102 protein-coding genes and 3 pseudogenes (2 of these 105 cut by a window edge) are annotated in these 113726 nt (G+C 64.8%); 60 read left to right on the plus strand and 45 right to left on the minus strand.

Annotated elements, in window-relative coordinates:
* From P5W98_RS20155 to P5W98_RS20185, 7 genes and pseudogenes are all read right to left on the minus strand, one after another.
* On the minus strand, window positions 1-1134 hold the 5' portion of the coding sequence (locus P5W98_RS20155) for an ABC transporter ATP-binding protein (RefSeq protein WP_421026319.1). The gene continues 201 nt to the left of window position 1, outside the view; only the first 1134 of its 1335 coding nucleotides appear in the window; the start codon lies at window positions 1132-1134; the stop codon falls past the left edge of the window.
* Between the two features lie 13 nt (window positions 1135-1147).
* Window positions 1148-2899 (minus strand): ABC transporter permease, encoded by a 1752-nt coding sequence (locus tag P5W98_RS20160; RefSeq protein WP_421026318.1) that lies wholly within the window; start codon window positions 2897-2899, stop codon window positions 1148-1150.
* 863 nt (window positions 2900-3762) lie between these two features.
* Window positions 3763-4218, minus strand: coding sequence for a hypothetical protein (locus P5W98_RS20165; protein ID WP_421026317.1), 456 nt, complete (start codon window positions 4216-4218; stop codon window positions 3763-3765).
* A 186-nt stretch (window positions 4219-4404) separates the two neighbouring features.
* Window positions 4405-4857, minus strand: coding sequence for a zinc-finger-containing protein (locus P5W98_RS20170; RefSeq protein ID WP_421026316.1), 453 nt, complete (start codon window positions 4855-4857; stop codon window positions 4405-4407).
* 230 nt (window positions 4858-5087) lie between these two features.
* Window positions 5088-5486 carry a winged helix-turn-helix domain-containing protein gene (locus tag P5W98_RS20175; RefSeq protein ID WP_421026315.1) on the minus strand — a complete coding sequence of 133 codons (399 nt, stop codon included), beginning with the start codon at window positions 5484-5486 and terminating at the stop codon, window positions 5088-5090.
* Window positions 5487-5532: 46 nt separating this feature from the next.
* A pseudogene (locus tag P5W98_RS20180) lies at window positions 5533-5832 on the minus strand (nitrogen fixation protein NifQ); the annotation flags it as partial.
* 38 nt (window positions 5833-5870) lie between these two features.
* Window positions 5871-6299 (minus strand): TOBE domain-containing protein, encoded by a 429-nt coding sequence (locus P5W98_RS20185; protein WP_421026314.1) that lies wholly within the window; start codon window positions 6297-6299, stop codon window positions 5871-5873.
* A 196-nt stretch (window positions 6300-6495) separates the two neighbouring features.
* Here P5W98_RS20185 and P5W98_RS20190 point away from each other — a divergent pair, with 196 nt between their 5' ends.
* Together P5W98_RS20190 and P5W98_RS20195 are read left to right on the plus strand one after the other, a co-directional pair.
* Window positions 6496-7380 (plus strand): extracellular solute-binding protein, encoded by an 885-nt coding sequence (locus tag P5W98_RS20190; protein WP_421026313.1) that lies wholly within the window; start codon window positions 6496-6498, stop codon window positions 7378-7380.
* Window positions 7381-7390: 10 nt separating this feature from the next.
* Entirely contained in the window at window positions 7391-9265 is a 1875-nt protein-coding gene (locus P5W98_RS20195; protein WP_421026312.1) for an ABC transporter ATP-binding protein/permease, read from the plus strand.
* Between the two features lie 401 nt (window positions 9266-9666).
* On the opposite strand, the gene P5W98_RS20200 is transcribed toward P5W98_RS20195, so the two are convergent.
* Window positions 9667-10689 (minus strand): hypothetical protein, encoded by a 1023-nt coding sequence (locus P5W98_RS20200; protein ID WP_421026311.1) that lies wholly within the window; start codon window positions 10687-10689, stop codon window positions 9667-9669.
* A gap of 697 nt (window positions 10690-11386) precedes the next feature.
* Here P5W98_RS20200 and P5W98_RS20205 point away from each other — a divergent pair.
* The 10 genes from P5W98_RS20205 to P5W98_RS20250 all read left to right on the plus strand — a co-directional run bounded on the left by P5W98_RS20205 (window position 11387) and on the right by P5W98_RS20250 (window position 22962).
* Window positions 11387-12790, plus strand: coding sequence for a DUF2957 domain-containing protein (locus P5W98_RS20205; protein ID WP_421026310.1), 1404 nt, complete (start codon window positions 11387-11389; stop codon window positions 12788-12790).
* A gap of 139 nt (window positions 12791-12929) precedes the next feature.
* The gene (locus tag P5W98_RS20210; RefSeq protein WP_421026309.1) at window positions 12930-14186 is read left to right on the plus strand and encodes a DUF2957 domain-containing protein; all 1257 of its coding nucleotides are present in this window, start codon (window positions 12930-12932) and stop codon (window positions 14184-14186) included.
* 210 nt (window positions 14187-14396) lie between these two features.
* The gene (locus P5W98_RS20215) at window positions 14397-15230 is read left to right on the plus strand and encodes an OmpW/AlkL family protein (protein WP_421027048.1); all 834 of its coding nucleotides are present in this window, start codon (window positions 14397-14399) and stop codon (window positions 15228-15230) included.
* Window positions 15231-15342: 112 nt separating this feature from the next.
* Window positions 15343-16284 (plus strand): MerR family transcriptional regulator, encoded by a 942-nt coding sequence (locus P5W98_RS20220; RefSeq protein WP_421026308.1) that lies wholly within the window; start codon window positions 15343-15345, stop codon window positions 16282-16284.
* A gap of 273 nt (window positions 16285-16557) precedes the next feature.
* Window positions 16558-18129, plus strand: a complete 1572-nt coding sequence (locus tag P5W98_RS20225) for a flavin-containing monooxygenase (protein ID WP_421026307.1) — start codon at window positions 16558-16560, stop codon at window positions 18127-18129.
* A gap of 56 nt (window positions 18130-18185) precedes the next feature.
* A complete protein-coding gene (locus P5W98_RS20230; protein ID WP_421026306.1) occupies window positions 18186-19088 on the plus strand; it encodes an SDR family NAD(P)-dependent oxidoreductase in 903 nt (300 codons plus the stop codon).
* Window positions 19085-19984, plus strand: coding sequence for a metal-dependent hydrolase (locus tag P5W98_RS20235; protein ID WP_421026305.1), 900 nt, complete (start codon window positions 19085-19087; stop codon window positions 19982-19984). The genes P5W98_RS20230 and P5W98_RS20235 overlap by 4 nt, the downstream gene beginning before the upstream one ends.
* A 6-nt stretch (window positions 19985-19990) precedes the next feature.
* Entirely contained in the window at window positions 19991-20860 is an 870-nt protein-coding gene (locus P5W98_RS20240) for an alpha/beta fold hydrolase (protein ID WP_421026304.1), read from the plus strand.
* Entirely contained in the window at window positions 20857-21855 is a 999-nt protein-coding gene (locus P5W98_RS20245) for an alpha/beta fold hydrolase (RefSeq protein ID WP_421026303.1), read from the plus strand. Before P5W98_RS20240 ends, P5W98_RS20245 begins: the two co-directional genes overlap by 4 nt.
* Before the next feature lie 117 nt (window positions 21856-21972).
* On the plus strand, window positions 21973-22962 hold the full coding sequence (locus P5W98_RS20250) for a DUF1571 domain-containing protein (protein WP_421026302.1): 990 nt from the start codon (window positions 21973-21975) through the stop codon (window positions 22960-22962).
* Window positions 22963-23202: 240 nt separating this feature from the next.
* On the opposite strand, the gene P5W98_RS20255 is transcribed toward P5W98_RS20250, so the two are convergent.
* The 4 genes from P5W98_RS20255 to P5W98_RS20270 all read right to left on the minus strand — a co-directional run bounded on the left by P5W98_RS20255 (window position 23203) and on the right by P5W98_RS20270 (window position 26370).
* On the minus strand, window positions 23203-23658 hold the full coding sequence (locus P5W98_RS20255) for a hypothetical protein (RefSeq protein WP_421026301.1): 456 nt from the start codon (window positions 23656-23658) through the stop codon (window positions 23203-23205).
* Window positions 23659-23926: 268 nt separating this feature from the next.
* Window positions 23927-24421, minus strand: coding sequence for a DUF1348 family protein (locus tag P5W98_RS20260; RefSeq protein ID WP_421026300.1), 495 nt, complete (start codon window positions 24419-24421; stop codon window positions 23927-23929).
* Between the two features lie 53 nt (window positions 24422-24474).
* On the minus strand, window positions 24475-25440 hold the full coding sequence (locus tag P5W98_RS20265) for a DMT family transporter (RefSeq protein WP_421026299.1): 966 nt from the start codon (window positions 25438-25440) through the stop codon (window positions 24475-24477).
* 96 nt (window positions 25441-25536) lie between these two features.
* Window positions 25537-26370, minus strand: coding sequence for an AraC family transcriptional regulator (locus tag P5W98_RS20270; RefSeq protein ID WP_421026298.1), 834 nt, complete (start codon window positions 26368-26370; stop codon window positions 25537-25539).
* A gap of 245 nt (window positions 26371-26615) precedes the next feature.
* On the opposite strand from P5W98_RS20270, the gene P5W98_RS20275 reads away from it, so the two are divergent.
* A complete protein-coding gene (locus P5W98_RS20275) occupies window positions 26616-27323 on the plus strand; it encodes a YceI family protein (RefSeq protein WP_421026297.1) in 708 nt (235 codons plus the stop codon).
* Window positions 27324-27336: 13 nt separating this feature from the next.
* On the opposite strand, the gene tdh is transcribed toward P5W98_RS20275, so the two are convergent.
* Together tdh and P5W98_RS20285 are read right to left on the minus strand one after the other, a co-directional pair.
* Complete coding sequence (tdh, locus tag P5W98_RS20280; RefSeq protein ID WP_421026296.1) at window positions 27337-28368, minus strand: L-threonine 3-dehydrogenase; 1032 nt, start codon at window positions 28366-28368, stop codon at window positions 27337-27339.
* Window positions 28369-28386: 18 nt separating this feature from the next.
* Window positions 28387-29613 carry a glycine C-acetyltransferase gene (locus tag P5W98_RS20285; RefSeq protein ID WP_421026295.1) on the minus strand — a complete coding sequence of 409 codons (1227 nt, stop codon included), beginning with the start codon at window positions 29611-29613 and terminating at the stop codon, window positions 28387-28389.
* 123 nt (window positions 29614-29736) lie between these two features.
* On the opposite strand from P5W98_RS20285, the gene P5W98_RS20290 reads away from it, so the two are divergent.
* The 3 genes from P5W98_RS20290 (at window position 29737) to P5W98_RS20300 (ending at window position 32024) form a co-directional block, all read left to right on the plus strand.
* Complete coding sequence (locus tag P5W98_RS20290; protein ID WP_421026294.1) at window positions 29737-30453, plus strand: helix-turn-helix domain-containing protein; 717 nt, start codon at window positions 29737-29739, stop codon at window positions 30451-30453.
* Window positions 30454-30546: 93 nt separating this feature from the next.
* Entirely contained in the window at window positions 30547-30951 is a 405-nt protein-coding gene (locus P5W98_RS20295) for a DUF2471 family protein (RefSeq protein WP_421026293.1), read from the plus strand.
* A gap of 77 nt (window positions 30952-31028) precedes the next feature.
* On the plus strand, window positions 31029-32024 hold the full coding sequence (locus tag P5W98_RS20300; RefSeq protein WP_421026292.1) for a tyrosine-type recombinase/integrase: 996 nt from the start codon (window positions 31029-31031) through the stop codon (window positions 32022-32024).
* A 111-nt stretch (window positions 32025-32135) separates the two neighbouring features.
* Here the strand turns inward: P5W98_RS20300 and P5W98_RS20305 are convergent, their stop codons facing one another.
* Window positions 32136-33347, minus strand: a complete 1212-nt coding sequence (locus tag P5W98_RS20305) for a DNA-binding protein (RefSeq protein WP_421026291.1) — start codon at window positions 33345-33347, stop codon at window positions 32136-32138.
* 1958 nt (window positions 33348-35305) lie between these two features.
* Here P5W98_RS20305 and P5W98_RS20310 point away from each other — a divergent pair.
* Window positions 35306-36664 (plus strand): replication initiation protein, encoded by a 1359-nt coding sequence (locus tag P5W98_RS20310; protein WP_421026290.1) that lies wholly within the window; start codon window positions 35306-35308, stop codon window positions 36662-36664.
* Window positions 36665-36802: 138 nt separating this feature from the next.
* Here P5W98_RS20310 and P5W98_RS20315 read toward each other — a convergent pair whose 3' ends face one another.
* Window positions 36803-37864, minus strand: a complete 1062-nt coding sequence (locus P5W98_RS20315) for a ParB/RepB/Spo0J family partition protein (RefSeq protein ID WP_421026289.1) — start codon at window positions 37862-37864, stop codon at window positions 36803-36805.
* A gap of 24 nt (window positions 37865-37888) precedes the next feature.
* The gene (gene parA / locus P5W98_RS20320) at window positions 37889-38551 is read right to left on the minus strand and encodes a ParA family partition ATPase (protein WP_421026288.1); all 663 of its coding nucleotides are present in this window, start codon (window positions 38549-38551) and stop codon (window positions 37889-37891) included.
* Here parA and P5W98_RS20325 point away from each other — a divergent pair.
* The 3 genes from P5W98_RS20325 (at window position 38483) to P5W98_RS20335 (ending at window position 40564) form a co-directional block, all read left to right on the plus strand.
* Window positions 38483-38773 (plus strand): hypothetical protein, encoded by a 291-nt coding sequence (locus tag P5W98_RS20325; protein WP_421027107.1) that lies wholly within the window; start codon window positions 38483-38485, stop codon window positions 38771-38773. The genes parA and P5W98_RS20325 overlap by 69 nt on opposite strands.
* A 470-nt stretch (window positions 38774-39243) precedes the next feature.
* On the plus strand, window positions 39244-39612 hold the full coding sequence (gene arsC, locus P5W98_RS20330; RefSeq protein WP_421026287.1) for an arsenate reductase (glutaredoxin): 369 nt from the start codon (window positions 39244-39246) through the stop codon (window positions 39610-39612).
* A 397-nt stretch (window positions 39613-40009) separates the two neighbouring features.
* Window positions 40010-40564 carry an NADPH-dependent FMN reductase gene (locus P5W98_RS20335; RefSeq protein ID WP_421026286.1) on the plus strand — a complete coding sequence of 185 codons (555 nt, stop codon included), beginning with the start codon at window positions 40010-40012 and terminating at the stop codon, window positions 40562-40564.
* A gap of 59 nt (window positions 40565-40623) precedes the next feature.
* On the opposite strand, the gene P5W98_RS20340 is transcribed toward P5W98_RS20335, so the two are convergent.
* Together P5W98_RS20340 and P5W98_RS20345 are read right to left on the minus strand one after the other, a co-directional pair.
* Window positions 40624-41340 (minus strand): hypothetical protein, encoded by a 717-nt coding sequence (locus P5W98_RS20340; protein WP_421026285.1) that lies wholly within the window; start codon window positions 41338-41340, stop codon window positions 40624-40626.
* 79 nt (window positions 41341-41419) lie between these two features.
* Window positions 41420-43783 (minus strand): response regulator, encoded by a 2364-nt coding sequence (locus P5W98_RS20345; RefSeq protein WP_421026284.1) that lies wholly within the window; start codon window positions 43781-43783, stop codon window positions 41420-41422.
* A 525-nt stretch (window positions 43784-44308) separates the two neighbouring features.
* Between P5W98_RS20345 and P5W98_RS20350 the strand changes: the two genes are divergently transcribed.
* The 7 genes from P5W98_RS20350 (at window position 44309) to P5W98_RS20380 (ending at window position 51511) form a co-directional block, all read left to right on the plus strand.
* Window positions 44309-44677: a response regulator gene (locus P5W98_RS20350; protein ID WP_421026283.1), complete on the plus strand. Its 369-nt coding sequence runs from the start codon at window positions 44309-44311 to the stop codon at window positions 44675-44677.
* Window positions 44670-45287: a chemotaxis protein CheC gene (locus P5W98_RS20355; RefSeq protein WP_421026282.1), complete on the plus strand. Its 618-nt coding sequence runs from the start codon at window positions 44670-44672 to the stop codon at window positions 45285-45287. The genes P5W98_RS20350 and P5W98_RS20355 overlap by 8 nt, the downstream gene beginning before the upstream one ends.
* Before the next feature lie 50 nt (window positions 45288-45337).
* A complete protein-coding gene (locus P5W98_RS20360; RefSeq protein WP_421026281.1) occupies window positions 45338-46276 on the plus strand; it encodes a sensor domain-containing diguanylate cyclase in 939 nt (312 codons plus the stop codon).
* A gap of 241 nt (window positions 46277-46517) precedes the next feature.
* Window positions 46518-47369: a presqualene diphosphate synthase HpnD gene (gene hpnD, locus P5W98_RS20365; protein WP_421026280.1), complete on the plus strand. Its 852-nt coding sequence runs from the start codon at window positions 46518-46520 to the stop codon at window positions 47367-47369.
* 25 nt (window positions 47370-47394) lie between these two features.
* A complete protein-coding gene (hpnE, locus tag P5W98_RS20370; RefSeq protein ID WP_421026279.1) occupies window positions 47395-48675 on the plus strand; it encodes a hydroxysqualene dehydroxylase HpnE in 1281 nt (426 codons plus the stop codon).
* Window positions 48675-50738 (plus strand): squalene--hopene cyclase, encoded by a 2064-nt coding sequence (gene shc, locus P5W98_RS20375; RefSeq protein ID WP_421026278.1) that lies wholly within the window; start codon window positions 48675-48677, stop codon window positions 50736-50738. The genes hpnE and shc overlap by 1 nt, the downstream gene beginning before the upstream one ends.
* 104 nt (window positions 50739-50842) lie before the next feature.
* Entirely contained in the window at window positions 50843-51511 is a 669-nt protein-coding gene (locus P5W98_RS20380) for a phosphorylase (protein ID WP_421027047.1), read from the plus strand.
* Window positions 51512-51593: 82 nt separating this feature from the next.
* Here P5W98_RS20380 and P5W98_RS20385 read toward each other — a convergent pair whose 3' ends face one another.
* Together P5W98_RS20385 and P5W98_RS20390 are read right to left on the minus strand one after the other, a co-directional pair.
* Window positions 51594-52727 (minus strand): MlaA family lipoprotein, encoded by a 1134-nt coding sequence (locus P5W98_RS20385; protein ID WP_421026277.1) that lies wholly within the window; start codon window positions 52725-52727, stop codon window positions 51594-51596.
* Window positions 52724-55354 carry an MMPL family transporter gene (locus tag P5W98_RS20390; protein WP_421026276.1) on the minus strand — a complete coding sequence of 877 codons (2631 nt, stop codon included), beginning with the start codon at window positions 55352-55354 and terminating at the stop codon, window positions 52724-52726. The genes P5W98_RS20385 and P5W98_RS20390 overlap by 4 nt, the downstream gene beginning before the upstream one ends.
* 240 nt (window positions 55355-55594) lie before the next feature.
* Here P5W98_RS20390 and P5W98_RS20395 point away from each other — a divergent pair, with 240 nt between their 5' ends.
* Window positions 55595-56203 carry an MlaC/ttg2D family ABC transporter substrate-binding protein gene (locus P5W98_RS20395; protein ID WP_421026275.1) on the plus strand — a complete coding sequence of 203 codons (609 nt, stop codon included), beginning with the start codon at window positions 55595-55597 and terminating at the stop codon, window positions 56201-56203.
* A 50-nt stretch (window positions 56204-56253) separates the two neighbouring features.
* Here the strand turns inward: P5W98_RS20395 and P5W98_RS20400 are convergent, their stop codons facing one another.
* Together P5W98_RS20400 and P5W98_RS20405 are read right to left on the minus strand one after the other, a co-directional pair.
* Window positions 56254-56904: a response regulator gene (locus tag P5W98_RS20400; RefSeq protein ID WP_421026274.1), complete on the minus strand. Its 651-nt coding sequence runs from the start codon at window positions 56902-56904 to the stop codon at window positions 56254-56256.
* Window positions 56901-58445 carry a cache domain-containing protein gene (locus P5W98_RS20405; protein WP_421026273.1) on the minus strand — a complete coding sequence of 515 codons (1545 nt, stop codon included), beginning with the start codon at window positions 58443-58445 and terminating at the stop codon, window positions 56901-56903. Before P5W98_RS20405 ends, P5W98_RS20400 begins: the two co-directional genes overlap by 4 nt.
* Before the next feature lie 178 nt (window positions 58446-58623).
* On the opposite strand from P5W98_RS20405, the gene P5W98_RS20410 reads away from it, so the two are divergent.
* The 4 genes from P5W98_RS20410 to P5W98_RS20425 all read left to right on the plus strand — a co-directional run bounded on the left by P5W98_RS20410 (window position 58624) and on the right by P5W98_RS20425 (window position 64484).
* Window positions 58624-59604: a glycerophosphodiester phosphodiesterase family protein gene (locus P5W98_RS20410; protein ID WP_421026272.1), complete on the plus strand. Its 981-nt coding sequence runs from the start codon at window positions 58624-58626 to the stop codon at window positions 59602-59604.
* A 215-nt stretch (window positions 59605-59819) separates the two neighbouring features.
* Window positions 59820-61910, plus strand: coding sequence for a carbon starvation CstA family protein (locus tag P5W98_RS20415; protein WP_421026271.1), 2091 nt, complete (start codon window positions 59820-59822; stop codon window positions 61908-61910).
* 24 nt (window positions 61911-61934) lie between these two features.
* Window positions 61935-62141: a YbdD/YjiX family protein gene (locus tag P5W98_RS20420; protein ID WP_321911701.1), complete on the plus strand. Its 207-nt coding sequence runs from the start codon at window positions 61935-61937 to the stop codon at window positions 62139-62141.
* 276 nt (window positions 62142-62417) lie between these two features.
* On the plus strand, window positions 62418-64484 hold the full coding sequence (locus P5W98_RS20425) for an SMP-30/gluconolactonase/LRE family protein (RefSeq protein WP_421026270.1): 2067 nt from the start codon (window positions 62418-62420) through the stop codon (window positions 64482-64484).
* Between the two features lie 40 nt (window positions 64485-64524).
* Here the strand turns inward: P5W98_RS20425 and P5W98_RS20430 are convergent, their stop codons facing one another.
* From P5W98_RS20430 to ispH, 3 genes are all read right to left on the minus strand, one after another.
* Window positions 64525-67074: a tetratricopeptide repeat protein gene (locus tag P5W98_RS20430; RefSeq protein ID WP_421026269.1), complete on the minus strand. Its 2550-nt coding sequence runs from the start codon at window positions 67072-67074 to the stop codon at window positions 64525-64527.
* A 209-nt stretch (window positions 67075-67283) separates the two neighbouring features.
* Window positions 67284-68435, minus strand: coding sequence for an adenosyl-hopene transferase HpnH (hpnH, locus tag P5W98_RS20435; RefSeq protein ID WP_421026268.1), 1152 nt, complete (start codon window positions 68433-68435; stop codon window positions 67284-67286).
* 12 nt (window positions 68436-68447) lie between these two features.
* Complete coding sequence (ispH, locus tag P5W98_RS20440; protein WP_421026267.1) at window positions 68448-69392, minus strand: 4-hydroxy-3-methylbut-2-enyl diphosphate reductase; 945 nt, start codon at window positions 69390-69392, stop codon at window positions 68448-68450.
* Window positions 69393-69772: 380 nt separating this feature from the next.
* Between ispH and hpnC the strand changes: the two genes are divergently transcribed.
* Window positions 69773-70636 (plus strand): squalene synthase HpnC, encoded by an 864-nt coding sequence (hpnC, locus tag P5W98_RS20445; protein ID WP_421026266.1) that lies wholly within the window; start codon window positions 69773-69775, stop codon window positions 70634-70636.
* On the plus strand, window positions 70633-71811 hold the full coding sequence (locus P5W98_RS20450; RefSeq protein ID WP_421026265.1) for a glycosyltransferase: 1179 nt from the start codon (window positions 70633-70635) through the stop codon (window positions 71809-71811). Before hpnC ends, P5W98_RS20450 begins: the two co-directional genes overlap by 4 nt.
* A gap of 298 nt (window positions 71812-72109) precedes the next feature.
* On the opposite strand, the gene P5W98_RS20455 is transcribed toward P5W98_RS20450, so the two are convergent.
* Together P5W98_RS20455 and hpnA are read right to left on the minus strand one after the other, a co-directional pair.
* A complete protein-coding gene (locus P5W98_RS20455) occupies window positions 72110-72664 on the minus strand; it encodes a hypothetical protein (protein WP_421026264.1) in 555 nt (184 codons plus the stop codon).
* A gap of 132 nt (window positions 72665-72796) precedes the next feature.
* The gene (hpnA, locus tag P5W98_RS20460; RefSeq protein ID WP_421026263.1) at window positions 72797-73819 is read right to left on the minus strand and encodes a hopanoid-associated sugar epimerase; all 1023 of its coding nucleotides are present in this window, start codon (window positions 73817-73819) and stop codon (window positions 72797-72799) included.
* A gap of 165 nt (window positions 73820-73984) precedes the next feature.
* Here hpnA and P5W98_RS20465 point away from each other — a divergent pair, with 165 nt between their 5' ends.
* A complete protein-coding gene (locus P5W98_RS20465) occupies window positions 73985-74281 on the plus strand; it encodes an acylphosphatase (protein WP_421026262.1) in 297 nt (98 codons plus the stop codon).
* A gap of 34 nt (window positions 74282-74315) precedes the next feature.
* On the opposite strand, the gene egtD is transcribed toward P5W98_RS20465, so the two are convergent.
* Window positions 74316-75335 (minus strand): L-histidine N(alpha)-methyltransferase, encoded by a 1020-nt coding sequence (gene egtD / locus P5W98_RS20470; protein WP_421026261.1) that lies wholly within the window; start codon window positions 75333-75335, stop codon window positions 74316-74318.
* A 385-nt stretch (window positions 75336-75720) separates the two neighbouring features.
* Here egtD and rarD point away from each other — a divergent pair, with 385 nt between their 5' ends.
* The gene (rarD, locus tag P5W98_RS20475) at window positions 75721-76623 is read left to right on the plus strand and encodes an EamA family transporter RarD (RefSeq protein ID WP_421026260.1); all 903 of its coding nucleotides are present in this window, start codon (window positions 75721-75723) and stop codon (window positions 76621-76623) included.
* Between the two features lie 5 nt (window positions 76624-76628).
* Here rarD and P5W98_RS20480 read toward each other — a convergent pair whose 3' ends face one another.
* Window positions 76629-77168, minus strand: a complete 540-nt coding sequence (locus P5W98_RS20480; RefSeq protein WP_421026259.1) for a DUF962 domain-containing protein — start codon at window positions 77166-77168, stop codon at window positions 76629-76631.
* Between the two features lie 229 nt (window positions 77169-77397).
* Here P5W98_RS20480 and P5W98_RS20485 point away from each other — a divergent pair, with 229 nt between their 5' ends.
* Together P5W98_RS20485 and P5W98_RS20490 are read left to right on the plus strand one after the other, a co-directional pair.
* A complete protein-coding gene (locus tag P5W98_RS20485; RefSeq protein ID WP_421026258.1) occupies window positions 77398-78051 on the plus strand; it encodes an HAD family hydrolase in 654 nt (217 codons plus the stop codon).
* 72 nt (window positions 78052-78123) lie between these two features.
* Window positions 78124-78279: pseudogene (locus P5W98_RS20490) on the plus strand (dienelactone hydrolase family protein); the annotation flags it as partial.
* 1134 nt (window positions 78280-79413) lie between these two features.
* Here the strand turns inward: P5W98_RS20490 and P5W98_RS20495 are convergent.
* From P5W98_RS20495 to P5W98_RS20520, 6 genes are all read right to left on the minus strand, one after another.
* Window positions 79414-80043 (minus strand): recombinase family protein, encoded by a 630-nt coding sequence (locus P5W98_RS20495; protein WP_421026257.1) that lies wholly within the window; start codon window positions 80041-80043, stop codon window positions 79414-79416.
* Between the two features lie 225 nt (window positions 80044-80268).
* A complete protein-coding gene (locus P5W98_RS20500) occupies window positions 80269-81321 on the minus strand; it encodes an IS630 family transposase (protein WP_421026256.1) in 1053 nt (350 codons plus the stop codon).
* Window positions 81322-81383: 62 nt separating this feature from the next.
* Window positions 81384-83009 carry a VapE domain-containing protein gene (locus P5W98_RS20505; RefSeq protein WP_421026255.1) on the minus strand — a complete coding sequence of 542 codons (1626 nt, stop codon included), beginning with the start codon at window positions 83007-83009 and terminating at the stop codon, window positions 81384-81386.
* Between the two features lie 101 nt (window positions 83010-83110).
* Window positions 83111-83323: a type II toxin-antitoxin system RelB/DinJ family antitoxin gene (locus tag P5W98_RS20510; protein ID WP_421026254.1), complete on the minus strand. Its 213-nt coding sequence runs from the start codon at window positions 83321-83323 to the stop codon at window positions 83111-83113.
* 100 nt (window positions 83324-83423) lie between these two features.
* Entirely contained in the window at window positions 83424-83774 is a 351-nt protein-coding gene (locus tag P5W98_RS20515) for a helix-turn-helix transcriptional regulator (RefSeq protein ID WP_421026253.1), read from the minus strand.
* A gap of 563 nt (window positions 83775-84337) precedes the next feature.
* Window positions 84338-84733 (minus strand): hypothetical protein, encoded by a 396-nt coding sequence (locus P5W98_RS20520; protein WP_421026252.1) that lies wholly within the window; start codon window positions 84731-84733, stop codon window positions 84338-84340.
* Between the two features lie 372 nt (window positions 84734-85105).
* Here P5W98_RS20520 and P5W98_RS20525 point away from each other — a divergent pair, with 372 nt between their 5' ends.
* From P5W98_RS20525 to P5W98_RS20575, 11 genes are all read left to right on the plus strand, one after another.
* The gene (locus tag P5W98_RS20525; protein WP_421026251.1) at window positions 85106-85402 is read left to right on the plus strand and encodes a HigA family addiction module antitoxin; all 297 of its coding nucleotides are present in this window, start codon (window positions 85106-85108) and stop codon (window positions 85400-85402) included.
* Window positions 85399-85920: a hypothetical protein gene (locus tag P5W98_RS20530; protein WP_421026250.1), complete on the plus strand. Its 522-nt coding sequence runs from the start codon at window positions 85399-85401 to the stop codon at window positions 85918-85920. Before P5W98_RS20525 ends, P5W98_RS20530 begins: the two co-directional genes overlap by 4 nt.
* A 38-nt stretch (window positions 85921-85958) precedes the next feature.
* Window positions 85959-86276, plus strand: a complete 318-nt coding sequence (locus P5W98_RS20535; RefSeq protein WP_421026249.1) for a hypothetical protein — start codon at window positions 85959-85961, stop codon at window positions 86274-86276.
* 42 nt (window positions 86277-86318) lie between these two features.
* On the plus strand, window positions 86319-87050 hold the full coding sequence (locus tag P5W98_RS20540) for a hypothetical protein (protein WP_421026248.1): 732 nt from the start codon (window positions 86319-86321) through the stop codon (window positions 87048-87050).
* A 55-nt stretch (window positions 87051-87105) separates the two neighbouring features.
* Window positions 87106-87642 carry a hypothetical protein gene (locus tag P5W98_RS20545; protein ID WP_421026247.1) on the plus strand — a complete coding sequence of 179 codons (537 nt, stop codon included), beginning with the start codon at window positions 87106-87108 and terminating at the stop codon, window positions 87640-87642.
* 59 nt (window positions 87643-87701) lie between these two features.
* On the plus strand, window positions 87702-88178 hold the full coding sequence (locus P5W98_RS20550; RefSeq protein WP_421026246.1) for a hypothetical protein: 477 nt from the start codon (window positions 87702-87704) through the stop codon (window positions 88176-88178).
* A 171-nt stretch (window positions 88179-88349) separates the two neighbouring features.
* Window positions 88350-88676 (plus strand): hypothetical protein, encoded by a 327-nt coding sequence (locus P5W98_RS20555; RefSeq protein WP_421026245.1) that lies wholly within the window; start codon window positions 88350-88352, stop codon window positions 88674-88676.
* A gap of 33 nt (window positions 88677-88709) precedes the next feature.
* The gene (locus tag P5W98_RS20560; RefSeq protein ID WP_421026244.1) at window positions 88710-89210 is read left to right on the plus strand and encodes a hypothetical protein; all 501 of its coding nucleotides are present in this window, start codon (window positions 88710-88712) and stop codon (window positions 89208-89210) included.
* On the plus strand, window positions 89210-91435 hold the full coding sequence (locus tag P5W98_RS20565; RefSeq protein WP_421026243.1) for a transglycosylase SLT domain-containing protein: 2226 nt from the start codon (window positions 89210-89212) through the stop codon (window positions 91433-91435). Before P5W98_RS20560 ends, P5W98_RS20565 begins: the two co-directional genes overlap by 1 nt.
* Window positions 91436-91447: 12 nt before the next feature.
* On the plus strand, window positions 91448-92344 hold the full coding sequence (locus P5W98_RS20570; RefSeq protein WP_421026242.1) for a baseplate hub protein: 897 nt from the start codon (window positions 91448-91450) through the stop codon (window positions 92342-92344).
* A 17-nt stretch (window positions 92345-92361) separates the two neighbouring features.
* On the plus strand, window positions 92362-92886 hold the full coding sequence (locus P5W98_RS20575; RefSeq protein WP_421026241.1) for a hypothetical protein: 525 nt from the start codon (window positions 92362-92364) through the stop codon (window positions 92884-92886).
* A 62-nt stretch (window positions 92887-92948) separates the two neighbouring features.
* Here P5W98_RS20575 and P5W98_RS20580 read toward each other — a convergent pair whose 3' ends face one another.
* Together P5W98_RS20580 and P5W98_RS20585 are read right to left on the minus strand one after the other, a co-directional pair.
* Window positions 92949-93437, minus strand: a complete 489-nt coding sequence (locus tag P5W98_RS20580) for a hypothetical protein (protein ID WP_421026240.1) — start codon at window positions 93435-93437, stop codon at window positions 92949-92951.
* 143 nt (window positions 93438-93580) lie between these two features.
* Window positions 93581-94135, minus strand: a complete 555-nt coding sequence (locus P5W98_RS20585; RefSeq protein ID WP_421026239.1) for a hypothetical protein — start codon at window positions 94133-94135, stop codon at window positions 93581-93583.
* A gap of 163 nt (window positions 94136-94298) precedes the next feature.
* Between P5W98_RS20585 and P5W98_RS20590 the strand changes: the two genes are divergently transcribed.
* Window positions 94299-95489 (plus strand): dienelactone hydrolase family protein, encoded by a 1191-nt coding sequence (locus tag P5W98_RS20590; protein WP_421026238.1) that lies wholly within the window; start codon window positions 94299-94301, stop codon window positions 95487-95489.
* Window positions 95490-95537: 48 nt separating this feature from the next.
* Here P5W98_RS20590 and P5W98_RS20595 read toward each other — a convergent pair whose 3' ends face one another.
* Entirely contained in the window at window positions 95538-95798 is a 261-nt protein-coding gene (locus tag P5W98_RS20595) for a hypothetical protein (protein WP_421026237.1), read from the minus strand.
* Between the two features lie 306 nt (window positions 95799-96104).
* On the opposite strand from P5W98_RS20595, the gene P5W98_RS20600 reads away from it, so the two are divergent.
* From P5W98_RS20600 to P5W98_RS20610, 3 genes are all read left to right on the plus strand, one after another.
* Window positions 96105-97430 carry an IS110 family transposase gene (locus P5W98_RS20600; RefSeq protein WP_421023385.1) on the plus strand — a complete coding sequence of 442 codons (1326 nt, stop codon included), beginning with the start codon at window positions 96105-96107 and terminating at the stop codon, window positions 97428-97430.
* A gap of 238 nt (window positions 97431-97668) precedes the next feature.
* Window positions 97669-98595 carry a peptidoglycan DD-metalloendopeptidase family protein gene (locus P5W98_RS20605; RefSeq protein WP_421026236.1) on the plus strand — a complete coding sequence of 309 codons (927 nt, stop codon included), beginning with the start codon at window positions 97669-97671 and terminating at the stop codon, window positions 98593-98595.
* A 21-nt stretch (window positions 98596-98616) separates the two neighbouring features.
* Window positions 98617-99216, plus strand: coding sequence for a BPSL1445 family SYLF domain-containing lipoprotein (locus P5W98_RS20610; RefSeq protein WP_421026235.1), 600 nt, complete (start codon window positions 98617-98619; stop codon window positions 99214-99216).
* Between the two features lie 35 nt (window positions 99217-99251).
* On the opposite strand, the gene P5W98_RS20615 is transcribed toward P5W98_RS20610, so the two are convergent.
* Complete coding sequence (locus P5W98_RS20615; RefSeq protein WP_421026234.1) at window positions 99252-100058, minus strand: DNA/RNA non-specific endonuclease; 807 nt, start codon at window positions 100056-100058, stop codon at window positions 99252-99254.
* 244 nt (window positions 100059-100302) lie between these two features.
* Window positions 100303-100662 carry a DUF3564 domain-containing protein gene (locus P5W98_RS20620; RefSeq protein ID WP_421026233.1) on the minus strand — a complete coding sequence of 120 codons (360 nt, stop codon included), beginning with the start codon at window positions 100660-100662 and terminating at the stop codon, window positions 100303-100305.
* A gap of 340 nt (window positions 100663-101002) precedes the next feature.
* Here P5W98_RS20620 and P5W98_RS20625 point away from each other — a divergent pair, with 340 nt between their 5' ends.
* The 3 genes from P5W98_RS20625 (at window position 101003) to P5W98_RS20635 (ending at window position 103499) form a co-directional block, all read left to right on the plus strand.
* Window positions 101003-101425, plus strand: coding sequence for a rubrerythrin family protein (locus P5W98_RS20625; RefSeq protein WP_421026232.1), 423 nt, complete (start codon window positions 101003-101005; stop codon window positions 101423-101425).
* Between the two features lie 130 nt (window positions 101426-101555).
* Entirely contained in the window at window positions 101556-102905 is a 1350-nt protein-coding gene (locus tag P5W98_RS20630; protein WP_421026231.1) for a heterodisulfide reductase-related iron-sulfur binding cluster, read from the plus strand.
* A gap of 12 nt (window positions 102906-102917) precedes the next feature.
* Window positions 102918-103499: a DUF3501 family protein gene (locus P5W98_RS20635; RefSeq protein ID WP_421026230.1), complete on the plus strand. Its 582-nt coding sequence runs from the start codon at window positions 102918-102920 to the stop codon at window positions 103497-103499.
* A 30-nt stretch (window positions 103500-103529) separates the two neighbouring features.
* On the opposite strand, the gene P5W98_RS20640 is transcribed toward P5W98_RS20635, so the two are convergent.
* Window positions 103530-103991, minus strand: a complete 462-nt coding sequence (locus P5W98_RS20640) for a GNAT family N-acetyltransferase (RefSeq protein WP_421026229.1) — start codon at window positions 103989-103991, stop codon at window positions 103530-103532.
* Between the two features lie 100 nt (window positions 103992-104091).
* On the opposite strand from P5W98_RS20640, the gene P5W98_RS20645 reads away from it, so the two are divergent.
* From P5W98_RS20645 to P5W98_RS20660, 4 genes and pseudogenes are all read left to right on the plus strand, one after another.
* The gene (locus P5W98_RS20645) at window positions 104092-105633 is read left to right on the plus strand and encodes a PLP-dependent aminotransferase family protein (protein WP_421026228.1); all 1542 of its coding nucleotides are present in this window, start codon (window positions 104092-104094) and stop codon (window positions 105631-105633) included.
* A 592-nt stretch (window positions 105634-106225) separates the two neighbouring features.
* Window positions 106226-108299 (plus strand): annotated as a pseudogene (locus P5W98_RS20650) (T6SS effector phospholipase Tle3 domain-containing protein).
* Window positions 108296-109768 carry a virulence factor gene (locus P5W98_RS20655; RefSeq protein WP_421026227.1) on the plus strand — a complete coding sequence of 491 codons (1473 nt, stop codon included), beginning with the start codon at window positions 108296-108298 and terminating at the stop codon, window positions 109766-109768. Before P5W98_RS20650 ends, P5W98_RS20655 begins: the two are co-directional and overlap by 4 nt.
* Before the next feature lie 17 nt (window positions 109769-109785).
* Window positions 109786-109908 carry a hypothetical protein gene (locus tag P5W98_RS20660; RefSeq protein ID WP_421026226.1) on the plus strand — a complete coding sequence of 41 codons (123 nt, stop codon included), beginning with the start codon at window positions 109786-109788 and terminating at the stop codon, window positions 109906-109908.
* Between the two features lie 108 nt (window positions 109909-110016).
* On the opposite strand, the gene P5W98_RS20665 is transcribed toward P5W98_RS20660, so the two are convergent.
* The 3 genes in view from P5W98_RS20665 to P5W98_RS20675 are tightly spaced (at most 56 nt apart) and all read right to left on the minus strand, a layout consistent with a single transcriptional unit that may run on beyond the window.
* Complete coding sequence (locus P5W98_RS20665; protein ID WP_421026225.1) at window positions 110017-111321, minus strand: NAD(P)/FAD-dependent oxidoreductase; 1305 nt, start codon at window positions 111319-111321, stop codon at window positions 110017-110019.
* Entirely contained in the window at window positions 111321-112613 is a 1293-nt protein-coding gene (locus tag P5W98_RS20670; protein ID WP_421026224.1) for an NAD(P)/FAD-dependent oxidoreductase, read from the minus strand. Before P5W98_RS20670 ends, P5W98_RS20665 begins: the two co-directional genes overlap by 1 nt.
* A gap of 56 nt (window positions 112614-112669) precedes the next feature.
* Window positions 112670-113726 carry the 3' portion of a DUF3138 family protein gene (locus P5W98_RS20675; RefSeq protein ID WP_421026223.1) on the minus strand. It continues 560 nt past the right edge of the window, so 1057 of the gene's 1617 nt are visible here — the last part of the coding sequence; its start codon lies beyond the right edge, outside the window; the stop codon is at window positions 112670-112672.

Genomic DNA, 113726 nt, shown 5'->3' on the forward strand with positions numbered 1-113726 from the left:
CGCGAGCGGCACATTGCGCAGCAGATGGTCGGCGAACATCAGCTTGCGCGCCTGCGTGCCCATCTCCGCGAACACGCGCGCGGGCGGCGTGAGCAGCAGATCGCCGTCGCGCACGTCGGCGAAACCCAGCTGTTGCAGCACCTCCGCGATCGGGAACAGGTCGTCCACTTCGAGATGCAGCGAGCGCGCGATTTCCGGCATGTCGGCGCGGCCGTGATAAGGCGCCGCCGCCAGCGTCTCGATCAAGCCCGCCATCAGGTTCGTGGAAACGTCCGGCAAACGGCTGCCCACTTCGAGGCGCCGCTGCGAGGCCTCGGCGGCTTCGCGCGCGGTCATCTTCGCGTAGATCTCGTCGACGAGCTTGCGGAACGCCGGGTCCAGGCGGTTGCGCGGGTGCTTGAACGGCACCTTGATCTCGGCCACCACGCGCCCCGGATTCGACGACAACACCAGAATGCGGTCGCACATGAACACCGCTTCCTCGATGTTGTGCGTGACGATCAGCATCGACTTGATCGGCATGCGGCCTTGCGTCCACAGGTCGAGCAAATCGGTGCGCAGCGTTTCGGCGGTCAGCACGTCGAGCGCCGAGAACGGCTCGTCCATCAGCATGAGCATCGGGTCCACCACGAGCGCGCGCGCGAAGCCCACGCGCTGGCGCATGCCGCCCGAAAGCTCGCGCGGGTAGGCATTTTCGAAGCCGTCCAGACCAATCAGGTCGATGGCGGCCAGCGCCCGCTCGCGGCGCTCGCGCGCGCCCACGCCCTGCGCTTCGAGGCCCGCTTCCACGTTCTGCAGCACCGTGAGCCACGGAAACAGCGCGAAGGTCTGGAACACCATCGAGACGCCTTCGGCCGGCCCTTCGAGCGGCTTGCCGAGCCAGTTCACTTCGCCCGATGTGGCCTCGATCAGGCCGGAAATGATGCGCAAAAGCGTGGACTTGCCCGAGCCCGAGCGGCCGAGCAGCCCGACGATTTCGCCTTCGCGCAGCGTGAGATTGACGTCGTCGAGCACGAGGCGCTCGTCGTCCTTCTTCGCGAAGCCGCGCGATACGTGCTTCACGGCGAGCACTTCCTGGCCCGGCACGGGACGCATCGGCAGCAGGTCGGATGAGACGATCCTGGGATTCAGCATGATTTACTCCATCTCAATCGAGCCGCAGCCGGGACTCGGCGAACGTGTACATCGGACGCCAGAGCACGCGGTTGAACAGCGTAACGAACAGGGACATCATCGCGATGCCCAGAATGATCTTCGGGAAGTCGCCGGCTGCCGTCATCTGCGCGATATACGCGCCCAAGCCGTGCGCCTGGAGCCTGGTGTCGCCCCACTGCACGAACTCGGACACGATGCTCGCGTTCCACGCGCCGCCCGACGCCGTGATCGCCCCCGTGACGTAGTACGGGAAGATGCCCGGCAGCATCGCCTGACGCCACCATTGCCAGCCGCGAATGCGAAAGTTCTTTGCCGCTTCCTTGTAATCGTTGGGATAAGCCGTTGCGCCCGCAATCACATTGAAGAGGATGTACCACTGCGTGCCGAGCACGATCAGCGGCGAGAGCCAGATGTCCGGGTTCAGGTGGAAGCGCACGATCACGATCACGAACACCGGGAACAGCAGGTTCGCCGGGAACGCCGCGAGGAACTGCGCGAGCGGCTGCACCTTTTCGGCAAGCGCCGGACGCAGGCCGATCAGCACGCCGAGCGGCACCCAGATCACCGAGGCAATCGCGATCAGCAGCACCACTCGCAACAGCGTGATGAGGCCGAGCACGAACACATGGCCGACTTCGTCGAGCGTGACGCCGGTGCGCACGAACGCGACCACGCGCCAGACCACGTAGACCGTAAGCACGATCACGAACACGGCCCAGACGATGTCAGCCACGCGCGAGCGCTTCGTGAGCACCGCGCTTGCCGCGGGCATGGCTTTCGGCAGCCGGATGCGAATCGGCACGCGCGCGAGCGTGGCCAGCAAAAAGCCCATCGGCACGAGCGACTGATGAATCAGATGCGTGCGGCGAATCAGGTCGAGCAGCCACGACTCGGGCGCGTCGCCCGAAGAGGTGTTCTCCATGCGGAACTTGTCGGCCCACGCCACCAGCGGGCGGAACAGGAACTGGTCGTAGGCCAGGATCACCACGGTCATCGTGAGAATCACCCAGCCCACCGCGTGCAGGTTCTTCTCCGTGATCGCCTGCGCCAGGTACGCGCCGATGCCCGGCAGCGTGATCGTGTTGTTGCCCACCGTGATCGCCTCGGAGGCCACCACGAAGAACCAGCCGCCCGACATCGACATCATCATGTTCCAGATGAGGCCCGGCATCGAGAACGGCACTTCGAGCTTCCAGAAACGCTGCCAGCCCGTGAGGTGAAAGCCGCGCGAGACTTCGTCCAGATCGCGCGGCACCGTGCGCAGCGACTGGTAGAAGCTGAAGGTCATGTTCCACGCCTGGCTCGTGAAGATCGCGAAGATCGCCGCAAGCTCCGCGCCCAGCACGCGCGAGGGAAACAGCGCGAGAAAGAAGGTGACCGTGAACGAGATGTAGCCGAGCACCGGCACCGACTGCAGGATGTCGAGGATCGGCACCAGCACCTGGCCCGCGCGCCGGCTCTTGGCCGCGAGCGTGCCGTAGACCAGCGTGAACGCGAGCGAGGCGACCATGGCCGCGAGCATGCGCAGCGTGGTGCGCATGGCGTACTCGGGCAGGTTGGCCGGGTCGAGCGAGATCGTCTGCGTCTTGAGCGTGGCGATGGGCGCCATGGTCTCGTGAAAGCCCACCACGGCCATGGCGATCAAACAGATGATCAGCGGGAACGCCACGAAGTCCCAGCGATTGGGCAGCACGCGCCACGCCGAGGCGTTGGCCGTACGGTTCAGGTTGAATCTGAACTCCATCAGCAGCCTCCCGGGGCGAATAACAGGTTGAACTGATTCATGTCTTGAAGCACCAGCGTTTCTGGATGTTGCGGCTTGTTGCGGCCTGTTTGCTGCTATTTGGCTCTTACCCGCCCTTGCGCCCCGCAACGCGCGGCGCGCCAGTCCGGCCAGCGCGCGGCGAGTCCCGAATGGCGGCAAGGCAAAGCGGCTGGCGCGCGCTGGCGGGCGCCGATCGCATCGGCCTGGGCCGAGCACCACGCAAGTGGCGGTCCGTGCCTCGCGCCGCATCGCTGCGATGCGCGCCATGAACGGACCGTGCCGCGAGCGAGAAAGTCGCTCACGGCGCAATGTCGGCCCTGCGCGGCGCGCGATAGAAACGCGGCTGCGCCGGGTCGACGCTAATTAAAGTGCACGGAAATGACTGCTAGACGCGCACCGTCTGCCTGGCTGGCAAGACGGCGGCTGAAAGAAAGGGAGCGCGGACGTCGTGCCAGTCAGGCAGCGAAACTATTCGAAGATCGACAACTGCTACTGTCCAAGGCGTCAGCCCCTTTTGTTAAGACGGGCGAATTTTAGTCACGCCCACTGCCGGAAGTCAACACGATTCGCGCCGCCCGTCAAATCTCGTGCCAATGCCGCCACGTGGCCACTGCACGGCACTTGCGCTCGCATCGCCGCGGCGCGGGACGATGCGCTGGACACCCTCGCTGCATCCGGCCCTGTTTGCCGGCGATACATAAGCAATTGAGGTCTCGTGGCGGCGATTCCTGTGCGGACGGACCGATTGAAACGAACCGGTCAGACAGCTCAGGCGGGATCGGCCGGCAGCCTCGCAGATGGCCCGCAATGCGCGTGCCCATCCGAGCGCCTGGCCGCCTGTGTCAGGCTTGCTTGCGCATCGGCTGCCTGGAATCGCCCGCGCGCATGCGCTCCAGCCGCTCGCTGGCCTCGGCCAGCACCCAGAATGGCGCGCTCTGCAACTGCTGGTCGTAGATGCCGACGATCGTCCTGACCGCCTCGAACCCGGATTCATCGAGCCGCCACACGCTCTCGGCCGCGCCGCGCGCGAAGCATGCGAGGATCGCCTCGTCGGCGCAGCGGACCTGCTCGGAGGTCAGCGCGCCGTAGCCCGCGCCAGCAATCGATTGCGCGAGCACGTGCGCATGCAGGAGCGCCTGCGCGTCGTGCTGCGTGCCGCCCGCGCGCAGCGAAGCGAGCGCCAGATGCAGCTGCAGCGCGAGTTCGTCCGCGCTCGCGCGCGGCATCGGCAGCAACTCGGCCTTATGCCGCCGGGCGCGGGTGGTCTTGTGCTGCGGAAAAGGGATCGTCTTGGCCATGTCGCCCATCGGTATCGAGTCAGGTGCGTTTGCAGCTTCATTAACGGCACGCAGCGGCCAAGGTTGAGCGCCGCCGCTCAAGATCGATGTAACAGTCAGTGGCAGGCCGGCGCGCGAAGCGCCGGTGGCGTGCACGCGACGCCCTATGCGAATCTGTGGTGGGAAGCCCCATCTCCTCTGCCCGCGCTAGCGCGCGTCGTCGGGCGAGCGGCGCGCGGCCATGAAGGCTTCCACGTGGCGGATGGCCGCCTCGCACTGTTCGAGTGTCAGATGGTGGATCGACGGATTCGGCAGCTCGAAGCCGAGTTCCCCGGCCACCCAGCGCAACGCGCGTCCGCGCGCCTCAAAGACGTTCACCTTGTCGCGCCGCACCTTGGCGGCGACGAGCGGCTCGAGCGCGTCGTGCAGGCGGCTCTTGGCGTCGCGCAGCGCGGCGTTGGCGAGCCGCCCGAGCGGCACGTTGCGGGTGCTGCGCGCAGGCACGCCAATCCAGGCCTCGCAGGCCGCGCAGACCCAGAGTGGGCCATGGTCGTCGCGATACGGATAGGCTTCCTCGCCGTAACGGGCGAGCAGCGCCTTTGCGCCGCAGTAGTCGCACAGCGGCTGCGGCAGCGCCTTGACGGGGCGGCCTACGCGCATGCGCGGCTCCCGCGGGCGAAATTCGATGGTTCCATAGACTTGCTTGCGATGCGGTTGGATCGCGGTTCGGTAATTGCCGGGTGAACGCGAAAAACTTCAAAACGCGCCCATCGACTAAAGGATACCGGGAAACCGCCAGCGAGCGGCACCCTGGCCGGATGGCCCAGGCCGAATCGCACAGGCCGAATCGCACGGGCCGGATGGCCCAAGCCAGATGGCCGAGGTGCGGGTCAACTCTTGACGAGCTTCTTCAGCGCTTCGATCTCGGGCGCGCACACGGCAGCGGCGCGCGCCTCGATGCCGCGATAGAGCCGGATGATCTCTTCGCCCACGGGCGTGAGCGTGCTGCCTCCGCCGCTTTGTCCGCCGTGTTCGGACACGGTGGCCGGCGACGCGAGCGCGCGATTGAGCTCGTCCATGAGGAGCCACGCGCGCCGATACGACATGTTCAGGCTGCGCGCCGCAGCTGAAATCGAGCCCTGCTCGCGCACGGCCTCCAGCAGTTGCACCTTGCCTGGCCCGAGCGCGATGGTGTCGTCATGAATGACACGCATGCGAAAACGCACTTCAGGCGCGCTGCGCGGCGTTGGCGTGGCGGCCTCGATCTGATTTTTTTTCGCGGAGGTCATGGGCGCCAGCATACACGATGGCCCAAGCCATGATGGCCCGCGCCGTTCAATGTCCCAAGGGAAAGCAGAAGCCAAAATCCTCGCAGCCGGGGCACCCCGGCGCAGGTCCCGGCACGCCGCCCGTGGCCCGCGCCAGTTCGCGCGCGAGCAGCTTCTTCCAGCGCAAGCCTTCGCGATTGCGCGCGACCACCTGGGGAAAAAAGCGCGTGAGCATTTGCGTGACGTCGTCGCGGCCGGCGAGCCCCAGATCGCGCCACAGGCGATCGGGACGCAGGCACGCGTGCGCGAGTATCGTGGCGAGACACTGGGCATCGGCGGCGTCGACGTCGGGCCAGGCCCCGGTCATGTCCGCCGCCGTTGCCGCGCGCCTCGCACGTCAGCTAGTCAGGCGTCCACGCCCACGATCACGCTCGACGCCTTGAACAGCGCCGCCGCCGACTTGCCCGCCGCGAGACCGAGGCGGTCCACGCTGTCGTTCGTGACGATGGCCGCGATCTGCGCGCCGGCCGCCGACGCGATCACGACCTCTGCGTTCACCGCGCCCTTCGTGACCGAAGCGACGGTGCCCGCGACGACGTTGCGCGTGGAAACCTTGCTGGCGTCGCCGTCGACCATCACGATCACCGACGAAGCCTTCACGAGCGCAAAGGCGCTCTTGCCGGCCGCGAGACCCAGCGAAGCGGCGCTGCCGTGCGTGATGATGGCAACGATCTCGAGGCCGCCGTCGACGCGCAGCGTGACTTCATCGTTGACTGCGCCGGCCTTGACCGCGGCGATCTGGCCAGAGAAGTGATTGCGTGCGCTGGTACGCATGAAAGCCTCCATATAGATGACGAAATTGATCGACGAAAGCGCCGGCGCGAGTCCGAATGCAGGCGCCCAGTGTAGCGGCGCTGCCGGGGCATGCACAGCGGTTATCGGGAACGTTGACCATCCGGCCAGGCGCATGGCGTGAAACCGTCAGTCCGTCGTAATATATGCACCTTTATAACGCTACGGGGTAGAAGAGATGATCCGCAAGCTGATCGCGTCCGTCGTGGTGCTGTCCGGCGTGCTCGCCACGAGCACGGGCGCGTTCGCGGCCGACCACAGCGATGTCAACGTGCTGTACGCAGGCTCGCTCGTGAACCTGATGGAAAAGAGCGTGGGGCCGGCATTCGAGAAGGAAACGGGCCTGCATTTCAAGGGCTACGCGGGCGGCTCGAACAAGATCGCCAATGAAGTGAAAGGCAAGTTGCGCCGTGGCGACGTGTTCATCAGCGCGAGCCCGAAGGTCAACGCGAACCTCATGGGCGACTCGAACGGCAATCATGTTTCGTGGTACGTGAATTTCGCCGAGTCGCCGCTCCTGATCGGCTACAACCCGAAGAGCCGTTTCGCCGCCGACTTCAAGACGAAGAAGTGGGACGCCGTGCTGCGTGAGCCCGGCATCCGCATTGGCCGCACCGATCCCAAGCTCGACCCGAAGGGCGCATTCACGGTCGAGCTCATGACGAAGGCGGCCCAGGCGTACAACCAGCCCGACCTCGTCGAAAAGACGCTCGGCGCACCGGAGAATCCCGCTCAGGTGCTGCCGGAGGAAACGCTCGTGGGCCGTCTGCAGTCGGGCCAGCTCGACGCGGGCTTCTTTTACTCGACCGAAACGTCGGACCTGAAGATTCCGTCGATCCATCCCGCGCCCGAACTGGGGATCAAGGCGAGCTACACGCTCACGATCCTCAACGACGCGCCCAATAGCGCGGGCGCTGCGCGCTTCGTCAACTTCCTGCTGAGCGCCGAAGGCCGCAAGCTGCTCGCCGAGCACGGCGTGGATATCAAGAAGCCCACGGTCAATGGCAACGCCCAGGGCATGCCGTCGGCGGTGCAGGCCGTGATCGACGCCGCACAGCAATGACGCCGCAATCATGACTCGACCCGCTCGGCCCCCTCGGCCCAGGCAACGCGCCGCAAGGCCGCTTTGGTGGCTTGGCGCGTTGCTCGCCGTCTACCTGTGCGCGCCGTTTTTCGCCAGCATTCCGCAGATCGGCCAGGCGGACTGGAAGGGTGTCGACTGGCGCACCATGGGGTCGGCGGTCGGCGTGTCGGTGGCGAGCGCGAGCGTCGCCGCGCTCGTCATCCTCGTAAGCGGCGTGCCGCTCGGCTACTGGCTCGCGCGTTCGCGCTCGCGCGGCGTCGCGCTGCTCGGCTTCGTCGTGCAGTTGCCGCTCGCGCTGCCGCCGCTCACGAGCGGCGTGCTGCTGCTGTTCCTGATCGGTCCGTATAGCGCGCTCGGCCAGCTCTTCAACGGCGCGCTCACCGACTCCTTCACGGGCATCGTGCTCGCCGAGACCTTCGTGGCCGCGCCGTTCCTGATCGTGGCGGCGCGCTCGGCGTTCGCCGTCGTCGATCCCGTCTACGACGACGTCGCCGCCACGCTCGGCCATCGCGCGGCGAGCCGCTTCTTTCGCATCACCCTGCCGATCGCCTGGCCCGCCATCCGCGCAGGGCTCGCGCTCGCGTGGCTGCGCGCGTTCGGCGAATTCGGCGCAACGGTGATGGTCGCCTATCACCCGTACTCGCTGCCGGTCTACACCTACGTGGTGTTCGGCGGTCAGGGGCTGCCCGCGATGATGCCGCTGCTGCTGCCGACGCTTGGCATCGCGATCGTCTGCGCGGTGCTCTCGGTCTATAGCCGCGGCGCGCGCGTCATTCTCGCGGTGAGCCCCGACAACGGCGACGAGCTCGCCGCATTCACGCCCGCCGCCGCGGCAGCGAATCTGGATAACCCGCGGCTCGCGTTCGCGGCGCAGCGGCGCCTCGGCGCCTTCACGCTCGACGTCGCCTGGCAGCCGCGCACGCGGCGGCTCGCAATCATCGGGCCCTCGGGCTCGGGCAAGTCGCTCGTGCTGCGCATCGTCGCGGGTCTCGAGCGCAACGATGCGGGCTTCGTCTCGCTCGGCGCAACCGACATCGGGGCATTGCCGCCCGAAGGCCGCCAGATCGGCTACATGCCGCAGGACTACGGCCTGTTTCCGCACCTGACGGTGGCGCAGCAACTGGCGTTTCCCGTCGATGCCGACGCCACCAGCGCGCGCTACTGGCTCGCGCATCTGGGCCTCGACACGCTCACGCAGCGCCTGCCGCGCCAGCTCTCCTTCGGCCAGCGCCAGCGCGTGGCGCTCGCGCGCGCGCTCACGCGGCACAGCCAGCTGCTGCTGTTCGACGAGCCGTTCGCCGCGCTCGACACGCCGCGGCGGCGACGCCTGCAGCAAACGCTGCGCGCCTTGCAGCGCGAGATCAGCGCGGTCACCGTGATCGTCACGCACGATCCCGACGAAGCGGCCCTGCTCGCCGACGAAGTGCTCGTGATCGAGCATGGCCGCACGCTGCAAGCCGGCCCCGTCGACGAGGTGTTCGCGCGGCCCGCCTCGCCGCGCGTGGCCGAATTGCTCGGACTGCACAACATCGGCGCGGGCATCGTGCTCGACTCGGGCGAGATCGAAACGGCGGGCGGGCTGCGCTTGCCGTGCAGCCGCGCTTGCGAAGACGCGCGGCTCGCCACGGGCACGCGCGTAATGTGGCGCGTGTCGCCGCGCGCGCTGTGCGCGACGCCCGGTGGTTCGCTCGAAGGCCGTCTCGCGGGCGTCTCGCTGCGCCACGGCGACCGCTATGTCACGCTCGAACTGGCCGGCGAAATCTTCGACATCCCCGCCGACGACGCGACGCTCCCGCACGCCGGCGCGCTGCGCTTCGAGATCGCCCCGGCGGGCGTGAGCGCGTGGCCCGCCGCACACTCCTGAAAAACCTCACCTTTCGGTTTACCAAGGTCCCGGCGGCATCGCGCCGGGCCTTCCCGCATCGCTCGAAAAGCCTTGTTTTCCAGTGTTTTCAAGACTTTTTCCCGAACGGTTAGTGTCTCGAAACAACCGCGCGCACCGCTCCCGAATACCCTCACCTTTGGCGTTCGGACGCGGCTTCGCCTGTCGCGGGAGAGAACGCTTCGCATCGCTTAACCTGGGACTACCAGGAATTTTCTGCCGCGTTTCGGCCTGGAATCGCGTTATTTGTTGCGCAGCGGCTCGTCTCGGGTGAGCGCTCCCGAAGCAGCGCGCTTCACCTCACATCACGCGGGGCCGCCCGCTCGCAATGGCGCACGACTCCCGAAAACGCTCACCTATAGCTCAACCATGCCGTCTGCGGCTCAAATCACGAAGCGGCTATCCCCGTCCAATAGCTTCGGCAGCGGCATGAGGTCCGCGCGCGCAAAGCGGATCAGCGAGAACGCGCGCACGCCCTGCGGACCGGACGGCAATCGCGCGAGCGGAAACACGATCTGTGCACCGCTGCCCGGTGCGTCGTGCTCGATCACGACGTTCATCGGGCTCAGCCGCACCTGCTTCATCTCGACGTTCGCGTGCTGCGCCGGATGCGCGAGCACATCGCAAATCACGCCCATTTCGTGTTCTAGCGCGTCCGTCTTCAAGCCAAGCTCCGCGAGCGCCTGCTCGTTCGCCTCGATCTGCGCCTGCAGGTGCGCGAGTTCCGCGGCGTTCGCGACCGCGCGCTCGCCCACCATCTTCTGCGTGCCCGCGCCCTGGCGCGTGAGCAGTTGGCGGCGCGTGCGCAACAGCGCGCGCTCCTGCTCCAGCGCGTCGCGGCGCGACTCGTCGGCACCGATCTGCGCGAGTCCTTCGAGCGCGATCTGCTCGACCACGCGCTGCACGATCTGCTCGCGCAGGTCCGCTTCGGATTCGCCGCAGACGCGCACCTGATGGTCGTCGAAGCTCAGCGTGGTCTGGGCAACGTCCGTATGCACGTGGTCACCGTGCTGCGCGACGCCGAGGCTGCGGCGCTCGGCCATCGCCATGCCCAGCACGGCCCACGCTTCGTTTGCGAGCGGATGGCTCTCGAACCACGCATGCAATTCGGGCGAGCGGCTCAGCACCGGCGCGACCTCGTCGGGCGCGGCGAAGAATGCGTGAATATAGGGATCGGCAAGCCAGTTCGCGGCGCTCGCCTGGCACGCGGGCGGCAAAGCTTCGACGATTTCGCGCACATACGCGACCGACTGCGCGAGCGCGGGACCCAGCCGCTCGCGATAGTCGCGCGCGAGTTTCAGCGAGGGGCTGAGCACGATCAGCCGCTCGACGAGCGCGCGCGTTTGCGCGCTCTCCTGCACCGGCATCGCGCGTTTGCGCGGCCATAGTCGGTCGAAAAAACCCATGTTGCCGCTCCATAGCGCTGCGCCGACGGCGCGTTTCGCGAATCACTATACCGTGCGTGGCTCACATATCGATGACAGCTTGCCGCGCCGCACGACTCCCGAAAATACTCACCTTTACAAATCGATACCAGACGCTTTTATTAAAAAAATCTGCGAAGCAACTTAAATACATCAGGTAAAAAGCAGCTTTTGGTACTGCTCAGTGAATACTGGCTCCCGCAGACACTCACCTTTACCATTCGCGCGTGTCCTAGCCCGATTTGTCAGCGATGTTTCTGCGTTTGCGACAAACGCCCCCGAAAACACTCACCTTTGGAATCGGCGCGCGCAAACCCGCTCCCGAATTCCCTCACCTTTGAGTTCGTTACGCGGCTCGACAACCACTGCCCCATATCACCGCCATTTCATTCGGATACCAAATCAATCAGGTGACGATCCAGGCTGCCCTCACCCATGCCTCAAGAGTCCTTCAAATAGCTTGCAGGCCTCGCATCCATCGGGAACATCGTTTGCTCGGCGGCCCCGCCGGGTCGTTTGCAAGCATCGGGAAAAACCCCGGTTGCGAGCGGCTCGAGCCATGCCGGCGCGAGCCGCGCCGCCGCACGGCCAGTTTTAGAGTGCTTCGTTCAATTGACAGCGTCCGATGTCATGATCCAATCTTCAGCGCATAAATTATTACGAGACAGGGAGATAACACATGTGGGAGAGCATGCTCCGCTGCGGCGCGCTGGCCGCAGTCGCAACGCCATTACTGGTCGCGTGCGGCGGCGGAACCGCCAGCGATCCGGCGCCCATCACCCCGGCGCAATGTTCGGGATCGACGTGCGCGAACCAGGGCCCGCCCGCGAGCCAGCCGGCTGCCACCGCGCTGTGCCCGGCCGCCGCCGACATCGCGAAGAACACTTACCTCGGCGGTACGGGCAGCGGCGAAGTCGTCAGCCTGAACATCGATCCCACGAAGATGACCTACTCGCTCACCTTCCTCGCGTCGCCGATTCCAGTGAATTCGAGCAAGGTGCAGAACACGCGCGCAGGTCTCACGATCACGGGTGCGGTCCAGCATCCGAGCGCCGGCTCACTGCCCACGCCCGCGCAAATCGCCTGTGCGTTCCAGCTTCAGCAAGGCACGGGCACCATCGGTGGCAGCACCTACACGACGGCCTACAACGCCAATAATCCGCCCACCATCTATGTGGGCTTCGGCGTGGCCGGCGGCGGCATTCCGGGCGCGACTGTCGACTTCAGCGGCGACCAGCTCGCCTCCACGCTCTTCCCCAACGTGAAGGCGCGCACGTTCGACTTCTATCCGTTCATCGGATTTTCGTCGGTGAGCACGAATATCGCCGACTTGAAGGGCTCGTATAACGCGCTGCTCTATCACATCCTGCCGTCGAACAATTTCGCGCCCGCCACCGAGGTCACGCAGGAACAATACGACGCGAGCGGCAACTGCAGCGTGCCGGGTGGCGCAAGCAACACGAGTTGCGCGACGGCCACGAGCGCGTGGACTGCAAACTCGACCGGCGGCTACTTCAACAGTTCCAACGCACCGCAAATCCAGACGCCCACGCCAATCGGCACGCCTCTGGTCGGCCCGCTGCTGGGGCTCGTCGTGCAGCGCAACGGCGCGACGGCGCATCTGATTCTCGGCAAGCTCAACAATGCGATCGTGCCGATCGTCGTGCGCACCGGCTACGTGAACGAAGACCTCACGAATGCTCATGTGGACGACGAATCGGGCATCGCGATGATGGCGCCGGCCACCACGCTCAAGTCGGGCGCGTTCGACGGCAGCTATATCGGCGCCGATTCGAACTTCGCCTACACGGCCACGCTCATCAACGGCCAGACCGCCGGCTTCCTCAAGCCCGCGACGATGACGACGCAAAGCACGTTCACGCTCGATTACACGCAGACGCATCCGGGCCTGATCGATGCGATCGACAACAACGGCAACAAAGGCAACGTGATCGCGGTCGGCGGGCTGTACGGCATCTTCCTGAATGGCCAGGAAAACGGCGGCGTCACATCGACCTCGGCAAACAGCGCCACGCCCAACCAGCCTTACTTCGGCGTGGGTGCGCTGATCCAGCCGCAATAAATGTCGCGCGGCAGGCGTCCGAGACCAAATTTATCTGGATTCCTGATTAATCCGCCGAAGCGATTCAAACAAGCCAGACCGGGGCGCCATGCACAGGGAGCCGGCGCTCCGCCTACAAAAACGATTCCGGAGATGCGGTATGAAATCCAGTTTCTTTGCGACGCTGGGCGCAGGCGTGCCCTTGCTGCTCACGTTGAGCGCATGCGGCGGCGGCAACAGCAGCCCGCCGCTGGTGGAGACTTCGCTCTGCCCGACGACGCTCGACTACAACACCGTCTACACGGGCGGCGGCGGCGACGGCGAAGTCGTCAAGCTCCAGCTCGACACCACGAAAAAGACCTGGCAGATCACCTATATGGAGTCGCCGATTCCCGCCACTACGGGCACCGTCACGCCAACGCGCAAGGGACAAGTAGTGTCTGGCACGATTGCTCAGGAAACCGCACTACCCACGGCGAAGCTCAATCAGTGCGCGTTCCAGCTCACCGGCGCGAGCCTCGATCCGAACCGTCCGGCGCGCGTGTTCATCGGCGAGGGCGTGGCGGGCGGCACGATTCCGGGCGCCGAGATCCAGTTCGCGGGATCGGGCGGCATCGGCGTAGTGCCGGACACGAAGTTTCCGTATTACCCGTTCATCGGCTTTGCTTCGCTCGAAACGAATATCGCCAAGGTTGCCGGCACGTATAACCAGCTCGGCTATCACCAGGTGCCGTCGCAGAACTTCCTTCCCGCCGCCGTGGACGCGAAGATCACCATCAATGCCGACGGCTCCTGGACCGAATGCGACAACACCGGCGTGAACGCGGGCAAGTGCATGCAGCCGGGCACCAATCTCGCGCCGTCGGCCGATGGCAGCGGCGCGTTCGAAACCGATCACTTCCAGGGGCAGGTCAAGCCCACGCTCGTGACCGGACAGAACGCGGCGAAAGGCTTCATGATCGTCGGCAAGCTGCGCGGGCAGCTCGTGCCGGTGCTCGTGCGCACGGGCGTCGCGTATCCGCAGGTGGGCGTCGATCCGCAGAGCGGCGCGACCGGTCCCGTCGCCGACGACGAATCGGGCATTTCGGTGCTCGCGCCGCAAACGAACATCGCGCAGGGCTCGCAGGACGGCGAGTACATCGGCGTGGACAGCCAGTTCGATTACCGCACGCTCGCGCTCTCCGGCACGCAAGGCACGCTGCTCGATCCGTTCAACCCCTCGCAGGCCGCGCTCGCCACCGCGCTCGATCTGAACTTCGCGCAAAGCGTGGCAGGCGTCGTGACGACCACGCACGTGAACGCGTCGACCGGCAGCACCCCGACCGGCAAGATGATTTTCACGGGCGGCGTGTTCGGCTTCCTGGACATGACGAATGCATCCTCGCCGTACTTCACGGCGGGCGCATTCGTGCAGTGAGCCGCGCGATGAGACCCGATCATGCATCGATAAAACCGGGGCCGTGCAGCCCATGAGGTGACCGCCTTCTCGCACGCGAGGCGCGTGCGGGCCGCCGGGCGCGCGCAGGAACGGCCGTTCACGAAACGGTCGCCGCGCGCAAACAGCGGACGGGCAGGGACACCCGAACCTGAGAGCAGCCGAAGAAAACAGGAAGGACAGGGAGGAATGATGAGACGTATCGCAACGCCAATGCTGGCAGGGGCGGCGGTCGTGCTGAGCACGGCCGCCCACGCCCAGCATGCGGGCGACAACGTGGCCGTGCTCGGCTGGTTCCACGTCGCGCCGCAGCAGTCCAGCACACCGCTCACGACCACGGTGGCGCCCTCGCCGATCAACACGCCGCTGCGCCTGCCGAATTCGTCCACGTCGCCGGGCACGGGTCTTTCGACGAGCAGCGCGGACACGGTCGGCTTCGTGTTCAGCCATTTCCTGACCGATCACATCGCGGTCTCGACGGTGGCGGGCGTGCCCCCCACCTTCAAGCTGTACGGTCACGGCACGGTCAAGCCGCCCGGCCCAGCGGGCGCGCTCGGCAGCCAGAACCTCAGCGATCCGGCCACCAACCCCATCGTCAAGAGCGTGCGCCAGTGGAGCCCGGCGCTGCTCTTTCAGTACTACTTCCGGGATGCCGATGCAAAGTTCCGCCCGTTCATGGGCATCGGCGTTTCGTACAACTGGTTCTCGGACATCCAGCTCAATCCGAACTTCGTGAAAGCCACTCAGGACGACCTGGGCTCTGTGCTCGCGGCGGGCGCAGGCAAGCCGGGGACGACGCAGGTCACCGCGAAGGCGTCGTCATCGTGGCAGCCGGTGTTCAACGTGGGCGCCGAATACAACATCACCTCGCATCTGGGGCTCGTGGCATCGCTCACCTATATTCCGCTGAAAACGACATCATCGGTGATCGTGAAAGCCGCCGACGGCACCGAGCTGGCCGTGAGCCGTGGAGAGCTCAAGGCCGATCCGCTCATCTCGTACCTCGCGGTCTCGTACAAGTTCTAGCGCGTTCGTGGGGCACGCCCGATGGGGCACGCCTGGTAGGGCACGCCTGGCGGCGCATGGCCAGGCGCACGCCGGTTCGCGCTTGGGCGACGGCTCGCGCTAAAATCGGCGCATGCCGAAATCGCCCACGCCTCCCGTCACCGACACCACGCCCGAGCGCGCCGCCGACAGCGAATACACCGTCGACGAACTCGCGCGCGTGGCCGGCACCACGGTGCGCAACGTGCGCGCCTATCAAGACCGCGACCTGCTCATGCCGCCCGACAAGCGCGGCCGCGTGGGCATCTACAACGACTCCCACGTTGCGCGCCTGAAGCTCATCAATCACCTGCTTGCGCGCGGCTACACGCTGTCGAACATCCAGGACCTCATCAAGGCTATCGACGACGGCGGCGACCTGCGCTCGATTCTCGGCCTCGAGAACGCGATTGGCGGCCCGTGGTCGCATACGCGGCCCAGAACCTATTCGCTGCCCGAGCTGATCAAGCTGTTCGGTCCGCAAGCACCCAATAGCCTCACGCGGCTCGCCGAGCTCGGCCTGCTCGAACGCAAGGGGCTGTCGTTCGTCGCGCGCAATCCGGCCATGCTCGATGCCGCCGCGGCCACGGTGCGCGAAGGCATTCCGGCGCGCGAGCTGCTGGACGTGCTCGAAGAGGCGCGCCCGCATTTCGATGCGATCGCGGGCGCGCTGGTGGCCATGGTCGTGCGGCACCTCGACCGCTACGACGCGGGCGCGTTGCCGCCCGCGACCGACATGCCGGCGCTCGTCGACGCGATCTGGCGGCTGCGGCCGCTGTCTACGGTGTTCGTCGAGAATGAGATTCTGCGCGCGCTCGAGGAGCAGTCGAGCGCGTATCTTGGTGGCCGCGTTGCGACGATTCTCGAGCAGACGCTGGGCCGTCGTGGGGGAGCGGGCTCGGCGCCGGCTGAGGATGCGCCGGTCGAGCTGGATAAAGCGGCCGGTGTGGCTGCGAAGAAGTCCGGCGGTAAAGGCAGCGGCAAGGCCGCCACCGCCCGCAAAGTCCTTGGTAAAACCATCGGCAAGAAACGCTGATCCGGCGCGCGCTGAAAGCGCGCCCGTGCGTCCAGGAACGCATCCTTCCTTTCGCGGGTGTGCTTCAAGACCCGCTTTTTCTCTCCCGCCTGCCCCCGCACCGCTCCCCCTCACTGGCCTGAAACCCAAGCCAGTCGCGCACTCGCGTGCTTTTTTGACGCTCGCGTTTTTCCTGGAACGCTTCCTCTAGTCCCTTGCGTCCATGCGTCGCACCCGCTATGTTTACATCGTTCAATGTAACAGTTCTTAATGGACCATAGGGAGACGCTCCGGATGAACGCACCCACCCGGTCTTTCGAAGCAGCCGGCAACGACCGCACCGGCGAGCCACTCGGCGTCGCCATCATCGGCACCGGATTCGCCGGCCTCGGCATGGCGATCCGCCTGCTGCAGCGCGGCCATACCGACTTCGCCGTATTCGAGAAGGCCGGCTCGGCGGGCGGCACCTGGCGCGACAATCACTACCCCGGATGCGCGTGCGACGTGCAATCGCACGTGTACTCGTTCTCGTTCGCGCCCAATCCGCGCTGGACCCGCATGTTCGCGCCGCAGCCCGAGATTCGCGCGTATCTGAACCGCTGCGTCGAGCAGTTCGGGCTCTCGCGGTGGCTGAACTTCGATCACGAACTGACCAGCGCCCAGTGGGACGAGACCGCACATTGCTGGCGTCTGGCTTTCGCCAACGGCAGGCGCCTCGCCGCCCGCGTGCTGATCTCGGCCATGGGCGGCCTCTCGCGGCCCGCGCTGCCCGCGATCCCCGGCGTGGAGACCTTCGCGGGCAAGGCCTTTCATTCGCAGCAGTGGGACCACGGCTATGCGCTCGAAGGCAAGCGCGTGGCCGTGATCGGCACCGGCGCGAGCGCGATCCAGTTCGTGCCGCAGATCGCGCCAAAGGTGGCCGGGCTCGCGCTGTTCCAGCGCACCCCGCCATGGATCATGCCCAAGCCCGACCGTCGGCTGTCCCGCTTCGAGCAATGGATGTTCCGCACGCTGCCGTTCACGCAGAAAATCGCCCGCACGGGCCTCTACTGGATGCTGGAGTCGCGCGTGCTGGGCTTCGCGATCCACCCGGCGCTCATGAAGAACGTGCAGAAGCTCGCACTGCGCCATCTCCGCAATCAGGTCGCGGATCCCGCGCTGCGCGATGCGGTGACGCCCGACTACACGATCGGCTGCAAGCGCGTGCTGATCTCGAACGACTACTATCCGGCGCTCGCGCGCGCCAACGTCAATGTCGTCACGGCTGCAATCGAGCGCATCGACGCCACCGGCGTGATCACCGCCGACGGCACGCATCACGAGGTGGATTGCCTGATCTACGGCACGGGTTTCCAGGTGGCCGATCCGTTTCCGCCAGGCGCGGTCATCGGGCGCGGCGGCGTGGACATCGTGCAGACATGGCGCAACGGCGCGCATGCCTACCTCGGCACGACTTTGCCTGGTTATCCGAATTTTTTCATGATCGTCGGCCCGAATACTGGGCTCGGCCATAACTCGATGGTGTTCATGATCGAGTCGCAGGTCGAGTACATCCTCGGCGCGCTCGACGCCATGAAGCAGGAGCGCGCCGATTCGATCGAAGTGCGAGCGCAGGTGGAGGCGCGCTACAACGCGCGTATTCAGGACCAGCTCGGCCGCGCGATCTGGTCCGTGGGCGGCTGCAAGAGCTGGTATCTCGATCCGCGCAACGGCAAGAACACCACACTCTGGCCGGGCTTCACATGGCGCTTCCGGCAGGCCACCGCGCGTTTCTCGATGGCCGACTATCAGGCATTTCGCGCACCGCATCGTGAGGATGCCGAATCGCCTGTCGTCGTCGCCACGCATACGACTGAAGCCGCTTGAGGCGACCCAAAGTGACCCCAAGCGCCCCAACGCGGTTCACAACGGAGAACACGTTCATGAAGCACTTCGACAACAAGGTAGCCGCCATCACCGGCGCGGGATCGGGCATGGGCCGCTCGCTCGCCGTGCAGCTCGCGGGCGCCGGCTGCCATCTCGCACTCGCGGACCGGAACGCGCCCGGCCTCGCCGAAACCGAACGCTTCGTGCGCGCGCTCGCCCCCAGGGTGCGCGTGAGCACGCGCGTGCTCGACGTGAGCGAGCGCGACGCCGTGTTCGCGTGGGCCGACGAAACCGCCCGCGAGCACGGCCGCGTGAATCTCGTGTTCAACAATGCGGGCGTCGCGCTCTCCAGCACGATCGAGGGCATGTCGTACAGCGACCTCGAATGGATCGTGAACATCAACTTCTGGGGCGTCGTGCATGGCACCAAGGCTTTCCTGCCGCATCTGAAGGTTTCGGGCGATGGACATATCGTCAACACGTCGAGCGTGTTCGGCCTGTTCGCCCAGCCCGGCATGAGCGGCTACAACGCCACCAAGTACGCGGTGCGCGGCTTCACCGAATCGCTGCGCCAGGAGCTCGACATGATGAAGTGCGGCGTCTCCGCCACCTGCGTGCATCCGGGCGGCATCCGCACCAACATCGCGCAGTCGAGCCGCGTGGCCACGAACATGGTCGGCTTCATGGTGGCGAGCGAGCAGCAGGGCAAGGACGAGTTCGAGAAGTTCTTCATCACCACCGCCGACGAGGCCGCGCGCACGATCCTCGCCGGCGTGCGCCGCAACGCGCGGCGCGTGCTGATCGGGCGCGACGCGCGCATGGCCGACTGGCTCGCGCGCACGCTGCCCGCCGCCTATCAGGCGCTCGTCGTGACGAGCGCGCGGCGCGAGGCCGCGAAGGCGCGCAAGCGCGCCAGGAATAACAACGCAGGCAACAGCAATCAGGGAGAAACAGCATGATGCCGATCCGGCGCGACATCCGCTTCGCGTTACCGCCCGAAAGGGCTTGTGACTGGCACGTCGAGGGCGTGCCGGTCACCCACTTCTTCAATGCGCTTTCGCTGCTTTTTCCGGCCGGCGAGCGCTTTTTCATGGACGCGGTGCGCCATTACCGCGACCGCATCGAAGATCCCGAGCTCAAGAAGCAGGTGATGGGTTTCATCGGCCAGGAAGCGATGCACACGCGCGAGCACGTCGAGTACAACGACCTGCTGCAAGCGGCCGGCCTGCCCGCGCACAAGCTCGACAAGCGCCTCTGGGCCATCCTGAACTTCGCGCGCAAGGTGCTGCCGCCCTCGCTGCAGCTCGCGCAGACGGTCGCGCTCGAGCACTACACCGCGATGCTCGCCGATCTGCTGCTCGCCGTCGGCAGCGCGCGCATCGAGGGCTCGGTGGAAGGCTACAAGCAGATGTGGCTATGGCATGCGCTCGAGGAAACCGAGCATAAATCGGTTTCGTACGACGTCTGGAATCTCGTGATCAAGCCCGGCCCCGCGCGCTACCTGATGCGCACCGGCACGATGCTGGCCACCACGGTGCTGTTCTGGCTGATCGTATTCGACTACCACCTCGCGCTCATGCGCCGGCACAGGCGGAGCATCGGCAAGTTCGGCGGGCGCTGGCAGCTCATCAAGTTTCTCTATGGTCCGCGCCATGGCGTGTTTCCCGGCATCGCGCTCGAATGGCTGCGCTTTTTCAAGCCCGGCTTTCACCCATGGGATCACAACAATCGTAAGCATCTCGAACGAATCGATGGCCTCATTGCGCAGATCGACGCGACCAATGCGCACTACGCGACACAAGCCGCACCACGGCGCGTGCCGCTGCATCCGGCGGGCACGCCGCGCGCCGCCTGACGCACCATGCGCAACCTGAACGGAGCTGCGGCGCCCGAAAGGCTCGACGTCGATTCGGACGGCGTGCGGCTCGCCGTGTACCTGAGCGGGCCGCCCGACGCGCCGCCCATGATTCTCGTGCACGGCTATCCGGATTCGGCGCGCGTATGGGAGGCGCTGCGCCGCGAACTCGATACGCGCTTTCGCGTGATTGCGTATGACGTGCGCGGCATGGGCGGCTCGGCTGCGCCCCGGCGGCGCGGGGACTACCGGCTCGCGCAGCTCGCGCTCGATTTGTGCGCCGTGGCCGATGCAAGCTGTGACACGCGTCCGTTTCATCTCGTCGCTCACGACTGGGGCTCGATCCAGTGCTGGGAAGCCGTGACCGATCCTGCCAACGCCGCGCGCATTGCCTCGTTTACGTCGATTTCGGGGCCATGTCTCGATCACGTGTTTCGTGCACGCATGAGCCTCTCGCAGTCGCTGAAATCGTGGTACATCGCGCTCTTCCATCTGCCGCTCGTGCCGCAGCTCGTGTGGCGCCTGGGCGGCGCGGCGCTGTGGCCATGGTGGCTGCGCAAGACCGAAGGCGTGCGCGCGCCGCGCGACCCCGATCAGTTGCGCAACGGCATCAACGGGCTACAGCTTTATCGCGCCAACTTCATCGCGCGCGCGTGGCAGCCGCGCGAGCGGCGCACGCTCGTGCCCGTGCAGTTCATCGTGCCGCGCAGGGACCGCTATGTGACGCCGGCGCTTTCCGCAAACGTCGCGCAATGGCTGGGCCACTACCGGCGCGAGGTCATCGACGCATCGCACTGGACCATCCTGCACGATGCGCCGCTCATTGCCGCTCGCGTCGAGCGGTTCATTCAATCTTGCCAGCGGAGGATCGCGTGAACGCCATCGTTTTTCCCCTCGCCGCCGGAATCGTCGTGACCGTGCTGGCCTGCGCCGCACTTGCGTCGTTCACGCGGCGCATGACGCGACGCATCGAACAGGCTGTGCCGATGGACGGCCGCCTCGTCGATATCGACGGCGAGCGCATCCACTACGCAGAATATGGCCATGGCGACGGCGGTGGGCCGCCTCTCGTGTTCGTGCACGGCCTGTGCGGGCAGATGCGCAATTTCGCCTGGCTGCCGCTCGAAGCGCTCGCACGCGAGCATCGCGTGATTCTGATCGACCGGCCCGGTTCCGGCTATTCCACGCGCGGCGCGCTGACCCCCGCCAACATTCGCGCGCAAGCTCGCACGGTCGCGCGTTTCATCGACGCGCTCGGCCTCGAAGCGCCCGTGCTCGTCGGGCATTCGCTCGGCGGCGCAATTGCGCTGGCCGTCGCGCTCGATCATCCCGAGTCGGTCGCGCGGCTCGCGCTGATCGCCCCGCTCACCCACGTGCAGACGGACGTGCCCAGGGCCTTCCGCGCGCTCGCCGTGCGCTCGGCGCGCGTGCGCCGCTTCATGGCGCGCACGCTGGCCACGCCGTTCGGCCTCGCCACCAGCACCGCGACGCTCAAGGCCGTGTTCGCGCCCGAGGCGGTGCCCGCGGACTTCCGCACCCGTGGCGGCGCGCTGCTCAGCGTGCGGCCCAAGGCTTTCCATAACGCGTCGCTCGATCTCGTGGCTATCGAGGATTCGAACGATCTCGAACAGATGGAGCAACGCTACGCAGACCTGATTATTCCCGCCGACGTGCTGTTCGGCCGCGACGACATGGTGCTCGACTGGATGCGCCATGGCGAGGCGCTGCGCCGCCGCTCGTCGCGCGTGACGCTCGAGGTTGTGAACGGCGGCCATATGCTGCCCGTCACCGCGCCTTCTGCTACCGGCGAGTGGCTGCGTGCCGCGATTGCGCGTACCACTCAGGCCAATTCCGCGCCACGCGCAGCATGATCGGGAAATTGAGAGGCAGTGCACCGCGTAGCCGTTACCATCGCGCTTTTTCTTCACGCCTTCTGCGGTTCTGCTTAACGTTTCGTTCAAGAAAATAGCGACACAGGGAGCCAAACCATGAATAACGATCCATTGCGTTCGATGCCGCAAGGCGTGCGGCCGGCGCGGCGCCTCGCTGCACCGCTCGCGTGCGCAGCGCTTGCATTCGCGTGCGCCACGGCCAATGCGCAGGATAACGAAGCGGCCGGTGCGAACGCACAATCGAGCATGCAAGCGAGCGTCCAGCAAGACGCCGCGCCCGCGACAGCCACAGCCAGCCCGTCGGCCAATCACGCCGCCGAGGTCGGCAAGCTCCCGCTCGAACAGCAGGTACGCTGGCTTTCCCGCGCACAGAAGAGCGGCGCACTCGTAAAGATGAGCGACGCGCAACTCACGGCGCTCTTTCAGGCGTTCGATCCGCTCGTCGTGCCCGCGCTGATCCAGATCGGGCCGCCGGGGTATCCGTCGTACGAATTCGTGCTCTCGCGCTGGGAACGCCTGAACGGCAAGTGGCCCGGCAAGCCCGCGCACATGCTCGTGAAGCTCGAGCGCGAACCGCTGCGCATCTACGCGAAGTGGCTGCCCGACGGCCAGAATGCGGGCGAAGAAGTGATCTACGACGCCACCAAACGCACCGATCAGATGTACGGTCATCTGGGCGGCCTGCTCGGCGTCATGCCGATGTGGACGGCGATCGACGGCTCGCTCGCGCGCTCGCAGTCGAATCACAAAATCACCGAGCTCGGCACGGAGCTCATCGTGAGCCGGTTCATGGCAGACGCGAAGAAATACGCCGAGGTGGGCGCGCCATACAAGCCGCAGGTGGAAGTGAAAACGCTCAGCGGCGTGCGCGTGGTGGCGCTCACTTATGCCTCGCCAGCCGGCAAACCGCAGTTCTATGCGAAAAAACAGACGCTCGGGCTGGACCTGCGTCGCCCGTATTTCCGCACCGTCGAGGCGTATGACAACGACGGCCAGATCTTCGAAAGAATCGTGATCGAAAGCATCACGCCAAAGACCTTCGATACCGACGCCTTCGATCCGAAGAATCCCGAGTACAAGTTCTGATACGCCGATCCGCCCCACCCAGGACAAAGGTGAGGTTTTTCGGGAGCACCAACTCCTGGAATTCCTCACCATTGCACGATGCGCCGGTGAGGTTGCCGCGCTTTGCACGACTCACCATCCGCCTCTCCTGGAATTCCTCACCATTGCGCAATCGCCGGTGAGGTCGACGTATCCTTCGCGACTCACCATGCTCCCGCTATCGCGAGTGCTTCGACGCCCTCGCGCAACACCCGCGCACGCTCAGAACTTCACCTTCAGTTGAAAGCCGATCGTGAATGGCAGGTCGTCGGAAGGAATCGGCGGAATGACGATGAAGTTCACGCCCACGCGCTTGTAAGCGACCATCACGATGGGTGCAGCCACTGGGCCGACCGTGTGATTGTGGCCGAGCCCCCAGTTGCCGTAGTTGTAGCCGGAGATGAGGCCGCCCATCGCCGCGAGGCGCACGTAGCCCCAGTGCAGGAATTCCGGCGCCCAGACCGCGCCGCCATACCACGAGGGCCGCCGCAGCGAATTGCGAAAGCCGCCCGCCGTGAGCGCCCAGGTTTCGCCCGGCCAGCATTCGATGCCGAGGCCCGGATTGAATTGCTCGAAATCCTTGTCGGGATGGATGTGATATGAGCCGACCATCGCGTCCACCCACAGGCCGCCGCCGCACCAGTCGCGCGCGCGTGCGCTCGTTGCGACGCCAGACATCAGCGCTGTGAGCGCCAACGCGATGGCGATTTTTTGGGTCCCGACACCTCGCACTTGCCAACACCGCATGGGCTCTCCGTCCTCTTGCTCGCCGAATCGCTTCGGTTCGTCTGCTGCTGGTTCTGTTCAGGGTCTGCTTCCGGCGACTGCAAACTGTACAGCAAGCCAGCGCGGGCGCAACCTTCGGCGCGCCCATGTTGCCAGTCCGATGAGTCGCCGCGATGAACGATCGACGATGCGCGCGCTGGCAAGGGACGGGACAGCCCGCTCAGAGCCCGAGATCGCTCAAGCCCGGATGATCGTCGGGACGGCGGCCGAGCGGCCAGCGGTACAGCCGGTCCGCCTCGCGAATCGGCAGGTCGTTGATGGACGCATGGCGGCGCGCCATCAGCCCGTTCTCGTCGAACTCCCAGTTCTCGTTGCCGTACGAGCGGTACCAGTGGCCGGAATCGTCATGCCACTCGTAGGCGAAGCGCACCGCAATGCGGTTTCCCGTGAACGCCCACAATTCCTTGATGAGCCGGTAGTCGAGCTCACGCGCCCATTTGCGCGTGAGAAACGCGACGATGGCCTCGCGGCCTGTCACGAACTCGGCGCGATTGCGCCAGACGCTTTGCGGCGTGTAGGCAAGCGCGACGCGCTGCGGATCGCGGGTGTTCCAGCCGTCCTCGGCGCCACGCACTTTCTGGATCGCGGTCTCGCGGGTGAAGGGCGGCAGCGGCGGGCGGGTTTCGGCGGGGGACGTGGGGTGGGTAGTGCTCATGCGTGGGCTCCTTGAATGGCGAGAAGGACGGAAAGCGGCGGAAAAGCACGCGGCTAGTCCTGCACCGCGCCGCGTGTTCGTGACACTAGCACGCCCGGCGCGGCAGTCACGAACACGGCCGCGACCACGAGCGCGAGCCCGGCCAGGCGGGCGAGCGTGAGCGGCTCGCCCAGCAGCAGCGCCGCGAGCACGACGCCCGAAACCGGCGCGACGGCCGTGAAGATGGCCGCCTCGGCGCCCGACACGCGCGATGCGCCCGCGTACCAGAGCCAGAAGCCGCCGACGGTCGGCACCAGCGCGTAGTACGCCACGGCCAGCAAGGCATGCGGCGGCGGCGCGTGCAGCGTGGCCGGCCAATCGTGCAGCGCCGCCAGGCCGGAGACGATGAAGCCGATGCCCGTCATCGCGGTCGACAGCGCGAGCGGCGGCCAGGGCATCGCGAGCCGCTTGTTTAGCAAAACGAATAAACTTTCGCAGATCACCGCGCCGATCAGCAGCGCATCGCCCGTGAGCGAGCCGCCGCCATGCGCTGCGGGCGCGAGCGTGACGAGCGCCACGCCGAGGCTCGCCACCATCACCGCGATCAGCGTGCTTGCGCGCAGCCGCTCGCGCAGCACCACGGCGGCGGTGAGCGCACATACGGCGGGCAGGGTGCCGAGGATGATGCCCGCGTCGGCGGCCGAGGTCCGCTGAGTTCCGGCGATCAGCAAGACGGTGTAGCCGATGCTGCCGACCGCGGCCTGGGCGATCAGCAGGCCCGCATCGCGCAGGCCGGGGCGCGGGAACGCGGTGCCGGTCACGCACATGAGCACCAGCAGCACGGGCAAGGCGAGCCCAAAGCGCAAGGCAGTCGCCGGCAGGGGATCGAGCCCCGCGCCGATGATCTTGCTGGCAATCACCGTGCTGCCCACGGTGATCATCGCGAGGGACAACTGCAGATGCGCGACGGACCGCGACGACGACGCGCGCAGCGATTTTGCGGACGACAGCGAAGAAGACGAAGAGGACGAAGAGGACATGGAGGCGCTCCGTGGGACTGAAACGCCTGTATAAAACGCGGCGCCTGCGCCGTCTTGGATCGGTGTGCGGCGGCCGCCAGCCGCCCACGGCAACCGTCAGGCCGGAGGGCCGCCGTGCACGAGCCGGTAACGGCCCGGCGATACCCCGAACTGGCGCGCGAACGCGCGATTGAGATGGCTCTGGTCGCAAAAGCCGGCCGCGAGTGCGGCCTGGGCGGGCGCCTGGCCGGCCTTGAGCAGCCGCCTTGCGAGTCCGACGCGGCAATGCAACAAGTACTGATGCGGCGCCACGCCGAACGCCTGCACGAAGCCGCGATGAAGCTGGAAACGGCTGAGCCCCGCCGCGCTCGCGAGATCGGCGAGCGAGAACGCCTGGCCCGGATCAGCATCGATCATCTCGCGCACGCGCGCCACGGCCAGCGGCGAACACGGCGCGAGCGGCCGGCGGTGGCCGAGCCCGCGCACGAGCCGCGCCATGGCGTCGAGCGCCGCGCCGTCGAACGCCATGGCCGCGAGATCGCCGCCGCCAGCCGTGGCGCTGGCGAACGCGACATCGAACAGCGCGCGCAGGTGCGGATCGGCGATCACGGGCGCGAACAGCGCAAAACTCACGTCGTCGCCTTCGGTGATGTCGGCATGCAGCGCGTCGATCCAGCGCGGCTCGAAATAAAGCATGCGCCAGCGCCGCGCGGGCGCGCCGAGCGGGCGGCCATCATGCACTTCGCCGGGATTGACGAGAATGAGGTTGCCTGGCAGCGCCTCGACCACGCCCGCATCGGAGAGCGATACGTGCCCACCCGCATCGATCACGCCGATGCCGTACTGGTCATGCGCATGGCGCGCGAAGCTGTGCGCGGTGGCGGCCGTCATGGCGTCGACCTCGCGCAGGTGCGTGCTGTGAAAGCAGACCGAATCGTTCGCGGCGGGCATGCGGTATGCGTCCCGAGGATGGACAGGCTCCGATCCGCGTATCAAACCCGAAAACGGGCCGCGTGGCAATGGGTATGCGACTCGGTGCGCAAATCGGTGTGCGAATCCGCATGAGGGGTATGAACGCCGCTCCGTCGGCCCCCTCCAACATGACGAGCCGTCGGTGGAATAAAACGGCATGGCCGCTCGTCACTAAATTCGTTGCAGTCACTACAATGACTCGCCGCCATTGCCATGGAGATGAAATGGACGCCTCCCTAGCCGCCGCCAGGGCCACGCCGCAAGCGCGCCGCCGCATGCTGTGCGCTGCGCTGGCCGTGGCCTGCCTGCTGCCCGGCTGCATGCCGCTGCGCGTGGTGACGCACAGCGTGAGTCCCGTCGAGGCGTCGGTGCCGGCGGGGCATTACACGCTCGACGCGCATCACTGGAGCATCGTGTTCGACATCGACCATCTGCACTACACGCGCTTCGTGATGCGCTTCGACCGGGCAAGCGCGCAGCTCGACTGGCCCGCGAACGCGCTGGAAAGCGCAAAGGTGGACGCGGTGATCGACGCCGCGAGCCTCGACACCAACGTCCCGCTGCTCGACCGCATGGTGAAGGGCCCGCAGTTGCTCGACGTCGAGCATTACGCGCAGATCCGCTTCACGAGCACGCATTTCGAGCGCACGGCGGATGTGGACGGCAAGCCCGCCGGCAAGCTCACGGGCGATCTCACGATTCATGGCGTGACGCAGCCGGTCACGCTCGACGTGGTGTTCAACGGCTATGCGCCGGACCCGCTCACGAAGCAGCCGACGCTCGGCTTTGCGGCGAATGGCAGGTTCAGCCGCGCGAAATTCGGGCTGTCGACGTGGTATCCGGCAGTGGGCGACGAGATCGACGTGCGCATCCAGGCAGAGTTCGAGCAGGCGCCGCCGGATGCTGCGGCGGCGGCCTCGACGGCGCAATGACCCCCTCGGGGCGTCAGGCGGCCGTCCAGTCGAGAATCACCTTGCCGCTCTCGCCCGAGAGCATCGCGGCAAAACCCTTTTCGTAGTCGTCCACGTGGAAGCGGTGCGTGATGATGGGCGAAAGATCGAGCCCGCTCTGCAGCATCGCGACCATCTTGTACCAGGTCTCGAACATCTCGCGGCCATAAATACCCTTGATTTCGAGGCCCTTGAAGATGACCTGATTCCAGTCGATGGCGGTCTGCGCGGGCGGAATGCCGAGCAGCGCGACCTTGCCGCCGTGGTTCATCGATTCGAGCAGCGCCGTGAACGCGCTCGGCACGCCCGACATTTCGAGGCCCACGTCGAAGCCCTCGGTCATGTGCAGTGCGTTCATCACGTCGCGCAGCGATTCGCGCGAGACGTTCACCGCGCGCGTCGCGCCCATCTTGCGCGCGAGTTCGAGCCGGTAATCGTTCACGTCGGTGATCACCACATTGCGCGCGCCCACGTGCTTCGCAATCGCCGCGGCCATGATGCCGATGGGCCCCGCACCGGTAATGAGCACATCCTCGCCGACGAGGTTGAACGAGAGCGCCGTATGCGTGGCATTGCCGAACGGGTCGAAGATCGCAGCGAGGTCGTCGGAGATTTCAGGCGGAATCTTGAAGGCGTTGAAGGCCGGAATCACGAGATATTCGGCAAACGCGCCTTCACGATTCACGCCCACGCCCGTGGTGTTGCGGCACAGATGACGACGCCCCGCGCGGCAGTTGCGGCAAAAGCCGCAGGTGATATGGCCTTCGCCCGAGACGCGGTCGCCAATGGCAAAGCCGCGCACCTCCTGGCCCATCTCGACGATCTCGCCCACGTATTCGTGGCCCACGTGCATGGGCACCGGAATGGTTTTCTGCGCCCAGTCGTCCCACTTCCAGATATGGATATCGGTGCCGCAGATCGCGGTGCGGCGGATTTTGATCATCACGTCGTTATGGCCGACTTCGGGCTTCTTCACGCGGGTCAGCGTGAGCCCGGGCGCGCGTTCGAGTTTGGCAAGCGCTTTCATGTTATTTCGTCATCCTGTTCAAATCACGCCAACCTGCTTGCCGGTGCGCGCAAACGCGGCCACGGCGCGATCGATCTGCTCGGGCGTGTGCGCCGCGCTCATCTGCGTGCGGATGCGCGCGCGGCCCTTGGGCACGACCGGATACGAAAAGCCGATCACGTAGACGCCTTCGTTCAGCAGCGCCTCGGCCATTTGCGCGGCCACCCGCGCGTCGCCCAGCATCACGGGAATGATCGGGTGCTCGCCGGGCACGAGCGTGAAGCCGAGTGCGCTCATCTCGCGGCGGAAATGCGCGCCATTGGCCTGCACGCGCGCGCGCAGTTGTGCGCCTTCGTCGCTCGCGATCAGCTCGAGCACCGCGAGCGATGCGGCCGCGATGCTCGGCGTGAGGGTGTTCGAGAACAGGTACGGACGCGAGCGCTGGCGCAGCAACTCGATCACTTCCTTCTTCGCCGCCACGTAGCCGCCCGACGCGCCGCCGAGCGCCTTGCCGAGCGTGCCCGTGACGATGTCCACGCGCTGCGCCACGCCGCAGTGCTCGGGCGTGCCGCGGCCATGCGCGCCGATGAAACCCACGGCGTGCGAGTCGTCGACCATCACGAGCGCGTCGTAGCGGTCGGCCAGATCGCAGATGCCCTTCAGGTCCGCGATGATGCCGTCCATCGAGAACACGCCGTCGGTCGCGATGAGCTTGTAGCGCGCGCCGGCTTCATCGGCTTCGCGCAGCTTCGCTTCGAGATCGGCGAGATCGTTGTTCTTGTAGCGGTAGCGGCGCGCCTTCGAGAGCCGCACGCCGTCGATGATGCTCGCGTGGTTGAGCTCGTCGCTGATGATCGCGTCTTCCTCGCCGAGCAGCGTTTCGAAGAGGCCGCCGTTGGCGTCGAAGCAGCTCGAATAGAGAATGCAGTCTTCCGTCTGCAGGAATGCGGAAAGCGCGCTTTCGAGCTGCTTGTGCACCGTCTGCGTGCCGCAAATGAAGCGCACCGAGGCCATGCCGAAGCCGTCGCGATCGAGCCCGTCCTTCGCGGCGGCGATCAGGCGCGCGTCGTTCGCGAGACCCAGGTAATTGTTCGCGCAGAAGTTCAGCACGTCGCGGCCGTCGGCGAGTCCGATGGACGACGACTGCGGCGTCGCGATCACGCGCTCGCTCTTGTAGAAACCATCGGCGCGAATCTGGTCGAGCGTCGCGCGCAGATGATCGAGCCAGGGCGTGTTGGACAGGCTGGAAGTGCTGGAAGTGCTCATTGCATCGTGCTCCTCACATGGGGAGCCGCGGCTGGTATAGTCGCCGTCAGCTCCAGGCGAATTTATTCGTTTTTCCGAACTTGTGTTCGGTATGTCGAACAACTTTAATCGATGAGGCAGTCCATGGCAAGCACCGGCTCAGGTTCCCCATCCGGTTCCCGCGCGGGGAGCAACGCAGACGCCGATTCCGGCACCCATGCCGACACCGGCGCCGGCGTCAAACCCCGCCCGCGCAAAACCCGCGCCGCGGCCGGCCCGACGGCGGAACGGTCGGGCGCCGCCGCGCCGGCCGCGCCGCCGCGCGTGGGCGAGCAGATCCAGCGCCTGCGCAGCGAGCGCAGGATGACGCTCGACGAACTCTCGCGCGCGGCTGGCGTTTCGAAATCCATGCTATCGGAAATCGAGCGCGACAAGGCAAACCCGACGATCGCCGTGGCCTGGCGGCTCACGAACGCGCTGGGCGTGAAGCTCGACTCGCTGTTCGCCGCGCCGCGCGCGCCCGACGCCATCGCGGTGGCCGGGCCGCACGACATCCCGACCCTGCACGGCCACGAGGCCGGCTATCAGCTGCGCGTGTGGGGGCCGATCGAGCTTGCCGGCCATTTCGAGTGGTACGAGCTCACGCTCAAGCCGGGCGGCGCGCTGGTGTCGGGCGCGCACGAGCCCGGCACGCGCGAGCATCTCACCGTGCTGCAGGGCACGATCGAGGTGGAGGCGGCCAGCGCACACGAGCGCCTGAAGACCGCGGACACGGCGCGCTATATCGCCGACCAGCCGCATGCGATCCGCAACGTGGGCAAGGGCGAGGCGCGTGCGCTGCTGGTCGTGATTCACGGCTGAATTCACGGCGGAATTCATGGCTGAACGGATGAGGCTGCGCGAACGCGCCGACTACTGTATATTCATACAGTAAAAAGAACGACCGGAGAGCCCATGCAGACCTCGCCAATCCCGAATGAGCAAGCGTTGGCCGCCTTGCGTTTTCAGGCAGCCGCACGCGACCTCGAACAGATCGTGCGCAACATCGCGCAGCGCTATATCGCCCAGCAGGTGCCGCTGAGCTGGCGCCTGCTGCATGCGATCGAAGCGGAAGCGCTCGCCGACCTCGGGTTCGCGAGCCGTCACGACGGGCTCATGCTCGGCCTGTTCCAGCGTCCGGGTGATCTCGCGTATCCGGAAACCGACGAAACGGTTCATTTCGGCCAGTCCAATGCCCTGCCTGCCGTATTCGCCTTCGCCGTCGACGCCTACGAGCGGGCGGCCCAAAGCGCGGAAGCGGCCCGGCGCGACGCCCAGCGGCAAGCCACCGCAAAGCGCCCGCGCGCCTGGGGCGGCTGACGAGCAGGGTATGAGCCCCGCAACAACGGGAATTCGCTAGAATGCCTTCCTGCTACGCAACTAACGGAAGCATAGTGATGAGCGCCTCCCAATCCTCCCGCGATCTCTTCGACCAGCAGCGCAAGGACTGGCAAGACGACCCGGTCGCCGCCTTCGATGCCTGGCTCGCGGCCCAGGACTTGCGCCAGTCGTCCGCCGACGTCTACCGCGTGCAATGGGGACGCTTCCTCGAATGGCTCGCGCTCAGGCGCAAGACGATTATTTCCGTGGACACTGGCACGATCGCCGAATTCGTCGCGGGGCTCGACGTGAAGAAGCCGCAGCGGCTGCGCTATCTGCGCCTCATCGAGCGCGTGCTCGACCATGTGCGCCAGATCGAGCTGGCCTCCACGAACCCGGCGCGCTTCATCGCCCAGGACGGCGAGGCAGCGTGGCGCAATGCACGCGAGAACGAGCCCACCGGTTTTCTGACCGCGATGGAACGCGCCGCCGTGATCGCGCAGCTGTTCGCGCCGCTCACCGAACAGTCGGCCGCGAAGCGCTGGCGCGAGCGGCGCGACCGCGCGCTCGTCGCCGTCTTTCTCGGCGGCGGCCTGAAGACCGGCGACGCCATTGCGCTCAAGCTCGACGCCACCGCGATCGGCTCGGAATGGATCACCATCGAAGCCGACAATCCGGCCTTCACGCACCGCACGCAGCTCGCGCCGTTCGCAGTCGACGTGATGGGGGCATGGCTCGAAGCACGCCGTCTCGCGGGCCTGCCCGGGCAACTCGTGTTTCCCGGCTCGCCCAATGGGCGTCCGATGCACAAAGCCACCGTGCTGCGCGCAATCGACGCGCTCATGGACGAGGCGGGCATCGCGCAAACCCGCGCCGAACGCGCGAGTCCACAAACCCTGCGCAACAGCTACGCGGCGGATCTGTTCGAGCGCGGTGTGGATGCCGATCAGGTCGGCCAGTGGCTCGGCTTCCTGCAACCGATTTCCGCCGGGAGGCTGCATCGCGCGTGGCGCGTCTGGGCCGACCGGAAAGCGTCCGTGCCAGCCACGGATGCAGCGCCCGACACGCACTGAGGCGCACGAGGCGCGCAGCATGACCTGAGCAGGCGCTGCCCGCCTGCCTCGCACCACGCCGTGACCCCGTAAAAGCTCACCGTCTGGGCGGCCGACGCCTCCCGGAAATGCTCACCTCACTGCGGTGCGGGCATCTTTCTTGCCGATGGCGAAGCGCGCGACGGCCTCCAGACGCGACGCGCCCAGTCCCGAGGTGTGCTCACATTCGGGACACGACAATTCGAAACGGCCATCGACCTCGGCCAACTCCGGCTCGCCGTCATCACAGTTCGGGCAATGCGCAGGCAAGCTCACCTGGGCGTCAATGCTCGTGCCGAGCCGCGCCAGATCTTCGTCGCCAAGACGGCCCGACTGCGCAAGCGCGCACAGCACGCCGGCCACCGAGCCATCGACACCTTGTTGCGCACGCAACGTCGCCACCTGACGCGTAAGCATGTCGATCTCGTCCGAGCGCTCGCGCAGCACGGCGTCGAGCCGGTCCGCGCGGGCCTTGGCGGTGGCCAGTTGCTGGATGAATTCGAATTCCTTCTTGCTTGCGTCGCGCTGCGCCGACTGCCAGGTGGATGACATCGTGCGCAGCGAATCGAGCTCGACCAGCATCGGCTTCACGCGGCGCTCGGCTTCAGCCAGCGCATCTTTGATTTGCTGCGCGTAGTGCTCGGTGCTTTTGCGCATGTCTTCGTGCAGACGGTCGATCCGGTCGCGCAACCCGGCGTTGGTGGTCTGCTCCATGTCGATACGCTTCTGAAGCGCCTCGTTTTCGGCCTCGAGGCGGCGCACGGTTGCCTGCAGACTGTCCTGATGCGATGCGCCGTGGGCAGACGCCGTCGCCAGCTGGTTTTCGAGTTCGCGCACGTGAGTCCAGGCCGCTTCGATGCGCGCCTCGCTGCGCTGAAGCATTTCATCGGCGGCGAGACTTCGGGCCTGGGCATCGCGCAACGCCTGCTCGGCTTCCTGGCGACCCGACTCGATTTCCTTGCGCTCGGCTTCGAGGGTCTGGCGGGCGAACGACCGGGCCTCTTCATAAAGCGCGCCGAGAAATTCGCCCGCGCGTTCTTCCAGCGCGGGTGGAATGGCGCCGCTGCCGACGCGTACCTTCGACGCCGCACGAATGCGTTGCCAGAAAAGCTCGATGTCCTTCGGAATGTCGCTGGCGCTGCCGGTCTGGGTCAGATCCCGGACGGTGGCCATTGAGGGACGAATGCCGAAGTCGAAAAAGAGCCGCTTGCAGGCATGCAGCGACAAGTCCTGACGCCTTGCGCCATCTTTGCGCAACGCATCGAGTTCTTCGCGAAGGGCGTGGCGATCTTCGTCTCGAATCATGGTCGTCTCTACGAGGGATAACGGATCGAATAATAACAAATTACGTATTGAATGATACGTTTATCGCCTTGATTTTTAGCGGATGAGAAATTCACATGACCGGGGAGCCGTAAAAGCCCATTTTGATGTCGCCAACGCTAGCGTTTCGTGAAACAAAGCTAAGTTTGTCCTGTAAGCCATTGTAAACGCTTGGTTTTCCAACGGTTAGCTGTTTATCGGGGTTGTTTCACGGGCTGATGTGCTGGCAATAAAGGCTTTGCAGCCCGGTTGGGGGTGTGGATATCCCGAAGGGCTCGCGGGGTAAAGGTACTTGAGAGTAATAAAAGTAAACACCCTTGATACCTGTTAAAAGACGTTAACGCCACGGCAAACCCTTGCCTGGCATGGGTTTCAGCCCGATGAGGTGAAGTTTTACGGGAGCGGTGGTGAGACTCTGCGGGACAGCCGGGTGATGGGCTTCGGGGAAAGCGGTGAGCGCCTGCGGGACAGGACGTGAGCGGGTTCGGGATGGACCCGATTCTTGACCTGGAAGCAAAGGTGAGTCAATACGGGGGCTATGCGTGATGCGGGCCCGGCTACATCGGGATAGTGGACGTTGTTACACGAACTGCAACGGTGAGGGGATTCGGGACGGCTCATTTGGCCGTTTTTTGGACTCAATCGACGTCGCCTGGGCACTGGGGTGAGATAGATCGGGAAATATCGCCTGGCGAAGGTGAAGTTTTTCGGGAGCCGAGGGGTATTTTGACCGAATTTTTGGCTGAGCGGACCTTGAGGTGAGCTTTTACAGGAGAGCAAGAGTCCTTGTTCACGCGGTAAAGCGTCGTGCTGGAAGGGATCTCAATGTTTTTCGACGCCATCCATGTGTGAGGGTGAGTCTTTACGGGAACTTGTCGCAGTGCCGCGAAACGGGCCCCGTTCTTGATCCGGCATACGCAAGAGGTGAGTTTTTTCGGGAGTCGATTGAGACCAAAAAAGCTGCTCAGGTGAGCTTTTTCAGGTGCAAATCGGCGCTCGGGGACGCCGGAAGGTTGACAGGCAAAGACAAGGGACTGCCGTTGGTATTTCCGTGAATTCTGAAAGGTGAGATTTTTCGGGAGCATCTGGCCACCCGGTCGAGATTGGCTCATCGCCTCGCACGAGATCTTGAGGTGAGGTTTTTCGGGAGCAGCAGGACGCGTTGGCGGCCTCCGGTGCATTGTGGATAAGCCTAGGAATCTATTGGCTTTTTTGGTGTGCCGGAGGAAAGGTGAGGCTTTCCGGGAAGGATCGTGGTGGCTCGAAGCCGGCCTCTTCCGATTCAAAGGTGAGTGTTTTCGGGACTGGAAATGGCGGCATTCGGCTTGCTGCATTGTCCAGAAGGATTGCTGGATCAGGTCCTATGCAGCGCCGAAGGTGAGTTTTTTCGGGAGACGTGAGGCAAGCCGGGAGTTGGCGGTTCTCTCGACGGCTCGGGTCTGGCTGAAGCGAGGCCGCGGGACCGAGGCGCTGTAAGGACATCAGAGCATCGGAAGCGCTTTTTGTGTGGTGCGGCAAGTCTGTACAGCTGGCTCATCGTGAGCACGCAGGCCTGGCCCGGTGTTGCATCCATCGCGAGCGTGTCGGGAGCCGGTCTTGCAACCGGCAGGGCTTTTTTGACGGATCGATTGCGCCTGTCTGGATGGGCGGCGAGGTTCCAGCCTGCCGTTGTGTTTGCGCCAGGAAATTTTTTAGGTGAGTCTATTCAGGAGACGATCGACACCTTTCGAATAGACCGGAACGCGGGTGGCAAGCCGGAACCCCGAGCCGGTCGGGAACCCGGCGAACAGGCGCATACCGTCAAGGTGAGCCTTTCCGGGAGCACTTCGTGGTGAGGCACGTGTCGTGGCGCTGCTTCACCCGCAATGGTGAGGGGGAACCTGTAGACGCGTTTCACCACAGGCGGTATCCTTTCGCGAAATCTCACCTCGACCCGACGCATGGCCACAAAGCGCGTGAAAAAAACCGATGTGGTGAGCCCCAGTTCGGCGGAATTGCGCAAGGCCGTCGAGGCGATCGCGATTCAGCCGAAAAGCGGCAAGATCACCCTGTTGACCCGCAAGCTCTTCAACGTCCTGCTCGCCGTCGCGCAGCAGGCGGACGAGTCTGGCGACACCTATCGAGCGCTCCTGTCCGACATCGTCGCGAACTCAGCGTTCGACTCGAACGACACGGCACTCGTGAAGGAGCATCTGCGGCGCATGGTGTCGGTGCAGGTCGAATGGAGCCAGGGCACCTCGAGCCAGAAGCCGGGCCGCAAGTGGGGCATCTCCACGCTGATTGCCGACGCCGAAATTCTCGAAGATCCGGCCACACGCCGTGTCTGGGTGGAGTTCTCGTTCGCGCCCAAGATCAAGAAGAAGCTACTGGATCCGGTCCAGTATGCCCGGCTCAGCCTGCAATTCCAGAGTCAGTTGCGCAGCAGCGCAGGGCTCGCGCTCTACGAAATCTGCGTGCGCTATCTCACTAATCCGAGCCATCTGACGATGCGCGAAACGTGGGAGTGGTGGCGGCCGATCCTCTCGGGCACGCCCGATACCGAGGCCGGCGACGAAGCCAAGCGCGAGTACAAGTACTTCAAGCGCGATTACCTGCGTCCGGCCATCGCGGAAGTCAACGCGGTCACGAATATTTTTGTCGAATTGATCGAGCATCGCGAAGGCCGGCGGGTTGCCGAGATCCAGTTTCGCGTGACCGAGCGCAAGCAGCCCATGCTCGCGCTCGACGAGCATCCGAATGTCTTTGACAGCACGCTTGTCGACCGCATGGTCAAGATCGGCATTCCGCTGAAGGAAGCGCAGTCGCTTTACGCCGACAGCGAGGAAAACCGTATTCGTGCGGCGCTCCAGTTGACCGAGCAGCGCATGCGCAGCACGAGTCTGCCGCCCGTGCGCAGCGCCGCAGCGCTGTTCAAGGATGCATTGAAGAAGGGCTACGCGCCGCCGGTCGAGGACTCCGCGGCGGGCGCACCGGCCACGACGCGCGCCGTGGCCGGAAGCGTGGCTGCGGACGACCCGAAGGCCCGGCTGATGGACGAGTACGCGGCCTACCGGCGCAAGGAAGCGCGCGCGCTCTACGACGAGCAGGGCGAGCTCGAGCGTGAGGTTGCGCGCACGTCATTCGAGAACGACGAGTTGCCGGCGCTAGGGGCGCATCTGCGCGATGACTGGCGCCGCCGCGGCCTCGACTCGAAACTGGCCGATACGGCATTCTTCGACTGGCTTGCGCGCAAGACCTGGGGCGAGCCCACCGATGGCGATTTGCTCGCCTTTACGCTGAGCCAGTCGCGCGCGGCTTGAGCGGATAGCGTTGCGGTTGCTGGCAGGAGGGCACAGCGCAAGCATTCGCGGTGATCCGGTTTACGCTGGATTTGCGGCGAATTCCCAAAAGAAAAGCGGTCTTCACGTTCGTGAAGACCGCTTTTTTGCTTTCTGCGATTACTTCGCTTTCAGCATTTCTTCTATCTGGTGAAGGAGCGCATCGCGCCGATCTTTGGTGAGACCCTTCAAACGAAGTTCGAGTCGATCGTCGCCGTAGGACTTCAGATCGCCCACCGCCACGCCGTCGAGCTTGATCTCCAGACGCTGGGCATAGCGCTGCCGTCCGGCCGGCTTGGGGCTTTCTTGCGGCGCTGCCCGGCCCTTGACGATGTCCGCCACCTGGCGGGTGCTCAGATCGTCGGCAAGAATCCGGTTGATAAGGCGCAGCGTGGCGTCCGTGCCGCGCGCACCGTGATAGCGGCCGACCTGATAAGCCATGTTCGAGCCGAAGCGGTCGGGGCGTGCAACCATTTCGTGCATGACGGCTTCGGGCAACTTGGCGACGGACAGCGCCACGGCTACGGTCGACTCATCAAGGCCGAGGTGGTCGGCGAGTTCCCGCTGGCTCTGGAAATGCTTTTCGTCAATAAACCGCTTCCAGACGATGGCGTTATCGAAGACCGTTTGCGAATCGCGCTGGACGTTGAGATCGTAACCAAGCTTGTAGCTCTCGAGCCCGATGGGCAGATCGACAACGATCGCCTTGACGATCTCCTTGTTGGCTTCCTTGAGCGCCCGCACACGCCGACCACCGTCGCTGACGTAGTAGCTGCCCGGTGCGGCGTAATCGGGAATCACGTGGATGGCCTGCTGCTGCCCCTGCTTGGCGAGATTGACCGCGAGTTCGGCAATCGACGCCTTCAGATAAAAGTGACGCGGATTGAACGGACTCGACTTGATCGCCTTCAGTGGCAGTTCGATGATTTGGCCGGGACGATATCCGTGCTCGATACGCCACGCACGATATTCCGCGGATTCGTTTTCAGTCGAAGCAGAAGTGGCTTCCTCTGTATTTGCAACCGGCTCCGGCTGGTTTGCGCGGCCGACCGGTTCACGTGCCTTTGGCTTCTCCTGGACGAGGCCGTCGATGGCATTGAGTCGATCGAGCGCCGTGCGCTTTTCGCTGCTCGTCGTGTCAGGCCGTGCCTGAAAACCTTTGGCAAATTGTGAGGGCTTCATTCAAGGTCCTTTATGCGCATAAAGTCAGGGGAGCATCGCCGCGATTTCGTCGGCGCATGCCCGTACTTCGACGGCAGCGAGCCGTGCGCCGCGATCGCTCATCTGCAGGACGGTTTGACCGAGGGCCATGGCCTGCTTGTACGCTTCGCGGGTGGGTATTTGGGTTTTGAGCAAGGGGAAGCCGAGCTCTTCCAGTGCGCGCTTCAGCTCGCGCGTGAGCATGCGCTTCTCTTCTGTCTTGTTCAGCAGGAAGACAGCCTTTAGATCTTCATTCATGACTTGCGCCTGCTGGATCAGCTTGACGAGCCCAACGCTTGACCAATAGTCGGCGGGTGAGGACGAAGTGGGAATAACGGCGATGGAGGCCGCAAGCAGGACCACGCCAGAAACCTTTTCGGTAATCGACGGCGGACAGTCGACGATGATGATGTCGTAGTCGCCGATGAACTTCTTGATCTCGCGGTGGATCTGGCCGCCCGCCTCTGAAAGATTCACCACTGGGAACGGGATGCCGGTTTCGCCATCGGCAGAGGCGCTTGCCCAGTGAACCAGTGTGTTCTGGCCGTCGGCATCGACCACGAGTACACGCTTTCCCTTTTCATGGAATGCTGCGCCGAGATGCATCGCGATCGTGCTCTTGCCGACCCCGCCCTTTTGCTGCGTGACTGCGATTATCTCTGCTGCCAATTGGTTTTCTCCTTTTTGCTAATTCTTTTGGATTTTACCTGGATTAAGTTGCGATTCAACGGCAGTTGTATGATTTTCATCGCATTCGAAGAAGCATTGGCCGTTTGGCCAAGGTTTATGCGCATAAAGGTCGATGCGGTGCCGGCATTTGCCCCGAATGTTGGCTTGATAGGTCCGTGGGAGGATGGCGTGCATGCCGGAAGCAATTCGTGTCGTGTGTAGTCAGCAGGCGGCCTTTATGCGCATAAAGATTGCAGCATCGAGATGGCTGCTGGCTGAGTGCCCAATGCCGTCTGTTGCCGTCTGAACCTGGCGAAACATGTCTGTGAGCCAGGTTGCATTTCTTCAAAGACCGGAGACTTTATGCGCATAAAGGTGCTGGCATGGGCTGGGCCGGCGTCCGTCCGCTCATGTATCGAGTGCCGATCGAATCAGTTCCCGTCGGTTCCTCCAGACGGGTTGTCGCTATGCCATTAAACGGAGCGAAGGCATCAGACGATCTCCCCGCCTTCTACCCTCGTCATCCAGACCGGTAAAATGAGCCACCCGCGCGAAGCCCGTCCAACGCGGCCGCATTTCTATTTGGCTTGGCCGGTAGAACTCACTCACTCCGAGTAACCGAACCGGTGCCTCGGCTACCCCTCCAATGTCCAATCCATTCAAACCGATCTTCACGTCCTGAACCTGCATCCATGATCACGATCTACCACAACGCGCGTTGCTCGAAGTCCCGCTCCACATGCGAGTTGGTCTCGACCACGTACAACAAGGCCAATGAACCCGTCGAGGTTGTCGAGTACCTGAAAACCCCGCTTACGGTCGACCAGCTGAAGGCGCTGCATGCCATGCTCGGGGGTCCGCTACTCGACATGGTTCGCACCAACGAAGCGGAATACTCTGCGCTCGGGCTCAATGTCAATAGCGCGACTGATAATCAGTTATACGAAGCAATCGCGAGCCACCCGGTTCTGCTGCAGCGCCCGATCGTCGTGCGTAACGGCCGCGCGGCGATTGGACGTCCGCCGGAAAACATCGCTGTGCTGTTCGATCGAGTTGCATAGGGTTGCTCAGGCAGCGTGACCGTTTTCCTTGGGGCGATCCAATCGGGCATTGCATCGGGCGCACCTTCGTGCCCTTCCAGCCCGGCACCGCATGCGCGCGTGCCGCGGCACCACGAGGCGCCGCCGCGGCGACGGACTCATTGCGCATACTTCGGGGGATGCCTCGATCCCGAAACTTGTCCGGCCGGATCGGGCTTCGCGCGGACTTGTCCACAAGGTTGTCCAGAAAATCTGTGGATAAATTTCCGCTCAGCTTGCTTATCCACATTGTCGATAGTGGTCGCACGCTTCATGCTGCCGTCCTTTTGACACACCGAGGATTTTTCTCGCGCCTATGATGGCGTTTCTCTCCCCTGCGCTTCGCGCACAATTTGAGGAAACCGAGGAGGACTCAGAGATGGCCTATCAAATTGCGGTCGTAGTTGGCAGTCTGCGCAAGGATTCGTGGAACCGGCAGCTCGCGCATGCCGTGACATCGCTTGCACCCGTCGATTTTTCATTCGAGTTTCTCGACATCGGCGTATTGCCGCTCTACAGCCAGGACTACGACGCCGATTTCCCCGAGGCCGCGCGTCAGCTCAAGCAAAAGATCGAGGCGGCCGATGCGCTGCTCTTCGTGACGCCCGAGTACAACCGGTCGATACCCGGGGTGCTGAAGAACGCTATCGACTGGGGCTCGCGCCCGTGGGGCAAAAATTCGTGGACCGGCAAGCCGGCCGCGGTGCTCGGCACGTCGCCGGGGGCCGTTGGCACGGCGCTTTCCCAGGCGCATTTGCGTAATGTGCTCGCGTATCTCGATGTGCCGACGCTCGGCCAGCCCGAGATGTTCATCAAGCACGATGCAACACGGATCAACGAAAAAGGCGAAATTATGAACGACGATACGCGCAAGTTCCTGCAAACGTTCGTCGACCGCTATGCCGAGTGGGTCAAGCGCCAATTGGGCCGTTAAGTCACATCACCTGGCCTGACGGGGCGCGGCGGCAACTCGCCGCCGCGCCCGATCGCCCTTCAATGACGTGTCGGAGGCTGCCCGGTCACGGGCCGATCCGGCGCATCGGACGCCCGGTGGTCGTGCGAGTCCTCTTCGTACTCGATGAACTCGTCGGGAATGCGTGGCGCGGCGGCCTCCGCGGGTTGCGTCGCCCGAGCGGCTGCGGGGGCGGCGGGCGCGCCCATCACCGCACCGGCGCCCGGCGCGCTTGCCGATGTGAGCACGGTGGCTTCAGCGTCGTTCATCGGCCGCGATGGCTGCACCGTGTCGCTGGCGGCGCCTGCTTCATCGTCGGCGGCCTGCTCCAGGCGGCGGCGCATCGCCTCGGCCAGATTCGCGAGGCCAAGTTCGTCGAGGGCGGAGTGCTCGCGCGCGACCGGGTCGGCGTCCGTCGCGGGCCAAGTCCAGTTGCCGCCGCGCACGGCGACTTCGAGTGCATCGTTGCCGCGCAGCGTGTTGCTGGCGAGATCCGCGTGGGCTTCGTCGGCGACGCGCACGCCGATCAGCACATTGCCCGATGGCGCGACGGGTTCGGGCGATGTGCCGGGGTTCGCGCGTCCGTCTCCGGTAGAAGAGAAGAAGCTCGACACGAGCCGCTCGATGCCGGCCAGCACACCTGACTCGTGTACGGGCAATTCGATGTCGCTGGCAGAAAATCCGCATTGCAGCAGCGCTTCTTGCGCATGCCGCGCTTTGTCGTAGGTCTCGAAGAGACCGGTCACGGTCTGTTTCATGGCTTGATCCTCCTGTAGCCGTTTCCACGTGCCGCATGACCCATGACGCAATCCGCGTGCCGGGCGTATCTATTCCGACCTACAGCGTCGCGTCCCGTTCCCGCCGCGCGCGCGTCTGGCGCTCAAGCTGGATGGCTTCCAGCATCTTCTCCAGCAATGCGATGTCGAAGGGCTTCGAGAGCACGCGCGCGTCCACGCCGCGCGTGCGCTCGAGCTCTTCCGCGTAACCGGTGACGAGGATCACCGGCAGCCCCGGCTCGCGTGCCTGTAGCGCCTCGGCGAGATCGATGCCGTTCATCGTGCCGGGCATGTGGATGTCCGAGAGCACGAGGTCGAAGCGCGGCGCATCGTCGTCGCTCGCACGCGCGGCGCGGGCCGCATCCACGAATTCCAGTGCGCTCGGCGCGTCGTTCGCGCAGGTCACGTGATGGCCCATCATCTGCAGCAGCGCCTCGGTGCCCGCCGCGACTTCGTCGTTGTCCTCGACGAGCAGCACGCGCAGCCCTTGCGGCGGATTCGCGCTGTGTTCGCGCGGCTCGGTTTCGCGCTGCGCGGCCGGCGCGGCGCTCGCGCGCGGCAGATAAAGATGTACCGAGGTGCCCGCGCCAATCGCACTGTCGATCGCGGCGAGCCCGCCCGAGCGCTCGCAGAATGCGAACACCTGCGGCAGCCCGAGGCCCGTGCCCATGCCCTTGGGCTTGGTGGTGTAGAGCGGTTCGAAGGCGCGCGCGAGCACGTCGGGCGACATGCCCACGCCCGTGTCTTCCAGCGAGACGTGCACGAATTCGCCGTCGAGCGGGAAGCCCTCTCCGGGCCGGAACGCGATATTGCGCGCCCGCACGGTGAAGCGTCCGCCGTTGGGCATGGCGTCGCGCGCATTGACCGCGAGATTGATGAGCGCGAGCTCGAATTCGGCGACGTCCACGAGCACGGTCCACACGGCCTCGTCGACGTCCATGACGAGCGCGACCTTCGCGCCGAGCGAGGCGCGCAGCAGTTCGCGCGACGCGGGCAGCCAGCGGCCGACCGAAATCGTTTCGTTGCGCAGCGGCTGCTTGCGCGCGACGCCGAGCAACTGGCGCGTGAGCGACTGCCCGCTCTTGAGCGCGCGCTCGACGGCAGAGAGTTCGCGCTCGAAGCCCGTCACGCCGCGCCGTCGCGCGATCTGCACGTTGGCCGAGACGATCATCAGCAGATTGTTGAAGTCGTGCGCGACACTGCCCACGAGATTGCCGAGCGCTTCCATCTTGCGCGACTGCCGGTAGGCCGATTCGATCGAGCGACGCATCGCGGCTTCGGCCTGCCAGCGCTCCCAGGCCTCCTCCTCGGCGGCGAGGCGGCGCAGCGAGAGCCAGATCACGCACCACAGCGCGATCGACGGCGTGAACATCGAGATGATCAGCACGCTCAGGTGCCGGTACCACGCGGACCAGATCGCCGAGGTGCGGTAGAAACAGGCGACGTAGACCGGATACGCGCCCACGCGCCGGAACGCGACGATCGCGTTGTCGCCGATCAGCTGCGAATGCATGCGCACGACGCCCGATTCCTGGCCGTGCGCGAGCGCGGCGGCGAACGGCGAGCCCGGCGCGACGGTGGCCGGCGCTTTCGTGCCGCCAGCGTTGCTGAATGTAGTCGCGCTGGCAGCCCGAGGCGTGGCGCTCGCCGCGCTCGTGGCGCCCCTGGCACGGGCGGCTCGCGCGCCGGGTGGCGGCTCGAAGGCGAGAACGGCGCCGTCGCTGCGCACGAGGCCGAGCGCCATCGGCGAGTCGTCGCCTAGCAGCTCGTTGTAGAACTTGTCGAAATAGCCTGGCCGCAGCGCGACCGACACCAGTCCGGCGAACGCGCCCGCGGCGTCGTGGCGCGCGATGCCGGTGTTGAACACCGTTTCGCCGCTCACCTGGCCCTGCATGACGCGCGAGACGTGGTCGAGCATGCGGCCGGCGCGGATGCCCACGAAGTCCTCGCGCGTGGCTATCGAGACGGACGGCGGCGGCGAGTAGCGGCTGCTCGCGAGCAATTCGCCGTCGCGGCCGAAGATCGACACGGCGGCCACCTGCGGATAGCCGCCGCCGATGCTGTCGAGTTTCTCGTGGATCTGCGCTTCGTTCGCGCGGATGCCGTTGTCGTCGAGGTCCTCCACGCCGTCCACGATGCGCGCGTCGAGCGCATCGTTCATGTCGAACACTTTGAGCGCGTGCTCTTCGGCTACGCGCACGGTGCGCAGCGTGGCGTCGGTGGCGTCGGCGTCGCGCGTGCGCAGGTCGTTCCAGGCCATCGTGGCGACGTAGACGCAGGGCAGCACGATCGCCGCGATCAGCAGCGCGATCAGCGTGCGGCGGCGCACCGTAAAGTCATGGCTGGGCGCAGCCGGGAACGGCGCTTCCTCGGCGCGCGGTGGCGGCGTGCGGTCGTCGGGCCCTGAGGGCCGGTCGGGATTCATCTTAGAGATAAGGCTGAAGGCGGCGGCGGAGCGTTGAGCATGGCTATCGACATGATAAACGACCGGGGTTGCGCTTCGGTTCGCGCGGGCGTATCGTGCGCCGCCGCGAGGCACGCGAAACGTGCGCGAACATCGGTGCGCTCGAGGCATTCCTCGCCGGTTCCGTTGATTGCGCGACATTTCACGTAGCGCAAACGTACACAAAAGGATAATCGAGGGTCTTTAATGCGAACGCGGATTGTTTATTTCCAGAAAGGCCGCAAAATGGGTGGTTTTTGTTCGTCTAATGATTATCGGCGAGTTGCATTTGGTTCGATTTGCTTCGAGAATCGCGACCACGATTAATCTCGTGCACGCGCGCCGGCGTTGCATGCCGCGCAATATGCCGTGTTTTTCGGGGCGCTTCGCGTCCGCGCATTCCATGCGACACGCATAAATATTCCTCCACTCGCTAAAGAATTCGCGCTCGCGGCCGTTAATACGCTTTAACGCATTCCGTTCAACGCCCACTCAATTCGCATAACCATGTCTTTGCCCATCGTGATCGCCGACGATTCGCTGCTGGCCCGCAAGGTGCTCACGAAGGCGCTGCCCGAAGACTGGGATGTCGAAATTACCTACGCGTCGAACGGACAGGACGCGCTGGCGCTCTACCGCGCCGGCCGTGCGCCGGTCATGTTTCTCGACCTCACGATGCCCGGCATGACGGGCTTCCAGGTGCTCGAAGCCATGCAGCACGAGGACCTGAACACATTCGTGATCGTGGTTTCCGCCGATGTCCAGCCGCGCGCCCAGGAGCGCGCGCTCGCGCTCGGCGCGATGGCGTTCGTGCCGAAGCCGGTTACGCAGAAAGCGCTGCTGCCCATCCTCAGGGAGTACGGGTTGTATGCCTGATCAAGTGTTCACGGAAATGCAGCGCGACGCGCTCCAGGAGATCGCCAATCTCGGCATGGGCCAGGCTGCAACGCGCCTGTCGGGGCTCCTCGACGCGTTCATCGAACTCTCGGTGCCGCGCGTGCGCGTGGTCGCCGTGAGCGAGGCCGCGCAGGCGCTGCGTGAGATGACCGGCATCGACGGTCCGGTCACGGCGGTGCGCCAGGGTTTTCGCTCCGAGATCAAGGGCGAGGCGCTCGTGATCTGCCGCAGCGGCGAGATCGACGAGCTGGGCGCGCTGGTCGGCGGTCCGCCATCCGCGCGCGACGTGCTCACCGGGCAGGAGCTCATCTTCGACGTGGCCAACGTGCTCTGCGGCGCGTGCGTTTCGTCGATGCTCGACCAGCTCGGGCGCATGCCCGTGTTCTCGCAGCCGGGGCTGCTCGGCCTGGCCATCATGCTCGACGAGGTGTTCCAGCCCGGCATGCTCGCCTGGGATCTCGCGCTGCTCGTGGAGGTCAATTTCGCGCTCGAAGATCAACGCTTTCGCGCGCATCTCGTCATGCTGATGGCCGAGGAATCGATCCACCGCGTGAGCCGCGCCATCGACGCCCTGCTGCTAAGCCTATGAGCACGCGCGACCTGTCTGTCCCGGCGACGACCCCGGTCCCGGCGGCGGCGATGCCGTCACTCTCCGATCTCGTGGTGGAGCGCGTGGGCTTCGGCATCTTCGTGCTCGACCGCGACCTGAACGTGCTGATGTGGAACCGCTTCATGCAGGACCACAGCGGCGTGACGGCGGCCGACGTGATCGGCCGTTGCGTCTTCGAGCACTTTCCCGAGTTGCCGCGCGCGTGGCTCGCGCGCAAGGTCGAGAGCGTGTTCCAGCTCGGCAGCTTCGCGTTCAGCTCCTGGGAGCAGCGGCCCTGGCTGTTCCGCTTCGATCACGATCGCCCCATCACGGGCGGCGTGGACTACATGCAGCAGGACTGCACCTTCATGCCGCTCATGCAGGAGCGCGAGGTGATCGCCGTGTGCGTGACCATTTCCGACGTCACGCACGTGAGCGTCATGCAGCGCGAGCGCGAGGACGCAGTGGCGAAGCTGCGCGAATACGCCGACCGCGACGGCCTCACGGGCATCGCGAACCGGCGCTATTTCGAGGCGCGGCTCGCCGACGAATTCGCGCGCTGGCAGCGCTACGGCGGCGAGATGTCGGTGCTGCTGTTCGATCTGGACCACTTCAAGAAGATCAACGACGAATTCGGCCATGTCGCCGGCGACACCGTGCTGCGCGCCATGGCGCAGCGCGTGGCCCAGGTGGTGCGCAAGCAGGACGTGTTCGGGCGCTTCGGCGGCGAAGAGTTCGCGCTGCTGCTGCCGTGCACGCCGCTTGCCGACGCGTTGCGCGTCGCCGAAAAGATTCGTCACACGATCAGCGATGTGCCCGTGAAGGTGGAGGGCATGGTCGTGTCCGTCACGGCGAGCGTGGGCGCCGCCGCCGCACGGCCCGGCGCGACCGGTTACGAAGTCATGATCAACGAGGCCGATGCGGCCCTCTACAGCGCCAAGCGCGAGGGGCGCAATCGCTCCGTCGCGTGGGAGCACGCAATTTCCTGAGCTTTGGCCGTAGGGTCCGGCCCCTTTTCGGATGTTGGCGCTTTCCTCACTGTCCATGGCGGGTCGCGCCTGCGGCGGCGAGTAAAGATTGCTATACTTTTGGCCGTTTCCGGCCGTGAACCCTGAATGGCGTTCCGATAGGGCCGGTGCCTCGCGCGTGTCCGCGCGCGCGGGCGACCCGCGACAGGCGGGCCCGAATATCTGAAAAGCCCCGCCGGGGGCGCCCCCAGCGGAGATCGTCTTGGCCGTTTCCAACCTCGTCGTGGACGATACACAGCAAACCGACGCCGCCGCCGCTTCGTCGGGCAGTTCGTTTTATCTGGCAATGCGGATTCTGCCGCCAGCGCAGCGCGACGCCATGTATCAGGTCTACGCCTTCTGCCGCGCAGTCGACGACATCGCGGACAGCGACCTGCCGCGCGCCGAGCGTGCGGCGGGGCTCGACCAATGGCGCGCCGACATCGACGCGTGCTACGCCGGCACGCCGCGCGACTCGCTCGCGGCGCTCACGCGCCATATCCATACGTTCGGGCTCGCGCGCGAGGACTTCCACGCGATGATCGACGGCATGGCCATGGACGCCGCCGAGGACATCTGCGCGCCCGACGAAGCCACGCTCGACCTCTATTGCGACCGCGTGGCGAGCGCGGCGGGCCGCCTTTCGGTGAAGATCTTCGGCATGGCCGACGAGCCCGGCCGCCTGCTCTCGCATCACCTCGGGCGCGCCTTGCAGCTCACGAACATTCTGCGCGACATCGACGAGGACGCGGACATCAACCGCTGCTACCTGCCGCGCGAGCTGCTCGCGCGCGAGGGCATCGCGACGTCGAATCCGCGTGAGATCGCTGCCGATCCTTCGCTGCCGCGCGTCTGCGCGACGCTCGTGCAGCGCGCGCTCGCCCATTTCGCCGAAGCCGACGCGATCATGGACCGCACGCCGCGCGTGCTGGTGAAAGCGCCGCGCATCATGTCGGGCGTGTACCGCGTGCTGCTCGAGTGCACTGTCGAGCGCGGCTTCGATCTGCCGCGCACCAAGGTCGTCAAGCCGCGCGCGCGGCTCATGTGGATCGTCGCGCGCTACGCGCTGTTTTAGGGTCTGCTTACCTATGAGCATGCGAATGCCACGGCTCGTCCACGTGATCGGCGCCGGGCTCGCGGGCCTCGCCGCAGCGATCCGGCTCCAGCGGCACGGGGTCCAGGTCGCGCTGCACGAGGCCGCTTCCCAGGCCGGTGGACGATGCCGCTCGTACTACGACCGCACGCTCGCGCTTACGCTCGATAGCGGCAATCATCTCGTGCTGGCGGGCCATGAGGCCACGCTCGACTACGTGCGCACGATCGGTGCCGCCGACGAGCTCACGGGGCCGGGCGAGTCGGCCTTCGCATTCATGGATCTCGCGGCGCGCTCGCGCTGGAGCGTGCGTTTTTCGCGTTCGCGCGTGCCGTTCTGGATCGGCGACGCCCATGCGCGCGTGCCGGGCACCAAGGTGTCGGACTATCTCGCGCTGCTGCCGCTCCTGTTCGCGAAGCCCGGCCGCACGATGGCGCAGACCATGCGCTGCGACGGCCTGCTCTGGGACCGCCTGCTGCGCCCGCTGTTTCTCGCGGCGCTCAACGTCGAGCCGCGCGAGGCCAGCGCCGAGCTCGCGGCCACGTTGCTGCGCGAGGTGCTGTCCGCCGGCGGCGAGGCATTCCGGCCGCTGATGGCGCGCAATGGCTTGTCGAGCGCGTTCGTCGATCCGGCGCTGCGCATGCTCCAGCATGGCGGCGCGGCGATCCGGCTCGATGCGCCGTTAAAGGAGATCGTGTTCGACGACGCGGCGAGCCGCGTCGTCGCGCTCGATTTCGAGAGTGGCCGCGTCCCGCTGGGCGAGGACGAAGCGGTCGTGCTGGCCGTGCCGGCCCCCGATGCCGCCGCGCTCGTGCCCGCGCTGCAGACGCCGCAGCGCCACACGGCTGCCATCACGCTGCACTTCGCCGTGGAACCGCCGCCCGGCATGGCCACGCCGATGGCGCTCGTGAACGGCACGGCCGAATGGCTGTTCGCGGGTGCGGGCCGCATTTCCGCCACGATTCACGATGCCGCGGCCTTCGGCATGTCCAATACGCTCGACGCGCTGGCGCCCGAAGACCTCGCGCGGCGCGTCTGGGCCGATGTGGCGCAAGCCGCATCGCTGCCGGCGCAGCCGCTGCCCGCCTGGCAGCTCGCGCGCGAAGCCCGCGCGGGCTTCGCCGCCGTGCCGCAAGAAGAATTGCGCCGCCCGGCGGCGCGCACCCGCTGGACCAACTTGACGCTCGCCGGTGACTGGACTGCAACCGGCCTGCCCGCCACGATCGAAGGAGCGATCCGCTCAGGCCGCAAGGCCGCGGACCTGCTTTTAGAGACCAGGATGTATTGATGAACGATCTTTCAGAGGCCATACCGGCCGACGACCTCGCGAACGCGCCGGGCGTCGCCACGCCGGGCGTCGCCATGCTCGACGTAGCGACCCCCCACGCATCCGCGCCTGCCGCCGGCGCAGACGTTGCCGTGATCGACGCGCTCGACGCCGCGGTCACGCGTGCGACCGACGCGATCCTTGCCGACCAGCGCGCCGACGGCCACTGGGTCTACGAGCTCGAAGCCGACGCCACGATTCCAGCCGAATACGTGCTGCTCGTGCACTATCTGGGCGAGGAGGCGAACCTCGAGCTCGAAGCGAAGATCGCGCGCTACCTGCGCCGCATCCAGCTGCCCGGCGGCGGCTGGCCGCTCTTCGCCGAAGGCGAGATGGACGTGAGCGCGACCATCAAGGCTTATTTCGCACTCAAGATGATTGGCGATGCCGAAGACGCCGATCACATGGTGCGCGCACGCGAGGCGATCCTCGCGGCGGGCGGCGCGGAAAAGGCCAACGTGTTCACGCGCATCCTGCTCGCGCTCTACGGCGTGGTCAGCTGGTACGCGACGCCGATGATGCCGGTCGAGATCATGCTGTTGCCGCAGTGGTTCCCGTTCCATCTCACCAAGGTCTCGTACTGGGCGCGCACGGTGATCGTGCCGCTGCTCGTGCTCGGCGCGAAGCGGCCGGTCGCGAAGAACCCGCGCGGCGTGCGCATCGACGAGCTGTTCCGCGGCGCGCCCGTCACCACGGGCCTGAACGAGCGCTCGCCGCACCAGAGCAAGGGCTGGTTCGGCTTCTTTCGCGCCGTGGACGGCATGCTGCGCATCACCGATCCGCTGTTCCCGAACTATCTGCGCCAGCGCGCGATCGACGCGGCGGTGGCCTTCGTCGACGAACGCCTGAACGGCGAGGACGGGCTCGGCGCGATCTTCCCCGCGATGGCCAACGCCGTGATGATGTACGAGGTGCTCGGCTACCCCGCCGATCATCCGCACCGCGCGATCGCGCGCCAGTCGGTCGAAAGGCTCGTGACCATCCACGCCGAGGAAGCGTACGTCCAGCCGTGCCTCTCGCCGGTGTGGGACACCTCGCTCGCCGCGCACGCGCTCATCGAAACCGGCGACGCGCGCGCGCACGAAGCGGCGCGGCGCGGCCTCGAATGGCTGCGCCCGCTGCAGATTCTCGACGTGCGCGGCGACTGGATCTCGCGCCGCGCCGCCACGCGTCCGGGCGGCTGGGCGTTCCAGTACGCGAACCCGCACTACCCCGACGTCGACGATACGGCCGTGGTCGTGGCCGCGATGCGCCGCGTGGACCAGATCGACCAGACCCACGCCTACGAGGAAGCCATCGCGCGCGGGCGCGAATGGGTGGTCGGCATGCAGAGCGGAAATGGCGGCTGGGGCGCGTTCGAGCCGGAAAACACGCACGAGTACCTGAACAGCATTCCGTTCTCGGATCACGGCGCGCTGCTCGATCCGCCGACGGCCGACGTCTCGGGCCGCTGCCTCTCGATGCTCGCGCAGCTCGGCGAATTGCCCGCGACGAGCGAGCCGGCGCAGCGCGCCTTCAACTACCTCCTCGCCGAGCAGGAAGCCGATGGCAGCTGGTACGGCCGCTGGGGCATGAACTATATCTACGGCACCTGGACGGCGCTGTGCGCGCTGAACGCCGCGGGCCTCGCGCACACCGATTCGCGCATGAAGCGCGCGGCGCAGTGGCTCGTCGGCATCCAGAACGACGACGGCGGCTGGGGCGAGGACGGCACCAGCTACAAGCTCGAATACCGCGGCTACGAGCGCGCGCCGAGCACCGCGTCGCAAACGGCGTGGGCGCTGCTCGGCCTGATGGCGGCGGGCGAGGTGAACCATCCGGCCGTCGCGCGCGGCGTGGCGTGGCTGCAGGCCACGCAGCGCGAGCACGGCTTGTGGGACGAAACGCGCTTCACGGCCACGGGCTTTCCGCGCGTGTTCTATCTGCGCTACCACGGCTACCGCAAGTTCTTCCCGCTGTGGGCGCTGGCGCGCTACCGCAACCTCAAGCGCGACGGCGCCACGCACGTCACGGCCGGTTTGTGACGATGGCCGTGGAACCTGCAACCGCCATCACCGCAGCGCGCGTGCAACGCACGAAAAGCACGAATGGCACGCCAGCCACGCTGCCCGTGATCGCCGTGACCGGCATGGCCTTCGAGGCAAGCATCGCGGCGGGCAAGGGCGGCGATGGCATTGCGGCGGTCTACGCCGCGCGCGCCGATCTGCTCGAACGCGCGCTCGCGGCGGCGCTCGATCGCGGCGCAGCGGGCGTGATCAGCTTCGGCACGGCGGGCGGCCTCGGGCCGGATCTCGAACCGGGCACGCTCATCATTGCCGACGCCGTGGACGGTCCGCTCGGCCGCATCGCCTGCGATGCGGTGTGGAGCAAGCGCATGGCGGCGGCGCTGCTCGACTCGCCGCTGGCCGCGCGCATGCGGCGCGGCGTGGAGGCCGCCGTGTCAGCGCCGCTCACCGGCGCGGCGGACAAAGCGGCGCTGCACCGGTCGAGCGGCGGCGCGCTCGCTGTCGACATGGAGTCGCATCTGGCTGCGGCTGCCGCCGCGGCACGCGGCCTGCCGTTCGCGGTCTGCCGCGCGGTGGTGGATCCGGCCTGGCGCAGCCTGCCGAAGGCCGCGATGGCCGGCTTGCGCGACGACGGCTCCACGGCCGTTCTGCCGATTCTGCGCGAACTCGCGCGCGATCCCCTGCAACTGGGCGGCCTGCTGCGCGTGGCCGCCGACGCCGGCGCGGCGCGCAAGACGCTTACGGCGGCGCGGCGCGTGCTGACGGCCTCTGGCGCGTTTTTTCCGGAGTGAGTTGGCTGCTGGGCGGTGCGGGCATCGGATGACCGGGGGGCCTGGAGAAGGCGTCACGGTGGCGCAAGCGCGCCACCCCATGTCACGGAGCCGAAACCGCCGACGCGGGAGCAGCAGCCGAGGCCGCCACGGGTGCGGATGCCGATGGTGCGGGCGCGGCAGCCGTCGCGCCGCTCGCCGCAGTCGCAGTCGCAGTCGCAGTCGCAGTCGCAGTCGCAGTCGCAGTCGCAGTCGCCGCGCCGGCGACGCCCGTCGACTCGCCCGGATCCTCGTAGTTCGGCAGCCCGTTGTTCGAAGCACCCGATCCGCTCGATCCGCCCGATCCGCCCTTGGCGCCCGAACCCGCCCCATCCGGCGAACCGCCCGACTCGCCCGGATCCTCGTAATTCGGCAGGTTGCTGTTGCCCGGCTTGCCCGATCCACCAGCGGCCCCGGCGGCCCCGGCAGCGCCAGCGGCACCCGACGCGCCCCCAGCGCCTTCAGTCCCCTCCGCGTCCGGATCGCCGTAATTCGGCGGCGGTGCATTGTTCTGCGAGCCGCGAATCAGCGACTGGCGCTGCTGGCTGTATGCATCGCGCACGAACGAATACGGGTCGAGCGCGGCCTGCTTGAGCAGATCGGTCGCGCCAAGCAGGTCCGAGCGCGCGCTCACGAACTGCATGATGTAGAACGGGTTGCGCACCGCGGGCTGAAAGTAATTGATGACGTTGAACTTCACGTCCACGCCCATGCCGATGCCGTCGCGCACGTCGCTCGGCCCGAACAGGGGCAGCACGAGGTACGGGCCGGCCGGCACGCCGTAGTGGCCGAGCGTGAGGCCGAAGTCCTGATGGTGCTTCGGCAGCCCCGCGAGCGTGGCGAAGTCGATCAGGCCGCCCAGCCCGAAGGTCGAATTGATCGCCATCCGCATGAGATCCTGGGTGGCGTCGGTGATCTTCAGCTGCAGCAGGTTGTTGGCAAAATTGCTCGCGTCGCCGAGGTTCGAGAAGAAGTTCGTGATCGCCTGGCGCACCGGCTTCGGCGTCACCTTCTGATAGCCCTTCGCGATTGGCTGCGCGATGTAGGTGTCGAGTTTGTCGTTGAACGTGAAAATCGCGCGATTCGCGGGCTCGAACGGGTCGCCCGGCTTGCGCTCGGGGCCCGTGGCGCAGCCCGAGGTCACGAGGAGCACCAGGCTCGCCGCCGCCATCGTGAGCGCGGCTTGTTTTTTCTTCATTGATCAATCCCCTGGATTTGCGCTCGTGCGCGCTTTGCGCGCGGCTTGCCCATCAACACCGGCTGGAACACCACTGCGCCGATCAGCGTGCAAAACAGCGACAGCGCGAGCAGCTTGCCCATGCTCGAGGTGCCCGGATGATGCGAAAGCCACAGGCTGCCGAATGCTGTCGCCGTGGTGGCGGCCGAGAACAGCACTGCATGCGTGAGGCTCGACTGCAGGAGGCCGGTCTGCCCCGCGCGCCACGCCATCACGAAGTAGATTTTGAATGCGACGCCCACGCCCAGCATCAGGGGAAGCGCGATGATGTTGGCGAAATTGAGCTGGATGCCGAACACAACGCACAACTCCAGCGTCACGAGCGCCGAAACCAGCAGCGGAATCAGCGTGCGCAGCACGTCGCTGAAGTTGCGCAGCGTGATCCACAAGAGCGCCGTGATGAGCAGCACCGACCAGCCCGCGGCCTGGAAGAACGCGAGAATGATCACGTTCGCCGAATGCAGGATCGAGATCGGGCCGCCGATGGCGCTCGGCTCCGCTTGCTTCACCGCATGCGCGAAGCGCGCGAGCATGATGTCGTCGTTGGGGTCGACGCCGGCCGGCACGCGCGGCGCGATATCCACGATCGCCTGGCCCGTGACTGGCGAGACCCAGTCGTCGACCATCGTGCGCGGCAGGTTCTCGCGCGTGATGGGCGAAGGCTGCAGCAGCCGCGCGAGCTGCGCGAAGGCGAGCTTGAGCGGCAGGCTGAAGGCGGCTTCGGCGCGGTCGCGCGTGGCGGCGTCGGCGTTCGCGAGCTTCACGAGACTGTCGGAAAGATGCTTGGCCTCGGCGGCGCCCGGTCCCGGGTGATCGCCTGCCGCGAGCGCGAGCTGGCGCGCCGCGCGCTTGAGCGTGTCCACGCGCACGGCGTCGGTGACGGGCGCGGACGGCTGCTGCGTGAGCGCGGGCAGCAGTTGCTGCGCGGCGCTCGAGATCAGCATGAGCTTTTGCTGTTGATCGTCGGGGATCAGCGAGCTGAGCGTGGTGGCGCGGGCCACTTCGGGCAGCTTCGCGAGCTTCGCGGCGATCTTGTCGGCCTCCGCGAGATTGGGCGCGAGCGCGCTCACATCGTTGATCGAGATGACCGGCGAGTTCTTGAGCGCGATGAGCGTGGCCATCGACTCGGTATGCGGGTCTTTCAGGTGCAGCGGATTGAAGTCGAAGCGCAGATGCAGCAGCAGCGGCGTCGCGCCCAGCACCACGATGAGGGTGGTGATCAGCACCGGCTTGCGATGCCCGGCGAGCCAGGTGTCCACTGGCGCGAGGAACGGGAAGCCCGGCGAGGCGCGCTCACCCTTGGGCTTGAACACGCTGATGAGCGCCGGGAACACCGTCATGTTCGCGAGGTACGCGACGAACATGCCCACGCCGGCGATCTGGCCGAGCTCCGAGAGGCCCTTGTAGGCGGTCGGCAGGAACGAAAAGAAACTTTCCGCCACGGCGATGGCGGCGAGCGTGAGCGGCACGCCGATGGTGCGCGCGGTCTTGAGCAGCGCCGTTTCGAGGCGCTCCTCCTCGAAACGATGCTCGCGATACTTCACGCCGAACTGCACGCCGAAGTCGACCCCGAGGCCCACGAACAGCACCATGAACGCGACCGACAGCATGTTGAGCGAGCCGATCATCATGAGCCCGAGCGCGGCCGTGATGACGAGGCCGATCACGAGCGTGACGAGCACCGCGCCGATCAGGCGTCCCGAGCGCAGCGCGAGCCAGAGGATCACGAGCACGACGATGGCCGTGACGATGCCGTTGAGCGCGGCGCCGTCCTGCACCGAAGCGAACTCCTCGTCGGCGAGCGGCTGCTCGCCGGTCAGGCGCACGTGCGCGCCGTATTCGGTGTCCAGATGCAGGCGCGCGGCGGTGTCGCGGATCGCCTGCGAGGCGCTCGCGCCGGCCTTGAGCGCCGCAAAATTCAGCACGGGCTGAACCGTGACGAATGCAAACGCGGGCTTTGCGGCCGAATCCTTGTCGACGAGCGCGCGCCACGAGAACGCGGCGGGCTTGCCGGCCAGCACCTGGTCGACTACGCCGGCGGCGCTGCCGAGCAGCGACGCCATTTGCGGCAGCTTCACCTGGCCGATCGTGAGGGGCAGTTGCAGCGTGGTCGTGAGCGTGCCGGCGAGCCCGGCGAGGCTCGGATCCTTCGCGAGCTGGTTCACGAGCGGGCGCGCCTGCACGAGCTGGCCCGTGGTGGAGAGCACGGTCTGGGTGGGCGGGAACAAGAGCCCGTTGTGCTCGAAGAACGGCCCGCCCGCGGGCTGCGAAACGGCGCTGAATTCGTGCGCATCCTGCTTGAGCGCTTCGGCGAGCTTGTCGGCGGCGGCGTCGGCGAGCTCGGGCGCCTGCGCCTCGACCACCACGAGCAGCGACGCGCCGCGCTGCGGGAACGCCTTGTCCTTGGCGTTGCTGAGCGCGGCCCACTCGGCCTTGTTCTCGACGAGGCCGCTCACGTCCGTATTGATCTTGAAGTGCTTCGCGACGTACACGCCGCTCAAGGCGGCGAGGACGAGCGCGAATGCGATGACCCACGCCGCGCGGCGAACCGACCAGGCGACGAGGTGGATGATGAATGGCTTCAGCATAAAGGCGAGGGGGCCTTGTCGATAAATTCTTGACGGAAAGCGCCCAAGTATACCGGCCTCGCTCCTCCGGGCGCGGCTTGCGCACGCGAGCCATGCACTAAAGCCGTTATACTGGCCCGGTCGGGGCGGGATCGGGCCTGATGGGGCCGGTTCAACGTCGATCGAACGTTGGGCCGGGCTTGTTCCGGGCCGCCGTGCCGGCGCCTGATATTCACTGTTCAAGAACGCTCAAGAACACGTATGAAACGCTATCTGACCGCATTTCTCGCCGCCGCCTTTCTGTCGGGCGTCTCTGGCACCGCCCTCGCGCAATCCTCGCCGGACGCCGTCGTCAAGAGCGCGGTGGAAGGCACCGTGAAGGCGATGCAAGCCGACCCGCAGGCGCGCGGCGGCGACATGAACAAGATCACGAGCGTGGTCGAGACCCACTTCGTGCCGGCCACCGACTTCAAGCGCACCACGCGCATCGCGATCGGCAAGGCCTGGACCACGGCCACGCCGGAGCAGCAGCAAAAGCTGTATGAGCAATTCCAGCTCCTGCTCGTGAAGACCTACGCCTCATCGCTCTCGCAGCTGCGCGACGCGCAGGTCACCTTCAAGTTCGTGCCGTCCAACACGGGCGCGGGCGCGAAGGACACCGTCGTGCAGTCGCACGTGCTCAGCAACGGCGGCGACGATGCCATCGACTATCGCCTCGAGCGCGGCGCCAACGGCTGGAAGATCTACGACATCAACATGATGGGTGCGTGGCTCATCCAGGTCTATCAGACCCAGTTCGCCGACCAGATCGCCAAGGGCGGCATCGACGGGCTCATCAAGTATCTCGTCGATCACAACGCGCGCGGCTAAGGCGAAGCGCGCTGCGCGGGAAGTACGCCTTCAGATATCTTTGGATACCTTCAGGCGCCTTCCCGCTTTCTGCGGTTCTCCACCGCGAATTTGATCAGTTCTGCCTGGCCTTCGATATCGAGCTTGCGCTTGAGATTGAGCCGGTGCGTCTCCACCGTGCGCACCGATAGCCCGGCGCGCTGTGCAATCTGCTTGCTCGACAGGCCTTCGGCGAGCGCGTCGAGAATGTCGAGCTCGCGCGGCGTGAGGCGCTCGATGGGCGTTTCCTTCAGCGATGCCTGCAGCATGCGCACGCCTAGCCCCGCGCTGAAATACGTCTGCCCGGCCAGTACCGCTTCGATTGCGCGCACGATCTCGGTGGCCGGCGAATCCTTGAGCACATAACCGCTCGCGCCCGCGCGCACCGCTTGCGCCACATATTCGACGTTGTCGTGCATCGAGAGCATCAGCACGCGGATCGCCGGAAAGCGCTCGTGAAAGATGCCCGCGAGCGCGATGCCGTTCATGCCGGCCATGCCCACGTCCATCAGCGCGAGATCGGGCTCGAGCGCGGCGGCCAGCCCGATGGCCTCGTCGGCGTTGCCCGCCTCGCCCGCGACTTCGAGGCCCGGCACGGCTTCGAGGCGCGCACGCAGGCCGTCGCGCACGAGCGGATGATCGTCGACGAGCATGAGGCGCGCCGGTTTGCCTGGTTCGTTCATGGTGTGTTTCTTTTCAGTGCGTTGCCCTGGAGGCCGCGTGCCTTGGCGGCCGCGCTGGCGAGTGCGATCGGCACCCAGGCGTCGACCACGGTGTGGCCCGGCTTCGAGCTGACCGAGAGCCGCCCGCCGAGCGGTTCGAGCCGCTCGCGCATGTTGCGCAGGCCCATGCCCGCGCGCGGATCGGCGAGCGCGTGCGCGACGTCGAAGCCCCGGCCATTGTCGGCGATGGTGAGCGTCACGCCGTTGGGCGCGACGTCGAGCGTGAGCGCGGCGCGCCGCGCGCCGGCGTGCTTCACGATGTTGGTGAGCGCTTCCTGGGCGATGCGGAACAGCACCGTGTTCACGGCGTCGGGCAAGGGCGCGGCGCCTGGGGTCGTGCCGCTATCGCCATCGCCTGCAGCGGGCAACGCGCCCGGTTTCGCGGCGGGTTTCGCGCCCGACTGCGTGAAGCCGATCTCCATCTCCGATTCCTCGGCAAGCTCGCGCGTCAGCTGCTCGAGCGCGGCGGCGAGGCCGAGATCGTCGAGCATCGCCGGGCGCAGCGCGTGCGAGATGCGGCGTACCTCGCGCAGCGTCTCCGAAAGCCGCGCGAGACCGGTCGACAGCGAGGCCTCCGCCGCGGGCACGCGCGCCGCGCCGCGTTCGAAGCGCGCAAGCGCCGATTCGAGCAGCAGCTTCGCGGAAACCAGCATCTGGCTGATGCCGTCGTGCAGCTCGCGCGAGAGGCGCGCCCGCTCCTGCTCCTGCGACTCCACCACTTGCTGCGCGAGGCGCTTGAGCTTCGCGTCGGTGCTGCGGTACTCGCTTACGTTGAGCACGAGCGCGCCGAGCGCGAACACGCCTACGCCCGCGAGCGCGATGATGCCAAGCCATTGCAGCGTGCGCTCGATATTGGCCGAGGCGCGCTCGTCGGTGCGTGCGAGCGTGGACTCGACGTCGTCGAGATAGATGCCGGTACCGACCATCCAGCCCCAGCGCCGCAGCCCGACGACATAGCCGAGCTTCGGCGCGAGCTTGCCCGTCGACGGCCGGTGCCACATGTAGCGCACGAAGCCGCCGCCGTGCGAAGCTGCCGTCACGAGCTGCTGAATCGTGAGCGCGCCCTGCGGGTCGCGCAGGTTCCAGAGATCCTGGCCGACGAGGCCCGGCTCGCGCGGATGCATGAGCGAGCGGCCGTGCATGTCGTAGACGAAAAAATAGCCGTCCGGGCCGAAGTCCATCTTCTGCAGCACGGCGAGCGCGGCGCGCTGGCGCTCGGCGACGCTGCTGGCGATGCTATCGGCGGCGCCTGTGGTGCGGCTCTCGCTGGCTTCGTACAGCGGCGCGATGGCGCTCGTGGCGAGCTCGACGTAATGGCGCAGCTCGACTTCCTTGCTCGACAGAAACGCCGCCTGCATCGTGGCGTGTTGCGTGCGCGCGAGCGCGGTCGCCTGCTGCCGCACGCCGATGCCGATGCTGGCAATGGCGGCGAGAAAGGGCACGACCGCGAGCAGGAAGATCTTCGTCTTCAGGCGGTCGTTGAAGAAAAATGGGGCGGGCATGGCGGCGTTCGGATACCAAGTGTGCAAGCATAACGGCTGCGCACGAAGTGCGGTGCGCACCTGAATTTTTCGAGATTGTGCTACGGGCGATGATGCGGCGGCGAACGAGGGCCGCACCGCTCCTGCCCCGTCGCGCTGGCTGTTTCCCCGTTCCGAGCGGCCTTGAACCTGACGCACCATGACTCGACAGACCCCACTGATCCGCTCTCTGCTCGCGAGCGTCGCCGCTTGCGCCGCGCTGTTGCTCAACGCCTGCGGCGGCAACTCCGAGGCCCGCACGATCACGCACACGGAGGTTGCCGTTCCGCAACTGATCGCCCATCGCGGCGGCACCGGCGACGCGCCCGAGAACACGATGATCGCCATCCGTACCGCGCTCGCGAATCGCGCCGACGCCATCTGGCTCACCGTGCAGTTGAGCAGCGATGGCGTGCCAGTCCTCTACCGCCCCGCCGATCTTTCCGCGCTGACCGACGCGCGCGGCACGGTCGCTTCGAAAAGTGCTGCGGAGCTCGCGCACATCAACGCGGGCTGGCAGTTCAAGACGCTGGACGCGTCCGGCCGCGACGCCTACCCGTACCGCAGCGCACCCGTCGGCATTCCCACGCTTGCGGACGCGCTCGCGGCGATACCGCCGGAGGTGCCCGTCATGCTCGACATGAAGGCCTTGCCCGCGGCGCCGCAGGCAGCCGCCGTGGCGCACGTGCTCGATCAGGCCGGCGCGTGGGAGCGTGTGCAGATCTATTCGACCGATGCGAGCTACCAGCAGGCGTTTGCCGCGTGGCCGCGCGCGCGCCTGTTCGAGTCGCGCGACGCCACGCGCGGGCGGCTTGCCACTGCCGCGCTCGCGCATCGCTGCGAGGCGCCGCCGCCCGCGAATGCGTGGACCGGCTTCGAATGGCGCCGCCAGGTCGATCTCGTCGAGCAGTTCACACTCGGCGAAGCGCGTTCGACGGTGGCGGACGCCACGCTCTGGTCGCCCGACGCGGTTCGGTGCTTCCGCACGAACCCCGGCGTGCATATCGTGGCGATCGCCGTCAACAACGAAGCCGACTACCGCGCAGCGGCCTGCGCGGGCGTGGATGCGGTGCTGGCGGACTCTCCACGGCAGATGGCGCCGGTGCGCGAGGCCTTGCGGTTGGGCTACACCTGTCCTTGAGCTTGGACTAACTTCGACTAACCTACGTAGTTGTACGTAGATTGCTTACGTAGTTGTCCGGTTGTGGCGCGCGGCGCGAAGGCGAATACTACACGGCCATTACATGGCGCAGTGCGCCATGCTGCGCGCCACATGTCGTCGATGCATGACGGGTGGCGGTCCTCAGCGGGCATCGCCCCCATGGGCTTAAAACCAACCATAAGACAGGAGACGGCATGAGTCGGACAACCAGCCTGATCGTCTGGACACTAGTCGCGCTGCTCGGCGCATTCGCGTTCGGCACCATCGCACTCGCGCACGGCGAGCGCATCAGCGCACTGTGGATCGTGATCTGCGCGGTGTGCGTCTATCTGATTGCGTATCGCTTCTACAGCCGCTTCATCGCCACCGCCGTCGTGCAGCTCGACGGCCTGCGCATGACGCCGGCCGTGCGCCACAACGACGGGCTCGACTACGTGCCCACCAACAAGTACGTGCTGTTCGGCCACCACTTCGCGGCCATCGCGGGCGCGGGCCCGCTGGTGGGCCCGGTGCTGGCCGCGCAGATGGGCTACATGCCCGGCATGCTGTGGATTCTCGCGGGCGTGGTGTTCGCGGGCGCGGTGCAGGACTTCGTGGTGCTGTTCCTCTCCACGCGCCGCGACGGCCGCTCGCTCGGCGACCTCGTGAAGATGGAGCTCGGCCCCATCCCCGGCGTGATCGCGCTGTTCGGCACCTTCCTCATCATGATCATCATTCTCGCGGTGCTCGCGCTGATCGTGGTGAAGGCGCTCACGAACTCGCCGTGGGGCACGTTCACCGTGGCCGCGACGATTCCCATCGCGATCTTCATGGGCCTCTACGTGCGCTACATCCGCCCGGGCAAGATCGGCGAGATCTCGATCATCGGCTTCGTGCTGCTGATGGCCGCCATCGCGTTCGGCCAGCATGTGCACGATTCGCCCACGCTCGCGGCCTGGTTCACGTTCACGGGCACGCAGCTCACGTGGATCCTGATCGGCTACGGCTTCGTGGCATCGGTGCTGCCGATCTGGCTGCTGCTCGCGCCGCGCGATTACCTCTCGACGTTCCTGAAGATCGGCACGATTCTCGCGCTCGCGATCGGCATTCTGATCGTCGCGCCGGAACTGAAGATGCCGGCCTTCACGAAGTTCATCGACGGCACCGGCCCGGTCTGGTCGGGCAACCTGTTCCCGTTCCTCTTCATCACGATCGCGTGCGGCTCGGTCTCGGGCTTCCATGCGCTGATCTCGTCGGGCACCACGCCCAAGATGCTCGATAACGAAACCAACGCGCGTTTCATCGGCTATGGCGCGATGCTGATGGAATCGTTCGTCGCGATCATGGCGCTGGTGGCCGCTTCGGTGATCGAGCCGGGCGTGTACTTCGCGATGAACGCGCCGCTCGCCGTGCTCGGCACGACGCCGGACGCCGTCGCGCAAACCGTGGGCCAGTGGGGCTTCGCGCTCACGCCGGACATGCTCACGCACACCGCGCAAGCCGTGGGCGAGACCACCATCATCGCGCGCGCGGGCGGCGCGCCCACGCTGGCCGTGGGCATGGCGCAGATCCTGCACCAGGTGATCGGCGGCGAAGCGATGATGGCGTTCTGGTATCACTTCGCCATCCTCTTCGAAGCGCTGTTCATCCTGACCGCCGTCGACGCGGGCACGCGCGCGGGCCGCTTCATGCTGCAGGATTTGCTCGGCACGTTCCACCCGTCGCTCAAGCGCACGGATTCGCTGGTCGCGAACCTCGTTGCTACCGCCCTGTGCGTGGCTGCGTGGGGCTACTTCCTCTATCAGGGCGTGGTCGATCCGCTCGGCGGCATCAACACGCTGTGGCCGCTGTTCGGCATCTCGAACCAGATGCTCGCCGGCATTGCGCTGATGCTCGCGACGGTCGTGCTCTTCAAGATGAAGCGCGAGAAGTTCGCCTGGGTCACGGCGCTGCCCACGCTCTGGCTGCTGATCTGCACGCTCACGGCCGGCTGGCAGAAGATCTTCGACAGCAACCCGAAGGTGAGCTTCGTCGCGCACGCACAGAAGCTCTCGGCGGCGCTCGCCGACGGCAAGATCGTCGCGCCCGCGAAGTCGCTGGAGCAGATGCAGCGCATGATCTTCAACGACTACGTGGACGCGGCGCTGTCCGGCCTGTTCATCTTCGTGGTGGCGAGCATCGTGGTGTACGGGCTGATTGCGATTGCGCGCGCACGCCGCAGCGACCGCCCGACCGCGCAGGAAACGCCGTACGAGGCGATGCCGGCAGGCGGTGCGGCCATCGCTGCACGGCACGGCGTGCACTAGGGCCCTGGCCGCAAGGAGCGCATCATGTTCTCGGGACTTCGCGACAACGTGCAGACGGCGGGCCGCTATCTGGGCCAGGCCATGCGCCTGATGGTGGGGCTGCCGGACTACGAGGGCTACGTCGCGCACATGCGCGCGACGCATCCCGACCGGCCGGTCATGACCTACGAGGAGTTTTTCCGCGAGCGGCAGAACGCGCGCTATGGTTCAGGCGCGGGGAAATGCTGCTGAAGACTGGCTGAGCGAACCCGTTCGACGAGCTGGCGATGCTCGTCAAAAAGCGCGATGGCAAAATCCATCGCGCTTTTTTTATGCTTCGATACGCTCAACTCCTGCTGTCCGTCGCCGTTAACTTGAACCAGATTCCACACCAATTCGATGTGTCATGGCGTACCCAACGTCGTGCCCTGATTCGAATCGTCGGGAAGCGGATTGCAAGCTTGCCGGGGACGGCAACACCTCACCTCGAACGCCTGTACAGCACGGCGTTGCACAAAGAAATCTCTCATGATCCTGCACCGACTGGGCGCCGCATGGCTTGCGCTCATCCTCGCCGCAACGGTTGCACCCGTTTGCGAAGCGCAATACTCGACCGACTGGGTGGCCAACACCTACGGCACCAGCACGACGCGCGTGGGCAACGTGGCCCGCTCGATGTGGGTCGCGCCCGAAGGCGTGATTTACACCGCGTCGATGTGGGACGAAAACGAAGGCGGCGTGGCTATTTATCAGAACGGCCAGAGCGCAGGCTCGATTGGCGGCCACGCCGATTTCCAGGGCGGTGCGATCACGGGCAACGCCACGTCGCTGTTCGTCGCGATGCAGTACAACGCGAGCTACGGCAGCGGCAGCGTCGGGCGATACAACCGCTCTAGCGGTGCGCGCGATCTGCTCATCGGCGTGAGCGCCGACACGACCGAGAAGCTCGCCGATGTCGTCACCGGGCTCGCGACCTCGGGTTCGCTGCTCTACGCCAGCGACTTCCCCGGCAACCGCGTGCGCGTGTACACCACGGCCGGCGTCTGGCAAAGCGACATCGGCGTGACGGGGCCGGGCGCGCTGGCGGTGGACGCGCTCGGCAATCTCTGGGTCGCGCAAAGGAGTGCGGGCGCGGTGCTCGAGTTCAGCCCCGGCGGCCAGCTGCTGAATACCATTCAGCTGGCTTCCGGCGCGCGGCCGTCGTCGCTGTATTTCGATGCGCAGAACGCGCAGTTGATGATCGGCGACTCCGGCCCCGACATGAACATCAAGATCTACAGCGTCACGGGCGCGCCTTCTTTCGCGGGCACCTTCGGCGTGCAGGGCGGCTATCTCGACACGACCACCGGCATCAAGGGCCAGGTGGGCGCCAAACGCTTCACGCGCGTGGCCGGCATTGGCAAGGACACCGCAGGCACGCTGTACGTGCTGAACAATCCCTGGGGCGGCTCGTGGGATCTCGGCCGCAACGGCGGCACCGACCTTCACGCCTACGATGGCGCGGGCAATCTGCGCTGGATGCTCCAGTCGCTCAACTTCGAAGGCAACGGCGCGCCCGACCCGGCCACCGACGGCGCGCGTTTCTACGGCGGCATGAACCTCTACGCGGGCACGGCTGGCGGCACCTTCGTGGCCAACACGATCGACCCGATCACGTATCCGAACGACCCGCGCATCAATCTCGCCGACCCTGCGCGCGGCGAACATTTCGCACAGGTTGCGAGCGTGAATGGGCAGCGCATTCTCGTGGCCGCCGGCCAGAACCCCGATACGTTCTACTTCTTCCATTTCAATGCAGCGAGCGGCTATATCGCCATTCCCGACTACACGCTGCCGGGGCCGGCATTCAATACGACGGCGCCGGTTCGTAATGGCTTTTGCCTCGACAGCAAGGGCGATCTCTGGGTGGGGCTCGACAAGACCAACGTGATATCCCACTATCCGCTGACCGGCTTCGATGCGAACGGCAAGCCGCTGTGGGGCGCCGCCGCGATCACCACGCCGATCCCGAGCACGATTGGACGCCTCACGCGCATCATCTACCTGCCCGAAAGCGACACGATGGTGCTCGCGGGCATCACCGGCAGCACCGACTGGACCGCGGTGGGCTCGCGCGTGGAGGTCTATCACGGCTGGCTCGCCGGCAATACGGGCGCGCCGAATCCGGTGATCACCCTTACGAGCGCGAATCCCAAGTCGATCACGGCCGCCGGCAACGAGCTGTTCGTGGGCTATGTGCACACGGTGCCCAACATCGACGCCTTCAACCTCACCACAGGCGCGCTCGACACCACGCTCATCGACAGCAGCACGAACACGGTCTACGTGGGCAACGACGTGGATTCGATGTATGGTCTGCGCGCGTATCTCCGCTCGACCGGCGAGTACGTCGTGACCAAGGACAACTACAACGGCACGAGCATCGTGGTGTACCGCTGGACGCCGCCGGTGACGGCCACGGTCATGACCGCGACCCGCACGAGCGCGGTTACGGGTACGAGCGCGACCCTGACCAAGACCGTGGCGAAGGCGATGAAGGTGATGAAAGCGGCGAAGGCGCTGCTGGTTTCGCCCTTCGGAGCGAAGTCGAAGTGACCGAAGTGAAAGCGGCGCCGCGCCGCCGCGATGCGGCGAGCTATTCCGGCGATGACACGCGCGCCGCTCGCCGCGCTTCCTGAGCGTCGCACCAGGCCTGCCACATTTGCCGATACGCGTTTTCGATATTCGCGGCAAAGCGCGGCGCATCCATGAGCGGCGACGCCTCCAGGCGCGCGCGCAGCCCCGCGCGCAACGCGGCCAGACGCGACAGATCGCGCGCGAGGTCGACGGCGATGCGCACGAAGTCTGCGTCGGTGTGCGCGACGAGCTCGGGCAGGCCGAGATTCGCCGCGATGCTTAAACCGCCCCGGCTCGCCGCCGAGCGTCCCGTGCGCGTGACGACGGGCACGCCCATCCACGACGCGTCGAGGCTCGTGGTGTGCCCGTTATACGGAAACGAGTCGAGCGCCATATCGATGCGGTGGTAGGTCTCCAGATATAGCCGGCGCGCCTGATGGCCGACGAACGCCATGCGCTCCGCGTCGATGCCCCGCTCCTGCGCGCGCGTCCTGAGCCGCTCGCGCGGCGCGCCCGGGGGCGCAAGCAACAGCAGGCGCGCGTGCGGCACGGCGGCCAGCACGCGGCTCCACAGGCGCAGCGCGTGGTCGCTGATCTTGGCCGGATTGTTCAGGCAGCCGAAGGTGAACGGCGCGCCGCCCGCCGCCGGCAATGCGTTGACTTCGAGCCCGGCGGCCTGCGCGTCGTAGCACCAGAATGCATCCGGCAGGCGCAGCGAGCGCTCGCTGTAGAGCGCGTCGCGGCCGGGCTCGCCGACGGGGTCGAGCCACGGGTCGGTGAGCCGGTAATCCATCGCCGCGCTGCCGGTCGTGCCCGGATACGCGAGCCACGCGACCTGCACTGGCGCGGGCCGCCGCGCGAACAGCAGGCGCCGTCCGCCGGCCATATGCATCGTGAGGTCGACGAGGATGTCGATGCGGTCCTCGCGGATCTGCTGCGCGAGCGCCGCGTCGCCGAGCGTGTGCACGTCGCGCCAGACATCGACGAAGCTTTTGAGGTGTTGTGTCAGAGCGTCGGGCTTCGGGACGCTCGCATAGCAGACGATCTCGAACGCCGCGCGGTCGTGGTGCGAGAACAGCGGCGCCGTGAAAAGCGCCTGGCAATGCGAACGAAAATCGGGTGAAACATAACCGATGCGCAAGCGCCGCCCGGGTGCGCGGTCGTTGGCATGCGGCGGCTGCGCGCGCGCCGCCTCGAGCAGCGACGGCTCGTAGCGCGCCGCGAAACGCCGGCATTCGTCGAGCAGCACCTGCGGGTCGTCGGTCTGAAAGGCGAGCGTGAAGATCAGGTCGCCATGCGCGATGACGGCGTCGCGGTTGCTGTCGCTGTCGCTGCCGTTGCGGTTGTCCTTGCCTGCGGATTCCTGCGCTGCCGCGAGCGCCACCGCCTTCTGGTACGAAGCCACCGATTCGTCGAGCCGCCCCATGTCGAGCAGCACGTTGCCGAGCGCCGCGTGTCCGGCCGGGTCGGCAGGATCGAGCTCGATCGCGCGATGCAGTGCGGCTTCGGCCTCGCCCAGCCGCTCGCCCTTCAGCACGAGGCCGAGGTGATGCCACGCGAGCAGATGGTCGGGCTGTAGGGCAACGGCGCGGCGCAGTGCGTCGGCGGCCTCGTCGGGGTGCGTGACGCCGATCAGCGTGCCGAGGTTGTAATGCGCGTCCGCGAGCCCGGGGTCGAGCGCGATGGCCTTGCGCGCCGCTGCTTCGGCTTGCCCGGGTTCCGTCTTCGCCAGCAAGTGCGAGAGATTGACCCACGCGATGGCGAAATCCGGCTTGATCGCCACCGCGCGCTGGAAGGCCTGCGCCGCTTCGTCGGGGCGGCGCTCGCAGAGCAGGTTGCCAAGGTTGAAGTGCGCCGCCGCCAGCGCGGGGTCCAGCTCGATCGCGCGGCGCAGCGCGGCTTCGGCTTCGTCGGGATGCGCCACGGAAAGCAGTTTCCCGAGACGGTTCCACGCGGGGGCGAAGTCCGGATCGAGTTCGAGCGCGCGGCGTAGCGCGGCCTCGGCGGCTTCGGCGGCTTCGGGTTGCATCGACACCAGCAGCGTGCCGAGGTTGAAATGCGCGTGCATGAAATCGGGGCGCAGCGCGATTGCTTGCTCGAACGCCGCGCGCGCTTCCTTGGGCTGCGTCGTGCGCAGCAGATTGCCGAGGTTGTTGTGCGCTTCCGCGAGCGCCGGATCGAGGCAGATGGCCGCGCGCAGATGGGCGTCGGTTTGCGCGGCGTCGTCGGGGCCGAAGGTATTGGCCAGGTAGAAGTGCGCGGCGGCCAGCGTGGGATCGAGCGCGAGCGCGCGGCGCAGCGCGGCGCGCGTGTCGTCGATGCGGCCTTGCGAGCGCAAGGCGTGGGCGAGATCGACGAGGCGCTGCGCATCCTGGTGTGGCGCGAGCGCCTCGCGCAACAGCGCTGCGGCTTCGGCCGCGCGGCCTTGCTGGTGCGCGATCAGGGTGGACAGATGCAGCGCCTGCGCGTGACCCGGCGCTTGCGCGAGCAAGGCTCGGCAGTGCTGCTCGGCCTCGGCCAGCTGCCCGGTGCGCCAGGCGGCGAGGGTGTCGTCGTAGAGTGGAGCCATGGTGGCGATCGGCGGGGCCGGGCCGGCGGCGCGCGCGGGCGCATCGCGGGACCGGGCGCGGCGTCCGGTAGATGGGAAACCCGGCATTGTGGCCGCCTCACCATCCCGAAAACGCCTGTTCTCGCGCCGCTGCGATCTGCCGCAACAAAAACAGAAAGGGCGCAACGGTGTGAACCGTTGCGCCCTTTCGAGCACTGAGTCTGGGCCGCTTAGCTTGCCGCGACGGTCGCGGCTTTTTTTGTCTTGGCCGCGTTCTTGATCTCTTCGAGCTTGATCTCGACGTGACGCGAGAACACGTACTCGGCCGGACGCTGGCCGTCGAGCGGGATGTCCTTGGCGAACGCGCCTTCGGTCTTCGGGCCGCTCATCGCGACCTTCATGGCCTTGAGCGGATGCGAGACCGTGTCCAGCACGGCAGTGGCCTCGAAGCCGCAGTGAACCATGCAGTTCGCGCACTTCTCGTACTTGCCCGTGCCGTACTTGTCCCAGTCGGTCGTTTCCATCAGTTCCTTGAAGGTCTTCACGTAACCTTCGCCGACCAGATAGCAGGGCTTTTGCCAGCCGAACACCGTGCGCGCCGGGTTGCCCCACGGCGTGCATTCGTAGGTCTGGTTGCCGGCCAGGAAGTCGAGGAACAGGCTCGACTGGCTGAACGACCACTTCTTGCCGTTGTTGCCGCGCTTGAAGATCTCGCGGAACAGGTTCTTGGTTTTCTCGCGGTTCAGGAAGTGCTGCTGGTCCGGTGCGCGCTCATACGCATAGCCCGGCGACACCGTGATGCCGTCGACGCCGATCTCGCCGACCGTGTCGAAGAACTTCGCCACGCGCTCGGGCACGGCGTCGTTGAACAGCGTGCAGTTGATGTTCACGCGGAAACCGCGGCGCTTGGCTTCCTTGATGGCCGCGACGGCCTTGTCATAGGTGCCTTCCTGGGAAACCATGTGGTCGTGCGTTTCGCGGTCGCCGTCGAGGTGCACCGACCAGACGAAGTACGGGCTCGGCTCGTAGTCGTCCATCTTCTTTTCCATCAGCAGCGCGTTCGTGCACAGGTACACGAACTTCTTGCGCGCCATGATGCCCTTGACGATCTGCGGCATTTCTTTGTGCAGGAGCGGCTCGCCGCCTGCAATGGAGACGACCGGCGCGCCGCACTCGTCGACGGCTTCCAGGCACTCTGCCAGCGACAGGCGCTGGTTCAGGATGGGATCCGGATAGTCGATCTTGCCGCAGCCGTTGCAGGCCAGGTTGCAGCGGAACAGCGGCTCGAGCATCAGCGCGAGCGGATAGCGCTTGTTGCCGCTGAAATGCTGGCGAAAGATGTACGAGCCAACGCGGACTTTTTGTAGCAGCGGAATAGACAAAGCGTGTCCTCCTTAAACTTCGCGCGCGACGAGCGGTTGCAACAGCTTCGACGGCAGCTTGAATTCGACTTTTTCTTCACGGCCCGCCATCGTCGAGACCTCGACAGGCCCCAACGCGCGCAGCGCGTCAATCACGTTTTCCACCATTTCCTCGGGCGCCGACGCACCGGCCGTGATGCCCACGGTTTGCGCGTTGGCAAACCACTCGGGCTTCACTTCCGAGCCGTCTGCGACGAGATAGCTCGCCACGCCCGTTTCGCTGCCGATCTCGCGCAGGCGATTCGAGTTCGAACTGTTGGTCGCGCCCACCACCAGCAGCACGTCCACCTGGATGGACAATTCGCGCACCGCGGCCTGGCGGTTTTGCGTGGCATAGCAGATGTCGCGCGTGTCCGGGCCGACGATGTCGGAAAAGCGGGTGATTAGCGCGTCGATGATGCCGCGCGTGTCGTCCACCGACAGCGTGGTCTGCGTCACGTAGGCGAGCGGCGCGTCGAGCGGCAGGTCGAGCTTCGCCACATCGGCTTCGCTCTGCACCAGCAGCACGGTGCCGGGAATCTGGCCGATCGTGCCTTCCACTTCCGGGTGACCGGCGTGGCCGATCAGGATCAGCGTGCGGCCAGCCGCGACGTACTGGCGGCCCTGCACGTGAACCTTGGTGACGAGCGGACAGGTTGCATCCAGCACGTCGAGGCCGCGTTCGTCGGCGGCCTGCTCGACCGTCTTGGCCACGCCGTGGGCGCTGAAAATGGCGACCGCGCCCTCGGGCACTTCGTCGAGCTCTTCCACGAAACGCGCGCCCTTGTTACGCAGGTTTTCGACCACGTGGCGATTGTGGACGATTTCATGGCGCACGTAGACCGGCGCGCCGTGTTTCTGCAATGCGCGGTCGACGATCTCGATAGCGCGGACAACCCCCGCACAAAAGCCGCGGGGTTGAGCAAGGATGACTCGCATAAGGTGGCGAACTCCGACTGCCGCGGATTTTCGAACAAGCCGTGAAAGACCCGTTCGCCGCGGCCATCATATTAATAAGGTGCTGAGATCCGCACGTATCCGCAGAAAGGCGGGGCGGAAAAAACCAGACGCGCATTTTAACCCCTTCGCCGCCGCTTTGCTGCGCGGCGCGCGGGAAGGTGCGGCGTGCATACGACGCCAATCAGCGTGGCCCCTTTTTTTCATGCGCTTTTCGGCGGCGCGACGGCCTTGCCGCTAGACGGCCCATGGCGGCCTCGGCTACCTTGCGCAGTGCAACATGATGCGGGAACCCTTAAACTAACGTCCCCGCGCATCGGCCGGCCTGCGTCGTGCGGGACCGACCCCAATCTGGACGCTTCATGGAACCCGACCAACACGACGATTTTCCGGTAGCGCGCATTTTGCTGCCGAAGGCGCTCAGAGCGCCTGTCGGCGTGATCTACCATGTCGCGCGCACCCTCGACGACATCGCCGACGAAGGCGACTGGAGCGTCGAAGAGCGCCATCTGCGCCTCGCCGACTTTCGCGCCGGGCTCGACGCCGTGGCGCAAGGGCGTCTCGCGCCCGTGCACCCCGCGCTGTTCGCGCGGCTCGCGAAAGTGATGTACCAATGCCGGCTGCCGCTGGAGCCGTTCTACGACCTGGTCTCGGCGTTCGATCAGGACATCCGCACCACGCGTTACGCCGACCGCCACGATCTGCTCGATTTTTGCCGCCGCTCGGCCAACCCGATCGGGCGCCTGATGCTGCACCTGATCGACGAGGCCACGCCCGAGAATCTCGCCGATTCCGACGCCATCTGCACCGCCTTGCAGCTCATCACTTTCTTGCAGGACGTGCGGGCCGACTGGAGCCGGGGCCGCATCTATCTCCCGCAGGCCGACCGCGAGCGCATGCAGGTGAGCGACGCGCAGATCGCCGCGGGCCGGGTGGACGACGCCTGGCGCGCGCTGATGGCGCACGAAGTGGCGCACGCGCGCGCGCTCATGCTGAGCGGCGCGCCGCTCGCGCTGCGCGTGCCGGGCCGCTTCGGGCTCGAGTTGTGCAGCGTCGTGCATGGCGGCTTGCGCATGCTGGAGATCATCGAGCGCAGCGGCTACGACGTGTTTCGCGCGCGGCCCCGGCTGGGCGCGGCCGACTGGGCCGTGGTGCTGCTGCGCACCGGCGCAATGTGGCTGTCGCGCCGCCTGGGGGCGCCTTCGATAGAGAGCAACAACGCATGATGACAACGATCCTCTTTGCCGTGTCCTGTCTTTCTCTGCTGATCTGGCTCGTGCTGCTGTTCGCGCGGGGCGGCTTCTGGCGCGCGCGTCCCGCCGCGCCGCTGCCCCTGGTCGAGCCCGCGGCGGGCTGGCCGGCGGCGTGCGCCGTGGTGCCGGCGCGCAACGAGGCGGACGCGATCGGCGAGGCTGTCGCATCGCTGCTCCAGCAGGACTACGGCGGCGAGTTTCACGTCATCGTGATCGACGACCACAGCACCGACGGCACTGCAGAAGCCGCACGCGCCGCCGCGCTCGCGCTGCAATGCCCGGAAAAGCTCACGGTGGTGAGCGCGAAGCCGCTGCCTGCGGGCTGGTCCGGCAAGGTGTGGGCGCAGTCGCAGGGCATCGAGGCGGTGCGCACGCTGGGCCTGAACGCCGACTATCTGCTCCTGACCGACGCCGACATCGGCCATCCGCCCGAGGCCCTCGCGCAACTCGTGGTGCGCGCGCAGGCCGAGCAGCGCGACCTCGTCTCGCTGATGGTGCGCCTGCGCTGCGACTCGTTCTGGGAGAAGGCGCTGATCCCGGCATTCGTGTTCTTTTTCGCGAAGCTCTACCCGTTCTCGTGGGTCAACAATCCGCGCAACAAGACGGCGGCGGCGGCGGGCGGCTGCATGCTGGTGCGCCGCAAGGCGCTGGAGGAAGCGGGCGGCATCGAGTCGATCCGCGCCGAGCTCATCGACGATTGCAGTCTGGCCGCGCGCATCAAGCATCGCGGCGAAGGCCATCATCCGATCCGCCTCGACGTGGCGGCGAAGAGCGTCTCGCTGCGCCCCTACGATTCCTGGAAGGACATCTGGAACATGATCGCGCGCACGGCGTTCACGCAGCTTCATTACTCGGCGTGGCAGCTCGCAGGCACGATCCTCGGCATGACGGTGATCTACCTCGCGCCGCCCGTGGTCGCGCTCGTGCTCGGTCCGCTCGGCTGGCCCGCGTGGATGGCATGGGCGCTGATGTGCTGCGCTTATGCGCCGATGCTCGCGTACTATCGCCGTTCGCCGCTGTGGGCACCGTTTTTGCCGCTCGTCGCGCTGTTTTATGTGGGGGCCACGTTCGCTTCGGCGTGGCGCTTCTGGCGCGGCAAGGGCGGGCAGTGGAAGGCGCGCGTGCAGGCGCCGGTGCAGGGGCGGTGAGCGAGCGGGGCGGGTCTCGTCGTTTTTGACGTGGGTGGGGTAAATCTGGCTTCTTCTGTTGTTGCGACACGCGTATCGACTTAACTTGGCGCGATCGTGACGGACAGGAGCGGCAATGCCGGCGCAGTGCTTTTACAACCTCAAGTCAGTTCGGCCTGTTCGGCGCCGTGGGTATCGAAGGGCATGAAGCCGTTGTCGCGGGTCTGTTGCTTGCGTTGAGTTTCGCGATTTCGGGCGTCATTGTTGCGGCCGGCGCCGTGCTGCTGCGCCGCCGCTGAACCTATGCCGGCGCCGCCGCTCAGCGCTGCGTCACCATCATGTACATCTGCACGATCATGTCGGGCGAGAACACGAACGGCACCCAGCCGTGACCCGTGTGCCGCATGACCAGCAGACGGTCGCCGTTCGACTGCTTCTGCACGGCGATCATCGGGTTCTTCGTCGAAGCAAAGCGCCAGCCCTGCGGAATCGCGGGCGGCGGCTCGGGCTGCATCGAGGCGCGCGCGTTCGCGAGCTCCTCGATCAATTGGCCCACTTGCATCGGATGCAGCGATACCGTCTGGCCGCCGATCGTCATCGTGATCTCGTTCGCCGAGGGGCGGCCGACTTCCAGCGTGGGCGTCGGGGCTTGGGCTTCCTGCACCGCGGGTTCGGCAGATTCCGCGGGTTCGGCCTGCGGCTCGGGCACGGGCGCTGCCGCAACGGCGGGCGTTTGCGGCTCGGCAAGCGCCGTCGCGAGAGCAGGTTCGGGAGCTGCCGCAACGGCTGCGCGAGAGGCAAGCGCGGCGCTGGCGGCCTGAATAAGCTGATCGACGCCTGCGTCGAGCGCGCCAATCTGATCTTGAAGATTCATGCGAGGCTTCTCTGGTAAGACCCGCGATTTTACCTACAGCGCACGCGGGTGTCCCGCGCGACGTTGTAATGAGGTCGCAACAAAAGTTGTAACAATTTGCTCCGCCAGTGCGTGGCGCGCGGCGCGCGGCGCTTATTTCGCGCCCAGATACCCTGCCTCGCGGAACCACGCGAGCGCGTCTTCGAGGCCCTGGCGATAAGGCCGCGCACGGTAGCCGAGCTCGCGCTCCGCCTTCGCCGACGTGAAGTACATCTTGTTCTTCGACATCTTGAGCGCGTCGACGGTCACGAACGGCTCGCGCTTCGTGAAGCGCGCCACGGCCTCCGCACCCATGGCGAGCGGATAGAGCGGCCAGCGCGGCAGCGCGATCGTGGGCGGCTTGCGCCCCACGATGCCCGCGATGTCAGCCAGCATCTGCTGCAGCGGCAGGTTCTCGCCGCCGAGGATATAGCGCTCGCCGATGCGTCCGTGCTCGAGCGCGAGGAAGTGGCCGTTCGCGACATCGTCGACGTGCACGAGGTTCAGCCCCGTGTCGACGAACGCGGGAATCTTGCCCGTCGCGGCCTCGACGATGATGCGGCCCGTGGGCGTGGGCTTCACGTCGCGCGGGCCGATCGGCGTGGACGGATTGACGATCACGGCGGGCAGGCCGTCGCGCTCGATCATGCGCTCCACGGCGCGCTCCGAGAGCACCTTGCTGCGCTTGTACACGCCGATGGCCTGGTCCGCCGTGAGCGGCGAGGTTTCGTCGGCGGAGTTGCCCGAGCTCGTGACCTTGAGCGTGGCCACGCTGCTCGTGTAGACGATGCGCTCCACGCCTGCGTCGAGCGCGGCGCGCATGGTGGCTTCGGCGCCTTCGAGATTGGCGCGCTCGATCTCGTGCGGGTCGGGTGCCCAGAGCCGATAGTCGGCGGCGACGTGAAAGAGGTAGCGCACGCCGGTTAGCGCCTTGCGCATCGAAGCGGCGTCGCGCATGTCGCCGGTGACGATTTCGGCGTCGAGCGCCTCGAGATTCTTGCGTGGGCTCGTCGCGCGCACCAGCACGCGCACGGCGTAGCCTTTGTCCTGCGCGATGCGGGCGACGGCCGAGCCCACGAAGCCGGACGCGCCGGTGATCAGCACGAGGTCCTTGTTGGCGCGGGAGGTGTCGGTCATTCTGGATTTGCTTGCGGGTTCGAAGAGCGGCGCGGTGCGTCGCTGGCGTGGCAGGGATTGTACGTGGCGCGCGGCGGCAGAGTCACGGCGCGGCGTCTACAATGCCTGGCGTAATGGACGCATGCGGGACGCACCGCAGGACGCACCGCAAAGGGAGAACGAACGATGAGCGAACCGGATCTGGATGCACGCCTTGAAACGTACTACGTGCGCGTGCGCGGAACGGTGCAGGGCGTGGGCTTTCGCCACGCGACGGTGCGCCAGGCGCACGCGCTTCGCATTCGCGGCTATGTCGCCAACATGGAGGACGGCTCGGTGGAGGCCGTGATCCAGGGCAGCGCGAACCAGGTGGACCGCATGCTGTCCTGGCTGCGCCACGGCCCGCCCGCCGCGCGCGTGAGTTCGGTGGAAAGCGAGGAGCGGCGCACCGAGAAACGCTACGAGCGTTTCGAGCAGCACTGAGGCGGCCCGGCCCTGCTGCGCCTCCGCCGCAACCTCACGCGGCAGCCAGCAGGCTCTCCGCGAATCCCCATTCCTTCTCGACCCACTGCCGCGCGCATTCGAAGCCCGCATCCGCTGCGATCGCGGGGATTTCGTCGGCGTGGTACTTGTGGCTGCTCTCGGTCCAGATCGTCTCGTCCGCCTCCAGCTCGACCGCGAGCCGCGCCGCGCCCACGCGCGCCGAGACGCGCCGCCGCGCGCGCAGATGCATCTCGACGCTGCGCGCATCGGGATTGAAACGCGCGACGTGTTCGAAGTCGTGCAGGTCGAAGTCGCCGTCGAGTTCGCGGTTGATGCGCGCGAGCAGGTTCAGGTTGAACGCGGCGGTCGCGCCGATGGCGTCGTCGTAGGCGGCGATCAGCGTGGGCACGGGTTTCACGAGATCGGTGCCCAGCAAGAGCGTGTCACCCTCACGCAGCATCGCGCGGATGGCGCGCAGGAAGCGCGTCGCCGCGAGACGCGCGAAATTGCCGATCGTGCTGCCGAGAAACAGCACGCACAGGCGCTCGCCTTGCTTGCGCTGGCGGCTCACCTCGGCGAGCCCGGCCAGGTAATCGCGCTCGTAGCCGACGATAGAGATGCGCTCGATGTCGGCGAGTTCGCGCCGGCATAGCTGCAAGGCACTGCGCGAGATCTCGATCGGGCAATACGACGTGGGCGAGGTCGGGCGTTTGCGCGAAAGCGCTTCGAGAATGCGGCGCGTCTTGCGTCCGCTGCCGCTGCCGAGTTCGGCGACGATGACATCGGCGGGCAGTGCCTCGACGATTTCAGCGGCGTGGCGCGTGAGCAGGCGTTCCTCGGCGCGCGTGACGCCGTATTCGGGCAGCACCGTGATCACCTCGAACAGCGCCGAGCCGACTTCGTCGTAGAGGTACTTCGACGGCAGTTCTTTTTGCGGCGCGTGGGTGAGGCCTGCGCGGACCTCGGCGGCAAAATCGGCGGCGAAGCCGGAAAGCGCATTCGGCTGCGCATTGGAACGGGAGGAACGGGCGGGACGGGACGCGGATTGGGTCATGCGCACTCCTGTGTGCGTTGGACGGCTGGCGGCTGCTGCGCAGAAGGTCTCGTTCGCGCGCGCGGCTGCAGGGCGGCTCCGTGGAAAGATTTACGTTCTAGTCCATTGCAGCAGACATTTCACGGACTATGTTGCGGATCTCGCTGCTCCGGCGGACGCCGCATTGCCCGTGCCCGCCGCCCCGGCGCGGTGCGCGGCACATTAGAATCGGGCTGACGGCGTGGCAACGCCCTCGGCCGCTAATTCAATAGCCGATTCAAATGACAATATTTTTTCCAACGCTTCCCCGGCTTTTCATGGAGGCCGGCGTGCGTTTCGCCGTGCGGCGCAATTTGAGCGCGCGCACTTGCGCGGCGTTTTCTCCACGCCCGCGCGGCGCCTCGCCATGTCGGTGAATACGTACGAACCCAGGCGCGGCATCACGCTTTCCGTGGGGGCGTCCACGCTGTTCGCGCTGATGTCCAGCTACACCCTGCTGCTGGCCCCGCTCGACGGGCTCGATATCTTCGCCTGGCGCGTGATCTGGACGGCGCCCGGCGCACTCGCGCTGGTGATCTTGCGCTCGCGCGCGCCGCAGCTCGTGGAGTTGCTCGTGCGCGCGTTCAGGGAGCCGCGCATCGCGCTCATGCTCGTGGCCAGCGCAGGGCTGCTCGGCCTGCAGTTGTGGGTGTTCCTCTGGGCGCCGCTGCACGGACGCCTGCTGGAAGTCTCGCTCGGCTATTTCATGCTGCCGCTCGTGATGGTGCTGGTGGGCCGCTACTACTACCACGAGCGGCTCGAAGCGCTGCAATGGATCGCGGTCGCGTGCGCGGCCGTGGGCGTCGCGCACGAGCTCTGGGTGACGCACGCGTTCTCGTGGCCGACGCTGCTCGTCGCGTTCGGCTATCCGCCGTACTTCGTGCTGCGCCGCAAGATTCACGCGGATTCGCTCGTGACCTTCTCGATCGAAATGGTGCTGCTGCTGCCGGTGGCCGCCATCGAAGTGCACGCGGGCGGCTCGCTCGCGCTGCTCGGCTCGCACAAGCTGCTGGCGTGGCTGCTGCTGCCGGGACTGGGCGTGATCAGCACCGTGGCGCTCGCGTGCTATCTGAAGGCGAGCCGCCTGCTGCCGATGGCGCTCTTCGGCGTTCTCGGCTATGTCGAGCCGGTGCTGCTCGTGATCGTCTCGGTGGTGCTGCTGGGCGAGCCGTTCGGGCTGCGCGAGCTGGGAACCTACGTGCCGATCTGGATTGCCGTCGCGCTGACGGCCGTTCATGGCGCGCGGCTGGTGAAGCTATCGGCGGGATGATCCGGTTACGGCCGGGCCGCGTGCCCGCGCGGAGGATTGATGCGCGTGGGCCCCGCCTTGGCCTCGATGGCCGCGCGCAAGGCCGGACGCCAGCCGAGCCCGAACAGCGCCTCGGCAAGCACGAAAAGCGGGCCGATGACGAGTCCGATCAGGTCGTCGGCGAACGCGGGCTTGCGGTGCTCCCACGCGATGTGCCCGACGAACTGGAACACCCACCCCACCACGAAAAGTCCGATGCCGCCTGCGAGCCAGGCCACTGTGCCTTGCTGCGCGAGCCACGCGCCGAACCCGAGGCAGGCCGCCGAGACGACGGCCATCATGAGGCCGAGCGGCACGTCGAGCACGAGGTAATAGAGCGTCGCGGCGCCGAACAGCAGCCATGCGGGCGAAAGCGGCCACGCCGCGAGGTGCCCCCAGACGGGGCGCGACAGCAGCACGGCGAGCGCGAGCACGATCATCGGAATGCCGATGCAGTGCGTGGCGATGTTGCGGGCGTCGCGATGGTATTCGGCGTACTGCGTGAGCTGATCGGTCAGGTTTCTCATGAGCGCCTCGTTGTCTCCACACGGATTATGACGTTGTGATGGCCTCGCAGCGCCGCGACGCGCCTGTATCGACATTGATTGATAGCATCAACATCGATACATCAAGCAAGACTGCCCGTGTGGCGCATGGCTGCGCCGTTGCGGCAGCGCGCCGTTTGCACCGACAATGACGCCGGCTTGCCGCCCATAACCCCACGCCTCTGACCGTGGCGCTTTCCGATTCCGCTTCATGAACAACCGCAATAACCGTGTTGTGGCCGCCTTCGATTTCGACGGCACCATTACCACGTCCGACAGTTTCCGCGCCTTCATGCTCGATGCCGCCGGCAACGCGCGCTTCGCGCTCGCCGTGCTGCGCTGCCTGCCGTGGCTCGCGGGCATCGCGCCCGGCTGGTCCGACCGGGGCCGCACCAAGGCACGCTTTCTTTATGCGGCGCTCGGCCCGGTGCGCCGCGAAATACTCGACGCCGCCGCACAGCGCTTCGTCGACACGCGCCTGCCTGCGATGCTGCGCCCCGAGATGCTCGCGCGCATCCGCGAGCATCAGGCGCTCGGGCACGAGGTGGTGCTCGTGAGCGCGTCGCCTTCGATTTATCTGCGCAAGTGGGCGCCGCGCGTGGGCATCGGCACGGTGCTCGCAAGCGAGCTCGAATGGCGCGAGGGGGGCTACACTGGGCGGCTCGTGGGCCGCAATTGCTGGGGCCCGGAAAAGGTCGCCCGGCTGCGCGCATGGTGGGGCGAGCACGCGCCCGCGACGCTCTATGCCTATGGCGACAGCCGCGGCGACCGCGAAATGGCCCAGCTCGCGAATCACGCGTGGATACGCGGTGAAGCCGCGCTGCCGCCGCTTGCGGCTGGAGGGGGATTTGGCGCGGTGGCGTAGCATCCGCGCGGCAGACGCTTCGACCCGGCTGAAGGCCGGCCCGTGGATACACGCACAGAAGGAGACAATCCCATGACTGGACAATGGACCCAGGTGAAGTCGCGCGCCGGCGGCGAATTCCGCGCCTACACGGCGCTGCCGCCGGAGGGCAGCGGCCCGGGCCTCGTGCTGCTGCAAGAGATTTTCGGCGTGAACGCATCCATGCGCGCGATGGCCGACCGTTATGCCTTATAGGACGGGCGTTTCCCGTGAAGTCCGATTCCGCACCCTCTCACTCTCCTTTCATACGCCTTTCAATTATGCCCTTTTAGGTTAAGCTCCGGTTCCGTACGGATTCCGTACGCAAACTAGGAGAGGAAGATGATTAACCCGATTGGAACAAGGACGGCACGCGAAAAACTCGCGCCGCGTAGGGAGCCGTATTTCGTCCGCTTACGGGCGGGCCTATACGTAGGGTTCCGAAGGCTAGAGGAAGGCGAGGGAACATGGATCGCGCGGCGGCGCGCACCGGACGGAAAGCAACGCTACTCCTCGCTCGGCACCCTCCCGGACTACGACTCAGCCGCAGCGGCGTGTCTCGAATGGGAGGCGCGGCAAAGTGAAGGGTCCGCACCTGCTGAAGCCTCGGAGCCTTCATCTTCAACATGCACCGTCAAACAGGCCTGCGCTGTATACGTAGAGAACCAGAGAATCCACAAGGGCGAGAAGGCCGCCAATGGATCAGCCGCCAGGTTCCGCCGCCTAGTGGACAACCGGGCTATCGGCGCGTTGGCCCTTTCTGCGCTTCGAAGTGTGCATATACACTCTTGGGTCGCCGCGCAGGTGGCCGGGAAGCCGGAAGGCGAGGAGATGCGGAAGGCGAGGGACACGGCGAATCGAAACTTGTCCAGCCTGAAGGCCGCGCTGAACTTCGCATATCGCACGGGACTGTGTACGAGCGATAGAGCATGGCGGCACGTAACGCGATTTAAGGGCGTAGGCAGGCGGCGGCAAGGCTTCGTGTGCGCCTCGGACCGCGAGCGGCTTCTACAGTGTTCCCCTACAGATTTTCGCGCCTTCGTTACGGCGCTACTCCTTACCGCCGCGCGACCGGGCGAGATAGCGGGCGTGCGCGTGGGCGATCTAGACATCGCGCAGGGCACACTACTGCCGCGCCTGCGTAGAGGGCGGACGTAAGGAGAAGGGCGGCTGCTACTGCTTGTTTGATCTTCATGGTTGGACTCCTAAGTAACGTTGGTGTACTACGGGCGAAAGTGAGAGGCATGTTCGACACTTCAAAAATTTTTCGAATCTGGAAAGCAAATATTCAAAGCTGGAACTAAATCGACCCAAGGGTAGGGCCTTGCGGCTAGGTGAACGAAATCACTTCGTAATGTTTGAACCGGCCCTCCGCTCGTTCAGCAGGCGTGAAAGGGTGGACCGCGAAACGCCAGTGGCCTTGATAACCTCGGACCACGTATGACCGCTGTCCAGCATCGCGAGGATGGCCGTATTGCGTTCGTTGTTTGCCGTTCGTCCTTTGTACTTGCCGTCTGCTTTGGCCTTCTCTATGCCTTGTCGCGTGCGGCGTTTGCGGTCTTCATAGTCCTTGCGCGCTATCGCCGCGAGCATGTCTAGCATCATCGCGTTTATCGCTTCGAGGATTCGCCCGGTAAAGGCATCGCCGCTGGTGATTAGCTGGTGGGACGTGGGGAGGTCCAACGCTACTACGCGAAGGCCGCGCGTCTGGATATCGATGCGGAGTTGCTTCCAGTCCTGATCGTTCAAACGCGAAAGGCGGTCCACTTGCTCTACTAGGATTACATCGCCCGGATGGGAGTCGTTCAGCAGGCGCATTAACTCTGGACGGTGGAGAGTCGCGCCGCTTTCGTTCTCCGCGTAATAGGCCGCGATTTTGACGTTATGGCCCGCCGCGAATTGCGCCAGATCATCGCGCGCTCGTTGCGCGTCCTGATCCTTTGTTGATGCTCTGAGATAGGCTCGGATAAACATGATTCGGAGTCCTGCGGTTCGGTTAAGACGGTTCTTAGCCTATCGGTTCGATTTGGGTAAGTAAAGTTGCAGAATCGAACCGGGTTACACGCCGTGCGGAGGCGTTCTCTTAGGGCGTACTTATATCGAACCGGGCAGGGCGTAGAAAAGGCCCGCATAGCGAGCCTGGATCCTACTATAGGCGAGGGGCCGCGAAGCCCTCCGAACAGATCCTAGTCCGCTGCGTCATTGAATTGGCACCACTCGAATCCGACGCGAAGGATCGTCATATTTCCACTTGATCGGCTTCGGGTTCTTGTTGTGCTCGCGAATGTAATGCATCAGTTTGCGATCCAGATCCTTCACCGAAGTGAAGATGCCGCGCGCGATAACATCGCGCTGGATGCGCGAGAACCAGTTCTCCACCTGGTTGAGCCACGACGAGTAGGTCGGCGTGAAGTGCAGGCGCACGTTGCGATGCGCATCGAGGAACTCGGCGACCCGATGCGTCTTATGGCTGCTGACGTTGTCGCAGATAACATGGATTTCGCGGCGTTTGGGCTGGCTGGCGACGACGTCGGTCAGGAAGGCCACGAACTGTTCGCTGGTGTGGCGTGCTGCCGTTTTGCCCAACACCTCGCCGGTGGCGGTGTTGAATGCCGCGAACAGACTGAGCGTGCCGTTGCGCTTGTACTCGAAGCCGTGGCTCTCGGCACGCCCCGGTGACAGCGGCAGCATCCGGTCCTTGCGGTCGAGCGCCTGGATCGCGGTCTTCTCGTCCACGCAGAACACCGCTGCGTGCGCCGGTGGGTTCAGGTACAGCCCGATCACGTCGGCCGCCTTGGCCTCGAAATCCGGGTCGTTGGAGACCATGTGCCGCCCCAGCTGCTGCGGTTTGATGCCGTGCTTGCGCCAGATGCGCTGCACGGTCGAGACCGACACGTCGCTGAGTTCTGCCGCGAGTTTGTAGCTGCTCCAGTGTGTCGAACCGTCGGCAGGCCTGTGTTTGAGGGTTCGGTTGAGCACCCGCGCTTCCAGTCTCGCGGGAGGCTGCCTGGGCGCACGCCCGGGGTGCCGGGCATACATGCCGGCCAGCCGCTCACTGAGGAATCGCGCCGACCAGCGCGCGATGAAGCGAGAATCACAACCGAGTGTGCGCATGATGCTGTCACGCGACTCGCCGTCCTCGAGCATCAGGATCAACTTCGCGCGTCGCACGTCCGCCGCACGCACCGTCCGGCTACGCGCCGCCGACAGCAGTTGCTCCCGCTCAATATCTGTCAGATTCATTTTTCCCATGACCTAGATCTGAACACAGACGGGGTGCTAATTCAATGACGCAATCGACTAGTGGAGCGGCGCTAGTTCCGCGCGTCGTAGCCTTCCGCGTTCGCCTTCGCGACTAGCGCCGCGCCATGCTCCTTGTAGAGGTCATCAAGAGTCGGCACTTTCTTCGTACGGCCCGCATCGTCAATGACCGTGATACCGGCCAATACGCACGCCTCTTTGAGCGCCTGGACGCGGACGGACTCTTTGAGCGTAGGATCACCCTTCGATTGGTCGTGCTCGTCCGTATCGTCATTATCCCGCCACAAGCCTTCGTATCGGTTGCTATCAAGAATGAAGATCCATTGGCGCGGCCAAGCACCAGAGAAGCCGAATTTCTGGTCAAAGGTATCGGTGGTTTCGGTGGAGAATGACTTCCATTTGCGAAGGTCGATTTTGCCGAAGTTCGTCATCTCCGACATATTGGCAATCACGGACAGCCCAGAGATGTTCCGCAGGAAGTTTTTGACGTCTCCAGCCGGATCGTAGGGCACGGCTGCGGCGTCCTTATCGAACATAAGCTCGCGGCACAGGAGGCGCGAAAAATGGCTCTTGCCCGCGTCTTGCGCACCGAACAAGCACAGCGAGATAGGCGCGAGGCACCCCGGATTCATTACGCGCTCGTACAGCGAACGGCACCAGTATTTCGAGAACAGGCGATTATCCTCAGAGTTAACGCACTGGAACAGGTCGATTAGGAACGAGCTCAGGCGCGGCTTTCCGTCCCATTCGAGCGTTCCGAGTTTGTTGCGCACACGCTCAGAAATATCATTGAACTTGTGATCCAGCGCCCAGTTCTTAAGCGACTTGATCAGTTGTTCCGCACTCAGTCCGCTCATTTGGAGCTTGAACGACGCGTCCACGAGTTCGCGCGGTGCCCACTCGTCATTAATCAGCTTTCCGCTCTCATCCACCAACATGCGGCGTGCCGTATCGTAGTGGACCTCATCGAGCCGCCCACCAACATAGAGCGCATCGAACATGCGGAAGTGATTGGCCTGAACGCCAGCGTCTGGGACCATTTCCACCGGCACGCCCAGCTTCTTCGCTGCATTGAAATCTGCTGCGGAAACTCCCGGTGCCTTGGTCATTTTCGCCCAATCGACAAGCTGGCTCTCGCGGAGCGGTTTAACGCGGTCAAGAAGGCTTTTGTGCTTGTTTTTGATAGCGCGGCGCTCTGAGATGGCGTTCTCTTCACGCACAACCGCTTCCACCCGGTTTCGGAAGCTAATTGGGAGGTCTGTCCACTCTTCACTCGCCGCAAGGTCGCCATCGCGCATACGCTCGTACAACGCCCGGAGTTCACCGGACGCGAGCCGCGCGCCGAAGTCTGCGGCTTTGGCTGCTCTATCTGCCTCTGCCTTTTCCTCGTAGGGCTTGCGCAACTCCGGTTCGACATTCGGCCACGCGTCGATTGCGTGCCTGTGAGCGTTGCCCTTCCAACCACTCTCATACACGCCAATATTCAAACTCATGTAGTGCCAGATATCCTTGATTACTTCCGGATCGGTCACATTTACAGGGCCACGCCCACGACTTGTCGACGCGCACCATTCAATCGGAATCTCCGACCAGTCGTAACCTTCCACTTGATACGACCGCACGGGCGGCACATTTACTTCGTTATCCTGATATTCTTGTTTACGTTCATCGACTTGCATAGTAAGATTACTCCCGTAGTTGGTTGTTTTGCTCTCGACTCGTTGGACCCTTTAGCGCCCGCGCCCATCCTTCCCAGATGAACTCAGCGGGCGTTTTCTTTTCACGCCGGTACTTGCTCAGCGCGGCGAACAGTTCTGCGGCCCGGAAGTGCCTTCTTAATATCGAACGGCACCTCACGCTTTTCGATCAGGTGAATAATTGCCGAGCGCAGAAAATCGCTGACCGGAATATTCATTTCGGCCAATACCTCATACGCGTTCGCCTTAAGGGCAGGGTCGATTGCCGCCACAACTTCTGAATAACGTCGGGACATTTCGCTCTCCTTGAACGATAATTACCGTAAGGAGAAGTTTACGGTATAGCTGTGGCGGCACAAACGAGCAGTTTTATTTTTACAGTACACATCGATAAAATCAGCCGTTAAATCTCGCCTCTCGCGCTCCTTCGCAAGCCGCCATACCGAAGCGCTTATCGTCCGCATACTGCTCAATCGCCCGGTCGCGTGCATATTGGTCGATATCGAATTTCGCTTGTGCGGTTAGCCAGGCCAAAGGCGTATAATCTGCGGCGTTCTCCTCGTCCTTAAACCAGTCCGCGAGTTTGTGCGCAAGGCTGATCGAAATAGGCCTCTTGCCGGTCAAAATATTCGATACGGCGGGCGCAGACTCTCCAATCTCCTTGGCGAAGTCCTTTCCCTCCACGTTGCGGCCCTTAAGGAGTTGGCGCAGGATATAGCCGGGATGAACAACGGTATTCTTTTCCATGATTGATTCTCCGATTGGTAAATTTCAGAATTTACGAATTTGATAATTCGCGAATTACGCAGCGCCGCGTTGGACTGAAATGTACGAGAGAACTGACTGAAGAATCAAATGCCCGCCGCGAGCCATTCCGGGCGGCAAATCGCGCCGCAAACCACCTCCGCACCCGCCCAATCGCCCTAAATCCCGCGCAGGTTCGCGCTAGGAAGTGTCCTATGGGATTAGCACGCACAGCCGCAACCTACGTAGCAGGGCGGCAGGACCGGCCCAAACGTCACTCTTGATTACTTCGCGGAAATTTGTAACAAATGTAACAGAGCGGTCTTGCCGTATGTCCGCCGCACAAAGTCTGCACGTTTTAATCGTCCACACGCCCGCCTATAATCGAAACCGTAGTCCTGCGGCGTGAGTTCGTGCTCAGGGATTCTCCATCGGCAGACCCAATCGCCCGCGCAGGTTCGGGAGAAGATGTGCGAAGGCCCGTAATCGTTCAAAAGACGGTCACGGGCCTTTGTATTTCCACAGGCTGCATGTGAACCGATGTTTCCGCATCGGTTCCCTTGCCCTCACCGCCCCAACCAAAAGAACAACTCGCGGCCCTTGTACTCAAGGCAAGCCGACTTGCAATCGATAAGCTGCTGACGTATTTTGATCGAGCGGTTGTAAGACTCCCACACTTCATTCTCGTTAAATGCCTCCCAGACGGATCGATACGCAGTGGAAGGCCCACCATCAATCGACAGCCAGAAAATCGCCGGAGCGTTCCGCCCGGACCTCGATTCCGGCTCGCGGCTGGACGGCCTATCCATTAGGCTCGGAAGGATGAATTCACCGCCATCCACGTCCACCCAGGTGCGTTTCCCCATCCTCTGGAAGTTGGTCGATGACTCCGAATAAACGGGCGGCTCGATCATATGGAGCAGCGGCGTAAGCCAGGCATCGTTTGAGGTTTCGAGGTTCATCGCGTGATCCGCAGTCCTAAGTTATTCCGCCCGATTCTATTACGGATAACACCCAATGCGCTCGCGACCAATATCGACCCGTACACAAATAAGACAATCTCAAACTGATGCGGCAGGGCGTAATGACCGGCAATAAGCCAGCCGGGATGGCATTCGATAAAGGAGCGCGACATTTTGATTAATCTCCGAGGGTTGATATCGCGACTCTATTTAATCGCGACTTAACCGGAGTTTAACCGTATCTTAAACACGAACATTAATAATTTAAGCCGAAACAAAATACTTGTACCGCTCCGAACAGGGAAATAGTAAACTTGTTATTAAATCGGAATTACCCGCAGCGACATAAAATCCCTTCCCAGGATAATCACCATGCACGATACTCACCCTGGCAGCGCGCTAAAGCAGTTGATTGACGGTAAAGGAATTACCGTTAAACAGGCCGCATCGGAAATCGGTGTTAGTCACGTTATGCTTTACAACATTATCAACGCGAAATCGGCAATCAGCCCGTCCGTCGCGGCTCTGATCGAACTGTGGAATGGCAATATGGCGGCTGACGCGTGGCTCGTCATGCAGGGGAAATACGACCTGATCGAAGCGCGCGAGAAAGCGCCCATTCGGAAGGCGGAGCATGACGCTAAGCAACCAGCACAGGTGGCGGCATGATCCACCACACGCTCATCCCTATCGCAGAAGCCGTAAGTGACGCGCTGGAGGATTATCCGCACGCACCGCGCACCGTGGCGAGCCTAGACGAACTGCGCGCGATCCTGTATGGGCGACTCGGCGCAGAACGCCCGGAAGCGTACGCGGGCGTGAAGTATCTAATCGAGTCGTACGCGTATCTGCGGCTGCGTAATGTGTTCGGGCCTGCGGCGTGGGTCGTGGTGTTTCGGGACGGTATCGCGAGTGAAGACAATCTCCGAACCGCGCGGCAGGGCTCCGAGTGGATCGAGCACACGACTGAATACCACATCGCACTCAACAAGGCGATGTGCGAAACGACCCCGGACGAAATCTACAACGCGGCATTCTCGCTCAAGTTCGCTGATCGCCTGCTCCGCCGCGCAGCGAGTCCGACTGCACTTAAGGCGATCAATAAGGAGCGTGAGCGCGTTATGAGAACGCTTTCGGCCCGGACGATGGACGAGTATGAAGCGTTGATGGTCGCAGCGAAGAAGTAAGCATTTTTGTTCAACTCAAATACTACGGAATACATATCATGGCAAGTTTCGGGATTGTGAATATCCAACGCGAACGGATCGTCAAGGTCAGCGCCTCGGACGCGCAGCGGAAGGCCGTGGATCAGTACGCACGCGGTCGCTCGGCGGACAAGATTCTGGCGAAGCATTCGAAGCCGACCGCTGCGGCACGCCCGGTGAAGAAGGTCACCGCACAAGATCAGCGCGCGCAACTGTTGGCTATGTACGCCCAGAAGGCAGCAGCCGATGAACGCGCGACGGTTAAGAAGGCCGCAGACGCACGCGCCGAACGAGTCCGGGCGGCGAACGCGATGGACGCCTATCTGGCTGGCAAGTAAGCGTCAGTTTTCATTTCACAATTTAACTCAGGAGTGCAAATCATGGGAAGCGGAGTAAATCTCGCGGACGCCTTCGACCCGAACCAAGCGGTGGATCCAGAGCCGTCCCGTCACTTCACGCAGTTCAACAGCCCATTCCGGCCGCAGGGCGGTCCGACTACCGCACCCGTGGACACCCTCGTTCCGTGCGTCAGTCACAAGCTCAACGATCCGAACAGCGAGCGGTCGATGCTCGAAGCGATGGTCGTGGCGTGCAACAACCCGGCCTTCGATGCGAAGTGGGGCGACGTACTCCGCGCGAAGCATCCGGCACTCGCCAAAGCGCAAGCGAACGCACGAGCCAGCAACGCGCTCAATGGCCGCGCGGCAGATACGGCCAGCACGTCTCTGGACGGAAACTTCACGCCGAAGGGCTTCGAGCAAACGCCATTCGATCCTGTTACACAAGTTCAGCGCGGCGAAGCTCAACGCAGCATCGAGCCGCGCACGGTCGCTGGGCTGGATGGCCTTCTGTCGGACCTTTTCGCCAAGATGAAGGCACTGGCGGGCGGTCTGGATCGTCTGCGCCCCGCCGTAGCGCGTAAGCCCGTCACGACCACCGGCATTCGCGGCGCTGATTCGAAGCGTGCCGCAGCGGACGCCGCCCGTAACGCGGAGCGCCGCAAGGTCGCGGAGCAGATCGAGGCCGCATACGAGGTGAAACGTGCGGTCGGCGATAGCTCGGACGTGCGGACGTACTGGGACCCGGCGCTGGGCGTCTATCGCCTCGTTTAACACGTTGAACCTTTTAAGTAGACTTTCTTTTGACCATTGCATTTAGGAGTGCATCATGAATAACGGACTTGTAGCGCACAATTTCAGGCTTTCCGCCGAATCGTTCAAATCCTTCGTTTTCGTGCGCGAGCTTTTGGGTGACTTCCGTCTTGCGCAATTCGCCATTCTCAGAGAAAGCGGGCGAACGCGCTTTGATGCATTCATCGAAGCGTTTGGCTATGGCTTTCAAGATGGTCCGGCATTGACTGGCGGCGGATTTACCGGAATCAGCGGTAATCGTGAGTTCATCGAAGCAGCGGCTGAAGCAATCGAGGTGAACGGCCTCTTCCAGTTGCGATATGGCGAGCGCGCGAAAGCGTGGGCTTTCGCGCCTCTGTCCGAGGCCAATCGCGATTGGATCAAGAGCGGCGTGTATGCCGAATCGAGCTTGCGCGCTTGGAACCTGATCGATGACCTTATCGCGACAGACAAGGCCTCGCAGCCTGAAGGTGCTTTGCAAGCGGCTGTCAGCGTAACGGTTGGTCCGGTAGACATTGCCAAGACCGTGCGCGAAGAACTGGCCGCAGCGTTCCGTTCGGGTGACGGCCTCTAACCCGCACGCAACTCGACTGAAGTAAATCTTTTCGTCATCACATTTAGGAGTACATCAAAATGCAATCCCTTCTCTCGAAAGTCGCAGCTGAACAAGGCTGCGTCCGTCGCATCACTATCGACAATTTCGGAAACTTCCCTGCGGTAGCTGCCACGGACGGCACGCCTGCCACGCCGGCCCGCGATGGCGCGGCGTTCGTTCTCGCAGAAACCAGCCCGGAGGCCGTTGCAGAGTACGCGAGCCTGCGGGAGCACGGTAATACAGCCGCACAGGCGTTCGCGCAGGCCTTCGGCGCACACTTCGCGGCGGACCAAGACGTGACCGACCTATACGCCGCAGCGGCCCTGTATGACGCCTGCGTACGCACCGCAGATTTTCTCGCGGTTCCGCCGAGCGTGATGGATGGGAGCGTCCACACGGACGAGAACGTCAAGAGTGTCACGTATGGCCAGACTTCAACGGGCAGCGCGGCGTACGCGATGAATGCTGCGGAAGCGTTTGCGGCTGGTGCCCGTGCGAATCAGTCCGCTCAGTAACGCCGCATGAAGAAGTGGTGGTGGATCCTCATTGGTGCCGTGGTGATAGGTGTCCGCGTTTTTATGGTCGCTCAGATAGCGTACGACCTGATAACCGGACGCCACCACCAGCACTATCTGCGGCTTCCACCGCCTGTTATGACCAAAATCGAACAACCTTTGGAGTAAAGCATGGGCAACCAACATAACGAATTGAATGTCGATATCAACGAGCACGACACGGCAGAATCCTTTGTCAAAGCGCTCAATCTGATGATCGAACTTCATATGTCAGCGGCCCAAGAGAAGTTCGGGCTGGAAGCGATGGGCGACGCGTTCGCGAAGAAAGCTGCGGCCAGCTTCGTGGAAGAGCAAGAGCCGGAGAACGTGATCGTGTACGACATCACGCCGTCCGATGATCGCCAACTGATCGCCGCGCAAATCGTAGCGACTCTGGACAGCCTGATCGAATCGAAGAACGGGGCGCGGCTGATCGTTCACTTGCAACCGGTCCGTTAATTTCGACCACAATACATAGGATAACTATCAATTATGCTGAACAAAATTCTCGGGCGCGGCGCGAAGGAAGCGGAACCGCAGCCCGCCGCAACGGAACAAGAGCCACAGAAGCTATTCGACCGCGAGCAAACGACCTCGCTCACCGTCACCACTTCGCGCGGCCCGGTCGATGTGCTTATCAAGACCTTTAGCGCGATGGCCGGCTGGGAGATCAAGACTCACGCGAAGGACTTCTACAGCGCAAACACCAGAAGGCAGCGCCGGTTCAAGAAGGCCGTTCTGGCTCACGCTTCGATTGGCGGCGTGACGCTCAAAAACGAACAGGCCGCGAATGATCTGCTTGAGCGTTGGCCGAACGTGGAAGCTGTTTTTGAAGCGGTCTTGGAGCACAACGGAATCGAAATGGACGTGGCTTTCGTGATGGCGAACGAAATCGACCTGCTTGGCGTTCAAATCGGCAAGGCGTTCATCGCGGCGCACGAACGAATCCTTGAGCCGGTTCGCAAAATGGCTGTGGAAGGAGGGAAGGAATAATGTCCAATCTTGATGAGTTCCACATCAATTACAAAATCCAGGTCAACGCCGCGATCCAGAACCTGACGAAGCTCAACAACGAAACGGCCAAAACGAATAAGACCCTCACAGCCGGGGCGAAGGGCGCGGAAAAGTTTGCCGAAGAGGTCACGAAGTCTCTGGACACCGTGGTTCCGGGCATGAGCAAGCTCACGTCCATCCTGCGCGGCGTGACGGCGGAATTCGGCCTTATGACGGCTGGCGCTACCGTGTTCACAGCGGCTATCGCGAACGCCATGCGCGTCCGGGCGCAGTTCAACGAGCAGCGTGTCCAGTCGCGTGACGCGGGCGTATCGGCTGTGCGGCTCGAAGATTGGCAGCGCCGCATGGCCTCGGGCAACGTCTCCCGCGACGCGGTAGCGCGGGCCGTAACGGGTTCGCAGTCGTTCCTGCGCGGCGCGTACGCTGATCCTTCGCGTCTCGGACCGGCTAACCGGCTCCTCGGCATGCTCGGTATTAATCCGGCCTCGGGCGGCGCTCCTATCACCAATACGGACTTCCTCACGAGACTCGCCGCACGTTGGCACGGGCAGAACGACTCCACCGTGGAATCGGAAGCGCAGATGGTCGGCATGGACAAGGACGTAGCGCTGCGGATGAAGGAAATGGGCGCGGCGTTCGGTCAGATCGGAATGTCGCTCAAGGAAATGCAGCAGTACATGGACACGGCGAAGAACGTCCATCATTTGAACGAGGAAATGGCGAAGTTCAACGAGCAAGCTATTCAGCTCGGAGAAACACTGGGCGGTCCGGTTCTGAAGGCAATCACGGAAGTCCTCAAGAACGCGAACCAGTACACAAAGAACGTCAAAGATCCGAAGGCCGCAGCATCGAGTATCGACCAGAAGCTGGACGCTGACTATGACCGGCTCACCGGTGGGCTCGGCAAGAAGCGCAACGGGGATGTAAGGCCGAACGCCCAGGGTGTGTACGAGACAGACCATTTGGCTCAAGAACACGCGAAGGAGAGCGTCAAGAAGCAGGCGCAGCAGGCCGCAGACGAACAGCGCGAGAAGCAGAAGCTGGCCGATCAGGACGAAAAGAGCAACGCGGACTTCCAAAGCTCGGTCAGCCAAATGGAATTGATCATCAACGCGTTCGGCGCTTCGGTCGCTCAGTTCGGCCATTCGATCAGTTCGCAACAGGTCCGCGCGGCGTGGGCCGGGACCGTAGGATTGGCAGGCGGCATTTCGAGCAGCGGCCACGCTCAACTCGGCTACGGCCAGTCTCCCGGCACAATCGGCTTCGATCCGAAGGCCGCAAACGCGATGTACAACGCGGGCGCGGCGAACAGCGGTCAGTACGATTCGATCATTAAGGCCGCAGCCTCCAAGTATGGCGTGCCGGAAAACGTGCTCAAGGGGATCATCGGCGCGGAAAGTACCTGGAATCCGAACGCGCACAGCGATTCCTCGTTCGGCCTTATGGGCATCAACAAGGTCAACTGGAAGGCGTACGGGCTGAACGACAAGAACTGGAATGACCCTGCCGCCAACATCAATGCAGGCGCGGCCATCTACGCCGCAATGTTGAAGAGGGCGGGCGGCGATCAGGAATTGGGCCTTCGCTACTACAACGGAGGCTTCGACAAATCGAAGTGGGGGCCGCAGAACGCCGCGTATCCGGGGAAGGTTCTGGGCGGGTTCGGCCTTACCGGGCCGCAGGCGGTCGCGATGGACCCGAACTACAAAGGCCCGTGGTCCTTCACCGGCCCCACCGGGCTCGCGAAGGGGCTGGGCGAATCGTTCGAATCCACGCAGCTTAAAGACCTCCAAGCGACCATCGCCGCGCGTGCGGGCGTCTCCCTCGGCCAGCTTCAGACTCGGGGCGCATCGTGGGGTGATGTTAATTTCGCACTCCAGAACTATATGTCTGAACTCGTCAATAGCCACTACGCCATTAAGCAAGGCATGGGCGCGGCAGGGCTGACCGACATTCAGCGCGGCCAACTCATGGCGAACCTTAAGACGGTTGACCTGCAAGCTCTGAACACAGCGCGATACGCGCCAGAAGTTCTGGAGGATACGCGACCGGGCGGTCGCGTGAATACGATTGGTCAAGTCGCAATAACCGTGAACGGCGTAGCAGGCCAGAGCGCGGCAGACATCGCCCGAGAGGTCAAGAAAGAACTCCAAAATATGCTCGGCTCAGTCGTGAACAGCCGCGCAACCTCCGTCAAGCAATAAGGATAGCGAAACATGGTACAAGTCAATGGCGGTCTAGCAATTCGAAAACTCAGCGTCACTTTCCATATGCCGGGAGGTGACGTGGTTCTGGACGAGACTTTGAATCTGCGCGTCCACGTAACCAAGGACTGTATGTCATCTCAGAACGAAGCTGTCATCGAAGTCACCAACTTGACCGGCTCCCTGCGGCAACAACTCCTTTCGCAGTTCACGGCCTTCAATCGCCGCAAGACGGCAGCGGGCCAAATCTCGCCCGTTTATCTCAATATGCAGATTGACGCTGGATACATTTACCCGGACGGCACTAGCACGGTCTCGACCATCTACCACGGTCAAGTCGTAGAGTGCGGCGTGGTATCTCCGCCGCCCGATGTGACCGTTCGTATCAAGTGCTACACCCACCAAGTCGACAAAACGACCTATCTCGACCAGCCGCCGCCCTACAGCATGACGTTTAAGGAATTGGCGTTGTGGGCCGGAAATCAGATGGGCTTCGACAACCAGCACATCATCTGTGAAACGTCTTTCGACAATGCCATCGTGAATAACGCCGCGCGGTCCACGTATGTTGCGGGCGATCTGCCGTTGTACCTCGAACAGTACTACCAGCCGAACGTAGCGGCGTATATCGATGATGATTTCCTGATCGTCAAGGATCGGTACTCGATCCTGAATCCGAGCGATACCGCGACCCTTAGCGAATTCATCGGAATTCCGTGCTGGACGGAGTGGGGCGTAGAGTTCACGACATATTGCGATCCGACTATCAAGCTTGCGCAGGCCGCGAATATAACGTCACTCCTGAATCCTTCGCTCAACGGATCGTATGTCGTGATGCAAATCAATTATGAGCTGGCGAGTCGCGATGCGCCTTTCTACTGCCACGTTCAAGCGTGCCCGCCAGCCTAATCGACCGGAGAACAACAATGAGAGAAACGAAATACTTCAGCGCGTTTGGTGTCGACTACCGCACCCGCCATTTCGCCGCATATGGGGCGGTCGGCATGTTCGGGCGGCTGGACGAGATTCACCCCACCGAACTATTGGCGCTGACCGAAGTGAGGGACGGGGAGGAATGGCACTCGCTTGGTTCGCCGCAGAATATCGACAGGTATGTTCGGGACGTTCTGGGCATCGTGAGGCCGCACGAGGTCTTGGCCGCGCTGATGAGCCTCGTGAAGCAGTACAACTTCGGGTTCAAGGTCGCGAAGGTCAACGTGCCGCACCGCTTCCGGTCGAAAACGGAGGAAAAGGACGATCCGGGCGGCATGCACCCGGTCCTTTCGTGGCTGTACACGGAAAAGCAGGCGAGTTGGCGCGAGCTACAAGAGGACTACACGCTGGAAGATGCGTTCCGCATGCACCGTGAACTTCTCAAGTCGAAAGTGAAGGCCGCGCTGGAATCGGAGGCCGCACAGAAGGAGGCCAAGGCGAAAGCGAAGGGCGGCTGATCGGGCGTTAAAGGGTGCCCATGGAATTTATCAGAAAGGGGCCTATGGGCACAGCCTCGTGTTCAGCCGACGCCCAGCGGGTTCTGGATGGTGCTTCTGATCGTGTGCCGGTTGTACGCGTCAGTTATTGCCTGTTCCATGCGAGCACCCTTGAGTAGCCCGTCATGCTTGGATTGCTCGATCAACGTAGACAGTTCACGCGCCGCGCATTTGACAGCCACTGAGTGGGGCTGGTCGTCTTGATCACTCTCGATCCGCAGCAAGTACAAGGACAACGTTTCGTTATGAAACGTCCGCATGGGCATGTCGCTGTCCGCGAACAGCTTGCGCATCTTTTCGGTGGTCCGCTTCCGGGCATATACGCGCCACGCGATTGAGGACATTACGCTATCCAGCGCTGCATATAGTGCACGGCCCCCGATCAGCACGCCAGCGGCTCTCCAGAAGTCCTTTCCGGTCCCATCGATGAACCACACGTAAAGGCCGGCAAGCGCGAGGTACGGGATAAACGCAACGCCGCTGAACCACATTTTTGATTGCGTCTCTTCCATAAGAGTCCCCATGCTCGTTTGGCGTGGTGAATCATCTGACGGATGGAATACCCGTGTCAACATCGAACAGGGCGCGCTTGCGCACTAGATCGAGTGGGCCGCGCTGGGCTCTCGGAGGGGAGTAGGCGCGGCCTTTCTTTACACTAGCGCCGTGGTTGGGCGGGGTTCGCCGGTTGGGCTTGGGCCATACGGGCGGCGGCAATGGTTGTGGTTTGGTGCGATATCTGTTTCCTTTCCTCACCATCCGCCGCGAGCGAGGCGCTGTACTTCGCGACAAAGTCTGAAAGCCTTGTCTTTATCTTATGCGTGGCAATTATCTCGGCTTCTAACTGTTCGGCTGATAGAGATGAAAAGTCCGCGCTTTCACTCCTAAGCTTGGGCGCGATCTGGTCAATTTCCATCCGGTCCTCCGCGACACCTTGATCCCACGCCACATGGTTTCCAGATCTGCCCAGCCCCTTCAATGCAAGCAAACCTTTGTGCGTTCCGTCGGCCAGCTCGATCAGAGTCGGCAAAGACGAGAGTAGTTCATGAGCGTCGCTCAGCGCCTTCCGAAGTTCAAGCCGCAGGTCGAGAGATTTGATCTGATTGGCGCGCCGGTAGCCGAGAAGGCCTGTGACCGCGCCGAATATTCCCGTTGCCGCGCCGAATATTCCCGTTGCCGCGCCAACATATCCCGTCCAGTCCACGTCTGGCATTTTGTTCTCCGCGTTAGGCATTCTTGGTGCGAACTATAGCCTGCCCGGAAGGCGCGCTGCACGGATTTTCCGTACGGGCTGCGCGGTACGGAATAAGTGTCAGATGAGAGCGTACGCCTGAACATCGTAAGACCCTGATATCTCGCGGAAAAATTAGCGTCAGATGTCGATTACGCACCTGCCGCCGGAGGGCAGCGGCCCGGGCCTCGTGCTGCTGCAAGAGATTTTCGGCGTGAACGCATCCATGCGCGCGATGGCCGACCGTTATGCGGAAGAGGGCTACGTGGTGATGGTGCCCGATCTCTTCTGGCGGCTCGAGCCGGGCGTCGATCTGGGCTACGAGGGCGCCGACATGGCGAAGGCGCTCGCGCTCTACGACCGCTTCGACGTCGATCTCGCGATGGACGACATCGCGCAGACGCTCGCGGCGCTGCGCGCCCATCCCTCGCAGCGCGGCAAGGTCGGAGCGCTTGGCTACTGTCTGGGCGGGCGGCTTGCGTATCTGGCGGCGGCGCGCACTGACGTCGATTGCGCGATCGGCTACTACGCCGTGGCGCTCGAAAACTATCTGGACGAAGCCGGCAAGATCCACTGCCCGCTCATGCTGCATTTCGCTGCCGAGGACGGCTGGTGCGACGCGGCCACGCGCGCGCGCATCACGCAGGCGCTGGCGGGCAAGCCCGGCGTCGAGCTCTACACGTATCCGGGCTGCGATCACGCATTCGCGTCGAATGCGCGGCCCCAATTCGACAAGCCCGCCGCGATGATGGCGTACTCGCGTTCGCTCGCGATGCTGCGGCGCGTGCTCGGCCCCATCTACGACTTCAACGCGCTGTGGGAGCAGCACTGCTACCACGAGTTCGTCACGCGCAACCCCAGCGACGTCATGCCGACGATGGTGGCACAGCCCTACGTCAACCACATCCCGACGATGACGGGCGGCGTGGGCCACGACGAACTCAAGCGCTTCTACACGCACCATTTCGTGCATTCGAATCCCGCCGATACGCGCCTGATTCCGATCTCGCGCACGATCGGCTCGGACCGCGTAGTGGACGAGTTCATCTTCTGCTGCACGCACGACCGCGAGATCGACTGGCTGCTGCCCGGCCTCGCGCCCACCGGCAAGTACTTCGAGGTGCCGATGCTCGCCGTGATCTGCTTTCGCGGCAGCAAGCTCTATAACGAGCACATCTATTGGGACCAGGCGTCGGTGCTCGCGCAGATCGGCGCGATCGATCCGACCGGGCTGCCGATCGCGGGCGCCGCGAGCGCGAAGAAGCTGCTCGACGAAACGCTGCCGTCCAACACGCTCATGGCCGCGTGGAAGACGAGCGAAGGCAAGCCGTTCTGAGGCGCAGCCGGCGCGCGGGCCGCGCGTTTGCGGCGGCCCGCGCGGCGATCAGTTGAACGGGTTGTCGACGACGCCGGGTTTCGCGTCCGGCTCGTCCTTGACCTGCGCGGGCAAGTGCGGGTCGCCCTGGAGCTTCGCGACCACGGCGTCGAGCGCGGCCTTCAGCGCGAGCGCGGCGGCAAGGCCGCGCTTGTCGCGCGTGAGTTCGAGCGTGCCGGCGAGCGTCACGCGCGTGGTGCCGTTCGTGAGCGTGAGCGCGTCGCCCTGCACGTTCAGGACATCGTCGTCGTTTGCGTATGCGTCGAACACCTTCGGTTCCTCCTTGAGCGCGATGCGCGGGCCCGCATTATAAGCAGTCCAAACCCGTGCCAGGTCCGGCGTTTGCGGAGAAACAGGGGTGGGGTGTATACAGGTGAACGGCAGCGCCGCGATGACCGGCCCACCAACGGTGCGCGTCTGCGGCCCTCACGCCGCGAGGCGAGCCCGCTTATAAGCATGGTCCGGGATTCGTCGGCGACAGTGGTGAGCAGCGCAAGCTGCATCCCGTTCAGGAGATCGAGTCAATTGCGACGCATCCCATGGCGCTGTCGCTCACTAACCAGTGTGGAGCCGGCCATGGCGATGCGCAAGCACGAAGACAATCCCGAAGTATTTCCCAATGCCGCCGGCATCGATGTGGGGGCCTCGAGCCACTGGGTGGCAGTACCCCGGTCGGCAGCTGAAGAGCCGGTGCGCGAATTCGGCGCGATGACCGATGACCTGCACGCGCTGGCCGACTGGCTGCTCGCGTGCAAGGTTGATACGGTGGCACTGGAATCGACGGGCGTGTACTGGATCCCGGTGTACGAAGTGCTCGAGCAGCGCGGGCTGACGGTGTGGCTCGTTGACGCGCGGCAGATGAAGTACGTGCCAGGTCGCAAGAGCGACATCATGGACTGTCAATGGCTGCAAAAGCTCATGAGCCTGGGGCTGCTACGCGCGGCCTGGCGCCCTGGCGCGGACGTCTGCGTGGTGCGCGCGGTGGCACGCCAGCGCGAGGTGTTGCTCACCGAGCAGGGCAGTTGGGTGCAGCGCATGCAGAAGGCGCTCGTGCAGATGAACCTGCAGCTTGCCGAGGTGCTCAGCGACGTGATGGGTGTAACCGGACAGGCGATCGTGCGCGCAATCGTCGCTGGCGAGCGCGACCCGAAGGTACTGGCCAGACACCGTCACGGCCGCGTCAGGGCCAGTGCGGCCGAGATCGAGCGGGCGCTGACGGGCAACTGGCGCGACGAACACGTGTTCGTGCTCGGCCAGGCGCTCGCGATGTTCGACAGCCTCGCGCAGCGCATTCTCGAATGCGACGCGAAGATCGAGGCGCTGTTGATACCCCTCGGACGTCACGACCTCACGCTCGACGGTCCGGGCAAGCGCAGCGGCAAGAATGCGCCGCACTTTGATGCGCGCGCCGCACTGGCGCGTTGGGCGGGGGTGGACCTGACCCGCATCAACGGCCTGTCGGTCACCACCGTGATGACGATCCTCTCGGAGATCGGCCCCGACCTGAGCCGCTTTGCCAGCGTCAAGCACTTCTGCTCGTGGCTGGGGCTGTGTCCAGGCACGAAGATCAGCGGCGGCAAGGTATTGAGCGCGCGCACTCGACGCTCCACTAACCGGGTACGGCAGGCGCTGAAGCTTGCGGTCATGGGCCTGTCACGCAACGATTCGGCGCTCGGTGCGTTCTACCGGCGCCTCTGCGCGCGCATGGACAAGCCGCGCGCGAATACGGCGGTCGCCCACAAGCTCGCCCGAATGGTGTACTTCATGCTCACACGCGGCGAGGCCTTCGTCGACCAGGGGCAGCAGCGCTACGAAGACCAGCAGCGCGAACGCAGCATCGCCGCGCTCAGGCGCCGTGCCTCCGCACTGGGCTTCGAGATCACCCCGACCCCACGAGCCTGAAAACCCTCGGCTTTTTAATGTTTCTCAGGAGAAGCAGCCCGCTACGCCATCAAACATCTTCCCGAAAATCCGGCGTGTCTCCGGGCGGGGCGTCGTGGATGGCGCGTCGCGCGCCGTTCAAATTGACGTGAATCAGAACTGGCGCGCGAATCCGCTGCGCTTCGCGACAAACCCTTGATCATGACGCTCCTGCGCCGCGCGGCGCAGACATTCCTGCCGGTCGAACAAGGAGCGCGTCATGAGAACTTTATACGAGGGTGCCGGAATTGCCGTGGCCGTGGCCATCGTCGCCGCGTCCGCTGCAATGCTCGGCGCCTGCACGGTCACGCCGTGGCATGCGTCCGCGCCCGTGGCCGACGACGCGCCGGCTGCCGCCAGCGAGGCCGCCGCGTCTTCGTCCGCCACGAGCGCGACGCCGATCGAAACACCGGCTCCGGCTGTCGTGGCCGAGGTGCCGCCGTCGAGCGCCGCCGCCGAGTTTTATCGCGTCAAGGCCGGCGACACGCTCAGCCGCATTGCCGCCGCCCACAAGCAACGCGCCGCCGATATCGCCGCCTGGAACACGCTGCCCGCCTCGGGCACCGTGAAGGTAGGGCAACTGCTGCGCGTCGCGCCGCCCGCGAAATCCGCTGTCGCGGCACCCACACCCGCGTCCGCTCCAGCGCCTGCGAAGGGGCTGGCGGCCAGCGCATCGCCGCCGGCCGCCGCGCCTTCGGCCCTGGCTGCGCCAGCGCAGCCCGCCGCCGCTGGGCGTGCCGATGGGCGCGCCGAGGCGCGTTCCAATGCACGTGCCAATGCGCGCCTTGCCTGGCCGGTGAACGGGAGCGTCGTCACGCCGTTCGCGCCTGGCAAGCAGCGGGGCATCGTCATCGCGTGTGCGCCGGGCGCGCCCGTGAAAGCGGCCGCGGCGGGGCGCGTGATGTACGCCGGCAGCGGCATCAAGGGCTACGGCAAGCTCGTCATCGTCAAGCACGACGCGCACCTGATCACCGCGTATGGCCGCAACGGCAGGCTGCTCGTGAAGCAGGGCGACACCGTGAAGCTGGGCCAGCAGATCGCCACCAGCGGTGCGGACGCGGTGGGGGTGGGCGCGCTGCTGTTCGAAATGCGCGAGAACGGCAAACCGGTCGATCCGGTTGCGCAACTGCCGCGCAAGCAACCGTAGTTCAACGAGAGTGCGAAGCAAATGAACAGAAGGCAATTCATTGCGGCGGGTGGGCGGGCCGCTGCGTCGCTGGCATCGCTCACGGTGCTGGGCGCATGCACGACGACTGGGCCCGGCAATGCCGCAGATGCGGCAGAAAAGAACGCCCGCTTGCGCCGCGAGATCGATACGAATGTCGATGCCGCGCTGGCGCGTCTCTATGGCACGGTGAAGGGCTCGCGCGAGCTGGTGGGCAAGGCTAGCGCGGTGCTGGTGTTTCCCGAGGTGGTGGGCGCGGCCTTTGGCGTGGGCGGCGAATACGGGCGAGGCGCATTGCGCGCCGACGGCCGCTCCATCGGCTACTTCAGCACCACGGCGGGCTCGTTCGGCTTTCAGGTCGGCGCGCAGTCGCGCGCCGTTTTCTATGCGTTCATGACCCGGGGCGCATTGGAGCGCTTCAAGCGCAGCAGCGGCTGGAAGGCGGGCGCGGACGCCACCGTCGCGCTCGTGAAGATGGGCGTGAACGGGCAGATCGACACGACCACCGCCGTCAATCCGATCGAGGCTTTTGTGCTGACCAATGCCGGCCTGATGGCGGGCGCTTCGCTCGAAGGCACCAAGGTTTCGCGGCTGGATCTATAACGGCGCGCGCTGCGCCGGCTTCCGTCACGCGGTTCTTACCAGCCCCATTTGCGCACGGCAAATGTGCCGCCGTTGAACGACACCTTCGTCTGCGCGGCGACGTTTGCGGGAATGCCCGGGAATGCAATGCCGCTTTGCGCTTCGAGATCGCGCACCGAACGCACCTCATAGCGATCGTCGCTCGCGTTGTTCGCGACGATGGCGAACGCCAGCTGCTGCGAGGGCACGTAAACCACCTTGAAGATCTGCGTGGGCACCAGCACGCGAGACGCGCCGATCGTCTGCAACTGCGCGCCGGCGAAGAGCGGACCGGTCACGACATAAGCATCGCCGTATTTCGTCGCGAGCTTGCGCACCGCCGTTTCGATATGCGACCACAGCCGCTGATTGTTCTCGCGGTTCTGCGGCACGATGTTCGCGAGCGAGAACGATTCAGCCATCGCCTGGGGGTTCCAGCGGTTGCCGGCGGGGCTCATGTGGCCGCGGTCGAAGCCGCTGCGCTTGTAGTCGGCGAGCGTCGCGCCTTCGCCGGCGGGCAGGCGCTCGTCTTCGAAGAAGCGGTTCGTGCGCGTCATGTCCTTCGCGGCTTCGAGATGATCGCGCGTGAGGTGCTCCGCCGACCAGAGCGGTCCATGGGTGACGCCCGAGTGCAGCACCACGTAATCGGAGTAGCAGAGCATGCGCGTTTTCGGCGCCATGCGCGGATTGCTGAGCGTGGGGAACTGGCCGCCGGGAACGAATTGGGCGCAGGCGGACGTCGCGGGTACGGCAGGCGCAGCGAACGCATGGCCAGGGAGGGCCAGGGTCAGAGCCGCGCTCAGGCAGGCAAACAGCTTCTTCATCGGCAAATCGGGAAATCAGCGAGTCGGGGATGGCCCGCGAACGCGTGAGCCGTGCGCGCATCGTGCGCGCGCCGTCGCGCTCGTGAAAGGACCTGTAAGGGCGTGAGAGTATAGCGGGCGAGACTGGGCGCGGCCAACTCGAGCTCAGGTGCGCGCGCAGCAAAACAATGCGGCGCCGCCAGAAAGGCGACGCCGCAAGACAGGGGAACAGGAAGGGTGAAACGCGCGGGCTACGCGCGATGCATCAGTCCGCGAACAGGGCGTTTTCGGCGTGGACCATCTGGCGGTCCACGGCCTGCAGTCGCCATTGGCCTTCCATGTGCGCGTGCGAGGTTTCGCATGACCACGTGGCGTCGCCGTGGGCTGAACTGATCTCCTGGCGGCGGTTTACATGCAGGCCGCGCAGGGTGCAGAGCGGGGAATCGTCGAGCGGCGCGCATAGCGCCGTCACACCGTCTGCATCGCGCATCTCTCCCCATGCGGGAAGGTCGATGCCTTCGTGCGACTCGCGCGACCAGCGTTGCTGGTCGGTGTCGAGCCAGAGCACGGCAAAGTCGTGGTTCACAGTCGGGTCCGGACCGTTGATCAAAATAGTCAATCGCATGTGAGCTCCGAAATGGCTTCGAAAGGGCGCGCGGGCGGGCGCGCGAATCTGGCCGAAACCTAAGTCTAGGTCGGAAGATTCGGTGTTCAAGGCGTTTATTCAAATATTGGGATAGATCGGTCGCACAGGCCCGCCGCATAAGGGTGTCCAGCGTGTGCGGCAAGGCGTCGCCGGGCCAAAGGCCGTCCGGCTATCGGCGGGATTGAAAATCACAATTGGGAACACAAACGACATTTCCTAGATTGATAGAGCGGCGTAGACCGCGCTCATGCCCTGCTGCACCGCACGAAGATGCGCAGCGCCGCGTCCCCCCGAATCCGGAAGATTGAAGGAGGCATAGATGGCACAGCTCAAAGGCTCGAAGACGGAACAAAACCTCAAGGACGCCTTCGCGGGCGAATCGCAGGCGAATCGCCGCTACCTCTATTTCGCGGCCAAGGCCGATGTGGAAGGCCAGAACGACGTTGCCGCGCTGTTCCGCTCGACCGCCGAAGGCGAAACCGGCCACGCGCACGGCCACCTCGAGTATCTGGAAGCCGTAGGCGATCCGGCGACCGGCCTGCCGTTCGGCAGTTCGCGTCTGAATCTGCAGTCGGCGATCGCGGGCGAAACGCACGAATACACCGATATGTACCCCGGCATGGCCAAGGTCGCGCGCGACGAAGGCTTCGACGAAATCGCCAACTGGTTCGAGACGCTCGCCAAGGCGGAGCGCAGCCACGCGAACCGCTATACGAAGGCGCTGGAAGCGCTGGCCGACTAGGGCCGCGGTCAGGGCAAGGCGCCATTGCGCGCGCGAGGCTCGCCCGCGCGCGCTGCATCTCGTGCGTTTCTCGTGCGCCCGCGCGAACGCACCCTGATAACCAAAAGAAACAACTAGAACTGGAGACGTCATGCCCCACAAGGAAGGCAGTCTCGAAGCGCCGACCCGCCACCCGCTCGACTGGCGATCCGACGCGTTCTACGACCAGGCGCAGCTCGACACCGAGCTCGCGCGCGTGTTCGATATCTGCGCGGGTTGCAGGCGCTGCGTTTCGCTCTGCGGCGCGTTCCCGGCGCTGTTCGATCTCGTCGACGAAACCGACACCGGCGAAGCCGAAGACGTCGACAAGACGCAGTTTTCGAAAGTGGTCGATCAGTGCTATCTGTGCGACCTCTGCTACATGACGAAGTGTCCGTATGTGCCGCCGCATCCGTGGAACGTGGATTTCCCGCATCTGATGCTGCGCGCGAAGGCGATTCATTACCGCAACGGCGAGGTGCAGCTGCGCGACCGCGTGCTCTCGAACACCGACGCGCTCGGCCATCTCGCGGGCATTCCGGTGGTCACGCAAACCGTCAACGCGGTCAACGGCACGAAGGCGATGCGCGCGGTGATGGAAGACGCGCTGGGCGTGGACCGCCACGCGTGGCTGCCGTCGTTTGCCGCGCGCAAGTTCCGCAGCGCAGCAAGCAAGGCCACGGCGAGCGAGGTGCGCGACGGCGAGCGCACGCCGGGAAAGGTCGCGATCTACGCGACCTGCTACGTGAACTTCAACGAGCCGGGCATCGGCCACGACCTGCTGGCGGTGCTCGATCACAACGCCATCCCCTACGTGCTGGTGAAGAGCGAGGCGTGCTGCGGGATGCCGCTGCTCGAACAGGGCAACCTCGAAGGCGTGGCGAAGAAGCAGGCCGAAAACATGCCGGTGCTCGCGCAGTACGCGCGCGAAGGCTATGCGCTGCTGGGCGCGGTGCCGAGCTGCGTGCTGATGTACAAGCACGAACTGCCGCTGATGTTCCCCGACGACGCCGACACGCGCGCCGTGAGCGAAGCGTTCTGGGACCCGTTCGAGTACTTCGTGGCGCGCAACCGCGACGGCTTGCTGAAAACCGATTTCCGCACGCCGCTCGGCAACGTCTCGTATCACGTGCCTTGCCACGCGCGCGTGCAAAACATCGGCCGCAAGACCTCCGACCTGCTCTCGCTCGTGCCCGAAACCAAAGTCAACGTGGTCGAGCGCTGCTCGGGCCATGCGGGCACATTTGGCGTGAAGAGGGAATTTCACGCGATGGCGATGAAGATCGGCACGCCCGTGTTCAAGCAGATGGCGCAGGGCGAGCCCGATTTCATCTCCTCGGATTGCCAGCTCGCGGGGCATCACATCGCGCAGGGCATCGACGAGAACAAGCTCGGCAACGCCCAGGGCGGCCCGCCGCTCGCGCATCCGCTCACGCTGCTGCGCCGTGCCTATGGAATTTGATGAGGAAACCTGATGACGATCGCAAGAAATTCGCTGCTCTCGCTCGAAGCCTATGCGAAGCAGCGCAGCGAGATGCGCAACCGCATCATCGAGCACAAGAAGCGCCGCGCCGTGGCGCTGGGCAATCACCTGACCTTTCTCTTCGAAGACGAAGCGACGATCCGCTACCAGATCCAGGAGATGCTGCACATTGAAAAGATCTTCGAGGAAGACGGCATTCAGGGCGAGCTCGATGCCTATCTGCCGCTGGTGCCAGACGGCAGCAACCTCAAGGCCACGATGCAGATCGAGTACGAGAACGAGATCGAACGACGCGCGGCGCTGGCGCGGCTTATCGGCATTGAAGATCGCGTTTTTCTGCAGGTGGAGGGCGAGTCGCCCGTCTACGCCATCGCCGACGAAGACCTCGAGCGCGACAATGCCGAGAAGACCTCGGCGGTGCACTTCGTACGCTTCGAATTCACGCCGCAAATGAAGAAGCGCCTGCGCGACGGCGCGGCGCTCATGATCGGCTGCGATCATCCGAACTATCGCGTGCCCGACCAGATCATCGACTGCGACGTGCGCGACGCGCTCCTGAAGGATCTCGATTGAGGCTTCGAAGCCCTTCGCGCTTCATGCGCCTCACACGTTCTTGCGGTACATGACGAAGCCCGGCTTGTCGGCCACGCCGTCGTAAAGGCGCATGGCCGTGTGATTCGTCTCGTGCGTGTGCCAGTAGACGCGCGCCGAGTTCGAGGCCTTCGCGTGCGCATACACCGCTTCGATCAGCGCGCGTCCCACGCCCTTGCCGCGTGCGTCCTCGCGCGTGAACAGATCCTGCAAATAGCAGATCGGGCCATCGAGCGTGGTGTTGCGGTGGTAGATGAAGTGTACGAGACCCACCACGCGTTCGCCTTGCAGCGCGATGAACGCGTGGATGGGCTCGTAGCCGTCGAAGAAGCGCGTCCAGGTGGTCTGCGTGATCGCCTCGGGCAGCGCGGTCGGGCCTGAGCGGCCATAGAAGTGGTTATAGCCGTCCCAGAGCGGGCGCCATGCGTCGTAGTCGGCGGGCGTGACTTCGCGTACGTGGATCGTCGGACTCAAATTCGTTCTCCTTGGGGTGGGGGGGGCCGCAGCATCAGCGTATGCGATTTGTGGCACCATTGTTAGTCCCACTCAAGCCACAAAACATGGAGCCACGAGATTGGACTACGCGCTGATGATGGCCGCTTACGAGCGCCGTGCGCGCGCGAGCGCTTCACGACGCCTCACGCAACAAGACCTGCTCTACGAGAGCTTGCGCCGCGCGATTCTCGACGGCGACATCGTGTGCGGCACGCGCCTCGCTTCCAGCCGCACGCTGGCCGAGGAGCTGGGCATCGCCCGCAACTCGGTGCTCTATGCATATGAGCGGCTGGTGGAGGAAGGCTTCATCACGGCCACGCGCCATGGCTCCATCGTCAACGGCGTGAAGCCCGGCATTGCGCCGTCTGCCACGCGTGTGCCGCCGCACGACGCCGCCGCCGCGCCGCTGCTGTCGCGCCGCGTGCGCGAGTTGCCGCCGCGCCGGGCATCTGGCGACGGCGTGACGGCGTTGCGGCCCGGCACGCCCGCGCTCGACGCGTTTCCGCTTGCGCAGTGGCGCACGAGCGTCGAGCGCGCGATGCGCGAGGTGGACCCGGGCGAACTGGGCTACGGCGACAGCGCGGGCCTGCCGGTGCTGCGCCATGCCATCGCGCAATACGTGCGCGTGTCGCGCGGCGTGCGCTGCCAGCCCGAGCAGGTGTTCATCACGGACGGCACGCAAACGAGCCTCGCGCTGTGCGCGCGTTTGTTCGCCGACGAAGGCGAGCGCGTGTGGATCGAAAATCCGGGCTATCTGGGCGCGCGCGTGGCGATGGTGGCGGCCGGGCTCACACTTGTGCCGGTGCCGGTGGACGCCGCGGGCATGGCCGCGCGCGACGAGGACTGGCGCGCCGCGCCGCCGCGTCTCGTGTATCTCACGCCCTCGCATCAATATCCGCTCGGCTGTGTGTTGAGCCTCGAACGGCGTCTCGCGCTGATCGAGCAGGCGCGCGCGTGTGGAGCGTGGATCATCGAAGACGACTACGACAGCGAGCTGCGCCACGATGGCCCGCCGCTGCCGTCGATTCAGGGCCTCGCGGACGACACGCCCGTGATCTACCTGGGCACCTTCAGCAAGACGCTTTTTCCGGCGCTGCGCCTCGGCTTCATGATCGTGCCGCGCCAGGTCGTGGCGCAGGTCGCGGCGGCGCATCGCACGCTCATGCGCCAGGGCCGCGTGGCCGAGCAGGCGGCGCTTGCGGACTTCATCGAAAGCGGCCGCTACGCGCGGCATCTGCGCCGCATGCGCAAGCTCTACGAGACGCGCCGCGACGGCCTTGTGGCCGCAATCGAAAAACATCTCGCGGGCCTCATGACGGTGTCCGCCGATGCGGGCGGCATGCACCTGAGCGTGCGCCTGGATGCGCCGCTCGCCGACGTGGCCGTGAGCGAGGCGGCGCGTGCGCATGGTCTCGCGCTTTCGCCGCTCAGCGCGTTTTGCCTCGATGGCGAGGAGGGGCGCGACGCGGTCCGCTATAACGGCTTCCTGCTCGGCTATGCGGAGGCCACGCCCGAGGCATCGGACGCGCTCATGGCGGCGCTGGCGGGGGTGTTGGAGGAGATGCTTTCAACGGTGATGCCCTGGATGCGTGTTCACGCTATTCGATCTCATCGAGCGTGAGTCGTGTGGTATCGGCGCGAATCGCCTGGATAGTCCGCATCATCTGCAGCGGAGATCGGCAACGTAAAGGATTGCATTTAGCACCTGCAGGTTTTTCAGGCTGACATTGCCGCACCGTTCTGCATGGCGATGCCTGATCTGCCGATACGACTTGAATGCGTGCTGGATTTCATCATCGGATGCCGTGTGGGTCGTGCGCCATGTCAATAACAGTTAGTGTCTAATGATGCAGTATTTTTAGATGAGACTTTGAATATCAGAATTTCATTTTATAACTCAATTTCAATCCTGCTTGATAGCGAAATTGCTCCATGACATTTCGCGATTGTCCGCCTGAATAATCCTGTTTTAAATCCTGCGTCGTGCAAGCGCGCCGTCTGGATTGATTGATTCTTCACTACTGCATTTCACGAATTAATTTCAATCACTTGGTAGTGCATATCATAAAGAAAATCGTTTCAATATGACCGACCCACTCCTGAATCCCGACACCCCATCGCCAGATGCCGCGCAATCCGGTACGGCTTCAGCATCGAACTTATCCGCGCAAAGCTTGCCGCCGCGCATTATCGTTGGCTCGGGGTAAGGCCCGCTGGTCTTCGATCTCACGAGCGAACTGATCTGCGTGAAGCAACAGCCGCTGCACGGCGTCGTCATCTTCGTGCATGGCGTGAACTCCGAGGGCGAGTGGTTCGAAGGCGCCGAGCAGTGGCTGTGTGAGGGGTTGAACCGCCGGCTCGCCCGGCTGGACGACCAGATGAAGCACAAGGGTGTCGTCGGCGGTCAGCTCTCACCCGTCGCGTATACCGAAAGCCTGACGCCGGAAGGTTTTCTCAATCCCAAACTGTGGGCTAAAACCTACATCAAACCCGACCCATCGTTCTCGCCTGTCATTCATTTCCGTTGGGGCTACAAGGCCAACCCGGAAGAACTGAAAGAGTATGGCGACAAGATCTTCCTGAACGAGCAGGACTACTGGGGCGGTGGCCCGTTCGTCAACGGCTGTTCCAGCCTGCCTGACCTGTGGAGCGAGGGCCTCGACGACCGCATTTTCGGGTTTCTTTCCGTGCAGGCCATGAATCCGACGCCGCGCGCCATATACCGCACCCCGCCGCGCACCTACGGCGTGCTCGCGGCGCTGCGGCTCGCGCGGCTCGTGCAGTCGATCCGGAAGATGCAGGCCAATGTGCCGATCACGATCGTCTGCCACAGTAAGCGTCGCGAACACCGGCACAGGTCTCGAAAGCTGGTCGCAACGTGAAATGCGCGACGCCCAGAAACGCAACGGCCGGCAGACCTACGAGGCGCGCACCGGAACGCTGCGGGCCTTCCTCGACATCATGCGTGCGCGCACCGCCTTCGAAATGCCGCCCGACAAGGTCGATGAGGACATGGCCAACACGCGCACGTCGGAGTCGGGCGGCAAACCGTACACGGCCGCCGCCGACCGCGCTGCCCACGGACTGAATGGCTACACCTATGGCCGGGTCACGCTGTATTGCTGCCCGCATGACCAGGTGATTTCGGCCTCCACGGTTCAGGGCAACGGCTGGCGCGGACTGGGGCGCGTGAGCAACAAATACAACAAGGATATCGACCCGCACAAGGCCATGCCCAATGACGAACTGGCTGATATCGGCGCACAGGGGGTGTTGACCCAGCGCGTATTCGCAAGCGGCTTCGAAGTAGGCAAGCACGCCGAGTATCACTACTGGGAAAACGACTGGCGCCACACCGGCGCGAAGACGTCGGGGTTCTGGTTCCCGGCTTCACCGACGGCGAAATATGGCATCAAACGCGCATGGAGCGCCAACGAGAACTACGTGGCGAAGCTCGCCACCACCGCAACCGCGCCACTGCTTTACATCGTGACGCTGGCGACGTCGGCCTTCAACCTGCTGCCGGTCAACGCCGATCCGCCGAAGGGCTGGATGGTCACGGCCGATGCGCCGCCGCTCGACGAGACGTTTGCGCCACGGGCGCTTCGGTACGGCAAGCCGGTCCACGTCAGCGATGGCGACGCCCAAAGCAATTTCAACGAGGATAACGATCCGCCCGCAGCGGCCCGCAATGCGAACAAGCTGGACAGGAACGCTGACGATCCCTACGACAACTACAAGACCGTGCAGGCCGATCAGAAGGCGGCTGGCAACGTCAGCAGCGAGGCGTCGCAGCGCTACGAGGACCACGCGATCCTGCGCATGCGCGTGCGCGCCGATCGCAATTCAGCGTGGATCGACGGCGACGGCAACGTGATCGGCGAGGACGGCAAGAGCGCCTTGCCCGAGGGCTACGCGGAGTGGCGCAACGAGCAGGTCACGCAAATCCTGGACGACAGCCGGAACAACAACCCGACCAACCACTCGACCATCATGACGAACCCGATGCATGCGAGGAAGGCGCTTGCATATGACATGGCAGTCGGGTTGTGCTACCTGTCGCCCGAGCAGATGACCGACTTGCGACGCGAAGCGGACTGGCGGTTTGGGAAGGGGATGGATGATGCCAATCCAAACAAGAAGTACTGGGAGTATTTCTACAAAGGCGTTATGGGTGGTGACTCGCTGACTCAATGGCTCGCGAATGACGAAGAGGGGCGTATGCCGGAGAAGATCATCGACGAACGCGAGGGCCAGTTCTATCTGAATCTCGGAGCCCAGGTATGAGCGCGCTGATTTCGACGTGGCAGCGCCGGCTGGTTCTCGCCGCGCTGGTGATGATTCTGGGTGCCGTCATCATGTTCGTATGGAGTATCGAATCCGGCAACCCGCCGGCCTCAGCATTGACTACAGGAGAATGGATGAAACGACTGGTTGCAATCCCCATCTTGATGGCCTTTACGACGTTTGCCTTCGCGACGTCCGCCATGATGCCTATGCCCGCCCGGGCGGCCACGCCCAGCGCTGATGCGGCGCCGGCGGCTTCCGCGAAACCCTTAATGGCGCAGGTCATGGGGATCGAATGGCTGAATCCGCTGCAGCGTCGCGACTATCCGACCGAGTGGCAGTTGCTGTGGGCACTGAAGCTGGTCGGGGCGAACAGGAACGACGACATGGTGCGGACCGATCCGAAGTCATTCACCACGCTGCAGTCGGTAGCCGGAGTTGCCTACGGCAATCGCGGCACGGAAACTTTCAAAGGCTACTACCACAAATATGTGGACGAGTTGCTTGGGAAGTTTGGCACCCGCTACGTGATGCACGCGAAGTACTTCTACACGGTCAAACCCGACAACAGGAAGGACTGGCGGGAACTGGCGGGAATTCACGTCGAGTTCGCCATTCCCGATCGCCTGGATCCCGTCGAAGCGCAGACTTACTTGCGCAAAAGCGTCATCGGCATGTTCAACATCGGGAACAAATCCTTCCCCAGCCTCTGGAGCCGCGACACGCCCCCCGACGTGCGCGTAACCCCCGGCGGCGCCAACGCCGGCTTCACCTCATTGAACAACGCGCTGGACTACCTCGAGGCGAACCCCGACAAAAGCGTCTGGGTGATGAACTGGGACGCGCCAAGCTTTCCGCCGAAAGACGCCCAGATCAACGAAAACATGGTGCTGCTGTTCCTCGCGGGCCCGCAGATGAAGACCGAACGCGCGCCGCTGGCCTGGATCGGCCGCGCAGCCACCGGAAACGTTCAGGATTTCGAAAAGAAGGTCGGCACGACGCGCGCGGTCGAGGCATGGAAAGCAACCATCGCCACAGCCGCTCACAACGCGAACGTATCGGTACCCGATATCCGCTACACGATCCACGATGCGGGCAAGGGCAGCGATGCCTCCTCGTCACGCATCGGCCCGCTCGGTCGCACTCTGACCGAAACGATGCTGGAGTTCGATTTCCAAAAACAGACCTTCAACACGCCGGCGTTGCTCGGCGAAATGGGCGCGGGCACCGCGCTCACCGATGTGGCGCTGGCAATCAGCCGCGCGAACCACTTGGGCGAAACTGTACTCGTGGCTGGCACCACAGACGCGGGGCATCCCGTTGCAGTGGTCGTGACGCCGCCGCCCCAGATCGTGCCGATCGACCCCGACGCGGACTGGTTCCGCGCACGCGGCGAGAACAACGCCTATCTGCCGTGGTGGGGCCGCCGCTACGACACGAAGTATGGCCAGCAGGGCTGGTCGTGGTGAACCAGGAGACACGAATCATGAGAGGCATCATTCGCGTGAGAGACGCGACCAGCCACAGCGGCCACTTCGAAGCCGGCGGCCACAAGACCACGTGCGGCGCGATATGGATTTCCAGTCTGCTGCACTCTGGCCGCAACTGATGACGGAGGTGGCTTTTTAGGGCGGAAGAAGTTCGCCGGGATCGAGCGCGCGCAGCCGCCTGATATTTCGCGCTCGTCGAGGGTGAACTCGGATAACGTGAACACGCTCTAAAGCATCTCCATCACCCGGTGATACATCATGCCGATCTCGAGTGCGGGCCTGCGCCACGACGGTCCGCCCGGGAAGCGCGCGTGACGCACGCGCGAAAACAGATCGAACGCCGCGCGCTCGCCCGCAATCGCCTGGGCAACCACGCGCCCCGCGATGCCCGTGAGCGCCACGCCGTGCCCTGAAAAGCCTTGCACGTAGTAATAATTCGGGTCGACCGCACCGAAGTCGGGCGCGCGATTGCGCGTGACGTCCACGAAGCCGCCCCATGCGTAGTCCACGTTCACGCCTTCGAGTTGCGGGAACACGTCGGTCATGCGCCGCTTCATCGCCTCGGTGAGTTGTGCGGGCGCCGCGCCGGTGGAATCGGCGCGGCCGCCGAACAGCAGCCGGACATCGGCGGACAGGCGGAAATAGTCGAGAAAGAAGTTGTTGTCGCAAATGGCCGCGCGGCCGGGAATGAGCGCTTGCGCGCGCGCCCGCCCGAGCGGTTCAGTCGCGATGATGTACGAAGCGATGGGCGCGATGCGCGCCGCAATGGGCGCGGGCAGCACGCCGCCGGGCGCGGCGTTGCAGCACGACACCACGAAGCGGCAGCGCACCTCGCCGCGCGCGGTCCTCACGACCGGCCGCGCGCCGCGCGCCACATCGAGTGCGCGCGAGTGGGCGAACAGTCGCGCGCCTTCGTTGCGCGCCGCATCGGCGAGGCCGAGGCAGTACTTGAGCGGATGCAGATGCCCCGAGAACGGATCGTGGACACCCGCCAGATAGCTGTGCGAATTTACGCGCGCACGCGTGGCGTCGGTGTCGAGCCATTCGAGCTTGTCGTAGCCCCAGCGCGTGCGCGCGGCGTCCATCCATGCGCGCAGGTGAGGCACGCGCTTGGGCTTCGTGGCGACCGTCACATAGCCCGGCGTGAAATCGCAGTCGATGCCATGGCGCGCGATGCGCTCGCGCACCAGCGCCACGCCCTCGATGGACAGCGCCCATGCCGCGCGTATGCCCATGTCGCCAAGCTGTTTTTCCAGCACCTCGTCTTTCGCAAAGCCCACCAGCGTCTGGCCGCCGTTGCGCCCCGAGGCGCCCCAGCCAGGCCGATGCGCGTCGAGCACGGCGACCGAGAGCCCGCGCGCGCGGCACTCCAGCGCCACCGAAAGTCCCGCGAAGCCTGCGCCGATCACGCAAACATCGGCGTCGATCATGCCTTCCAGCACGGGGTCGTCGTCGGCGGGGCGCGTGGCGGTGGCTTCGTAGTACGAGTCGCGGGCGAGCAGGTCCGCCTGGGCGTCGAGGTCGAGAGTCATCAGAGCAAATCCTTCATTCGATACCATGCCATCGCGAGCACGAGGGCAGGGGTTCGCAGTGTAGCGCCGCCGGGAAAGTCGCGGTGGCGGATCTTGCCGAACAGGTCGAAGCGCGCGGCCTGGCCGTGAATCGCTTCGGCAATCAGCGTGCCTGCGAGGCCCGTGGTGTTCACGCCGTGGCCGGAGAAGCCTTGCGCGAAATACACGGTAGGGGAAAGGCGGCCGAAATGCGGCGCGCGGTTCATCGTGATGTCGACGAAGCCGCCCCACGCGTAGTCGACTTTCACGTCGGCGAGTTGCGGGAAGGTTTTGAGCATGTCGGCGCGCATCGCAACGCCCAGGTTGTGCGGAGCGAGCTTCGAATAGCTGACCTTGCCGCCCCACAGGAGCCGCGTGTCGGGCGCGGGGCGGAAGTAGTCGAGCACGAAGCGGCTGTCGCACACGGCGGCCTGCGCCGGCATCAACGCCGCCATGCGTTGCGCGCCGAGCGCTTCGGTGGCGATTACGTAGGTGCCGACCGGCATGATCTTGCGCGCGAGTTGCGGCGCCAGCGCACCGAGATACGTGTTGCACGCGAGCACGACGAACTTCGCGCGCACCTGGCCCTGCGCCGTTTCGACGACGTGCCCGCCATGCTCGTCGCGAATGCGCGTGACCGCGCTGTCCTCGAAGATTTGCACGCCCGCTTCGCGCGCCGCCCGTGCGAGTCCGAGCGTGTAGTTGAGCGGATGCAGATGCCCGCTATCAGGATCGTAAAGGCCGCCGCGATAGCGCGCCGAATTCACGTACCGGCCCACGCCTTCGCCATCGACGTAACGGAACCGGTCGTAGCCGAAGCGCGTCGCGGCTTCGTCGCGCGAGCGCTTGAGGTCGTCCACGTCGCGCGGCTTGTTCGCGGCGGTGAAGTAGCCCGGCGTGAGCGCGCAATCGATCTGGTGCCGGGCCACGCGCGACTTCACGATGTCGAGCGTTTCGAGGCCCATCGCCCAGATCTGCTTGATCTCGTCTTCATTCATGAATTGCGCGAACGTGTGCAAGCCGCAGGCGAAGCCGCCGATCAGCTGGCCGCCGTTGCGTCCGCTCGCGGCCCAGCCAACCCGCGAAGCTTCGAGCAGCGCGACGCGATAGCCGCGTTCGGCAAGATTGAGCGCCGCCGAAACGCCCGTGAGACCCGCGCCGATCACGCAGACATCGGCGTCCAGCGCGCCTTGCAGCACGGGGTGGCGGGTCGTGTCATTGATGCTGGCCGCGTACCACGACGGCGCATGAGGCTGATTGGCGAATTTGAGCATAGGGGATACAAAAAAAGCGGGCGGCGGCATGCGCGCCGCCGCCCGCTGCGCACTCGTCAGAACGAGTAGATGAACTGCGCGCCCAGCAGGTCGTTGCTCTTGCTGTACGAGCCGTCGTCGCGCAGGAACACCTTCTGCGTGGCCCAGTCGTGGCGGTATTCGACCTTCACGGTGATCTGCTGCGTCGCGTAGAACAGCACGTCGAGCGCGATGTCCTGGCGCGTAGCCCCGTGGCATTCGAAGCCGTAGCCGCCGCTCGCCTTCGAGTTCGCGAGGCAGTCCGAACCGATGCCGAAGCCGTTGTACGGATCCATGCCGTTGCCGTTGAGCACGATGCCGCCGCCGCCGCCGCCGTTCTTGCCGTTGGCGAGCACGTCGTAGCGCGCGGTCACGCCCATGCGGCCCACCACCGGCGCGAAAAACTTGCGGTGCGCGAGCAGCGAGAGACCATACCACTGTGCGTTGCCGCCGTTGAACGCCGCGCGCTGCTGCTGGCCGTAGTCGATTTCGGCGTTGTACTGGATGTCCGCGAGCGTGTAGCTGGCATCGACTTCGCCGAAGAAGAAGTAGCCACCCGAGCTCGATGCCTGGCCGCCCGGACCATAGACGGTCTGGCCGGTCGTGGAGTCGATCGCGCTCGACAGCGTCTGCCGGCCGACGTTGAACGAGCCGCCGATATCGAGTGCGCTCGACCACGTGTAGTCGGCGCGCGCCGTGAAGGTCGGGATCTTGTTGCTGGTGGTGATCGGGTCGCCCAACGCGTTCGTGCCGATCTGCGTGACGGCGCCGAAGGTGCGGTACTGCTCGTTGCCGACCATGAACTTGAACGCCCACTGGCTGCCGCTCGGCGAGTAGTTCCAGCCCACGCCCACATAGCTGCCCGGATCGGAGAAGTCGTAGAGCAGGTTGTGGGTGAGGGTGAGCATCTGGTTCGACTGCTGCACCTCGTAGCCGCCGAAGCTCGACATGAGGCCCGCCACGAACGTGCCGGTGGAGGTCACCGGCACCGTGATGACCGCCGTGTTCAGGATGTTGTTGCCGATCTCGCCATGCTCGTTCTGCAGCAGCGTGATGCCGTTGCCGCGGTTGGGCATGAGCGTGATTTCGGCCGAA

The organism is Paraburkholderia sp. A1BS-2L (genome assembly GCF_051125205.1).
In the GTDB taxonomy this organism is placed as follows: Bacteria; Pseudomonadota; Gammaproteobacteria; order Burkholderiales; family Burkholderiaceae; genus Paraburkholderia.

Coding starts and splice junctions, on each gene's coding strand:
- P5W98_RS20230 (WP_421026306.1), top strand. CDS start 18,186: ATGAAGCACTTCGACAACAAGGTAGCCGCCATCACCGGCGCGGGATCG.
- P5W98_RS20225 (WP_421026307.1), top strand. CDS start 16,558: ATGAACGCACCCACCCGGTCTTTCGAAGCAGCCGGCAACGACCGCACC.
- P5W98_RS20590 (WP_421026238.1), top strand. CDS start 94,299: ATGTCGATTACGCACCTGCCGCCGGAGGGCAGCGGCCCGGGCCTCGTG.
- P5W98_RS20510 (WP_421026254.1), bottom strand. CDS start 83,323: ATGTCCCGACGTTATTCAGAAGTTGTGGCGGCAATCGACCCTGCCCTT.
- P5W98_RS20160 (WP_421026318.1), bottom strand. CDS start 2,899: ATGGAGTTCAGATTCAACCTGAACCGTACGGCCAACGCCTCGGCGTGG.
- P5W98_RS20305 (WP_421026291.1), bottom strand. CDS start 33,347: ATGATTCGAGACGAAGATCGCCACGCCCTTCGCGAAGAACTCGATGCG.
- P5W98_RS20535 (WP_421026249.1), top strand. CDS start 85,959: ATGGCAAGTTTCGGGATTGTGAATATCCAACGCGAACGGATCGTCAAG.
- P5W98_RS20485 (WP_421026258.1), top strand. CDS start 77,398: ATGAACAACCGCAATAACCGTGTTGTGGCCGCCTTCGATTTCGACGGC.
- P5W98_RS20480 (WP_421026259.1), bottom strand. CDS start 77,168: ATGAGAAACCTGACCGATCAGCTCACGCAGTACGCCGAATACCATCGC.
- P5W98_RS20410 (WP_421026272.1), top strand. CDS start 58,624: ATGACTCGACAGACCCCACTGATCCGCTCTCTGCTCGCGAGCGTCGCC.
- P5W98_RS20205 (WP_421026310.1), top strand. CDS start 11,387: ATGTGGGAGAGCATGCTCCGCTGCGGCGCGCTGGCCGCAGTCGCAACG.
- P5W98_RS20200 (WP_421026311.1), bottom strand. CDS start 10,689: ATGGGTTTTTTCGACCGACTATGGCCGCGCAAACGCGCGATGCCGGTG.
- P5W98_RS20660 (WP_421026226.1), top strand. CDS start 109,786: ATGAGAGGCATCATTCGCGTGAGAGACGCGACCAGCCACAGCGGCCAC.
- P5W98_RS20665 (WP_421026225.1), bottom strand. CDS start 111,321: ATGACTCTCGACCTCGACGCCCAGGCGGACCTGCTCGCCCGCGACTCG.
- P5W98_RS20530 (WP_421026250.1), top strand. CDS start 85,399: ATGATCCACCACACGCTCATCCCTATCGCAGAAGCCGTAAGTGACGCG.
- P5W98_RS20175 (WP_421026315.1), bottom strand. CDS start 5,486: ATGACCTCCGCGAAAAAAAATCAGATCGAGGCCGCCACGCCAACGCCG.
- egtD (WP_421026261.1), bottom strand. CDS start 75,335: ATGACCCAATCCGCGTCCCGTCCCGCCCGTTCCTCCCGTTCCAATGCG.
- P5W98_RS20430 (WP_421026269.1), bottom strand. CDS start 67,074: ATGGCTCCACTCTACGACGACACCCTCGCCGCCTGGCGCACCGGGCAG.
- P5W98_RS20360 (WP_421026281.1), top strand. CDS start 45,338: ATGCCGTCACTCTCCGATCTCGTGGTGGAGCGCGTGGGCTTCGGCATC.
- P5W98_RS20560 (WP_421026244.1), top strand. CDS start 88,710: ATGCTGAACAAAATTCTCGGGCGCGGCGCGAAGGAAGCGGAACCGCAG.
- P5W98_RS20525 (WP_421026251.1), top strand. CDS start 85,106: ATGCACGATACTCACCCTGGCAGCGCGCTAAAGCAGTTGATTGACGGT.
- P5W98_RS20610 (WP_421026235.1), top strand. CDS start 98,617: ATGAACAGAAGGCAATTCATTGCGGCGGGTGGGCGGGCCGCTGCGTCG.
- P5W98_RS20240 (WP_421026304.1), top strand. CDS start 19,991: ATGCGCAACCTGAACGGAGCTGCGGCGCCCGAAAGGCTCGACGTCGAT.
- P5W98_RS20265 (WP_421026299.1), bottom strand. CDS start 25,440: ATGTCCTCTTCGTCCTCTTCGTCTTCTTCGCTGTCGTCCGCAAAATCG.
- P5W98_RS20575 (WP_421026241.1), top strand. CDS start 92,362: ATGAGAGAAACGAAATACTTCAGCGCGTTTGGTGTCGACTACCGCACC.
- P5W98_RS20355 (WP_421026282.1), top strand. CDS start 44,670: ATGCCTGATCAAGTGTTCACGGAAATGCAGCGCGACGCGCTCCAGGAG.
- P5W98_RS20250 (WP_421026302.1), top strand. CDS start 21,973: ATGAATAACGATCCATTGCGTTCGATGCCGCAAGGCGTGCGGCCGGCG.
- P5W98_RS20620 (WP_421026233.1), bottom strand. CDS start 100,662: ATGCGATTGACTATTTTGATCAACGGTCCGGACCCGACTGTGAACCAC.
- P5W98_RS20315 (WP_421026289.1), bottom strand. CDS start 37,864: ATGAAGCCCTCACAATTTGCCAAAGGTTTTCAGGCACGGCCTGACACG.
- P5W98_RS20325 (WP_421027107.1), top strand. CDS start 38,483: ATGCATCGCGATCGTGCTCTTGCCGACCCCGCCCTTTTGCTGCGTGAC.
- P5W98_RS20295 (WP_421026293.1), top strand. CDS start 30,547: ATGCAGACCTCGCCAATCCCGAATGAGCAAGCGTTGGCCGCCTTGCGT.
- P5W98_RS20170 (WP_421026316.1), bottom strand. CDS start 4,857: ATGCGCGTAGGCCGCCCCGTCAAGGCGCTGCCGCAGCCGCTGTGCGAC.
- P5W98_RS20615 (WP_421026234.1), bottom strand. CDS start 100,058: ATGAAGAAGCTGTTTGCCTGCCTGAGCGCGGCTCTGACCCTGGCCCTC.
- P5W98_RS20625 (WP_421026232.1), top strand. CDS start 101,003: ATGGCACAGCTCAAAGGCTCGAAGACGGAACAAAACCTCAAGGACGCC.
- P5W98_RS20515 (WP_421026253.1), bottom strand. CDS start 83,774: ATGGAAAAGAATACCGTTGTTCATCCCGGCTATATCCTGCGCCAACTC.
- P5W98_RS20420 (WP_321911701.1), top strand. CDS start 61,935: ATGTTCTCGGGACTTCGCGACAACGTGCAGACGGCGGGCCGCTATCTG.
- shc (WP_421026278.1), top strand. CDS start 48,675: ATGAACGATCTTTCAGAGGCCATACCGGCCGACGACCTCGCGAACGCG.
- P5W98_RS20380 (WP_421027047.1), top strand. CDS start 50,843: ATGGCCTTCGAGGCAAGCATCGCGGCGGGCAAGGGCGGCGATGGCATT.
- P5W98_RS20300 (WP_421026292.1), top strand. CDS start 31,029: ATGAGCGCCTCCCAATCCTCCCGCGATCTCTTCGACCAGCAGCGCAAG.
- P5W98_RS20415 (WP_421026271.1), top strand. CDS start 59,820: ATGAGTCGGACAACCAGCCTGATCGTCTGGACACTAGTCGCGCTGCTC.
- P5W98_RS20190 (WP_421026313.1), top strand. CDS start 6,496: ATGATCCGCAAGCTGATCGCGTCCGTCGTGGTGCTGTCCGGCGTGCTC.
- P5W98_RS20345 (WP_421026284.1), bottom strand. CDS start 43,783: ATGAATCCCGACCGGCCCTCAGGGCCCGACGACCGCACGCCGCCACCG.
- hpnC (WP_421026266.1), top strand. CDS start 69,773: ATGGAACCCGACCAACACGACGATTTTCCGGTAGCGCGCATTTTGCTG.
- P5W98_RS20570 (WP_421026242.1), top strand. CDS start 91,448: ATGGTACAAGTCAATGGCGGTCTAGCAATTCGAAAACTCAGCGTCACT.
- P5W98_RS20235 (WP_421026305.1), top strand. CDS start 19,085: ATGATGCCGATCCGGCGCGACATCCGCTTCGCGTTACCGCCCGAAAGG.
- P5W98_RS20585 (WP_421026239.1), bottom strand. CDS start 94,135: ATGCCAGACGTGGACTGGACGGGATATGTTGGCGCGGCAACGGGAATA.
- P5W98_RS20600 (WP_421023385.1), top strand. CDS start 96,105: ATGGCGATGCGCAAGCACGAAGACAATCCCGAAGTATTTCCCAATGCC.
- P5W98_RS20655 (WP_421026227.1), top strand. CDS start 108,296: ATGAGCGCGCTGATTTCGACGTGGCAGCGCCGGCTGGTTCTCGCCGCG.
- arsC (WP_421026287.1), top strand. CDS start 39,244: ATGATCACGATCTACCACAACGCGCGTTGCTCGAAGTCCCGCTCCACA.
- P5W98_RS20565 (WP_421026243.1), top strand. CDS start 89,210: ATGTCCAATCTTGATGAGTTCCACATCAATTACAAAATCCAGGTCAAC.
- P5W98_RS20540 (WP_421026248.1), top strand. CDS start 86,319: ATGGGAAGCGGAGTAAATCTCGCGGACGCCTTCGACCCGAACCAAGCG.
- P5W98_RS20210 (WP_421026309.1), top strand. CDS start 12,930: ATGAAATCCAGTTTCTTTGCGACGCTGGGCGCAGGCGTGCCCTTGCTG.
- P5W98_RS20580 (WP_421026240.1), bottom strand. CDS start 93,437: ATGGAAGAGACGCAATCAAAAATGTGGTTCAGCGGCGTTGCGTTTATC.
- P5W98_RS20495 (WP_421026257.1), bottom strand. CDS start 80,043: ATGTTTATCCGAGCCTATCTCAGAGCATCAACAAAGGATCAGGACGCG.
- P5W98_RS20630 (WP_421026231.1), top strand. CDS start 101,556: ATGCCCCACAAGGAAGGCAGTCTCGAAGCGCCGACCCGCCACCCGCTC.
- P5W98_RS20400 (WP_421026274.1), bottom strand. CDS start 56,904: ATGAACGAACCAGGCAAACCGGCGCGCCTCATGCTCGTCGACGATCAT.
- P5W98_RS20285 (WP_421026295.1), bottom strand. CDS start 29,613: ATGAGCACTTCCAGCACTTCCAGCCTGTCCAACACGCCCTGGCTCGAT.
- P5W98_RS20185 (WP_421026314.1), bottom strand. CDS start 6,299: ATGCGTACCAGCGCACGCAATCACTTCTCTGGCCAGATCGCCGCGGTC.
- P5W98_RS20425 (WP_421026270.1), top strand. CDS start 62,418: ATGATCCTGCACCGACTGGGCGCCGCATGGCTTGCGCTCATCCTCGCC.
- P5W98_RS20385 (WP_421026277.1), bottom strand. CDS start 52,727: ATGAAGAAAAAACAAGCCGCGCTCACGATGGCGGCGGCGAGCCTGGTG.
- P5W98_RS20290 (WP_421026294.1), top strand. CDS start 29,737: ATGGCAAGCACCGGCTCAGGTTCCCCATCCGGTTCCCGCGCGGGGAGC.
- P5W98_RS20455 (WP_421026264.1), bottom strand. CDS start 72,664: ATGAATCTTCAAGATCAGATTGGCGCGCTCGACGCAGGCGTCGATCAG.
- P5W98_RS20395 (WP_421026275.1), top strand. CDS start 55,595: ATGAAACGCTATCTGACCGCATTTCTCGCCGCCGCCTTTCTGTCGGGC.
- rarD (WP_421026260.1), top strand. CDS start 75,721: ATGTCGGTGAATACGTACGAACCCAGGCGCGGCATCACGCTTTCCGTG.
- P5W98_RS20350 (WP_421026283.1), top strand. CDS start 44,309: ATGTCTTTGCCCATCGTGATCGCCGACGATTCGCTGCTGGCCCGCAAG.
- P5W98_RS20165 (WP_421026317.1), bottom strand. CDS start 4,218: ATGGCCAAGACGATCCCTTTTCCGCAGCACAAGACCACCCGCGCCCGG.
- ispH (WP_421026267.1), bottom strand. CDS start 69,392: ATGCGAGTCATCCTTGCTCAACCCCGCGGCTTTTGTGCGGGGGTTGTC.
- P5W98_RS20220 (WP_421026308.1), top strand. CDS start 15,343: ATGCCGAAATCGCCCACGCCTCCCGTCACCGACACCACGCCCGAGCGC.
- P5W98_RS20605 (WP_421026236.1), top strand. CDS start 97,669: ATGAGAACTTTATACGAGGGTGCCGGAATTGCCGTGGCCGTGGCCATC.
- P5W98_RS20505 (WP_421026255.1), bottom strand. CDS start 83,009: ATGCAAGTCGATGAACGTAAACAAGAATATCAGGATAACGAAGTAAAT.
- P5W98_RS20555 (WP_421026245.1), top strand. CDS start 88,350: ATGGGCAACCAACATAACGAATTGAATGTCGATATCAACGAGCACGAC.
- P5W98_RS20405 (WP_421026273.1), bottom strand. CDS start 58,445: ATGCCCGCCCCATTTTTCTTCAACGACCGCCTGAAGACGAAGATCTTC.
- P5W98_RS20340 (WP_421026285.1), bottom strand. CDS start 41,340: ATGAAACAGACCGTGACCGGTCTCTTCGAGACCTACGACAAAGCGCGG.
- hpnA (WP_421026263.1), bottom strand. CDS start 73,819: ATGACCGACACCTCCCGCGCCAACAAGGACCTCGTGCTGATCACCGGC.
- P5W98_RS20270 (WP_421026298.1), bottom strand. CDS start 26,370: ATGCCCGCCGCGAACGATTCGGTCTGCTTTCACAGCACGCACCTGCGC.
- P5W98_RS20195 (WP_421026312.1), top strand. CDS start 7,391: ATGACTCGACCCGCTCGGCCCCCTCGGCCCAGGCAACGCGCCGCAAGG.
- P5W98_RS20390 (WP_421026276.1), bottom strand. CDS start 55,354: ATGCTGAAGCCATTCATCATCCACCTCGTCGCCTGGTCGGTTCGCCGC.
- tdh (WP_421026296.1), bottom strand. CDS start 28,368: ATGAAAGCGCTTGCCAAACTCGAACGCGCGCCCGGGCTCACGCTGACC.
- P5W98_RS20670 (WP_421026224.1), bottom strand. CDS start 112,613: ATGCTCAAATTCGCCAATCAGCCTCATGCGCCGTCGTGGTACGCGGCC.
- P5W98_RS20500 (WP_421026256.1), bottom strand. CDS start 81,321: ATGGGAAAAATGAATCTGACAGATATTGAGCGGGAGCAACTGCTGTCG.
- P5W98_RS20520 (WP_421026252.1), bottom strand. CDS start 84,733: ATGAACCTCGAAACCTCAAACGATGCCTGGCTTACGCCGCTGCTCCAT.
- P5W98_RS20275 (WP_421026297.1), top strand. CDS start 26,616: ATGGACGCCTCCCTAGCCGCCGCCAGGGCCACGCCGCAAGCGCGCCGC.
- P5W98_RS20255 (WP_421026301.1), bottom strand. CDS start 23,658: ATGTCTGGCGTCGCAACGAGCGCACGCGCGCGCGACTGGTGCGGCGGC.
- P5W98_RS20465 (WP_421026262.1), top strand. CDS start 73,985: ATGAGCGAACCGGATCTGGATGCACGCCTTGAAACGTACTACGTGCGC.
- P5W98_RS20310 (WP_421026290.1), top strand. CDS start 35,306: ATGGCCACAAAGCGCGTGAAAAAAACCGATGTGGTGAGCCCCAGTTCG.
- P5W98_RS20215 (WP_421027048.1), top strand. CDS start 14,397: ATGAGACGTATCGCAACGCCAATGCTGGCAGGGGCGGCGGTCGTGCTG.
- hpnE (WP_421026279.1), top strand. CDS start 47,395: ATGCCACGGCTCGTCCACGTGATCGGCGCCGGGCTCGCGGGCCTCGCC.
- P5W98_RS20550 (WP_421026246.1), top strand. CDS start 87,702: ATGCAATCCCTTCTCTCGAAAGTCGCAGCTGAACAAGGCTGCGTCCGT.
- P5W98_RS20450 (WP_421026265.1), top strand. CDS start 70,633: ATGATGACAACGATCCTCTTTGCCGTGTCCTGTCTTTCTCTGCTGATC.
- P5W98_RS20635 (WP_421026230.1), top strand. CDS start 102,918: ATGACGATCGCAAGAAATTCGCTGCTCTCGCTCGAAGCCTATGCGAAG.
- P5W98_RS20335 (WP_421026286.1), top strand. CDS start 40,010: ATGGCCTATCAAATTGCGGTCGTAGTTGGCAGTCTGCGCAAGGATTCG.
- P5W98_RS20260 (WP_421026300.1), bottom strand. CDS start 24,421: ATGAGCACTACCCACCCCACGTCCCCCGCCGAAACCCGCCCGCCGCTG.
- P5W98_RS20545 (WP_421026247.1), top strand. CDS start 87,106: ATGAATAACGGACTTGTAGCGCACAATTTCAGGCTTTCCGCCGAATCG.